The sequence below is a fragment of the Methylorubrum rhodesianum genome (assembly GCF_014199985.1).
GTDB classification, from domain to species: domain Bacteria; phylum Pseudomonadota; class Alphaproteobacteria; order Rhizobiales; family Beijerinckiaceae; genus Methylobacterium; species Methylobacterium rhodesianum.
The window spans coordinates 280,288-394,263 of sequence record NZ_JACHOS010000002.1 but is presented as its reverse complement, the minus strand read 5'-3'; the positions used below and the strand labels follow the sequence as shown (position 1 = coordinate 394,263).

The following is a 113,976-nucleotide window of genomic DNA, read 5'->3' as shown; positions in this document are numbered from 1 at the left end:
GAGGTGATGATTTCGTAGGAGGGAAAGTAAAGCGTGTCGTCGCGCGTATCGGCCAGACGCTGCGCGGCGACCCGAAGCACCGCCTTGCTGTGAACGGTCGATTGCAGCACGTGGCGTCCCTCGTAGGTCGCCACCAGCGGCACGGGCGAAACAGTCAGGATCAGGCGCGCCTGTGGATTGACCGCCTTCAAGGCGTCGGCGAAGGCGGAAAGATCCGCGATCACTTCCTCGACCGGCTGATTTTTGAAGACGTAAGCTTCCGGATCGAAAGTGCCGGCCGCCACGCCGGGGCAGAGGGGAAAAGCCGCACCGTCGGTTCGCGCCTGCCATCCTTCGGTGAGTCCGAGGGTGAAGACGAAGACGTCGAGGTTCTCGAACAGTCGCCGCAGCCGGGTGAAGTGTTCCTCCCGCTCCGCCTCGACGGCCTCCGGGCTGGCGAAGCCCGCGGGCTCGATGCGGGGACGGAACGGGTCGGCAAAGCGCCCGTCCGGTCGTTCCCAGACCCGATCGGCGGGGGTGAAGCGGCCATAGGCCCGCTCGATGAGCTGCAGGAGCTGGCGCGCAGTGTAGACGTTGCCGTAGCGCGCCGAGAACAGGCGGTATCCGCGGGCGCGGGCTTCGGCCGGTGGCACACCCTCGGGCGTGTCTTCGGAAACCAGATAATGGTAGCCGCTGGCCTGGAGGCGGTCGGCGATGTGCTGGGCAAAGCAGCTTCCCGCCGTCGCGATCCGGGTCTGCCGCGTCAGCCGAAATCCCTCCGGCACCGTAGGCCCGGCCATCGGATCGAGGGCGAACAGAGGCAGCGAACCGACAGAGCGGTCCCAGAAGGCGTGGTCGGCAAGACCGGAATAGGGATTTCGGGCGCGGTCCTGCATCGCTCGGCGGACCGTAGCCGACAGGGTACCCCGCGGCAACGGCCATCCCCAGCGCTGACCGCCGTGGTATTTTGAATGTCGTGCGGTCGGGGCTAGAGCACGGGATCGGACGATCCGATACCGGAGACACCAATCCCATGGCGAAAGTCGCGTTCCTGGGCCTCGGCGTAATGGGCTCGCCGATGGCGGGGCACCTCGCGAAGAAGGGCCACGACGTCACCGTCTACAACCGGACCGGTGCCAAGGCCGAGGCCTGGGTCGCCGCCCATGGCGGCCGGGCCGCCGCGACCCCGCGCAAGGCGGCGGCCGGATGCGCCATCGTCTTCGCCTGCGTCGGCAACGACGACGACCTGCGCTCCGTGGTGCTCGGCGAGGACGGTGCCTTCGCCGGCATGGAGAAGGGCGCGGTCTTCGTTGATCACACCACCGCCTCGGCCGAGGTCGCCCGCGAATTGTCCGCGGCCGCTGACGCGGCCGGGCTCCGCTTCATCGATGCGCCGGTTTCCGGCGGCCAGGCTGGCGCGGAGAACGGTGTGCTCACCGTGATGTGCGGCGGCGAGGAGGCGGCCTATGCCGCGGTCGAAGCCGTCGTCATGGCCTATGCCAAATCGTGCCGCCTGCTCGGGCCTTCGGGCTCCGGCCAGCTCACCAAGATGGTCAACCAGATTGCCATCGCCGGGGTGGTGCAGGGCCTGTCCGAGGCGATCCATTTCGCCAAGCGGGCTGGCCTCGACGTGGAGGCCGTGCTCGACGTGATCTCCAAAGGAGCGGCCGGATCCTGGCAGATGGAGAATCGCGGCCGAACCATGAATGCGGACAAGTTCGATTTCGGCTTCGCCGTGGAGTGGATGCGCAAGGATCTCGGCATCCTGCTGGCCGAATCCCGCCGCAACGGTGCACGGCTTCCGGTGACGGCTCTGGTCGATCAGTTCTACGCCGAGGTGGAGGCCATGGGCGGCAAGCGCTGGGACACCTCCGCACTCATCGCCCGGCTGGAGCGCTGAGCCGGCGCACCGCCAGCGACCACGCCGCCTCCGGCGTGGTCCAGTGCCAGTCCTCCCCCATCTGATGGCGGAACCACGTGAACTGGCGCTTGGCGTAGCGGCGGGTATCGCCCTGGCCGCGTTGCACGGCCTCGTCGCGGGAGATCGTCCCGTCGAGATAGGCGATGAGGCCCGGCACGCCGTGGGCCCGCATCACCGGCAGCAAGGGGTCGAGGCGCCGCTCCCGCAGGGCGGCCACTTCGTCGAGGGCGCCTTGGTCCATCATCGTCACGAAGCGCGCATCGATGCGCTGGCGCAGCTCTGCGCGATCGGCGGCGAGGAAGATCTTCAAGAGCGGCTTTCCGGCGAGCGGTCCCGGCTCACGGGCCTCGTGGAACGAGCCGATGGAGCGGCCGGTCGCCTCGAAGATCTCGAGGGCCCGCATCACCCGCATCCGGTCCGAGGGACGCAGCCGTCGCGCACTCTCCGGGTCGCGCAGCGCCAGCGCGGTGTGGAGCACCTCGGTCGGCTGCCCGTCCGCCTCCGCCCGGACCTTCGCCCGGATGGCCTCCGGCACCGCGGGCAGGTCGGAGATGCCCTCGTCGAGGGATCGGAAGTAAAGGCCGGTGCCGCCGACGAAGATCGGCAGAGCCCCGGCTTCGGGTTCGGACAGGATCGCGGCGGCCTGCCGCTGGAAGTGGCCGACGGAGAAATTTACCGCACCGTCCACACTCCCGTAGAGGCGGTGCGGCGCGAGAGCCTCTTCCTCCCGTGTCGGCCGGGCCGAGAGCACGCGCAGGTCGGCATAGACCTGCATCGAATCCGTGTTGATCACCGTGCCGCCGAAGGCTCGGGCGATGCGCAAGCCCAGCGCCGACTTGCCCGAGGCGGTGGGCCCTGCAATGAGGATGGCGGCCGGGCGCCCCATTTCCTGCCCGTCCGAACTCCGCACGGCTACTCTCCATGACTCTCGTCGCGACGCTGATAGCAAACCCGGCCCGGCCCGCCATCACCGACGCGGTGCTCGCCGAGGCGCGCCGGGTGGTGCGGACGGAGCATCAGCCGAGGATTCTCCACGGAGAGGTGGCGGCCGAACTGCTGGTTCCGGGTTCGCCCGAACAGGCGCCGATCCTCACCGAGGCCCTGCGCGAAGCCCTCGGGTCTGAACCGATCGACCTAGCCGTGCTTCCTCACGATCAGCATCGCCGCAAACGGCTGTTCCTGGCCGACATGGACTCGACCATGATCGAGCAGGAATGCATCGATGAACTCGCCGACGTCGTCGGCATCAAGGATCGCGTGGCGGCGATCACCGAGCGGGCCATGCGCGGCGAGATCGCGTTCGAGCCGGCCCTGCGGGAGCGAGTGGCTCTGCTGAAGGGCCTGTCCGTCGGTGTCATCGACGGTCTGATCCGCGACGCGATTCGCCTGACGCCGGGCGGTGGCACCCTCGTCGCGACGATGCGGGCGCACGGCGCCTTCACCTGCCTCGTCTCCGGCGGCTTCACCTTGTTCACCGGACCGATCGGTGCGCGCCTTGGCTTCGACGAGACCCGCGCCAACCGCCTGGACGTGGCGGATGGACACCTGACGGGTCAGGTGGTGGAGCCGATCGTCGGGGCGGAGGCCAAGCGGGCGAGCCTCATCGAATTGCGCGAGCGGCTGGGCCTGAGCGCTGCGGAGACGATGGCGGTTGGTGACGGCGCCAACGACCTGCCGATGATCGCCGAGGCAGGCGTCGGTGTCGCCTTTCGCGCCAAGCCCAGGGTGGCGGAGGCTGCCCGCGTTCGGATCGAGCACGGCGACTTGACCGCGCTGCTCTACCTGCAGGGATTTTCGGCGGCGGAGTTCGCGGCTTAGGGTTCTTCGTGCTGCCGCAAAAACCCAAACCGATCGTAGTCCCCCTCTCCCCGCAGGCGGAGAGAGGGGGGAACGACGAACGGATCAATATCGGGATCGAGGCCCCGTCACTCCAGACCGATGGCGACGAAGCGCACGTCACCGCTCGCGCCGGCGACCAGCAGCAGCACCGACTTGCGGCCTTCCTTCTTCAGGGCCTCGACGCGCTTCGTGACGTCGGCCGGATTGGCCACTGCCTCCTGGCCGACCTCGACGATGACTTCGCCGGGCTGGATGCGCTTGTCGGCGGCGGTCGAGTTCGGATCGACCTTGGTGACAACCACGCCGTTCTTGACGCTCTCCTTGATGTTGTAGCGCCGGCGGGCCTCGTCGGTGAGGCCGGACAGGTTGAGGCCGAGGATCTGGCGGTTGGCCGATTCCGCCTCAGGCTGCTTCACGTTGGCAACCTGGGTCTTCTCGCCGTCCTCGAGGCGGCCGAGGAGGACCGACTTCGTCTGCTCCTCACCCTTGCGGACGATCTGGACTTCGACGGTCTTGCCGACCGGTGTCGCGGCGACGATGCGCGGCAGCTCGCTCGACGACTTCACCGGGACGCCGTTGAATTTGACGATGACGTCACCGACCTCGAGACCGGCGGTCTTGGCCGGCCCCTTCTCGTCGACGCCGGCTACCAGCGCGCCCTTGGCGCCGCCCTTCAGACCGAGCGCCTCGGCGGTCGATTCATCGACGTTCTGGATGCGCACGCCGAGCCAGCCGCGGCGCACCTCGCCGAACTGCCGGAGCTGGTCGATGACGGGGCTTGCCGTTCCCGAGGGCACAGCGAAGCCGATGCCGACCGAACCGCCCGAGGGCGAGAGGATCGCCGTGTTGATGCCGATCACCTCGCCGTCCATGTTGAACAGCGGACCGCCCGAATTGCCCTTGTTGATGGCCGCATCCGTCTGGATGTAGTTGTCGTAGGGGCCCGACTCGATGTTGCGGCCGCGGGCGGAGACGATGCCGGCTGAGACCGAGCCGCCGAGGCCGAACGGGTTGCCGATCGCCATCACCCAATCGCCCGGGCGCATCTTGTCCGAATCGCCGAAGGGCACCGCCTTGAGCGGCCGCTCGGCCGTCGGCTTCACCCGCAGCAGGGCGAGATCGATCTTCGAATCCTTGCCGATGATTTCCGCCTTCAGCTTGGTGCCGTCGGACAGGATGACCTGGATGTCGTTGGCGTCGCCGATGACGTGGTTGTTGGTCACCACGATGCCCGACGCATCGATGATGAAGCCCGAGCCCAGCGAGTTCGACTTGCGCGTCGGCCCCCGCGGGCTGTCGTCATCGCCCTTCGGAGCGCCCTGTCCGCGACGCTTGAAGAATTCCTCGAAGAGATCCTCGAACGGGGTGCCCTGAGGCAACTGCGGCATGGTCCGGCCGCCGCGATTGCTCGCCTCGACGGTCGTCGAGGCGGAGATGTTCACCACCGCGTCCGTCACCTTCTCGGCCAGGTCGGCGAGTGACTCCGGACCCCGGGCGAAGGCAGGAAGGGGCAGCGCTGTGACCGTGACGGTGACGCTCAGAACCGCGGCGGCCAGGGCCGACGAGGCGCGCCGGGCAAGAGACGGCGTTCGGCCCCGGACGGCGTTCGCGGCGAGTCTCATGGACGTTTCCTCAAGCTCCGAGAGTGCCCGGTGTCAGGCCGGCTTATAAGTTCGGCGGCCGGCACCCTCGATCAAGGGCGCCGGCCGGATCGGTCGGATCGGTCGCAGGCTGCTCAGCGCACCGCGCCGGTGGTCGCGTCGCCGGCGCCCGCAGCCGTGGGCTGGGCGGCGCCGTTGCGGGCACCCTGCGGGCGGCGGCCCTGCGGATCGTTGAAGTAGCGGAAGAAGTCCGAGTTCGGGCTCACCACGAGTCGCGTGTCCTGACCCTTCAGCGACTGCTCGTAGGCCTGCATCGAGCGGTAGAAGGCGAAGAAGTCCGCGTCCTGCCCGAAGGCTTCCGCCAGAATGCGGTTCTTGTCCGCGTCGCCCTGGCCGCGAAGCTCTTCCTGCTGCTGGTTGGCCTCGGCCAGGATCACGACGACGTCGCGGTCGGCCTTGGCGCGGATCAGCGTCGCCGCCTGATCGCCGTTGGCGCGGATATCGGTCGCCTCCTTCTTCCGCTCGGAGGTCATGCGGTCGTAGACCGCCTGACTGTTCTTCGCGGGGAGATCGACGCGGGTCATGCGCAGATCGACGATCTCGATGCCGAGACCCTTGGCCTGCCGGTTCACATCCTCTTGGATCGTGTTCATCAACTCGGAGCGCTCGGTCCGCACGATGGCGTCGCGGCTGGTGCGGGCCAGGACGTTGCGGAGGGCGGAGTTGGTGAAGCTCGCCAGGCGCTGGTTCGCCAGCGCGATCGTCCCGACCGACTGATAGAACTTCAGCGGATCGACGATGCGGTAGCGGGCGAAGGCGTCCACTTCGAGGTTCTGCCGGTCGGCGGTGAGCAGGGTCTGCACCGGCAGGTCGAGATCGAGCACCCGCTTGTCAAACAGCACGACGCTGTCGGTGAACGGCACCTTGAAGTAGAGGCCGGGCTTGTTCTGCCCGACCGGATTCAGCACGTCGCGCACGCGGCCGAGCTGAAGCACGAGGGCCTGCTGCATCTGCCCTACGGTGAAGACGGAGGCGTAGAGCCCGATCGCCACGACCGCGGCGACGAGGATCAGACCGGTCCGGATGGCTGGATTGTTCATCGGCTGCTCGCTCCGTTCGCCTGCGTCCGGCCGCCGTCGAGGAGCGGCAGCACCGGGAGCACGCCCGCAGCGCTGGCGCCGCCGGCCACGCCGCCGTTCTGATCGATGATGACCTTGTTCACGGAGCCGAGCACTTTCTCCATCGTTTCCAGGAAGATCCGCTCGCGGATCACCTCGGGCGCGGCCTTGTAGGAATCGTAGACTTGACGGAAACGGGACGCCTGACCGGTCGCCTCGGCCGTTGCCTGAGAGCGGTACGCCTCCGCGCCCTGGATGATCTTGCTCGCATTGCCTCGGGCATCGGGCACCACGCGGCTCGCATAGGTCTCGGCTTCGTTGCGGACCTGCTGGGCGTATTGCTGCGCCGCGTTCACGTCGATGAAGGCGGGGCGCACCTCCGGCGGCGGGGTGACGCTGGTGAGCTGCACGACCTCGATGCGGACGCCGGCGCCGTACTCGTCGAGGGCGCTCTGGACGATCTCCTTGACCTCCTGCGCGATGCTGGATTGCTCGTTGGTGAGGATCGCCTGGATGTTGCGGCGGCCGATCACCTCGCGCATCGCGCTCTCGGAGATGGCCTTGATGGTTCCCTCCGGATTGGCGAGGTTGAAGACGTAATCCTCGGCCTTGAGAGGATTGACGCGCCACTGCACCTCGAAATCGATGTCGACGATGTTCTCGTCACCGGTGAGCATCAGGCTCTCTTCCGGCACGTCGCGCTGACGCGTGGTGCTGCCGGTGGTGATGTAGCCGATCGGAATCGAGTTCACGATGCCGACGTTCGGCTTCTGGACGGCGCCGATCGGGTAGGGGAAGTTGTAGCGCAGGCCCTCGCCGGACTGGCCGGTGTAGCGCCCGAAGATCGTGTTGATGCCGACCTCGTTGGGCTTCACGATGTAGAAGCCGGTCATAAGCCACGCGCCGAGCACGAGGCCTGCCGCCACGAGGATTCCCTTGCCGCCTCCGAAGCCCCCGCCCGGCATCACGCCGCGGAGTCGATCCTGGCCGCGCCGGAGCAGATCCTCGAGATCGGGGGGCGTCTTGCCGCCGCCCCCGCCACCCCAGGGGCCGCCGCCATTGCCGCCGCCGGGACGGCCCCAGGGGCCACCTCCGCCGCCGCTCTGATTGCTCCAAGGCATTCTCGACGTGAACTCCTGCTGAAGCCGGCCCCCCGCGGATGCGGCAGGCCCTTGCCTGAAAACTCGATCCGCCGCCCGGCCTTCGCCCTGACAGGGGGCGGAAGAGGCCGGTTTCCCCAAGCGCCAGAACGCGTTTGCGGTGCCGCAAGGACGCCGCGCACCTGAGTGGCGCCGCGCGGTCCTGTCAAGGCTGGCAGGTGGGCCTGCACCGCGTCAACCGCAACGGCTATCCGAGCCGCGAATCTCCTTGCACCCCTGCGGCCAAAGCGCCGCCTGCGCGATCAACGATCGGCGACGCGCTCCAAATCCACGAATTGGAAGGCGAATTCGTCGCGTTCACCCGCCTCGTGCGCCTCGCGGAACGTCTCGCGGAAGGCGCTCCGGTCGAAGGAGGGAAAGTACGCATCGCCCTCCGGTGCCGCATCGACCTCGGTGAGGTGCAGCCGGTCGGCATGAGGCAGGGCGAGCCTGTAGATCTCGGCGCCGCCCACCACCATCAACTCGTTGCTCTCGGCCGCGGCCAGAGCCGAATCCCAATCGTGCACGACCGTGGCACCCGGGATGGCATGGCCACGCTGGCGCGTCAGGACGAGGCTGCGCCGGCCGGGCAGGGGACGGCCGATCGAATCCCAGGTCTTGCGACCCATCAGGATCGGCTTGCCCATGGTGAGCGCCTTGAAGCGCTTCAGGTCGCTGGAGATCCGCCACGCGAGATCGTTGTCGCGGCCGATCACGCCGTTGCGGGCGATGGCGACGACGAGGGAGATGTAAGGCCTGCCCATCAGACGGCCACCGGCGCCCTAATCGCGGGATGCGGTTCGTAGCCTTCGATCACGATGTCCTCGAAGCGGAAATCGAACAGCGAGCGCACTTCCGGGTTCAGGCGCAGCCGGGGCAGGGCCTTCGGTTCGCGCGTGAGTTGGAGGCGGGTCTGCTCCAGGTGGTTGGCGTAGAGATGCGCATCGCCGAAGGTATGGACGAAGTCGCCGGCCCGCAGCCCCGTCACCTGCGCGATCATCGCCGTCAGCAGGCCGTAGCTCGCGATGTTGAAAGGCACGCCGAGGAAGGCATCGGCCGAGCGCTGATAGAGCTGGCAGGAGAGGCGTCCCTCGGCCACGTAGAACTGGAACAGGCAGTGGCAGGGAGCGAGGGCCATCCGGTCGAGGTCGGCCGGATTCCAGGCCGAGACGATCAGGCGGCGCGAATCCGGGTTGCGGGCGATCTCGTCGAGAACCCAGGCGATCTGATCGACCGTGCCGCCGTCCGGCTTGGCCCAGCTGCGCCATTGCTTGCCGTAGACGGGGCCGAGATCGCCTTCCGCGTCGGCCCACTCGTCCCAGATCGTGACGCCGTTCTCCTTCAGATAGGCGATGTTGGTGTCGCCCTTCAGAAACCACAGCAATTCATGGACGATCGAGCGCAGGTGGAGCTGCTTCGTCGTCACCAGAGGAAAGCCTTCCGCGAGATCGAACCGCATCTGGTGGCCGAACACCGAGAGCGTGCCCGTGCCGGTGCGGTCCTCCTTGCGGACGCCCTCGGAGAGGATGCGGGTGAGCAGATCGTGATAGGCGCGCATGACCCCTCAGATCTGGCGGGCGCCCCGGCCGATGTCGAGTCGGGTGCCCTCGCCGTCCCGCCTTTCCCGACGTCTTGGTTACGCAACGGCACGGCTAACGGAGGAGGCTCGGTCCGAGCTGGTAGGCGATGAGGCAGAAATTGCTCCAGCCGTGGAGAAGGATGCAGGGCCAGAGCCGGCCGGTGCGCCAGCGCAGCCAGCCGAGCGTGAGCGCGAGCGGCAGCAGGGTCAGCGGCCGGGCCAGCGCGCCCTTGGCGCCGGGATCGAGGGAGACATGCGCGAGGCAGAAGAGGAGCGCCGTCGCCACGATCGTTGCCGCCGGCCCGAGGAAGGCGCTGGCCCGGGCGAAGGTCTCGCCCCGCAGCAGCAATTCCTCGGCGATCGGCGCCAGCACCACGACGAAGGCGAACCACAGGCCGAGCATCAGCGGGCTCAGGAAGGGCGAGAGCCGCACCCCGTTTGCGAAATTCATCTGCAGCGCCGCCGCGGTGGTCGTCACCCAGACGATATGGATTAGTGGCCAGAGCGGCAGCAGCAGCCAGAGCCGCCGCATCGACGCCCGCGCCTCAACGGGGCGGGTCAAGCCGAGACGTTGCCGCCAAGCGCCGCCCGCGGCCCAGGCCGCCAGCGCGACGACGAGCAGCGCCATCAGCACCTGCCGCACGGCATCCATCGCGACGGCGCGGCCGGCAACCTCAGAGAGGGGCAGGCGCGGGCGTGAGGCGCTGTCGGTCAGCGGGTCGATGCCGAGGCGCAGATCGCCTCCAACCCGGACGATGGCGATGGCGAGGCCGCTCGCCAGGACGAGAATCGCGAGCGGAACCGCGATGAGCAGAAGCATTCGGCCGAGCCACGCCAATCCCGCCTTGACCGTGGCGAGCGGCGGCTTCGACGGGCGCGCGTCGGCGAGGGCGGGCGGCATATCGGCCACGCTCGCAACGCGGAGCGGGTCTGAGCGCAGATCGCTCTTCAAAACCGCCGTCGGCCTCTCTATATTCGCTTTGCCGGTCGCAAGGCCGGCTATGGCGATAAACGTTCTTCGCAATAAACCTATCGGACCCGGGGGCGGTACCCGGCGCCTCCACCCGAACCCAGGACCGATGGCCGCACGGCCGCAGGTGCTGGGTTCCGGCGGGGGCGAAATAGGATCGACGAGGGCGTAAAGGTAGAGCTTTCGCTCGGCATGGTTCCGCCGTTATCGGGCCTTTGCAATAGTTGCCAACGACAACTTTGCTCCGGTGGCTGTCGCCGCGTAAGCGGTGCCAAAAACCGACCTAAAGTCCTAGCGGGTAGCACCGCATAGGCGGGGTTCGGAGGTACCTGGCAACAGAAACCTCCACTCATTTCCACGACCCGGCGCAGCCCAATCCCGGCCGTGACCGGTCAAGCGAGCGCCGATGGCCGAAGATCTGATCCGTTACGATCTCCTGGTTCAGGACGCCCTGCGCGGCGTCGTGCGCAAGGTGCTGACCGATGCCGCCCGCGAGGGGCTCTCGGGCGAGCATCACTTCTACATCTCGTTCCGCACCGAGGCGCCGGGCGTGCGCATGTCGCAGCGCCTGCGCGAGAAGTACCCGCAGGACATGACGATCGTCCTGCAGCACCAGTTCTGGGATCTCGGCGTCACCGAGCACAGCTTCGAGGTCGGCCTGTCCTTCTCCGGCGTGCCGGAGCGGCTGCTGATTCCCTTCGACGCGCTGTCCGGCTTCTTCGACCCGTCCGTGCAGTTCGGCCTGAAGTTCGACCTTAACGAGGGTGCCGAGGGCGAGCAGGCCGAGGAGACTCAGCCGAGCGCGCCGGTCAAGGCCGGTCCCCGCGGCGCGGCCTCCGAGCCTGCCGAGATCAAGCCGAAAGGCACGGGCCTCGCGACGGTCCAGGGCGGCCCGAAGATCGTCCCGGCCCTTCCGGTCGGCGGCAAGGCCAAGGCCGACGGCAAGCCGGACGACAAGTCCGAGGACGGCAGCGAGGCCAAGCCCGAGGCCGCCGAGAAGACCGAGCGCGACGGCACCGCCGAGGTCGTCAGCCTCGACGCCTTCCGCAAGAAGAACTGATCCCATTCCGCGCACCGCTCCTCACCCGGAGGAGCGGTCGGGCGCGTCAGGTGCGGCGCTGCGCCACCATCCGCAGCCCGTCCTTCGGCCGCAATGTCACGCGGTGGAGCGGCGTGACCGGCGGATGGTCCGCAGGCAGAGTGAGCCGCACCGCCCGCGCGACCTGTGCGAGCACCAGGGTGGCCTCCTGTACGGAAAAGCTCTGACCGATGCAGATTCGCGGGCCTGCCCCGAACGGCAGGTAGGCGAAGCGCTCGATCGCATCCCGGGCACTGCCGAAGAAGCGTTCGGGCATGAAGGCATCCGGCTCGTCCCACAGCTTGCGGTGCCGGTGCATCACCCAGGGTGCGATGATGACGGTGGAGTTGCGGGGGATCTTCACGCGCCCGAGCCGGTCCTCGCGCAGCGCCTGTCGGCTGAGGAACGGCACCGGAGGGAACAGCCGCATCGTCTCCTCCATCACCGCCTTGGTGAAGGGCAGCCGGTCGAGCCTCAGCGCGCCGTCCGGTCCCGCGGCGGCATCGGCCTCCGCCTCGACGCGGGTGCGGGCCGCCTCGTCCTGCGACAGGCAGTAGAGCGCCCAGGTCAGCGCGTTGGCCGTGGTCTCGTGGCCGGCGGCGATGAAGGTGACGATGTTGGCCTTCACCTCGATGTCGGAGAGGCCGCGGCCGGTTTCCGGGTCCTGGGCGGCCAGGAGCAGGGTCATCAGATCGTGGGGGGCCTCGCCGCGGGCGAGCGCCGCCTTGCGCTGCTCCAGCAGCGTGTCCACCACCTCGGCAAAGAAGCGCAGCGCCGGTCGCGCGCGAAGGCGGCCGAGCCGCGGCACGAAGGCGGGAAAGCCGAACACATCGAGCGGATCGATCGGTCCGATTGATTCGAGTAGCCGGGTGATGGCGCGCCCGAGTGCGTCGGGATCGCCGGGCAGTCCCTGCGTGAAGATCGTCCGCTCCAGCACGTCGAGGGTGGCGCGGGTCATCTCCAGCGCGACGTCGACGGTGGCGCCGTCCCGACGCGCCAGCCGCCGGCCGAGGCGGGCGCCGGCGGCATCCATCTGCGAGACGAAGCCCGCCACATGGCGTGCGGAAAAGATCGGTGCGAGCGTGCGGCGCTGCAGGCGCCACTCGTCGCCCTCCGCGGTCAGCAGGCCGTTGCCGAGGCCCGGCGCCAGAACCCGCTTCTGAAGGTCGTCCTTGCGGTAGTTCGCGGCCCGTTCCACCAGCAGATAGCGCACCAGGGCCGGATCGCTGACGACGGTGACCCGTCCCATCGCCGTCTCGCCGGCGACGACGAACTCCTCGAAATGGGCGTCCATCCAGGTGGCGATCGGATTCTCGCGCACCTTTTTCAGGAAGGCGAACAGGCCGAGCGGTCGGGTCAGCGGCGGCGGAACCCTGGGACGGAACGGTCCGGCAACCGTGGTGCGGGCCGGGCGGGACGGCATATCCAGCATAAGGACGGGAGAACCTCGGCGGTGACGGAGTGTGCAATGCGTCATTCCCCGTTTCGGGTCGGCATCGCGCTCGGCATCGTGCTTCGTTAAGTAGGGCCGCATTCGAGCCAACGAAGAGGCCACGATGTCGCCGCACCAGAACCCCGCCGTCGAGACGCGCACCGAGTCCGACACCTTCGGCCCGATCGAGGTGCCCGCTCACCGCTACTGGGGTGCCCAGACGCAGCGCTCGATCCAGAACTTCAAGATCGGCACCGAGCACCAGCCGGCCCCGCTCGTCCACGCGCTCGGCATCGTCAAACAGGCGGCGGCCCTGGTGAACAAGGATCTCGGCGGCCTCGATCCGAAGATCGCCGACGCCATCGCCGAATCGGCGGCCGAGGTTGTCGCCGGCAAGCACGACGACGAATTCCCGCTGGTGGTCTGGCAAACCGGTTCGGGTACGCAGTCCAACATGAACGCCAACGAGGTGATCGCGAGCCTCGCCAACGAGCGGCTCGGAGGAAAGCGCGGCGGCAAGTCGCCGGTCCATCCCAACGATCATTGCAACCGCGGCCAGTCCTCGAACGACACCTTCCCCACCGCCATGCATATCGCGGCCGCGCGCGAGGTGCAGGAACGGTTGCTGCCGGCCCTCTCCCACCTGCACGCGGCGCTCGACGCCAAGGCCAAGGAGTTCGACAGCATCGTCAAGATCGGCCGCACCCACCTGCAGGATGCCACCCCGGTCTCGCTCGGTCAGGAATTCTCCGGTTACGCCGCGCAGGTCGCCCTCGGCGGCGCCCGCATCGCCGCGACGCTTCCCGGCGTGCTGGCGCTGGCGCAAGGCGGCACCGCCGTCGGCACCGGCCTCAATGCGCATCCGGAATTCGCGGAGCGCTTCGCGGCCAAGGTCGCCGAGTTGACCGGCCTGCCCTTCACCTCCGCCGAGAACAAGTTCGAGGCGCTCGCGACCCACGACGCCCTCGTCTTTCTCCAGGGCGCGCTCACGGCGCTCGCCTCGGGTCTGTTCAAGATCGCCAACGACATCCGCCTGCTAGGCTCCGGCCCGCGTTCGGGCCTCGGCGAACTGTCGCTTCCCGAGAACGAGCCCGGCTCCTCGATCATGCCGGGCAAGGTCAATCCGACCCAGTGCGAGGCGCTGACCATGGTCTGCGCGCAGGTCGTCGGCAACGGTACCACGGTGAGCTTTGCCGGCAGCCAAGGCCATTTCGAGCTCAATGTCTTCAAGCCGGTGATCGCCAACGCGGTGCTGCAATCGGTGCGGTTGCTCGCCGACGCCTCGGTCAGCTTCACCGACAACTGCGTCGTCGGCATCAAGGCCAACACCGACCGGATCAGCGACCTGATGAGCCGCTCGCTCATGCTGGTGACGGCGCTGGCGCCCTCGATCGGCTACGACAAGGCCGCCGAGATCGCCAAGACCGCCCACAAGAACGGCACCACCCTGAAGGAGGAGGCGCTGCGGCTCGGCTACGTCACGGAGGAGGAGTTCGAGCGTGTCGTTCGCCCCGAAACCATGCTGGCGCCGAGCGCCGAATAGGCGCTAGTCTCGTTTCCCGGCGCGGGCTCTCCGCGCCGGGTCGTCGAGAGGGCTGACGCGATGGCCGAGATCATCAACCTGCGCCAGGTGCGCAAGGACCGTGAGAAGGCGGCGAAACAGGCCAAGGCCGCGGAGAACCGCGTCCTGTTCGGCCGGCCGAAGAAGGCGAAGACGCTGGCCGAGACGCGCAAGGCCATGGAGCAGGCCCGCCATGAGGGCCATCGCTTGGCCGATCCCGACAAGGAATGACGCGCGCTCCGCTACGGGAGAACGCGAAACGTTCGGTGATGATCGCGGGCCATCGCACCAGCGTGTCGCTGGAGGCGGAGTTCTGGAGCGCGCTGCAGGACATCGCGCGCGGGCGCGGGCAATCGGTTCAGGCGCTGATTGGCGCGATCGATTCCGAGCGCGGTGAGCGTAACCTGTCCTCGGCGATCCGGGTGTTCGTGCTTCGCGTGTTCCGCGACGGATCGGCGCCGTCAGAGCGCCCCTTCCCTGATCGCGCCGGGATCGGCGAGGGCGTGCAGGAGGCCGGCGGCAGAATGGGCGAAGCGTAGCGTCACGGCCTTGCGCCGGGCCGGGCTCAGGGGATGGTCGGGCGGCTCGCGCAGGATCGCAGCGCCGAAGGAATCGGCGACGATCAGACCGCATTCCTCCGGGATCAGCGTTTCGGGCACCGTCTCGGGGATCGCGAAGAAGAAGCGGTCGCAATAGTCCCGGTAATCCGGCCATTTGCGGTCGGCGCGAAAGTCGGCGACACTCGACTTGATCTCGACGATGGTGAGGCGTCCCGCCCCGCAGAGCGCGATCACGTCGGCGCGGCGTCCATTGGCGAGCGAGAATTCAGGCAGACTCACGCAGCCCATCTCGGCGAGCAGACGCCGCACACCGCGCTGGATGTTCAGCGCGGTCGGCGACTGGCGCCGGTCGGGCGGCAGGACGATGTTGGCGAGGGCTGTGGACATGCGCGGGCGATGGCTTGCGGATGCGGCCGAATCGAGTCCGCGCATCCTGCCAGCGGGACGGCCCCGGTGTCACCGGCTGCTTTGTCACATCGCCAGCGCTGCCCGGATCGCCGCGAACCCATCCGTCAGCGCTGCCGGACCGGGCTGGAGGATCAGCGGCGATTTGATTTCGTGAATGCGCCCCGCCACCACTGCGGGAATGCTGCTCCAGCCGGGGCGGGCGCGGATGCGCTCGATGTTGACGCGCTTGCCGCACCAGGAGGCGAGGATCACGTCGGGCGCCGCCGCGATGACCTGCTCGCCGGTGACGATCCGATCCTTCGCCGCCGGCTCGCGACTCAGATGCGGAAACACGTCCCGCCCACCGGCGAAGCCGATCAGGTCGGACACCCAGCCGATGCCCGAGATCATCGGCTCGTCCCACTCCTCGAAATACACCTTGAACCGTGGTCGTCCCGCGCTCTCGGCCGCAGCCTCAGCAAGGCGCGCCTCGTAGCCGCCGGCCAGCGCCTCGGCCCGTTCCGCCGCACCGACAAGGGCGCCGACGGTGCGGATCATCGCGAGGCAGCCGGCCGCGTCGCGCTGGTTGAACAGGTGGACCGCCACGCCCGCGCGGCCGAGACTGGCGACGATCTCCGCCTGGAGATCGGAGAAAGCGAGGACGAGGTCCGGCTGGAGCGCGAGAATCTTTGGCAGGTCGGCGCTCGTGAAGGCCGAGACCCGCGGCTTCTCCCGGCGCACCTGCGGCGGGCGCACGGCGTAGCCCGAGACGCCGACGATGCGCCGATCCTCGCCAAGCAGGTAGAGCGTCTCGACGGTCTCCTCGGTGAGGCAGACGATGCGTTCGGGCGGGAAGCAGCGCATGGGCCCATCAGTAATGCAGCCAGGTCAGCAGGCCCGCACCAGGGGCGAGCAGCACGAAGGCCCAGACGAAGGCCGAACTCCAGTTCGCGAGATGGAACGGGATGCGCCGGAGGCCGAAGCTGCCGGCGACCAGCGGCACCACCGCCCGCGCCGGGCCGATGAAGCGGCCGATGACGATCGCCCCAGCGCCCCACCGTCGCAGGAACGCCTCAGCCTTGGCGGTCATCTCCGGATGCCGGCTCATCGGCCAGAGGCGCTTCACGCCGTCCTTGTAATAGAAGCCGACCTCGTAGGAGACCCAGTCCCCCAGCCCCGCGCCGATCCCGGCGCCGATCACCAGCGGCCAGAAGGGCAGATCGCTGCCCCCGATCAGTGCGCCGATGCCGAGCAGGATCGCGGTGGCCGGCACCAGCAGCGACAGCACCGCAAGCGATTCGCAGAAGGCGATCACCCCCGTCACGACCGGTGCCCACGCCTTGTAGGTTTCGATGAAGGTGAGGATGGACTGGCGTGCGGCGTCGAAATCCATACTCACTCCGGAAGCGGGTCGTGTCTGGCTGAGCCGTAACGCATCGCTGCATCGATCGGATGCGCGCGGTCGTGGCCCGCGCTATCACGGCGCGGAAAGCGGATACCGGAGCACCATGAAGGTTCTGTCGATCCAGTCGCACGTCGCCTACGGTCATGTGGGGAATTCCTCAGCCGTCTTTCCGATGCAACGCCTCGGCGTCGAGGTGTGGCCGGTGCACACGGTGCAGTTCTCGAACCATACCGGCTACGGGCAATGGCGCGGGCGCGTCTTCGACGGACCGGCGGTCGAGGAGGTGGTGCAGGGCGTGGCCGAGCGCGGCGCGCTGAAAGACTGCGACGCGGTGCTGTCCGGCTATATGGGTTCGGCCGATATCGGCACCGCGATTCTGCGCACCGTCGCCGCCGTGCGGGCGGCCAACCGCGAGGCGCTCTATTGCTGCGATCCGGTGATCGGCGACACCTATTCGGGCGTCTATGTCCGGCCCGGCATCGCCGACTTCATGCGGGCGCAGGCGGTGCCTGCCGCCGATATCCTCACCCCCAACCAATTCGAGCTCGACCTGATCTCGGATGCCCCGAGCGACACGCTGGAGGCAGCCAAGCGCGCGGCCGCCTCGGTGATGGCGCTCGGACCGCGAGTCCTGCTCGTCACATCGCTCACCACCGCCGAGACGCCACCCGACGCCATCGACATGATGGCGGCAGAGGATGGCTCGTTCTGGCGCGTGCGTACCCCGCGCCTCGACCTGAAGGCCGTCTCCGGAGCGGGCGATGCCGTCGCCGCGCTCTATCTCGTGCATTATCTGCGTACGCGCTCGGCGGCCCTGGCGCTCGGCATGGCGGCGGCCTCGATCCACGGGCTGCTGCGGCGGACCGCCGAGGCCGGCTCGGAGGAGTTGCTGACCGTCGCGGCGCAGGAGGAGTTCGTCGCGCCGAGCGCCGCCTTTCCGGTTGAAATCGTCTGAACGCCTCTGAAGGAGCCGTGATGCAGGAACGCCGCTTCGCCACCCTCGACGTGTTCACCGACACGCCGCTCGCCGGGAACCCGCTCGCGGTGGTGCTGGACGCGGAGGGGCTCGACGGAGGCGCGATGCAGGCGATCGCCCGTGAGTTCAACCTGTCGGAGACGGTGTTCGTCCTGCCGCCGGAGGAGCCGCGGCACCGGGCACGCCTACGCATCTTCACGCCCACCCGTGAATTGCCCTTCGCCGGGCACCCGACCGTCGGCGCCGCGGTGCTGCTGGCGCTTCGCGACCGCGCCGAGCGGCAGGCGGCGGCCCAGGCCGATGCCGCCGCCTTCGGCCTGGAGGAGGAGATCGGCACGCTTTCCTGCGCCGTCGAGGCGGCGGAGGACGGCGGCAGCGGCCGCGCCCGGTTCAAGCTGCCCGTGCTGCCGAGCTATCTCGGCGATGCCGTGGCGAAGGATTCCCTGGCCTCGGCCTTGGGGCTGAAGCCCAACGAGATCGGCTTCCACCGTCATCAGCCGAGCCGGCACGGCGCCGGCCCGCTCTTCACCTTCGTGCCGCTGGCCTCCGGCGAGGCGCTGGCGCGCGCTCGGCTCGATGTCGGCCGGTTCGAGCGCCTGTTTCCTCAGGCGCAGGCCGATGCTCTCTACCTCTACGCGGTCGATGCGGAAGGACTCGGGCATCGCTATTTGGCGCGGATGTTCGCACCCCATCTCGGCGTAGCAGAGGACCCGGCGACGGGCAGCGCCGCCGCCGCGTTCGCCGGCGTGCTGATGCAGTTCGAACCGCTGGGGGAGGGCACGCACGACGTGGTGATCCGCCAGGGCCTCGCCATGGGCCGACCGAGCACGATCGACCTTCAACTCGTCATCACCGAGGGGGCGCTCCGCTCCGTGGAGATCGGCGGTCAGGCGGTGGTGGTGAGCGAGGGCGTGCTGCGTGTCGGTTGAGATCGTGGCCGGCGCCGCTCCCGGCTTCAGCCTCACGGCCCTCGACCGCGTCTCAGCCCGGCGGGTCGATCACGATTGGGCTTGGGCGCGCGACAACGCCGAGGCGATCGACCGAAACTGGGAGCGGCGCAAGGCGGAGACGCCGGGCCTGTTCGATGGGCCGGTCTACCTCGCCAATGGCTGCTCGATCGCGGACGGCGCCTGCGAGGCTCACCTGTTCGAGGTGCGCTACTCGCGCTTCATCGCATTCCGGGACGCCGGCGTGCCCGACGCATTGGTGGCGAACGCTTTCGCGGCGATCGTCCCGCATAGCGGCGACGGCGCCGTGCTGCTCGGCGTGATGGGCGCGCACACCGCCAATGCCGGCCAGATCTACTTTCCCTGCGGCACACCCGATTCCGGTGACCTGCGCGCCGACGGAACGGTCGATCTCGCCGGCAGCGCCGCGCGCGAGTTCCTCGAGGAGACCGGTTTGACGCTGCCAGAGGGAGCCGAGGAGGCGTGGGTGCTCCTGCGCGGCGACGGGCAACTCGCCTTCCTGCGGCCCGTCCGCTTCGAGGCCGACGCCGAGACGCTGAAGGCCCGCATCGAAGCGCATCGCGGCCACGAGGACGAGCCCGAACTCGCCCACTCTGTCATCGCCCGCTCGCGCGCCGATATCGACACGGCGAGGATGCCGGGCTTCGTGCAGGCCTATCTCGCGAGCGTCTTCCCCGAGTAGGTGCCGAACGGGCGGCTCCTAACGGTAGCCGTAGCGCGCCTTGGCCGCCGCGAGCAGGCTCATCGCCTCGCCTTCACGGCCGGCGGCGCAGGCGCCTGCCGCCTTCGACAGGTCAGCGCCGAATCGAGTGCCGACCTGCGCCGAGAGATCGCCGGTTCTCACATCCGTCTCGACGATCGCCTGAGTGCGGGCGATGCTGGGGCCGCAGCCGGTGCCGGTCGGAAGCGGCGCGACGGCGACTGCGGGGGCCGCGGCGACTGCCGCGACCGGCGGCGGCGCGCTCGATTGGCAGGCGCTGAGGGCGCCGCCGAGGAGGATGAGGGAGACGGCACGGTAGAGCGGCGCGGGCACGACGGATCTCTCCGGTTGCGAGAGGAGGTTCGCTGCAGCCAAGCTTGGCCGGCGGGTTGTGCCCCTGCCGGGCGGGCCGGTCAATCTTGGCCGTCGCGCGGCTCAGCGTCACAAGGCTCAGCGCCACGCGACTCAGCCATGTCCTTACGGCCATGTGCTTGTCACGATCCCCGGCAGTCGGTACATACCGCCACCCTGGTCGCAGGCGGTTTGCCGGCGAGTCAGCCTCTGAGGAGAATCGAGCGTGGCCCCTGGCCGCTCCCTGCAGACGAACGACAGCGCCGCTTTCGCGGCCGCGTCGTCCTGCGCGCTCATTCTCGTAGGCCTGCTTCTTAGCCGCCCCTGAGGGCCGTCCGGGCGCGACCGCCTGGGCTCTCAGGGGGTGCCGCTCGTCAACCGGAAGACAGGCTTTTCCGGCGCCGCTCCCGAGGAGTCGAGCGCGCCGGCTGCGAGGAACGAAGACCCATGGCGAACACCACTCACAGCGCGAAGGACCGCGTCGTCATCTTTGACACGACGCTGCGCGACGGCGAGCAATGCCCCGGCGCCACCATGACCCTCGACGAGAAGCTCGCGGTGGCCGAACTGCTCGACGGGATGGGCGTCGACATCATCGAGGCAGGGTTCCCCATCGCCTCCAACGGCGACTTCGAGGCCGTCTCCGAAATCGCCCGGCGCACCCAGCGCGCCACTGTCGCCGGCCTCGCTCGCGCGATTCCCGCCGACATCGCCCGCGCCGGTGAGGCGGTGCGTCACGCGCAGCGCGGCCGCATCCACACCTTCGTCTCGACCTCGGCGATCCATCTCGCTCACCAGATGCGCAAGACGCAGGACGAGGTGATCGAGATCATCCTGAAGACCGTGACCCAGGCCCGCGACCTCGTCGAGGACGTGGAATGGTCGGCCATGGACGCGACCCGCACCGACATCGATTACCTCTGCCGCTGCGTCGAGGCGGCGATCCGCTCGGGCGCCACCACGATCAACCTGCCCGATACGGTGGGCTATGCCACGCCTCAGGAATACGGCGCGATGTTCCGCGCCGTGCGCGAGCGCGTCCCGAATGCCGACAAGGCGATCTTCTCCGTGCATTGCCACAACGACCTCGGCTTGGCGGTGGCGAACTCCCTGGCCGGACTGGAGGGCGGTGCCCGGCAGATCGAGTGTACGGTCAACGGCATCGGCGAGCGGGCCGGCAACGCCGCGCTCGAAGAGATCGTCATGGCGATCCGCACCCGCGCCGACGTCATGCCGTACGACACCGGCATCGACACGACGATGCTGACCCGCGCCTCGAAGCTCGTCAGCCACGCGGCGAACTTCCCCGTACAGTACAACAAGGCCATCGTCGGCCGGAACGCCTTCGCCCACGAGAGCGGTATCCATCAGGACGGCATGCTCAAGCATTCCGAGACTTACGAGATCATGACCCCAGCCTCCGTCGGGCTGGCCAAGACCTCGCTGGTGATGGGCAAGCATTCGGGTCGGGCGGCGTTCAAATCGAAGCTGTCTGAGCTCGGCCTCTCGCTGTCGGACAACCAGTTCCAGGACGTGTTTGAGCGCTTCAAGGATTTGGCCGACCGGAAAAAGCACGTCTACGACGAGGATATCGAGGCGCTGGTGGACGAGAATCGCGCCACTGCCCACGACCGCATCAAGCTGATGTCACTCTCGGTGATCGCCGGCACGCGGGGTCCGCAGCGCGCCACGATGAAGATCGAGATGGACGGCCGCACTTTCACCGAGGAGGCCGACGGCAACGGCCCCGTGGACGCGGTGTTCAACGCGATCCACGCCATGGTGCCCCACGACGCGGTGCTGGAGCTCTACCAAGTCCACGCCGTCACCGAGGGGACCGACGCGCAGGCCGAGGTCTCGGTCCGCCTCAAGGCCGGCGAGCGCTCGGTCACGGCGCGCGGCGCGGATCCCGATACGCTCGTGGCCTCGGCCAAGGCTTACCTGTCGGCACTCAACAAGCTGTCGGCGGCGTCCGTTCGGCTGCACGCCCAGCACGCCGCGGTGGTCTGACCCACAGCGTTTTCCTACCCGATACCCTCATCCTGAGATGCCGTGGCAGCGGTCTCGAAGGAGGGTTCCAGGGATCGCGCGACTGGCTTGAGCCCTCCTTCGAGGCTCCGCTTCGCTTCGCGCCTCAGGATGAGGGCGTGTTCTTGGACGATCGGCTTGACGGTCGATCAGAACCGAAAAGTCCCGAAAGAAATGCCCGCCTATCGCTCCCGCACCACCACCCACGGCCGCAACATGGCCGGCGCCCGCGGCCTGTGGCGCGCCACCGGCATGAAGGATTCGGATTTCGGCAAGCCGATTATCGCGGTGGTGAACTCGTTCACGCAGTTCGTGCCCGGCCACGTCCACCTGAAGGACCTCGGCCAGCTCGTCGCCCGCGAGATCGAGCAGGCCGGCGGCGTCGCCAAGGAGTTCAACACCATCGCGGTCGATGACGGTATCGCGATGGGTCATGACGGGATGCTCTACTCGCTGCCGTCCCGCGAGCTGATCGCCGACTCGGTCGAGTACATGGTCAACGCGCATTGCGCCGACGCCATGGTCTGCATCTCGAATTGCGACAAGATCACCCCCGGAATGCTGATGGCGGCGCTCCGCCTCAACATCCCGGCGGTGTTCGTCTCCGGCGGGCCGATGGAGGCGGGCAAGGTCGTGATGAACGGCGTCACCCGCAAGTTCGACCTCGTCGACGCGATGGTGGCGGCGGCCGACGACCGCGTCTCCGACGAGGACGTCGCGGTCATCGAGCGCTCCGCCTGCCCGACCTGCGGCTCGTGCTCGGGCATGTTCACCGCCAATTCCATGAACTGCCTGACCGAGGCGCTCGGCCTGTCGCTGCCCGGCAACGGCTCGACCCTTGCCACGCATGCCGACCGCAAGCGCCTCTTCGTCGAGGCCGGTCACCTCATCGTCGATCTGGCCCGCCGCCACTACGAGCAGGACGATGCCAGCGTCCTACCCCGCGCGATCGCGACGATGGCCGCCTTCGAGAACGCGATGACGCTCGATATCGCCATGGGCGGTTCGACCAACACGGTGCTGCACCTCCTCGCGGCCGCGCACGAGGGCGAGGTGCCCTTCACCATGGCCGATATCGACCGGCTCTCCCGCCGCGTGCCAGTGCTGTGCAAGGTCGCGCCCGCAGTCGCCGACATCCACATGGAAGATGTGCATCGCGCCGGCGGCATCATGGGGATCCTGGGTGAACTCGACCGCGCCGGCCTGATCGACCGCTCCGTCGGCAATGTCGGCTCCGGCACGCTGGGCGAGGCGCTCGACCGATGGGACGTGACGAAGACCCAGAGCCCGTCGGTGCAGGAATTCTTCCGCGCCGCTCCCGGCGGTGTGCCGACCCAGGTCGCCTTCAGCCAGGCCTCGCGCTGGGACGAGCTCGACCTCGACCGGGAAAAGGGCGTCATCCGCGATGCCGAGCACGCCTATTCGAAGGATGGCGGCCTTGCGGTGCTCTACGGCAACCTTGCCGAGGACGGCTGCATCGTGAAGACGGCGGGCGTCGACGCCTCAATCCTCACCTTCACCGGAACGGCCCACGTCTTCGAGAGCCAGGACGCGGCGGTCGACGGCATCCTCAACGGCCGGGTGAAGGCCGGCGAGGTGGTGCTGATCCGCTACGAGGGCCCCCGAGGCGGCCCCGGCATGCAGGAGATGCTCTATCCCACGAGCTACCTGAAATCGAAGGGCCTCGGCAAAGCCTGCGCGCTCGTCACCGATGGCCGCTTCTCGGGGGGCTCGTCGGGCCTCTCCATCGGCCACGTCTCGCCCGAGGCTGCGGAAGGCGGCTTGATCGGCCTCGTGGAGCACGGCGACCGGATCGAGATCGACATCCCGAACCGCCGCATTCACCTCGCCGTGGACGAGGCGGTGTTGGCCCAACGCCGCGCCGTGCGCGAGGCGGAGGGCTGGCGTCCGGCCGCCCCCCGCAAGCGCAAGGTCAGCACGGCTTTGCGTGCCTACGCGATGCTCGCCACCAGTGCCGCCAAGGGTGCTGTGAGGAGAATCGAGGACTAGGCAAGGTCCCGGTCTCGGGTCATCCGAGATCTCTCACACTGTCACGCCCGCGTTCCGAAAGCGCTTCGGCGTGAGGAAGGAGGTGCTGTCGCAGGAATGCGGCGGCTCTCCCTCGCGCAACGGGCACGGATCACGCATAGACGCGTTCTCAGGCGGAGCTTCGCTCCGGACGGGACCATCGCCGATGCAGATCGCCACCCCCTACCTGATGTTTCTCGGCGACGTGCCGGACCGGCTCGCCGCCAAGACCGCCTATGGGATCAATGATTGGCGGCCGGAATGGTGCGTCGGCCAGCTCCGGATGGAGGGCTGCGCCGCCGATCTCGGCATTCCCGACCTGACGCTGGAGGAGGCGGTCGCCAAGGGCTGCAGGACCATGGTCGTCGGCGTCGTCAATGCCGGCGGCGTGCTGCCCGAGCACTGGGTCACCGAGATCGTCGCCGCGCTTCGTTCCGGCCTCGACGTGGCGAGCGGCCTGCATGTGCGGCTCGGCTCGATCCCTGCGATCGCCGAAGCTGCGGAGCGTCACGGGCGCGCCCTGCACGACGTCCGCCACACCACCGAGACTTTCCCGACCGGCAAGGGCACCAAACGTCCGGGCCGGCGCCTCCTCACCGTGGGGACCGATTGCTCCGTCGGAAAGAAATACACGGCCCTTGCCCTGGAGCGCGGCATGCGCGAGCGCGGCTTCGACGCCGATTTCCGCGCCACGGGGCAGACCGGCGTGTTCATCTCCGGCCGGGGCGTCGCCATCGATGCGGTCGTCGCGGATTTCATCTCCGGTGCCGTCGAATGGGTCGCCCCCGCCGCGGAGCCGAACCACTGGGACCTGATCGAGGGACAGGGCTCGCTGTTCCATCCGTCCTTTGCCGGCGTCAGCCTCGGCCTGCTGCACGGCGCACAGGCGGACGCGTTCGTCGTCTGCCATGAGCCGACCCGCACGCGCATGCGCGGCGTCGAGGCAAGTCTGCCGACAATCCAGGAGGTGATCGATCTGACGATCCGCTGCGGCTCGCTCACCAATCCCGCCATCCGCCCCGTCGGCATCGCCGTCAACACGCAGGCGCTGCCCGAGCCACAGGCGCGCGCCCTGCTGAGCGAGGCGGAGGCTGTCCATGGCCTGCCCGCCACCGATCCCGTGCGCTTCGGTGTCGAAGACATCGTCGATCGAATCGCCGCCGAGTTCCCGGCCTGAGGGAGAACTGCCGATGCCGCGTCTCACCGTTGCCGTCGAGCGCTTCCCCATCGCCGGATCGTTCACGATCTCCCGCGGCAGCCGCACCGAGGCGGTCGTCGTCGTCGCCACCGTTGAGGACGGCGCGTTTCGGGGCCGGGGAGAGTGCGTGCCCTACGCCCGTTATGGCGAGACGGTCGAGAGCGTCACCGCCGCGCTCGAGGAGCAGGCCGAATGGATTGCCGGCCGAGGAGGGCGCTTCGATCTCGCGGGGCGGATGAGGCCGGGTGCCGCCCGCAATGCCCTCGACTGCGCCCTCTGGGATCTCGAGGCAAAGCGCACTGGCAGACCCGCCTACGAACTCGCCGACGTCGCCGCACCGGTGCCGGTCACCACCGCCTACACGCTGAGCCTCGGTGACCCCGAAGCCATGGAGGAGGCGGCCCGCAGGGCGGCGCACCGGCCGCTCTTGAAGGTGAAGCTCGGTGGCCGGGGTGATCCCGAGCGGATCGCCGCGGTGCGCCGCGGTGCGCCCGAATCCCGTCTCATTGTCGATGCCAACGAGGCGTGGACCCCTGAGACGATCCGGGACAACCTCTTGGCTTGCGCGGCGGCCGGGGTCGCTCTGATTGAGCAGCCGCTTCCGGCGGGCGAGGACGGGCTCTTGGCCGAGATCGACCGCACCATCCCCATCTGCGCCGACGAGAGCCTGCACGACCGCGCCGGACTCGACGCGCTGGCCGAGCGCTACGACGCGATCAACATCAAGCTCGACAAGGCCGGCGGTCTCACCGAGGCGCTGAAGCTCGCCCAGGAGGCCCGGGCGCGCGGCTTTGAGATCATGGTCGGCTGCATGGTCGGCTCGTCGCTCGCCATGGCGCCGGCGATGCTGATCGCGCACCACGCGGCCTACGTCGATCTCGACGGGCCGCTTCTGCTGGCTCGGGACCGGGAGCCGGCCCTGCGCTACGAAGGCAGTACGGTCCACCCGCCGCTGCCCGAATTGTGGGGGTGAGGCCTGCCTCCAGCCTCTACTGCACCGAGTGAAGCGCGAGGGACGGCGCCACGGATTCGTTGATCCGCAGGCGCGCATCGAGGATCGGCTCGGCCGGCTCGTCGGCCAATTGCTGGGCGAGGTCGGCGATGGCCTGATACTGGCTCAGCCGGCGGTCGATCATGCCGTCGAGCTTCTCATGGACTTCCGCCACGGTCAGGCTGCGGCGCTTTCCGCCGTCCTTCGCGGTGAAGATGGCGCGGTTGGCCCGCGCGGCGCGGCCGAAAGCCGCCTTGGCCACCTTGTCCGGATCCTCGGCGCTGAGCGAGAGGAATTTGCCCGCACTCGCGGTGCCGAGAAAATGCGCGAGGTAGAGTTCGGTCGTCTTCAGTTCGCGCCCGATCCGCGCCTCGATCCGGCTCCGGTCGCGCTTGATCAGCTCGCCCGCCATCAGACCGGACACGTAGGGGTCGTTGCGTAGATCGAGGACCCGCTTGCGCGTCGCCGCGTCGGCGATGGTGATGCCGGAACCGTGGCCCTTCACGGCAGCCGCCTCGCCGGCGAGCCCGTGCTTGGCGCCGTACTGGCGGATCATCTCAAGCCACGTGCCGGTGACGAATTGGAACAGACCCTGCGCCGAGGAGGCGGAGGACTTCACACTCGTGTCGAAGCTCGATTCCTTGTCGGCGAGCGCCATCATGTAGACGGGATCGACGCCGGTGACTTCGGAGGCCTTGAGGATCGTTTCCACAAGGGTGCGCGGCACGCTCATCTCGCCGAAGCGCAGGATCTCATCGTCATTGTCGGAGCGCGGCGTCGTGAATGCCGCCTGCAGGCGCTCGATCGGGGCGGTCAGTCCGCCATCCTGGCCGAGCAGTGCAGTGCCGCCCCACTCCGCTTCCGCACCGGCCGGGCGGAGATCGGCCCGCACCATCATCGGGATCGATATCGAGACCTTCGCGTTTTCATAGGCCGACACAGCCTGTGGCGCGGTCAACAACAGGGTGACGCCGGCAGTCACGGCGGCCAAGCGGCGCACCAGCAGCGCACGAGTGCGCGACGGGCGCTGGGACGCCTCGCTGTTGGTATCCGACCCGCAAGGCACGAATCGGCTCACGTCGTCGGCGCGACGCGCCGGCTCCGGGTAAACCCCCATCGGTCTTCCTTGTTGATGCCTCGGCGTTCTTGGGTGCCGGGCTTCGTTTTGACCGGCGGAGGTTTCGCCGCCGGGTGTGACCACAATGGGACCACCGCGTGATCCAAACGTGATCCCGTTAATCCAGCGTTAAGCCATTGTGTTTACGATATTTTAACCAATCGGCGCCTGCCGGGCGAAACTTGGCCTGCGGCAAAGATGGCAGGGATTGCACTGGAACGCTCTAGGTCGGTCACAGTTGTCATGGGCCGCGCGGCGGCCAGTTAGGGCTCATCCTAAGGCGTCAGCGCCACCACAGCAGAAAGATCGAGTTCCCATGGGCATTCAGACCGGTCGACGCGTCGGAGTGGCGTTCGTTGGCATGGGCGGTGCGGTCGCGACGACAGCTATCGCCGGCATCGAAACCATCAAATCGGGTTCGAACCGTCTGGATGGTCTGCCGCTCGCGGGCGTGCCCGTCGCAGGAATGGCCGATTACAAGGATCTCGTCTTCGGTGGCTGGGACCTGAACAGCGACGACCTCGCCTCCGCCGCCACCGGTCACGGCGTCCTCAGCCGGGAAGACATCGAGAACGGTGCCCAGGCCCTCAAGGGCATCACCCCGTGGCCGGCAGTCGGCTCGGCCAAGTTCTGCAAGAATATCGACGGCGCCAACCGCATCGTCGCCAAGGACCATCGCGAGACCGTCTCGGTCATCGCCAACGACCTCAACCGCTTCCGCAAGGAGAGCAACCTCGACGACGTCGTGGTGATCAACCTCGCCTCGACGGAGCGCTGGCCCGACCTCGCCGATCCGGTTCTCAATTCGGCCGAAGCCTTCGAGAAGGGTCTGGACGCGAGCGACGAGTCGATCTCGCCCGCGATGCTCTACGCTTACGCCGCCATCAAGAGCGGCGTGCCCTACGCGAATTTCACGCCCTCCGTCGCCGCCGACGTGCCGGCGCTGATGGAACTCGCCCGCGAACTGAACGTGCCGGTGGCCGGCAAGGATGGAAAGACCGGCCAGACCATGATGAAGACGGTGCTGGCCCCGGCCCTGAAGGCGCGTCAGCTCCATGTCGACGGCTGGTTCTCGACCAACATTCTCGGCAATCGCGACGGCCTCGCCCTGAATGACCCGAACTCGCTTCAGTCGAAGCTCAACACCAAGGGCACTGTGCTCGATTCGATCCTCGGCTATCCGGTCGAAGACCACTTGGTTCACATCCACTATTACCGCCCGCGCGGTGACGACAAGGAAGCCTGGGACAACATCGACGTCACCGGCTTCATGGGCCAGCGCATGCAGATCAAGGTCAACTTCCTCTGCAAGGACTCGATCCTGGCCGCGCCGCTCGTGATCGAAATCGCCCGCGTGCTCGACCTCGCCAAGTCCCGCGGTGATGGCGGCGTGCAGGAGCAGCTCTCGACCTTCTTCAAGGCGCCGATGGTGAAGAACGGCCACGGGCCGGAGCATGATTTCGGCAAGCAGCAGCGCATGCTGTTCGACTGGCTGGGCGTGCAGCACTGAGGCCCGCGTCCGTGGCGGGTCTCTCCGAAACCGAGCCGGCAGCCCCCGTCGCGATGCGGGAACTGCTGGTCGAACTCGGCGATCTCAAGCGCGTCCGCTCGGCCGGACGTGCGGGTTCGATCGCCGAGCGCCTGTTCGCGCAAGGCTGGTCGGCGCTCACCGGAGGCGCTGCTCCCGAGACGGTGGCGCTCGACATCACGGCCAAGGCGCTCGCAGCGGCGCGGCTCTGCGATCTCGACGCCGCGTTCCTGGCCTCGGCCGGTCTCGACGAACACCAGGCCGCCGACGTGCTGGTGGCCGGGCTCGATGCGGTCGCTGCGCCGGTCGACGCCGCATTGCGCGACCGGATGCGGGTCTGCCTGCGCGAGCCCGCCGCGTTGCCGGACGGACCGGTGCCCCGTTTCGTCGCCGCCCTCGCGCAGCAGCCGCGGGCCGGAGTGACCTGTCCCGGCAAGCCGCGCATCCTGCTCGAGCCGCCGGAGAACCACGCCGAGCACTGCCTCGTCGTGGCGGTTTACGGCGTGTTGCTCAGCCCGTTCTACCGGGCCGATCCGACCACGGTGTTCCTCGCGGCGATGGCGCACCACTTCCACAATGCGGCGATGCCGGATGCGGGCTTTACCGGCGAGATGCTGCTCGGCGACCATCTGTGGCCGATCGTCGGGCGCTGCTCGGAATGGGCGCTGGACGAATTGCAGCCGCCCTTGCGCGAAACCGTTCGTGCCGCGCGTCTGGTCCTGCCGGACGATGCGACCGCGGAGGGCCGCGCCTTCCATGCCGCCGATTCCATCGACCGCGTCCTGCAGATCGCCCAGCACCTGCGGGCAGCCTCGCTGACCATGGATACGGTGCTCGGCGAGATGGAGCTGGTCCATGCCGGACCGGTCAAGGCTTTCCAGGATCGCGTTCTGACCGATATGCGCATCCCGTGACGTCACGCGCTATCCGGCAGTTACCAGGATCATGATCCCCTTCGATCTCCTCTCGCCGGAGACCGGTCACCGGCTCAAGGCCGACGGCACGCATGCCCTGCGCGATGTCGAGACCGGGGCACGTTGGCCGGTCATCGACGGCATTCCCTATCTCCGCACCGGCCGCGACAGTCTCGTCGCGGCCGCCCTCGATCATCTCGATCATGACCGGACGGAGGATGCCCTCGTGCTCCTGCTCGCCGATCAGGACGATTGGTGGACCGGGCCGCCGGCCGATCCCGATGCCCTGCGCCGGCTCGTGCGTGAGCGGGAGAGCGCGTCGCTGCGTGAGGCCGTCGATTGGCTCGGCTGGGACCGTGTCGGCGACTACTTCGTCAACCGCTGGTCCGATCCCACCTTCCTGGCGGGCCTGAGCCTGCTGGAGGCCCACTGGAACAGTCCCGTCTGCGCGTTCGAGCTCGCCTGCGGCATCGGCCACTATCTGCGCGAGCTCAAGCGCCGTGGTGTCAAGGTCGCGGGCGCGGACGTGGTCTTCGCCAAGCTATGGGTCGCGCGCCACTGGGTGGTCGGCGACAAGGCGCAGCTCGTCTGCTTCGACGCCGCGTCGCCGAACTGGCCGATCCCCGAGGCACCGGTCGACCTCGTGATCTGCAACGACGCCTTCTACTTCCTCGACGACAAGCCGGGCATCCTCACCTGCCTGCGCCAGACGGCCGGCGAGGAGGGCTGGCTCGCGTTCAGCCACATCCACAACAGCGGCCGGCCGGGCTTCTCCTCCGGCAAGGCGATCTCCTCCGCCGAGATCGAGGAGTTGTTCCCTGACGGGCTCGTCTACGACGACGCCGAACTGACTCGCGCCCTGGTCGAGGCCCGCGCGCCGCAGCCGCGCGAGCCGCGGCATCTGCAATCCTGCGAAGCCTTCTCCGTCGTAGCCGGCCCCGGCATGCGCCCGGCGCCGCGCGCCCTCGTCGACGGGATCACGCTGCCTCCCGCCGACGCGGCCCTGCATCTCAACCCGCTCTACGCGCCGGATGACGGAGGATTCGCCATTCGCTGGCCATCGGAGCGCTACGAGGCGGAGTACGCGCCGCTCGCCACCTATCCCCTTCATTCGGAGGGCCCGGAGGCGATCGACTGGGCCGGCAAACCGGATGCGCCCGAGGTGGATCGGGTGCGCCGCCGCGAATACGTCGATCTGCCGGAGCGTTGGTGATGGCGGCGAGCATCGGCTGGGGCATCGTCGGCTACGGCTGGGTCGCCCGCGACTACATGGCGCCGGGCATCCGCGCCGCCGGTCACCGTCTCGTTGCCGTCGCCGATCCGGGCGAGGCCTCCCGCGCGGCGGCGGAAGCCGAGGGCGCGCGGGCGCATGCCGATCTCGCCGGCCTGATCGCCGAGCCGGACGTCGAGGCCGTCTATGTCGCGACGCCGAACCATCTGCATCGCGGCGCCGTGGAGGCGCTCTGTGCCGCAGGCAAGGCGGTTCTCTGCGAGAAGCCGATGGCGGCCTCGCTCGCCGATGCGGAGGCGATGGCGGCGGCGGTGCGCACCTCCGGCGCATTCTACGGAACCGCCTTCGACCAGCGCCACCATCCCGGCCACCGCGCCTTGCGCGGCCTCATCGAAGACGGTCGGCTCGGTACGGTGACGGCGATCCGCATCGTCTACGCCTGCTGGCTCGACCGCGCCTGGACCTCGTTCCGGGGCCAGGACAATTGGCGCATCGACCCGGCCCAGGCCGGAGGCGGCGCGCTGATGGACCTGGCGCCGCATGGCCTCGACCTCGTTGATTTTCTTCTGGGCGAGCCCATCACCGACATCGCCGCCATGACCCAGGCTCGCGCCCAGGACTATGCCGTGGATGACGGCGCCCTGCTGATCGGCCGCACCGCCTCGGGCGCGCTCGCGCAACTCAACGTCGCCTACAACTGCCCCGATGCGCTGCCCCGTCGCCGGCTCGAAGTGGTCGGCACGAGAGGTCTGCTCACCGCCGTCGATACGATGGGGCAGACCGCGGGCGGCAGCCTCACCTTCACCGATGGGCGGGACGGGCGGGTCGAGGAGATCGCCTTCGACAAATCGGCCTCACCCTTCCTCGAACAGGTGCGCGCCTTCGGCCGCGCGCTGCGCGACCCCGGAGGCCGCAGCGCCTGGGATGCCGAGCGCGACCTTCATACCATGCGCCTGATCGCCCGCGCCTACGCGGCGGCGGGCACACCCGCTGGCCGCGACGCGGCCTGACGACATCTGGGAGGAGACCGGCTCATCCAATCAAGGCCCCTATCCCGAGATGCCGTGTGCGTGGCCTCGACGGATCCTCCGGAAACCGTGCGGGATCGGGAGGATCCGTCGGAGCCCCGCTCCGCTTCGCATCTCGGGTCGAGGGCGCGGGTTGGAAGACGTCCGGCGAGCCGCGAATAGGGTAAAGATGACAGCGACCGATGCCCTCGACCGGGACGACCGCGCCCACCATCCGAGCCTTGCGGCGCCGCGCCCCTATCGCCGCGGCGCGCCGCGCCGGATCGACGGCTTGCCGGAGCGGCTGCCCGAGGCGGTGCGCGCCTATCTCGACGTGCTGCCCGAGGGTCGGGTCGTCGGCTTCAACTTGGCCGGGCTCGACCGCACCGGCATCCCGGTCTGGTTCGTGGCGCTCTTCCTCGACGATCCGTTCTATGTCGGCGCCATGCCCTCCGGCATCGGGTACGGCGCGACCGACGACGAGGCGCTGATCGGTGCCGTGGCCGAGATCGCCGAGAACCTGATGCCGTCGGTCGCCCTGCTGCCCCGCAAGGGCGACAATCAGGCGGCTGTCTCCTACACCGATCTCGTGCGCGTCTACGGCGCCTCTGCCGTCGCCGACCCGCTGACGCTGTGCCTGCCGGCCGGATCTCCCGTCGGCCGCGACACCCCGCTCGACTGGACCAAGGCGGTCCGGGCGCGCAACGGCGAATTCGTTTGGATGCCGCTCGACATCGCCGCGACCGACTACTTCGAACTGCGCCAGGGCTACCAGCCCTTCACCAACCTCATCACCAACGGCCTCGGTGCCGGTCCCGACGTCGAATTCGCGCTCGGGCACGGCCTGCTGGAACTGCTTCAGCGCGACGGCAACGGATTGCTGTTCCGCGCCCTCGATCAGGGCGTGATGCTCGACCTCGACGGGATCGGCCCCGAGACCCGCGGCATGCTCGATCGGCTGGAGCAGCTCGGCATCCGTGCCCTGCCGAAATTCGCCACCGACCAGTTCGGTCTTACCAACCTCTACGTCGTCGGATACGACGTCGATCCGGCCCGCACCCCCGCACCGATCGCGCTCTCGGCCTGCGGCGAGGCCTGCGATCCGGATCGCGAGCGGGCACTCCGGAAGGCGCTGCTGGAGTTTCAGGCGGCGCGGGTCCGGAAAACCTTCGGGCACGGCCCGCTGGCACTCGCCGACACGGTGGCGCCGCCCGGCTACGTCGAGTCCTTCATCCAGAAAGCCCTGCCGAGCCTCGACCTCGAGGAGAGCCGCGCGCTCCAAGCCATGCTCGCCTGGATCGATCTCTCCTCGGCCGAATTACGCGAGGTGCTGAGCGGGACGGTCTATTCCGAGAAGAGCAGAAAGGCGTTCTCAGAGCTGCCGACTACGCCCGCGCCCGACGGTCACGCCCGCGGCAGGATCGCCCGCGAGCGTTTGGAGAAAGAGGGTTTCGACGTGCTCTACGTCGATTGCTCGCCGCCCGGCGGCGGCATCGGTGTCGTCAAGGCGATCGTGCCGGGGCTCGAAGTCGAGACCATGAGCTACTACCGCATCGGCGAGCGCAACACGCGCAAACTCATCGAGCGCGATCACCCGCTGATTCGCTTCGGCACGCCGAGCGACACGCTCCTCCCCGTGCGCCTGACACCGGAGGCGGTCGCGCGTTTCGGCGGCCAGCCGCTCTTCGACGTGGCGCTGGCGGCGAAGATCGTCGGTTCGCACTACCCACTCTACCGCGAGCCGGAATCGCACCACGCGCCGTTCCGCTACGAGCGTCAGGGCCGCCGGGCCGAGCGGAGGCCGGCATGACTCTCCGCTTCGCCTACAACACCAACGGCACCGCCAACCACCGCATCGAGGACGCGATCCGCCTCATCAAGGATGCGGGCTATGACGGCGTGGCCCTCACTCTCGACATCCACCATCTCGACCCCTTCGCCGAGAACTGGGTGATCGAGGCCGATCGCATCGCCAGCATTCTCAACCGGCTCGAACTTGGCTCGGTGATCGAAACCGGTGCGCGCTTCCTTCTCGATCCGACGGCCAAGCACGAGCCGACGCTCGTGACGGCCGATGCGGCGGGGCGCGCCCGACGCGTGGGCTTCCTCAAGCGTGCCATCGAGATCGGCAAGATTCTGAACTCCGAAGCCGTCTCTTTCTGGGCCGGCGTGCCGAAGCCCGGTGTCGATCACGATGAAGCCCGAGTCTGGCTCGCCGAGGGCCTGCGCGAGGTTGCCGACTTCGCTGCCGAGAAGGGCGTCGTCGCGGCGCTCGAACCCGAGCCCGGCATGCTGATCGAGACGCTCGACGATTTCGCCGGCCTCGACGTACCGGGCCTGTCGCTTGCCCTCGATACCGGCCACTGCCTCGTTACGCAGGAGCGCGACCCGGCCGCGGCCGTGCATGAATTCGTTTCTCGCCTCGGCACGGTCGCGATCGAGGACATGAAGCGGGGCGAGCACATCCACCTGCCCTTCGGCGAGGGCGACATGGATGTGCCTGCCGTGCTCGACGCGCTCGATGCGGTCAATTTCACGAAGCTCGTCTGCGTTGAGCTGTCGCGCGATTCGCATCGCGCCGACGTGATGGTGGGCCAGGCCCTCGACTATCTGCGCACCTGCCGCCGTCCGGGACCCGGCCTGCCGTCACCCGAGACCGCCTTGCGCGAAACCGCGATCCCGGGGCTGCCCCAGCCATGAGAATCTGTTTCGTCAGCCGCCGCTACTTCCCGGCGATCTCCGGCATGAGCGTCTACGCGCAGAACCTCCTGCGCGAGGTCGCGGGGGCCGGCCACGACGTGACGATGATCTCGCAATTTCGCGGCGATGAGTTCGGCACGCGCGTCTATGGCGGTGGCCCGCCGCCGCCGGTGCCGGGCGTGCATGTCGTCGGCCTCGAGCAGAGAGGCGAGCAGGAGAGCGGCGACTTCGAGCGCGACATCGACGAGATCGTCGAAACGATCTGCGCCGAGCACAGCAGGAAGCCGTTCGACGTGCTGCACGCGCAGTACGGATACCCGACGGGTTGGGCGGCGCTGCGCGCGGGCACGCGTCTTGGCCTGCCGACCGTCGTCTCGATCCAGGGCGGCGACGGCCACTGGGTGGGCTCCTGCTGCGAAACCCACCGTCGCGCGATGGTCGAGGTGCTGGCCCGAGCCAACGCCCTGCTGATCGGCGGCCCGTCCTTCGTCGGGGAAGTCTGCGACAGGCTCGGCTCCGATCCGGCTCGCTTCACCATCGTCCCGGGCGCGGTCGATACCACCCGCTTCACTCCCGGCGAGCGTTTTCAGGCCGAACGCGAGGACGAGGAACCGGTGCGGCTGCTGTATCATGGCCGCGTCGACCGCCGGAAAGGCGTGCTCGATTTCCTCGACGCCCTGGAGCGGCTGTGGGAGGCCGGCGTGCCGTTCGATGCGGTGATCTCCGGGATCGGCCCTGACGTCGAGGCCGCGCGCGAGAGGGCCGATGCCATCGGCTTCACCTCGGCCCAGGTCCGGTTCACCGGCTACGCCGATTACGACACCGTTCCCGACCTCTATCGCACGGCGGACGTGTTCGTCTCTCCGACCTATGCCGAGGGCTTCTCCAACACGATCCTGGAGGCGATGGCCGCCGGGCTCGCGGTGGTCTCGACCCACTCGGTCGGCGTCTCGGACTGCCTGCGCGACGGCGAGAACGGCCTCCTGGTCAATCCCGGTGACGTGCGCGGCCTTACCCAGGCCCTGCGGCGTGTGATCGAGGACGACGATCTGCGCCAACGCCTTGCCGAGCGCGGGCTCGAAGAGTGCCGCCGTGTCTATTCGTGGAAGGCCGTCGGCCGGCAGATCATGGATGTCTACGAGCGGATCGCCAGCGAGCCGCCGCCGACCGGTGTTCCCGAGGCGCTGCCCATCGATCCGGATTGCCGCTTCCGTAAGGAGCCGCACCTGCTGTGACGCGCACCGCACTCGCGATCTCGCCCCATCTCGACGACGCGGTCTTCTCGGCCGGCGGCACGCTGGCGCGGCTCGCCGCGCAGGGTTGGCAAGTCGTGATGGCGACGGTTTTCACCGCCTCGGTGGCGAACCCGGCAGGCTTCGCGCTCGCCTGCCAGCTCGACAAGGGGCTGGCGCCGGAGGTCGACTACATGGCCCTGCGCCGCGGAGAGGATCGTGACGCGGCCCGTGCACTCGGCATCGGCGATCCGGTCCACCTGCCGTTTCGCGAGGCGCCGCACCGCGGCTACGCCTCCGCGCCGGAACTCTTCGCCGAATTGCGTCCCGACGACCGGATCGGAGCCAACCTCGCCGACGCCTTCGAGCGGCTGGTGGCCGACACGGGACCGAACCTGATCCTCGCGCCGCAGGCGGTCGGCGGCCACGTCGATCACGTTCAAGTCGTGCGCGCCTTCCGCGGCGCTCAGCCGCCGCTTCCGGTGCTGTGGTGGCGCGATTTCCCCTACACCGTGCGCACGGCCGAGCCGAAGGAGCCGCTGCGGGCGATCTTCGCGGCCTTCCCCGAACAGGTCGTGCGGCTCGATGCGGCGGCCGGGAGGCGCAAGGCGGAGGCCTGCGCGGCCTACGCCTCACAGATCGGCTTCCAGTTCGGCGGCCCGGACGGACTGCAGGCGCGGCTCGCGGAGGAGGACGGTGTCGAGCGCTTCCGTCTTCAAGGGCAGCTCCCGCCCGATCTGCACGATGCCGGATTCGCCTGACGCACCCAAGAGCCTGCGCGACCCCGCCGTCCTCGAAGCGCGCCGGGCGATGGCCGACGCGGCCCATGTCCGGCCTCTGCGCGTCCTTGCCCGAAGGATTGCTGCCGAGCGCGGCTCGGCCGTGCCCGACCCCGATCCCCTCGACGGTGGCGTGGCGGCGCGCCTGCTCCTCCTCTTGGAGACGCCGGGTCCCTCGATCGGACGCACCGGTTTCGTCTCGCGCGACAACGCCACCGGCACCGCCGCCAATCTGTTCCGCTTCCTCGACGAGGCCCGGGTCGCGCGGCGGGACACGCTGATCTGGAACGCCGTGCCCTGGGTGATCCACGCGCCGGGTGCCCTCAACCGCGCCCCGCGCCGTTCCGAGGCCGCCGCCGCCGAACCCTATCTCCCGCCGCTGCTCGCGCTGCTGCCTCGGCTCGCCGTGGTCGTTCCGGCCGGGCGCTTCGCGCAGGCGGCTGCTGCGCCGCTCTCCACTCTGCGGCCGGACCTGCCCGTGGTGCCGATCCCGCATCCGAGCCCGACTTACGTCTGCACCTCGCCCTCCGTGCGCGAGCGCATCCTGGCGGGTCTGATCCAGGCGAAGTCCCTCCTTGGCCGCAGGCCGTAGCAGCCAAGATCTCGTGATTTCGGCCGCATTCCCGGTGCAGGGCAGGCCTGTGGCCGCCGTCCTTCGCTGGCCTTTGGCGATCGAAGCTCCTAAATGCCCCGTGGGCGGCTCGGGATCGACCTCGCCCGGGACGACCCGCGCCACATGCATCCTGCGGTCGACCAGCGGAGGCGGACGCCGTTCTCACATGAAAGCTGCCGGGAAGCACAGGACGGTCACGCAGGCCGAGCCGGCCGATGCGAGCCGCGAGGCTGACACCGGCTCGAAGCCGGCGTCCAGGCGCGGCCGTTTCGCCTGGATCGGCACCGCCGCGAGCCTTGTCCTCATCCTCGCTTCACTCGGCGTGCTGTGGAAGCTCTCGGGCGAGATCAGCTGGGCCGAACTGCGGACGGCCTTCACCGCCGTCGCGGCGGGCCGGCTCAGCGAAGCCTTCCTGTTCGTCGCGGTCAGCTACCTGTTCCTGACCTGCTACGACGCGCTTGCCCTGCGCCAGCTCCGGCTCAAGATGCCCTACCGCATCACGGCGCTCGCCTCGTTCACGAGCTACGCGGTGAGCTTCACCCTCGGCTTCCCGCTCATCACCGCGGCGACGATCCGTTACTGGATCTACTCGAAACGCGGATTGTCCGCGGCCAAGATCGCCGCGCTGACGGTGATCGCCGGCTTCACCTTCTGGCTCGGGATGGGTGTGGTGCTGGGCTTCAGCCTCATCATCGAGGCGGGCCAGCTCGCGAGCCTCACCTTCCAGAGCATCGGCGTCAACACCACCGCGCGCCTCAACCAGATCCTCGGCTTCGGTACGCTCGGCCTCGTGCTCGGTTACCTCGCCTGGGTCTCGGTGAAGCGGCGCTACATCAAGGTCCATCACTGGCAGCTCGAACTACCGGGCGCGACGGTTTCGTTCAGTCAGATGATCGTCGGCATCGGCGATGTCTGCGCGGCGGCGGCCGTGCTTTACATGCTGATGCCCGAGGGCATGAACCTCGCCTTCACCACCTTCCTGGCGATCTACGTGCTCGCGGCCATGCTCGGCATCGCCTCCAACGCGCCGGGCGGTATCGGCGTGTTCGAGGCCACTATCCTGCTCGCGCTGTCCTACCTGCCCCGCGAGGCGGTGCTGGGATCGCTGCTGCTGTTTCGGGTCTGCTATTACCTCGTGCCGTTCGTCCTCGCCCTCGTGATGCTCGGTGTCTACGAGGGGTTCCAGCGGCTGCGGCGTCACCGGGCGGCGAACGACCCGTGACCCGTCCGACCTTCTGACGCGCCATGTCGACGAACTCCGTCCGTCCGATGTGGCTCGGCGTGACGATCGCCGTGGCGGTGATCGTCTTCGCGGAAGCGGTCGGCGGCACCGTTGATACCGCCCTGATGGTCTCGGCGAGCCTTGCTCTCCTCATCGGAGCGCTGCTCGGCCGCGGCGGACAGGTCGCGATTCTTCCGCCGGCCGAGACCGCCTCGCCGCGGCGCCACGCCATCGCCGAGGCGCTGCTCGCGCATATCCCGGATCCCGTGATCCTGGTCGATCGCCGCGTCGTGGTGATCGAAGCCAATCCGGCCGCCCGGCGGCTCCTGCCGGGATTGAAGCTGCGTCACCCGCTCTCCTTCTCCCTGCGCGCGCCCGACGTCCTCGACGGCATCGAGGAGGTTCTTCGCACGGGCGCCCCCGTGCGGACCGAGTACGCCCCCCGCGTGCCGACCGAGCGAGCCTTCGAGGTGCAGATCGGCGCCCTTCCGCTCCCCGATATGCCCGGAGGTGGCGAAGCCAACGTCGTGCTGTTCCTGCGCGACCTCACCGAGGCGCGGCGCCTGGAGGCGATGCGGGTGGATTTCGTCGCCAATGCCAGCCACGAGCTCCGCACGCCCCTCGCCGCCCTGCTGGGCTTCATCGAGACCCTCCAGGGGCCCGCCCGGGACGATTCCCGCGCCCGCGAGCAGTTCCTCGGCATCATGCGCACCCAGGCCCAGCGCATGACCCGCCTCATCGACGACCTCCTCTCGCTCTCGCGCATCGAACTGCACGAACACGTCGTGCCGACCCGCGTTGTCGATTTCGGCCGCATTGCCGGACAGATGGTGGATATGCAGGCGCCGCTCGCCCAGGAGCGCGGCATCGCATTGAGCGTCGAACGGCCTCAGGGACCGCTTCCCGTGCTCGGTGATCGCGACGAGTTGCTGCGCGTCGTCGAAAACCTCGTCGAGAACGCGTTGAAGTATGGCGGCAGCGGCGGCTTGGTCGTGGTCTCGCTCCATCGTGTCGAGGGGCCGGAAGGGCGTGGCGGACGGATCGAGCTGTGGGTGCGTGACGAGGGGCCGGGTATCCCCGCCGAGCATATCCCGCGGCTCACCGAGCGGTTCTACCGGGTCGATACGGCGTCGAGCCGAGAGCAGGGCGGCACGGGTTTAGGACTCGCCATCGTCAAGCACACGCTCAACCGCCACCGCGGCAAGCTCGTCATCGAGAGCGAGCCTGGCCGGGGAACCCTGGTGCGGGTCAGCCTGCCGGAGCACCGGCCGGAACCGGCGGACTCTGCGCTGCCGGAGGCTTCCCCGGGGGAATGACACCCTCGGCATCCGGCGGGTGAGGGAACGGCGTCCTCCCGGCTCGGTTGCAGGAAGAGACGACCACCGGGTTTAAAATCATCGAGGGTTCGCCCATGCACGACGTATCGCCCGAGATGCAGCGGTGCATCGATGCCTGTCTCGCCTGCTATCGCACCTGTCTCGGAATGGCCTCGCGCCACTGCCTCGAAGCCGGTGGCCCGCACGTCGAGCCGGAGCATTTCCGCCTGATGCTCTCCTGTGCCGAGGCGTGCCGGGCTTCCGCCGAGTTGATGCTGATCGGCAGCGCCGTCCACCGCCACCAGTGCGGTGCCTGCGCGGAAATCTGCGCAGCCTGTGCGCGCTCCTGCGAAGAGGTCGGTGACATGGACGCGTGCGTGGCCGCCTGCCGTGCCTGTGAGGAGGCCTGCCGCAAAATGGCAGCATGAAGGGGATCGACCCCTTGACCTTCCCATGATGGGAAGGTCCATCTGAGGCGGCATGGAATCTGTTCAGCAAAATCCGACCATGCCGCCGATCTCCCCCGATGCCGTGCTGACCCGCCTCACCCTACCCGTCCAGGGGATGAGCTGCGCCTCCTGCGTCGGCCGGGTCGAGCGGGCGCTCGCCGCCTTGCCCGGCGCGGCGGACGTCTCCGTCAACCTCGCCACTGGCCGCGCCAGTCTGGAGCTTCCGGAACTCACCCCGCCGTCACGGGCCGTCGCGGCGATCCGGGAGGCCGGCTATGACGTTCCGGAGGTGGTCACGGCCGTCTCCGTTGCAGGGATGAGCTGCGCCTCCTGCATCGGCCGGGTCGAGCGCGCCCTTCTTGCGCTGCCCGGAGCAACATCGGCCAGCGTGAATCTCGCCACCGGTCGGGCCGAGCTGCACCACGCCGCCGGGGCCGTCACACTGGGCGATGTTGAGGAGGCCGTGCGCCGGGCCGGCTACGAGCCGCACCGGATCGAGGCGGCGCAAACTGCTTCTCCCGAGGAGAGACAGGAGCGGGAGGAAGCCGCCCTTCGCCGTGATCTGATCCTTGCCGCCGTGTTGTCGAGCCCGGTCGTCGTGCTCGATATGGGCGGCCACCTGCTGCCGAGCTTCCACCACGCGGTCACGGGTGCGCTCGGTGCCGGCTATGCCTGGTTGCAGGCCTTGCTCGCCACCCTGGTGCTGGCCGGGCCCGGCCGCCGCTTCTTCCGGATCGGTGTGCCGAACCTGCTGCGCGGCCACCCCGACATGAATGCTCTCGTCGCCCTCGGCGCCGGTGCGGCCTATCTCTTCTCGCTGGTGTCCACCGCCGCCCCGTCCCGGCTGCCGGAGGGATCGGCGCATCTCTACTTCGAGGCGAGCGTCCTGATCGTCACCCTGATCCTGCTCGGGCGCACCCTCGAGGCGCGGGCCAGGGGGCGGGCCGGAGCGGCGATCGCTCGGTTGATCGACCTCTCGCCCAAGACGGCATGGTTGGTCGAGGGCGCGAGCGAGCGCGAGGTGGCAGCCTCCGACCTCCGCATCGGCGACCGGGTGCGGGTGCGTCCCGGCGAGCGCGTGCCGGCGGACGGCACCATCGCCGCCGGCTCCTCCTTCGTCGACGAAAGCATGATCACCGGCGAGCCGGTGCCGGTGGAGAAGGGCAGGGGCGCCCGCGTCGTCGGCGGCACCCTCAACACCACCGGCAGCTTCGACCTCACCGTGGACCGCACCGGCGCCGGCACCGCCCTGGCCCGGATCGTGCGGATGGTGGAAGAGGCGCAAGGGGGGAAGCTGCCGATCCAGGCGCTGGTGGATCGGGTGACCCTCTGGTTCGTGCCCGCCGTCATCACCATCGCCGTGCTGACCTTCCTCGCATGGATCGTCCTCGGGCCCGCGCCTGCGCTCGGCCACGCCCTGGTCGCGGCGATTTCCGTCCTGATCATCGCCTGCCCCTGCGCCATGGGGCTGGCGACGCCGGTCTCGATCATGGTCGGGACCGGCCGGGCCGCGGAGCGCGGCGTGCTGTTCCGCCAGGGGGCCGCGCTCCAGGCGCTCCGGGACGCCCGCGTCATCGCCTTGGACAAGACCGGCACCCTCACGGAGGGTCACCCCCGCCTGACGGACCTCGTCACCGCGCCCGGCTTCGAACGGGAGAACGTGCTGGCTCTGGCCGGCGCGGTCGAGGCGCGCTCCGAGCATCCGGTCGCCCGCGCCATCACCACGGCGGCGCGGGAGGCCGGAGCCCTGCCCGAGGCCGAGGCGTTCGAGGCGGTGCCGGGCCACGGCGCATCCGCACGGATCGAGCGACGGCCGGTGGCGCTCGGCAATCGGCGCTACATGGAACGGCTCGGGATCGCGACCGGCGCCCTGGCGAGCGAGGCGACCCGGCTGGCCGGTGAGGGGAAGACTCCGATCTTCGCCGCCATCGACGGCCGACTGGCCGCCCTCGTCGCCGTGGCCGATCCGATCAAGCCGGAGGCGCGAGAGGCGCTGGAAGCCCTGCGTGCCCGCGGTCTCACCGTGGCGATGTTGACGGGGGACGCCCGTGCCACGGCCGAGGCGGTCGCCCGCACGCTCGGCATCACCGAGGTCGAGGCCGAGGTGCTGCCCGAGGGCAAGGTCGCGGCGCTGCGCCGCCTGCGGTCGGCGCACGGGCCGGTCGCCTTCGTCGGTGACGGCATCAACGACGCGCCGGCCCTGGCCGAGGCCGATATCGGCGTCGCCATCGGCACGGGCACCGACATCGCCGTGGAAAGCGCCGACGTGGTGCTGATGTCCGGCAAGCTCGGCGGCTTGGTCGAGGCCGTGGCTCTGTCGCGGGCGACGCTCGCCAATATCCGTCAGAACCTGTTCTGGGCCTTCGCCTACAACGCGGCGCTGATCCCCGTCGCCGCCGGACTGCTTGCCGCGTTCGGGGGGCCTCAGCTCTCGCCGGTGCTCGCCGCCGGGGCGATGGCGCTCTCGAGCGTCTTCGTCGTCGGCAACGCGCTGCGCCTGCGCCGGGCAGGAGCCGATGCATGAGCGGACGATTCGTCACCATCGGCGAGGCGGCCGGCGCCACCGGCGTCTCGGCCAAGATGATCCGCTACTACGAGGAGACGGGCCTGCTCGGCCGCGCCGAGCGGACGGCGTCCGGCTATCGCGTCTACAGCGAGGCCGACCTGCACGCACTCCGTTTCGTGCGCCGGGCACGCGATCTCGGCTTCTCGATGCGGGAGATCGCGGACCTCCTCGCGCTCTGGCACGATCGCTCCCGTACCAGCGCGGCGGTCAAGGCGATGGCGCTCGACCATGTCGCCGATCTGCGCCGCCGCATCGGCGAGTTGGAGGCCATGGCCCGCACCCTCGAACATCTGGCCGAGCGCTGCTGCGGCGACGAGCGGCCGGACTGCCCGATCCTCGACGATCTGGCGGGAGGCCCGAGAGAGCCGTGAAACCCGGCGCGATGGCGCTTCGGGCCGGAATGAAGGGAGAGACGGTCGCATTCCGGCGTTCGTCCTGAGGCTTGGCCGTTGACCCACGGTTGGCCTTCTGCTTGCTGGAACCCTCCGGAAAGGTTGGATCCATGCCCGTCATCGACCGCATCGCCGATCTCTCGGAAGAGATCACCGCTTGGCGGCACGATCTCCACGCCCATCCGGAGCTCCAATACGACGTTCATCGCACGGCGGATGTCGTGGCGGACAAGCTGCGCAGCTTCGGCTGCGACGAGGTCGTCACCGGCATCGGCCGCACCGGCGTCGTCGGGGTGATCCGCGGGCGAGCGCACGGCTCGAACCGGGCGATCGGCCTGCGTGCCGACATGGACGCCCTGCCGATCCACGAGGTCCGCGATCTTCCCTACCGTTCGACGGTGCCGGGCAAGATGCACGCCTGCGGCCATGACGGGCACACCGCCATGCTGCTCGGCGCCGCCAAGTACCTCGCCGAGACCCGGAATTTCGACGGGCGCGCGGTGCTGATCTTCCAGCCGGCGGAAGAGGGCGGCGGGGGTGGTGAGGCGATGGTGCAGGACGGGATGATGGAACGCTTCGGCGTGGAGGCGGTCTACGGACTGCACAACATTCCCGGCCAGCCGCTCGGCACCTTTGCCATCCGCCCCGGCCCGATCATGGCCTCGACCGACCGCTTCACGATCCTCATCGAGGGCAGGGGCGGGCACGCGGCGCTGCCGCAGGCCGCCGTCGATACGGTGCTGGTGGGCAGCCACATCGTCGTCGCCCTGCAATCGATCGTCGCCCGCAACATCGATCCGCTCGATTCCGCCGTCGTCTCCGTCTGCGCCGTGGAGGCGGGCGAGGCGTTCAACGTTCTGCCGCAGACGGCGGAACTGCGCGGCACCATGCGAGCTCTGACTCCGGCCGTGCGTGCTCTGATGCGCGATCGGCTCGCGGCTATTGCCGAGAACATCGCCACGGCCTTCGGCGCCCGAGCAAGCGTCGAACTCGCCAGCGGCTATCCCGCCACCGAGAACCATCCGGCCGAGACCGACTTCATGGCCGACATCGCTGCGCAGGTCGTCGGCGAAGAGCGGGTCGAGCGCAACGTCGCGCCGATGATGGCGGCCGAGGATTTCTCCTACATGCTCGCTCATCGGCCCGGCGCCTACATCTTCCTGGGCAACGGCCCATCCGCCGGCCTGCATCACCCGGAATACGACTTCAACGATGCCGCCATCCCCTACGGTGCCTCGCTCTGGGCGCGGATCATCGAGACGGGGTTGCCGGCACGGGACTGAGCGCATCGGGCGCATCGCAGCGGCGTCCGATCCTTAAGGAATGACGACCGCCGTTCGCGCGTCCGTAGAGCCGACGCTCACCTCCGGTCCAGGCCGGCCAGCATCGACAGGGACGCCGTCAGCAAATCGACCACCATCAGGACGCGCTTGATGCGCGTGCGACCGTGGACAACGAGCAGGGAGAGCGGCACGGGTTCAGGCGTGAAGTCGGGAAGGAGGACCGGCTCGATCGTCCCGGCCGCCAGCAGGGGGGAGTACGCTCGCCGGCAGGCGCGCGATGCTCATCGGGACAGCCGGAGGCCGGCCCTCGCATTACGGTCCGCGAGGGATCAACGGACCGATCGACGATCTCCTGTTCCCCATCCACCACGGGGTGCTGTTCTACCCGGGCTACGACGTGCTGCCGCCCTTCGTCGTGTATCGCGCCGACAGGATGGACGAAGCCGCCTTCGACACGACGGCCACCGCGCTCAGGCACCGAATGCGGTCCCTGTTCGAGACAGCTCCGATCCCGTTCCGGCGCCAGAACGGCGGAGATTATACCATCCCGGCGACGGAGCTGAACCCTCAGGTCGTCAGGCTGGATCTCACCGGCTTCGCAGCCCACATCGATGGGCAACGAGACGACGGCTGCAACCGGCCCACTCGATCGCGGGTCGGATGGACGGCTCCCGCTGCGGGCCGCCAGCCCTTCAGGCGGCGTGAACGCGCTCCAAGAACGTTCCGATCGCAGCCTGCAGAGCCGCGCTTCCCTCGCCGACCCGCTCGGCGCCGGAACGAACATCATTGGAGCGTGCCTCATTCGAGGCCGCAGCGGCTTGGACGCCCGCGATGCTCTCCGAAACCGTGCGGGCATCCGCCGCCGCACCCGCGATGGATCGCGCGATCTCGTGGCTGGCCTGACCCTGCTGTTCGGCGGCTGCGGCGACCTCGGCGGCGATGAGGCTGAGTTGCGCGATCGTCCGCCCAATCTCGCCGATGGCCCCGCTCGTGCCGCTCGCTGCCTGCTGGATCGCCGCGACCTGCCCCGCGATGCGATCGGTCGCCGCCGCGGTCTGGCCGGCCAGAGCCTTCACCTCGCCTGCCACCACGGCAAACCCTCGCCCGGACTCGCCGGCCCGAGCGGCTTCGATGGTCGCGTTCAGCGCAAGAAGGTTGGTCTGCTCGGCGACAGCGCGGATCAGCGTCACCACAGCGCCGACCTCGTCGGCTGCTCGGGACAGGGCGGTGACCGTGGCCTCGAGTCCGCTCGCATCGCTCAGCGCGGCCTCCGCGATGCGGCTCGCGTGACGAACCCGCTCGCCGATGCTGCAGGCCGAGCCCGACAGCTCCTCGGCGGCACCGGCGATGCTGTCCACCACGCCGGCGGATTGCTCGGATGCACCTGCCACCTCTCCCGTGCGCAGCGTGGTGTCGCCCGCCGTCTCCCGCAGCCGGTCGGCGGCGTCGCGCAAGGCCAGGGCGGAACCGGCAAGATCGGCCATCGAACGTCGGGTCTCATCCTCGAAGTCCCGTGTCGCGGCGGCAAGCCGCTCAGCGCGGGCGCCGTCCTGCGCCAGCCGCTCGCGGGCGGCATGGTCGAGCCCCCGCCTGTCGATCAGCGCCGCCCGAAACTGCGCGATGGCGTGGGCCATCTCGCCAACCTCGTCGCGGCGATTCGTGAAGGGAACGGCGGCGTCGAGCCGATCACCGGCGAGCGCCTGCATCGTGGCCTTCAACCGGTGTAACGGGCACTGAATCTGGGTGCGGATGATCCAGAACGCGGCGGCAAGAGCGAGGATCAGCGCCGCGGCCGGCGCTACGATCAGCGTGAGGAAGCCCGTGCGCTGGGCCTGCGCAACCGCCTCCCGCTGCCCATCGAGGCGCGCGAGCACGTCGCGGCCGAGCGCGCCGATCTCCGCCACCATGCGTTCGCGGTTCCTCACAGTCGCCTCGTCGCTGGCCTGGATCAGGGCGGCGCGAGGCGAGAGCGTGAGGCCGAGGTCTGCAGTCTCGGTCTGATAGGCGATGAACTCCTTCACCGCGAGATCGAGCCGGCGCCGCTTCTCCGCCGGCAGATGTCCTTCCATGGCGGAGAGGAACGGTCCGCGTAGGGCCTCGACATCGCCGAGTGCGGTCTGGAGTGCCGAGAAACGCTGCTTCGCCACCGCGGTATCGGACGCGGTGTAGACGGCGCTGGCCTGGACGACCGCGTGTTCGATCGCTCGCGCGAGACCCTGTGCCTGCAATCCGGCCTGCCAGAACGACTCCGTGAGCGTAGCCCGGCTCTGCTCCTGTGACGCCTGCCGCAGGGCGAAGGCGGATATGCCGGCTCCGACGAGACCGAGAAGTCCAACCACCGTGGCCAGCTTGAGGCCGAGGGACACGCGCATGAAAAAGCCCGCCGATCCGTAGAGTCGACGGGCTTCTAGGAAGAGGGCGCTTGATCTCGGGTTAAATGAAGCCGGCTATTCTTGATATTGCATGATGAACACGCTGATGTCATCGGGCGTGATCATGGATCGTTCGATCGAATGCGCCGGTTGAACGTGCTCTCAGTTTCTCTGCGGCGCCGTCCCACCGAGGTGGAACACGCGGTGCGGCACGAGTTCGCCGCGCTCGACGTCGCCGACCGCGACGAGCACGCCGCCGCAGGTCGCATAGGCCTTGCCACCGACCGGCGCGTCGTGCCCCCGCAAGATGACCGGCTGGCCGCGCATCAGACGAAGCCCCATGTCCCGGCTGACCGCGACCGACGGGATCTCCTCCAGGGCCGTCTCCACCGGGTGGAGATGCATCTCCGTGCTCTCTTCGAGGGCGGCGACGCTGCAGGCGGTCGCCTCCCCGAACGGACCGACGCGCGTGCGGCGCAGGGCTGAGACGTGGCCGTAGCAGCCGAGCACGCGTCCGAGGTCGCGGGCGAGCGCACGGACATAGGTGCCCTTGCCGCACTCGGCGGCGATGACCGTACGGTCGCCGTGATGCTCGATCACGGAGAGGTGGTCGATGCGCACGGCCCGGGCCACCAGCTCCACCACCTCACCGTCGCGGGCGAGATCGTAGGCGCGCTCGCCCTGGATTTTGATGGCGGAAAAACGGGGCGGAACCTGCTCGATCTCGCCGACGAACGCCGGCAACGCCGCCTCGATCGCCTCGCGGGTCGGCCGGTTCTCGGATGTCTCGACCGGGCGGCCTTCCGCGTCGTCCGTGTCGGTCTCGACGCCCCAGGTCACCTCGAAGCGGTAGGCCTTGCGGCCATCCATCACGAAGGGAACGGTCTTGGTCGCCTCGCCGAGCGCGATCGGCAGGATACCGGAAGCCAGCGGGTCGAGCGTGCCGGCATGGCCCGCCTTCTTGGCGTTGAACAGGCGCTTCACCACCGCCACGGCCTGGGTCGAGGTGATGCCGACGCCCTTGTCGAGCACCACCCAGCCGCTCACGTCATTCTTCTTCGGCCGGTCGTGCCGCGGCCGGCCACGCTGGGGACGGCGACCGCCCCGCGGCGGCCCGTCCCGGCGCATGTCGCCGCGCGGTGCCTGAGGCGCCTCGCTCGCGCGTTCGGAAGAAATCTCGTCCTGCATCCTGTCCTCGATCGACGGGTTTTTCTGAGGGACTCGTCCCGTCATGGGGTCTGACACGGGGCCGCTAGGCGGCCCGTCGGCGGTGAACAGGCGGCATGAAACGGGCCGCCCGGATCAACATCAATCGCGCGAGGGCGAATCCGGTTCGGCCTCGTCGTCCTCGCGGGGGGCGCTTTCCAGATCCCGCTGGACCTTCTCGCTCCGCAGGAGCTGGTCGATTCGGGCCGCCTCGTCGAACGTCTCGTCGCGGCGGAAGCGCAGCTCGGGGGCGTATTTCAGGTTCACCCGCCGCGCCACCTCCTGGCGGAGGATCTTCTTGTGCCGGTCGAGGGCGGCGATCACCGGCGCCTCGTCCTGACCGCCGAGCGGCATGATGTAGGCCGTGGCGAGCTTGAGGTCCGGCGACATCCGCACCTCGGGCACGGTGACGACGTGCGAGCCGAGCACCGGGTCCTGGATGTCGCCGCGCTGGAGCACCTCGGCGAGGGCGTGGCGTACGAGTTCGGCCACGCGCTGCTGGCGCTGCGAGGGACCGGCGGAGGAATTCTGCTTCTGGGCCATCGGCTGATCGACGTCGCTGAACCGTCAGGCTCGTGTCTGGAAACAAAGGGGGCCGCAGCTTTCGCCGCGGCCCCGCTTAGGAAGAGCGGTAGGGGAGGGCCGCTCAGAGCGTGCGCTTGATTTCCTCGACGTTGAAGCACTCGATGAAATCGCCGACGCGCATGTCCTGGTAGTTCTGGAACGACATGCCGCACTCGTAGCCGGCCGTGACTTCCTTGGCGTCGTCCTTGAGGCGCTTGAGCTGGGCCAGCTTGCCCTCGTGGATCACCACGTCGTTGCGCAGCAAGCGAACATGGGCACCGCGCTGGACCACACCCTCCATGACGCGGCAACCGGCGATCTTGCCGACCTTCGACACGTCGAAGATCTGCAGGATCTGCGCCTCACCGAGGCGCTCCTCGCGAAGTGTCGGCGGCAGCATGCCCGACAGCGTGGCTTTGATGTCGTCCACGAGGTCGTAGATGATGCTGTAGTAGCGGATCTCGGTGCCGTCGCGCTCGGCCGCGTTGCGCGCTTCCTTGTGGGCGCGCACGTTGAAGCCGATCACCACCGCCTTCGAGGCGTTGGCGAGCGTGATGTCCGACTCCGTGATGCCGCCCACGCCCGAGAGCAGGATGCGCACGCCGACCTCGTCGTTGCCGAGCGCGGTGAGCGCGCCGACGATCGCCTCGACCGAACCCTGCACGTCGCCCTTGATGACGATCGGCAGCTCCTTGCGGCCGGCGCCTTCCTTGGCCTCGCGCATCATGTCGACGAGCGACCGGTTGGCGCCGCCGGTGCGGGCGTTCAGGCGCTCGCGCTTGATCCGGGCGCGGTACTCGGTGACCTCGCGGGCGCGGGCCTCGTTCGGCACCACGATCACGCGGTCGCCGGCATCCGGCGTGCCGTTGAAGCCGAGCACCTCCACCGGCACCGACGGGCCGGCATAGGGGATGTGCTTGCCGGTGTCGTCGATGAGGGCGCGGATGCGGCCCCACTCGGCGCCGGCGACGATGATGTCGCCGGTGAACAGCGTGCCGCGCTGGACGAGAACCGTGGCGACGGGGCCGCGGCCGCGGTCGAGCTGAGCCTCGATCACGGTTCCCTCGCCGTCGCGCTTCTCGTTGGCGCGCAGGTTCATGATCTCGGCCTGGAGCTGCAGACCTTCGAGAAGCTCCGGCAGACCGTCGCCGGTCTTGGCGGACACCTCGAATTCGAGGGTCTCGCCGCCCATCGACTCGACCTGAATGTCGTGCTGCAGCAGCTCGGTGCGCACCCGCTGCGGGTTCGCGTCCGCCTTGTCGATCTTGTTGATGGCGATGATCATCGGGACGCCCGCCGCCTTGGCGTGCTGAATCGCCTCGACGGTCTGGGGCATCACGCCGTCATCGGCCGCCACCACGATCACGACAATGTCCGTCACCTTGGCGCCGCGGGCGCGCATGGAGGTGAAGGCCGCGTGGCCGGGGGTGTCGATGAAGGTGATGAGGTCGCCCGAGGGCGCCGCCACTTGGTAGGCGCCGATATGCTGGGTGATGCCGCCAGCCTCGCCCTCGACGACGTTCGCCGCACGGATCGCGTCGAGCAGCGAGGTCTTGCCGTGGTCGACGTGACCCATGATCGTCACGACCGGCGGACGCGGCTCCAGATCCTCCTCCAGATCCGGCTCGTCGGAGGTCAGACCCTCCTCGACGTCCGACTCGGCGACGCGGCGGACCGTGTGGCCGAGTTCCTCGGCGATGAGCTGGGCGGTGTCCGAGTCGATCACATCGGTGATCTTGTGGATCTGGCCCTGCTTCATCAGCAGGCGGATGACATCCACGGCTCGCTCCGACATGCGGTTGGCGAGTTCCTGGATCGTGATGGTTTCGGGAATAATCACGTCGCGGGCGATCTTCTCCTTGGCTTCCTCGTGCCGGTGGCCGCTCATCCGCTGCTGACGGCGGCGGAAAGAGGCCACGGAACGGGTGCGCTCATCCTCGCCGGCCGTAGCGTTGGCGATGGTGAGGCGGCCGCGGTTACGGTCGCCGCCCGGCGACTTCGGCGTCTTGGGCGGCGTGATGATCTTAAGCGGCATGCCGGGACGGCGGATCACGCGCTTGGTGTCCGACTCTTCCTCGGCGGCTGCCGCACCGGGACGGCCGGCAGGACGCGCCGCCGCACCCGCGCCCGCAGGCCGGGCGGCAGTGGTCTGGCTCGGCGCCTTTTCCGGCTCCGGCGCGGGCGCCGGGCGGGCCATGAAGTTGAGGTCGCGCGGCTTTTTCACGTCCGCAGTGATGGTACGACGCGGCTCGGCCGGGGGCTGCGGCGCCGGCGGACGGGCTGCCGTCGCTGCCGGGCGCGCTCCGGTCATGCCGGGACGCGCACCGGTGGCGGCCGGACGCTGCGGCGCGGCGCTCGGGCGAGCCGCCGGAGCAACTGCCGCCGGGCGGACCGGCGCAGGTGTCGGACGCGCTTCCGAGGCAGGCGCCGGCGCGGCGGCCGGCGCGGCTTCCGAAGCCTGAGCAGCCGGCGCGGCAGGCGCCTGAGCCGGCGCTTCGGGAGCGGCCGCGGCGGCGGCACGGGCCGCTTCTTCCTCGGCAGCGCGACGCCGTGAATCCTCGGCAGCCTTGCGGCGAAGTTCGTCCTCCTGGCGGCGACGCTCCTCCTCCTCGCGGCGACGCGCCTCGGCGGCCTCGCGTTCGCGGCGCTCGGCCTCCTCGCGGTCTCGGCGGGCCTTCGCCTCGGCTTCGGCACGGGCGCGGGCGTCAGCCTCGCGGCGCTGCGCGTCGGCCAGCGCGGCGGCGCGGGCGTCGCGCTCCTGCTCACTCAGGGTGCGCAGAACCACGCCGGAGGCGCTACGGCCCGTAGGACGTGCCGGCGCGGCGGGAGCGGGTGCAACGGAGGCAGGACGCGGCGGAGGCGCGGCGGCGGGCTCACGGGGCGCGACCGTTCCGGGGGCGGCGCCGATCGTGCGCCGCTTCACCGTCTCGACCACGACGGACTTCGACCGCCCGTGGGAGAAGCTCTGACGGACCGTTCCCTGCTCGACCGGGCGCTTCAGCGTCAACGGCTTCGAGGGAGCTCTAGTCTGCGTCTTGTCACCCGGATTGTTCGTATCGCTCATTCAGTCTGAACCCTGAGGGCTTCCATCGTCCCATCGGCCGGCGGCGGGCATGCCCGGCCGAGTGTCATTTCAGTTCGTCGTCGTGCGAATCGAAGGCGGTCGCGCCAGCAGAGAGCGGGGCGTCCTCCTCGGACGCCGACGCCATACCCTCGAAGGTGCGGAACCGACGCCAACGCGCGAGATAGCCGGTTGTGCCGGCTCCCGCGATGAGGGCAGCGTGTATCACATGATCCCGGCCCAATGCCATGTCCAATTCGGCGTTGGACAGGTCATCGACAACGGGAATAACCGATATGGCATCGCCGTAGCGGCGCCGCAAGGCGGCGGCGAGCTTGCGGCGCCCGTCCGGGGCGGCGTCGCTGGCATGAATCAGCGCCGCGATCCCTTCGGCGCCGAGGATGGCCGACTCGACCTTGCCGAAACCGGTCACCACGCAGCCCGCCTTGTTGGCCAGCGCCAGGGCCTGACGCAGATCGGTGCGCAGCCCCTCCGCAACCTGATCGGCGAGGTCAGGGGCAGCCTTCACGTCACCGGTCTTGAAGGCGCGGTGGAAGGCACGGCGCTTCACCGCCGCCTGGACCGTGGCACGGGTGGCGGTGATCCAGGCGCCGCGACCCGGAAGTCGGCTGCGCAGATCCGGCACCACTGCGCCATCCGGTCCCAGGACGAAGCGAATCATGGCCCCGGGCGACTGTGCGGTGCGGGTGACGATGCAGGTGCGCACGGGCTCCCGGCCGCGGCCGGGGCCGCGGTCGAGTTCCGGGCCGGCTTCCGCCGGCGCTGCCTGCGCCTCCATGTCCTGCACCGTCCCGTCCCGCTCCCGGCTCAGGCCTGCTGCGGCTCGGCCGCAGCGGTCTCGGTGACCTCGCTTTCGCTGGCCTCGCCCTCGGCCGCCTCACCCTCGGCGGCCTCGCCCTCCGGCTCGGGCAGGGCCTCGATCCAGCCGGCCTTCAGGCGTGCGGCCATGATGAGAGCCTCGGCCTCGGCCCGCGACAGCTCGAAGCCGTCGAGATAGCCGGCATGGCGCACGGCTTCGGGGCCACGGCCTTCGGTGTAGCCCACGAGGTCATCGGTGGCGCAGCCGGCGAGGTCCTCGACGGTCTTCACCTCGTTCTCGCCGAGCGCCACCATCATCGCTGTGGTGATGCCGTCGATCTCGCGCAACTCGTCATCGACGCCGAGTTCGCGGCGGCGGTCGTCCTGCTCCTGCTCGATGCGGGCGAGGTAGTCCTGGGCGCGGGCCTGGATCTCCGCGCCAGTCTCCTCGTCGAGACCCTGGATGTTCGAGAGTTCCGCAACGTCGACGTAGGCGATCTCCTCGACGTTGCGGAACCCTTCCGCGGCGAGAAGCTGGCCGACGGTCTCGTCGACGTCGAGCGCCTCCATGAACACCTGGGTGCGCTCGGCGAATTCTTTCTGGCGGCGCTCCGATTCCTCGGCCTCGGTCAGGATGTCGATGTCCCAGCCGGTGAGCTGCGAGGCCAAGCGAACGTTCTGGCCGCGGCGACCGATGGCGAGCGAGAGCTGGTCGTCGGGCACGACGACCTCGATGCGATCGGCCTCCTCGTCGAGGACCACCTTGACCACCTCGGCCGGCTGCAGCGCGTTGACGATGAAGGTCGCCTGATCCTGCGACCACGGGATGATGTCGATCTTCTCGCCCTGCAACTCGCCGACCACCGCCTGGACGCGGGAGCCGCGCATACCGACGCAGGCGCCGACCGGATCGATCGAGGAATCGCGCGAGATCACCGCGATCTTGGCGCGCGAGCCCGGGTCGCGGGCGACCGCCTTCACCTCGACGATGCCGTCATAGATCTCCGGCACTTCCTGGCCGAAGAGTTTTGCCATGAACTGCGGGTGCGAGCGCGAGAGGAAGATCTGCGGCCCGCGCACCTCGGAGCGTACGTCGAACAGGTAGGCGCGGATCCGGTCGCCGGGTCGGAAGGTCTCGCGCGGGATCATCTCGTCGCGCCGCACGATGCCCTCGCCGCGGCCGAGATCGACGATGACGTTGCCGTACTCGACGCGCTTGACCACGCCGTTGAGGATCTCGCCGATGCGGTCCTTGTACTCGTCGTACTGGCGGGCGCGCTCAGCGTCGCGCACCTTCTGCACGATGACCTGCTTGGCCGATTGCGCGGCGACGCGGCCGAAATCGAAGGGCGGCAGGGTGTCGGAGATCACGTCGCCGACGAGCGCGCCGGGATTGTAGCGGCGGGCCTGATCGAGGGTGATCTCGCGCGCGTCGTTCTCGACCTGATCGACCACGAGCAGGTGGCGGGACAGGCGCAGCGCGCCGCTCTTCGGGTCGATCTCGGCGTGAACGTCCGTCTCGGCGCCGTATCGGGAGCGGGCGGCCTTAGCGATCGCCTCCTCCATCGCCTCGATGACGATCTGGCGGTCGATCACCTTCTCGCGGGCCACCGCGTCGGCAATCTGCAGGAGTTCGAGCCGGTTGGCGCTGACGACGGCCATGGGTCTGGTCCTTCTCTCGGTCGTGTCTTCCGCTGCGGGAGCGGGCTTTCTCTTGAGGACGTCTGGACCGCGACGATGCCGGGCGCGGCCGGCCGAAGCGGTGCCGCGGGATCAGTGGAGCGTGTCGCGGTTCTTGAGGCGGGCGGCCTTGGTGACGATGCCGCCGCCGGGCTTGGGCTTCTTCGCCTTGACCGGCTTGTCGGACTTCCGGTCCGCTTTCGGCTTCGGCCGCTTCGGCTGCGGGATGAAGCGGATTTGCGGCGCCTCGTCCTCGGCCGCCTCGCCCTCTTCCTCATCGACCTCGTCGCCGTCCTGCGGCGGGGCGGAGCCGCGGCGCAGCGATTCGCGAATCAGATCGTCGGTGAGGACGAGATGCGCCTCGCCGAGGTCGCGCAGCGGCAGGTCGATGCGGCTCGGCAGGCCGGGCTTCACGTCGGGCAGATCGATCGGCACCGTGGCGCCGTCCGCGCTCGGTACGCCGAGGATGCCGCGGAAGCGCTTGCGCCCGTCCATCGGCACGGCAAGCTCGACCTTGGCCTCGTAGCCGGCCCAGCGCTCGAAATCGGAGACGCGCACCAGCGGGCGGTCGATGCCGGGCGAGGAGATCTCGAGATAGTAGGCGCCGCCGACCGGATCCTCCAGGTCGAGGATCGGCGAGATCGCCCGGCTCACGGTCTCGCACTCGTCGACGCCCATCGTGCCGTCGGGCCGCTCGGCCATGATCTGCACGGTGCAGCCGTTGGTGTTCGAAATCTTTACCCGCACCAGCCGGAAGCCGAGGCCCTCGATCGGTCCCTCGACGATCTGGGCAACGCGCGCGGCGACGCCGGTCTCGCTGACAAGACGTTTCTCGGTGGGCTCCGCCATGCTGTGGTTTTCCGGCAAGTCTCGATCGGGGTTTGAGCTTGGCAATTCGGGTGCAGGAGGTGCTTGCGGAAATAAAAAAGAGCGGACCCCGGGGGGCCCACTCCCGCAAGCAGCCTATCGACTGCACCAGAAATGTTGAGCCGTGACTTAACCCCGGCGGGACACGAATTCAAGCGCTTCGACGCGCGATCTCCGGCCTCCGGTGTCTCGATCCGGCCATCTCCGGCTGTCAACACCGCCTCGTCCACGCGCGAAGGCCGCGAAAGGGGAGGGGAGCATGCCGGCCACCATGATCGGACCGGATCTGGATGCTTTGCATCCGATGCCCGGGCACGAGCGCGTCACCTTCATCCGCAATCTCGACCTGCCGGAGAATGTCGAAGTGGGCGCCTACAGCTACTACGACGATCCGGCCGGGCCGCAGGCCTTTCTCGACGCGATCCTTTATCATTTCCCCTTCATCGGCGACCGGCTGGTGATCGGGAAGTTCTGCGCCCTCGCGGCTGGCACGCGCTTCCTGATGAACGGCGGCAACCACCGCCTCGACGGGCTCTCGACCTATCCCTTCTCGATCTTCGGCGGCGATTGGATCGGCCGCTTCGAGGGCGAGCTGAACTTCCCGAATCGTGGCGACACGCGCATCGGCAACGATGTCTGGCTCGGCTACCGGAGCACCGTGATGCCGGGTGTCTCCATTGGCGACGGGGCGGTGGTCGCGGCGCATGCGGTCGTGGCGGCCGATGTCCCGCCCTACGCGATCGTGGCCGGCAACCCCGCGAAGGTTGTCCGCCGCCGCTTCTCGGACGAGGTCGCCGCGCGGCTGCAAGCGGTGGCATGGTGGGATTGGCCGATCGAGCGGATCACCGCTGACCTGCCCCTGATCAGCGGCGGCGACATCGCCGCGCTGGAGATGGCCGCGCGGGAGGGCTGATCAGGGGTGCCGTAGGGGATCAGGGGCGCCGCCAACTTCACCGGCCCATGCTCGGTGGCCAACACGGCTGCGATTCAGAGCCCGAGCAGCGCGAGGAGTACACTCTCCCTCGCGGTCGCGGACCGAGTGGATTTCAGGCGAGTTCGGTTCAAGTAAGGACATCCGGCCCGAGGGAGCGCTCTTCCTGTCGGCCGATTGTTTCCGAATTATGTGGGAAATTTTCACACGCGGCGTACGGCGAGGCTGTTCAGGCTGTCTCTTCGAGCGGGAAGGGGGACGGCATCCAAAACGCCTCGGCCTCGGTCCCGGCGACGTTCTCACGCTCCCATCGGTGCAGGATCGCGGCGAGTGCCGCGCGGTCGTCATCCATCAACGGCTCGCCCAGAGACTGGATGCGCAGCGCCCACGTCCGCCAAAACTCATCATGATGGGAGGCGTGCAATGCAGGCGATGCCTCGACCTGTTGCCACCAGCATCGCGCAAGATTTAAATTCCCCAACGCGATATCGTAGACTAAATTCTCGAAAAAGTCCTTTCCCCATGTATAGTCCATATGTGCTTCAGTAAACGATCGGCCGGCCTGCAGCGTGTCGAGCGTGCGCAAGAGGCGTAACGTCTTCTCGATTCCGCAAAGCAGATCCTCGGGCATTGTGGGGTCATCCCAGCACCAAGCTTTGGCGGCTTCCGAGGGCTCGAAAGGTCGGCGGATGAAGTCCCAGCAGAAACCGGCGTGAGCTGTTGCTCTCACGTCGGGTTGGAAGAGGGGGGTCAATGTCCAATGCAGATCGAAGTGAAGCGCCGACCGGGTCGGGTAGATCCAGATATCCCGCGTGACATGCGTCACCGGCGTTAGCCACAGCATATGGCTTGTGGCGAGTGTAAGATCTGCATGACGCTCAAGAAGAGGGCGAACGACTTGTCGGACCTGTCGAGCAGTGGTCATCAGCGCGGTTTCACCTGTGTCACGATAATTCGTACGGTGCCAGGGAAATGCTTGCTCGCCATGGCCGCAAGGATGCCAGCGCGCTTCAAGGTGAGCTTCGCATTGCCCGTTTTGTAATCGTAGATGCATGTCGTCCCAGGAACGCTACTCTCAAGCAGATCCAATCGAACGGATCCAGGGGGTCCATACTTCGCAAGCTTCTGCTTCGCATCGAATGATATTTCAGATTTGAAATTGGGATCGTTCATGCCTTCAACGATCTGATGGATTTCGAAATGAACTCTGTTCGCGAATTCTTGAGCGGTACGATATAGGCCGCTGGCGCGAACGCGGCGCGTCACTTTATTCGTGATTTTCTCGACTTGACCATTTCGCTTGCACGCCGCGTCGAGCATCGTTTGAGAGATGGGGCCGACCCAGATCGCCGGGTTCGTACCGCCTTGAGGGTTCGGAACGAACTCCTGCGCCGAGAGACCGAGCACGGTCCGGCTGTATGGATCATTCCGTAGCGCATAATAGGTGTAGAGTCCGAGTGCGAATTCGACGATGGCTGCTCCGACGCGAACCGCCGGTGGAGCGAATGCGGGCTGAGCAAATGCCTCGGGCTCCACACCTGTTGCCGTGAAGGTACTGCGGCCTAGCACAGCCCCGGTCTCGCCGTCGCGGATCGTCTGCGTCAAGCCCGAGGTTTCGAAGACCCGGCTCTGACCGTCCGGCGCCGTGACGATATCCTGCCGGTCGTAATCGCGACGACCGGCCCGGATTCGCATCGAGAGGACACGCGTCCCATCGTCCAAAACCGTCTGCTCACGGTGGGCGACGCGCTGTCGGATCCATTGGATTGCCCGACGATGCCCTGACCGCCGCCCGACGGGATCCACTGCCCGCCATCCGACTGACCAGCGGGCGCCCGCGGCTGATCGACCGAGAATTTGCGCCGTAGGATCCGTTCGAGCCGGACCGCTTCAAGATCGAGCGCTGCCCCTGCCAGGAGACCTCGAATGGCCGTGACCTCGGTGCGACCGTTCCCGCGCTGGTTCATGCCTCGATCCTCCTGTCCATCGAACAGGAAAATATGCATACTATAACTTAGATCATGTTACAAGATTTTTATCCTATAAGGGGTCCGGCGACCTCCGCCTCACCGGCACAGCCCAAACGAAAACGCCGCCCTGCGGGGCGGCGCTTCGCGACGTTATCGACGTTTGGCTGAGGGTCAGGCCGCCTGCTTGGCCTTGTTGAGGAGCTTACGGTTCACCAGAACCTCCGCGATCTGCACCGCGTTGAGCGCAGCGCCCTTGCGCAGGTTGTCCGAGACGCACCAGAAGTTCAGGCCGTTCTCGACTGTGGCGTCCTCGCGGATGCGGGAGATGTAGGTGGCATCCTCGCCCGCCGCCTCGTGCGGGGTCATGTAGCCGCCGTTCTCGCGCTTATCGATCACCAGCACGCCGGGGGCCGAGCGCAGGATCTCGGTCGCCTGCTCCGGCGTGATCGGACGCTCGAACTCGACGTTCACCGCCTCGGCATGGCCGATGAAGACCGGCACGCGCACCGCGGTCGCCGTGAGCTTGATCTTGGGATCGAGCATCTTCTTGGTCTCGGCGACCATCTTCCACTCTTCCTTCGTGTAGCCGTCCTCCATGAACACATCGATGTGCGGGATGACGTTGAAGGCGATGCGCTTGGTGAACTTCTTCGTCACCACCTCGCCGGCGGTGAAGACGGCGCGGGTCTGGCTGAACAGCTCGTCCATGGCGTCCTTGCCGGCGCCGGAGACGGATTGGTAGGTCGAGACCACGACGCGCTTGATGGTCGCCGCCTCGTGAAGCGGCTTGAGTGCGACGACGAGCTGTGCGGTCGAGCAGTTCGGATTGGCGATGATGTTGCGCTTGGTGAAGCCGACCACGGCGTCGGCGTTCACTTCCGGCACGATCAGCGGCACGTCGGCGTCGTAGCGGAACGCGGAAGAGTTATCGATCACCACGCAGCCCTGCTGGCCGATGCGCGGGCTCCACTCCTTGGACGCGTCGCCGCCCGCCGACATCAGGCAGATGTCGGTGTCGGAGAAGTCGTAGGTGTCGAGCGCTTTGACCTTCAGAATCTTGTCGCCGAAGGAGACTTCCTGGCCCAGGCTGCGGCTGGAGGCCAGCGCCACGACCTCATCGGCCGGGAAGGCGCGCTCGGCCAGAATGTCGAGCATCTCGCGGCCCACATTGCCCGTGGCTCCAACGACGGCGACCTTGTAACCCATCTCACCAAACTCCGCTGCGCGGGCGGGATGATACCGGCCCGCCTCCTCCCGTGGCCGGCGGACGCACCGCTCGGGCCCAACGTTCGGGAAGATTCCATAGGCTGACGCGCCCGCCGCGATTCGGTATCGAGGTGGGTCCATCAGGCGCCGGGAGCAAGATGCCCGCCGCGCCGGCCTGTCAAGTGGCAGAGGCGGGGCACGGCCGTGCCGATGTCACCGCGGCGCCTGCTCGCTGGCGGCGGATTCACCATACGGCGAGAATTGCGAGGATGGGCTGCGCCCCCGCAACCGGCTGGTGGTTGGCGGCAGGGCAGAGATCGAGGACGGCGAGGGCTCATCGGGCCCCGCGGACCCGATGAAGGCCTGCGCATGCTTCCTCTTGCGGACGACGCCCCCGACCGATTCGACGATCTCCAAGCCACCCCGTCCCACCGCGCCCGAGGCCGGACCGGTCTCGTCGCCAAGCTCGTCCTCAGTGCGGCCTTGATCGCAGGACTTTCCCTGATCGCCCGCGATCGGGCTGCCGCGCCCGAACCGCAGCGGGCCTGGAGCGAGCCGCCTCGGGCCGCCGAGGGTGCGCGGCGGGCGATCGCCGCGACGGAGCCGCTCCTGTCGCTGCGCGACGATGCGGCCGAACTCGCGCCGCAGATCGAGCCGACGCGCTGGAACTCCGGCAACGGGCAGCGCGAGGACAGTGTGATCCAGGGCGCGTTCGACCGTATCGAGGCCCCCTATCTCCTCGTCACCGCGACCGATGCCGGCGGCCAGAGCGAGTCCGGTTCGAGCCTGTTCGTCACATTAGTGCGGCGCGCGGCGGACGGGCGCGGACTTTCCGTGCTCCGCACCGGCGAGCGCGGAGTCGTGGCAACCCGCCTCGGCGGCTTCGAGACCGTCGAGGCGACGCTCTCGGCTGCGGGGAGGCGGAACTGCATCGGCTTTCGCAGCCTCGACCTCAAGGCCGTTGCCATTGACGGTTGGCTGTGCGGAATTCTCGGTCAGGCACCGGAACCACGCGCCGTCGCCTGCGCTCTCGACCGGATCACTCTGGCCGGTCGCGTGACGGCGACGCTCGGCACCGACCCCCTCGCTAGAGAGAGCGCCTGCCGGACGGAGCAAGCCGCCGCGTCGGGGCCGGGCGACAGCACCGGTTCGATCGCCGTGGCGGCCGCCACGGAGCCGCCCCCAAAAAATGCGGCGAAAACGCGGCGAAAATGATGAAGCGCGGCCATATTTCGGGAACAACGGCCACGCCAGAACGTCTACTCTGCAACAAGCGGGATTCTTAACGAACGGCCCGTACAGTCGCCTCTCACACGACAAGGTACGCCATGCGCTTTTCCAAGCTCGCCCTGCTGGGCGCCATGACCCTCACCGCGATCGGCTTCGGAACGAGTGCGGAGGCGCAGGGCCCCTACGGCAATCCCGGCTACGTGCGCGTGAGCCAGCCGCTGCCGATCCGCATCCGTCCGCGTTCCTGGCTCGATGCCGGCAACGTGGTCGAGCCCGGCAACGGCTCCGTTTCGAACCCGGCCACCAACCCGGCCTTCATCGCCGCGTCGAACGCGCTGCTGCCGCCCTACGGCCCCACCGACCGCTACGGTCGCGGTGTGCTGCCCGATCCAATCACCAACGGACCGTTCATCGGCGCGCGCTCGACGGCGATCCGCAACGTGGACTTCTCGGCCGTCGATGCGATCGACCCGACCTCCTACGTCGCGCGCTACGGCAACCCGTACCGGTAAGATCATCTCGCCAGCTCAGGCGATGGAAGCGGGCCCGTCGGGGCCCGTTTTCGTTTGAGGTCGTCAGGTCTTGAGAACCGGCTCGGCCACGTCGCCCGCACCGCGCTCGGCCAGGTAGTGGGGCTGGAACAGACACATGCGCACCGCGTCGCGGTAGCGACCGTTGACGAAGAACTCGTCCCTCAGGATGCCCTCGGGACGGAAGCCGCAGCTCTCGTAGATGCCGGCTGCGCGCTTGTTGTCCTTGTCCACATGCAAATAGAGCTTGTGGATGTTCAGCACCTTGAAGGCGTAGTCGATAGCGATGCGCGTGGCACGCTTGGCGTAGCCCTTACCCTGATGGTCAGGGTGGATCGCGATCTGGAACTCGCAGCGTCGGTGCAGGTGGTTGATCTCAACCAGCTCCACCATGCCCGCCGGCTCACCGCGCTCCGTGGCGATGATGAAGCGTCGTTCGGTCTGATTGTGGATGTTGCGCTCGTAGAGCTGCGCCAGTTCGGCGAAGGATTCGTAAGCCTCCTCGAACCAGTAGCGCATGATGCTGTCGTTGTTGTTGAGCTGATGCACGAAGAGAAGGTCTTCGCGTTCCAGCGGTCGCAGTTTGATACTCATGTCCGCACTCGGGCCGGAGCAGAAAGGGTTGGCCTCCGGCCTACTCCCATGCCGACCAAGACGGAATGATGAAAGCCGGCTCTAAACCGCGCGCAGACAAGCCTCCTCCTCCGCCAACGCTTGGGCGGCGACTGCGTCGAGATCGTCGAGCGGGCCGCGGAAGCGAAGGGCCCTCGTCGGCTCGCCGACCCGCATCACCAGCACAATCGTTTCCGTGTCGGGACAGCCGGGATCGGCGCAGGCGATCTCGTTGACGGAGAGCGCATCCGCTTCCGTCAGAGCCAAAGCCGGACGCAACTCGGCTTTCGCCCGTGCGGCCGCCTGCGCCAGTGCGACCGATCGGGCGCGCCAATCCTTCAGGCTGATGAAGGCCATGACGTCACGCGACCGCCCGCTGCCAGACGGGGAAGGGATCGGGCAGGTCGCGATAGGCGTCCGGATCGAAACGCCGGATCTCGGCAGAGCCGACGAGGCAGGCATCGAGCGCGGCGGTGATCGCCTCGCGGTCCATGCCGCGGCCGATGAAGACGAGTTCCTGGCGCCGGTCGCCCCATACCTCGCTCCACACCGTGTGAAGGCGCTCGTGGAAAACGGCCTCTTCGGGCCAGCGCTGGCGCGGCACGGCCGCCCACCAGAAACCCATCGCGCTGATATGCGCGACGGCACCGGCCAGCGAGAACTCGCCGACCCATTCGGGACGGGTCGCGAGCCAGAAATGTCCTTTTGCCCGGATCAGGCCCGGCCACGTCGTATGGGCGAAGGCCTGAAACTGGTTCGGGTCGAACGGTCGGCGCGCCCGGTAGACGAAGGACTCGATCCTGTACTCCTCCGTCTCCGGCACGTGCTCGTGCGCGCCGTAGAGTTCCTTGAACCAGAGCGGGTGCTCCTGCGCCTTCTCCTCGTTGAACAGGCGGGTATCGAGGATCGCCTGCGGCGGCACCCGCCCATGCGAGGCTTCGATCAGGCGCGCATCCGCGTTCAGCCCCCGCACCACCGATCGGACGAGGTCGAGCGTCTCCGATGGGACATCGTTGGCCTTGTTGATCACCACCACGTCGGCAAACTCGATCTGCTCCACCAGGAGGTCGACCAGGGTGCGGGTGTCGTCGGCCCCCGCCATCTGCCCGCGCTGACGCAGGAAATCGTTCGACCCGTAATCCCGTAGCAGGTTCACCGCGTCGACCACGGTCACCATCGTGTCGAGCCGAGCGACGTCGGCGAGCGCTGCGCCTTCCTGGTCGCGGAACGAGAAGGTGCTCGCGACGGGCAGCGGCTCGGCAATGCCGGTTCCCTCGATCAGCAGGTAGTCGAAGCGACGCTCGGCGGCGAGGCGCCGGATCTCGGCCAACAGGTCGTCGCGAAGGGTGCAGCAGATGCAGCCGTTGGTCATCTCGACCAGCCGCTCATCGGTGCGGGACAGGTCCGCGCCGCCGTCACGGACGAGGTCGGCGTCGATGTTCACCTCGCTCATGTCGTTGACGATCACCGCGACGCGCCGGCCCTCGCGGTTGTTGAGGACGTGGTTGAGCAGCGTGGTTTTGCCGGCACCAAGGAAGCCGGACAGCACGGTGACAGGGAGGCGAGGATCGGGAGACGACATAGACATCCGCAGCGATGGAGAAAATGTTACTATATAACGTTTCATCTTTGCGGCACGGTCAAGCCTCGTCGGCGGAAAAGACGGTCGACTCGTAGACCGACTCGATGGAAAAGGCCGAGGTAAGATCGAGCGGAACGGCCGGCGGTCGTCGGGCGTGACCGCTGACGGGTCTCAGTGGTTAGCGATACGCGATCTGGCAGCGCGAAGGAGTGACGGGTGCGACCCTGGCGCGAGGGACCGGGAGACCGGCGCAGCTACCATCACGGCAACCTCAAGGAAGCTCTGATCGAAGCGGCGCGGCGTTTCATCGCCGAGCGCGGCATCGGCGGCTTCACGCTGGTCGACGCGGCTCGACTGGTCGGCGTCACGCCCGCAGCGCTCTACCGGCATTTCCGCGGCCGGGAGGCGTTGTTGGAGGAGGTGGCGGGGCGTGGCTTCGCCGATCTTGCCGACCGGCTCGCCCGGGCGCTGACGAGCCGCGGCACACCGCTGGAGCGTTTCACCCGCATGGGCGAAGCCTATCTCACCTTCGCCGAGGAGGAGCCCGGCTACTACGCGGCGATCTTCGAGGTACGCGGTCAGGCCGTTCCCGCCCCAGCCTCCGTCCGGCCGAACCCGTTCGACCTCCTCGTCGAAGCGCTCCGCTCGACTTTTCCCGACGGCTTCGACGGCGTCGACCCGCGCTTCCTCGCTCTCGAAGTCTGGGCGCTCTCCCACGGTATCGCGACGTTGGCAGCGGCCGGTCAACTGCCGAAGCCCGGTCCGGACAAGTACGAGTTGCTGCGCGCGGGCGTATTGGCGCTGGTTCATGGCGCCGGCGGACGGTCGCGCGAAATGCCCTGAGCGGGGACTTGAAACGGCCCAGGCGGCTCCGCATGTGAATGTTGTTCACATTCACACCTGGAGCCCCGAGCCGTGAACACGTCCTCCACCACTCCCTGGTCCTGCGGCGCGTCTCGCCGGAGCGGCCCTTTTCCCAAGCGTTCCTTGGAAATCGGCGCGATCGTCGTCGCTTTCGTCTACTGGTGGCCGATTGCCGTCGCTTACGTTGCCTGGAAGATCGCGGGTTACCCCGCGCTCAGCCAGATGAAGGAGTTCGCCAATAGCGGCAGCTTCAGCTTCGTGGGCGGCGATGGCCGGTCGCGCTTCGCCCGCGCCTTCGAGGCGGCCAAGGGCTATTCCGGCACCGGCGCGACTTCCGGCAACTGGGCCTTCGAAGAATATCGCCGGGCCGAGCTGGAGCGCCTGGAGGCGCGTCGTCGCGCGCTGCAGGAAGAGAGCCAGGCCTTCGCCGCGTTCGTCGAGGAGCTGAAGCGGGCCAAGGACCGCGATCAGTTCGATGCCTTCATGGCCAAACGTCGCTCGGAAGGCGGCGGTCCGACCATCAACGCCTGATCTCGGCCTCAGACTGACACGCGACTGAGAAGGGCTTCCCGCCGAGTTCGGCGGGGAGCCCTTTGCATGTCCGGAGCCTTTCGCGTGCAGTGCAGCGATTCCGTCACCCCGGGCGGTTGTCGCAACCCGCCGGCGCCATAACTGGCGCTGCTGGGAACAAGCGGACGCCGCGCGCCTTGTGAGACACAGAAGCGGCCGCCCAGCCTGAGCGACGATCGATTCTTACTCCAGCGGAGACCGGTGGCCTGATGCGGCGCGCCCATGCGATGCGGTTCGGCAGCGAGTTGGCCGAGGATGGTGTGCGGTTCGCCCTGTGGGCGCCGACTGCCAAGGACGTGACCCTCGTCGTGGATGGGGCCGACCATCCGATTCCCGATGTCGGCGAGGGATGGCGCCGGACCACGCTCCCCGGCGTCAAGGCCGGTGCGCGCTACGGTTTCCGCATCGACGGCGATCTCGTGGTGCCCGACCCGGCCTCGCGGTTCCAGCCCGAGGACGTGTCCGCTCCGTCCGAGGTGATCGATCCGAACGCCTATGCGTGGTCGGACGGCGAATGGACCGGACGCCCGTGGGAAGAGGCGGTCGTCTACGAAGTGCATGTCGGTACCGCGACGCCCGAAGGCACCTATGCCGGCTTGGAGAAGCGGCTCGACGATCTGGTCGATCTCGGCGTGACGGCAATCGAGTTGCTGCCGCTCGCGGATTTCAAGGGAACGCGCAACTGGGGTTACGACGGCGTTCTGCCCTATGCCCCGGATTCAGCCTACGGCCGTCCGGAAGATCTGAAGCGCCTGATCGATACCGCCCACGCCAAGGGCCTGATGGTCCTGATCGATTGCGTCTACAATCACTTCGGACCAGCCGGGAATTACCTCCATTCCTACGCCAAGACGTTCTTCACCGAGCGTCATCAGACTCCCTGGGGTGCCGGCATCAATTTCGACGGGACGGAATCAGGTCCGGTCGTGCGTGACTACTTCATCGAGAATGCACTCTACTGGCTCAAGGAATACCATTTCGACGGTATCCGCTTCGACGCGGTGCATGCGATCCTCGACGACTCCGAAAAGCATTTCTTGGCCGAACTCGGCGAGACGATCCGCAGGACGTTCCCGGATCGGCATGTCCACCTGATCCTGGAGAACGAGGCCAATCAGGCCCGATGGCTGGAGCGGGACGACGGGGGACTGCCGGTGCTTCACAGCGCACAATGGGCGGATGACCTTCACCATTGCTGGCATGTGCTGCTGACCGGTGAGGATGCCGGCTACTACGCGAGTTTCGCCGACCGGCCCGTCGAGCATCTCGCCCGCTGCCTCGCCGAGGGCTTCGCCTATCAGGGCGAGCCGTTCCCGACTCTCGACAACCATCCCCGCGGCGAGCCCTCGGGACACCTGCCGCCTTCCGCCTTCGTCACCTTCCTCCAGAACCACGATCAGGTCGGCAACCGCGCGCTCGGGGAGCGGCTCAACCATCTGTCTGATCCGAAGAAGCTCGCGCTCGCCCGCGCCGGTCTGCTCCTGGCGCCGCAGATCCCCATGCTCTGGATGGGTGAGGAATGGTCGGCCTCGGCGCCGTTCCTCTTCTTCGTCGATTTCGCGCCGGACGAGGAGCTGAACAAGGCCGTTCGCGAGGGGCGTCGTCGCGAGTTCAAGAGCTTCGCGGCGTTCGCCGACGACACCTCCGTCATCCCCGATCCGACCGAGGCCAAGACCTTCGAGGATTCGAAGATCGATTGGGATGAGTCCGAGGCCGAGCCGCACCGCGCCGTCTGGGCCGACACCCGAAACCTTCTCCAGATCCGCCGACAGAGCGTGGTGCCGCTCACCAAGAGTCGCTTCCTCGGTGCCAAGGCTGAGATCCCGGCGCCGGGCGTAGTGGACTGCACCTGGCGTTACGAGAACGGCTGGCTGCGCTTCGTTGCCAATGTCGGGGACGACGATGTCGCGGCGGATGCCGACGGAGGTCAGGTGATCTGGTCCAACGGGGCATCGCGGCAGCCCATGCAGCTTCCGTCCTGGACCGGTGTGTTCCTGATCGGGGGCGCCAAGTGAGTCTTTCGGACGTGAGTATCTCGGACGTGAATGCCCTCGAACGCCTCGCCGATCTCGTCGGCATCGCCGACGGTTTCACAGACGCCTTCGGGCAACGGGTCGATACGCCACTCGATGTTCGCCGCGGCATGTTGGAAGCCCTGGGCTTTTCCGCCGGTGACGACGAAGCGGTGCGCCGCAGCCTTGCTGCCGTCGAGGCGGTGCGTGCCAACGTCGTTCCGCCGCTGCTGGCGGCCGAGGCACGGCGCGGCCTGCGCGTGCCGGTTCGAATGGGCGTCACCTCGGGTGCGGTGGCATGGCGGCTGGTGGATGAGCACGACCGCTCCCGAGAAGGACGCGCCACGCTCACTCCCTCCGAGCACGGCGCCGGCTTCGACCTGCCGCCCCTGACGCCGGGCTATCACCAGCTGACGGTGACCGTCGGCGACCGCCGGGCGCAGGCCTGGATCGTCGCCGCCCCGCAGAAGTGCTGGCGCCCGCGCGCCTATGCCGAGGACGGCGCCCGCGACTGGGGCCTCGCCGCCCAACTCTACGGCCTGCGCTCGCCGAACAATCTCGGCATCGGCACCTACGCCGATGCAGGCCGCGCCGCCCGCGACGCCGCGCTGCGCGGTGCGTCGTTCCTCGGGCTTAGCCCGGCCCATGCCCTGTTTCCGACCGACCGGGCCAAGATCTCGCCCTACTCGCCATCCTCGCGGCTCTTCCTCGAAACGCTCTACATCGAACCGGGGGCGCTGCCGGGCTTTGCCGGCAGCCGCGCCGCAGCACTGCTCGAGAGTCACCGCGCCCGCATCGAGGCGCTGCGCGACACCTCCCTCGTCGATCATGCCGGCGTGTGGGAGGTCCTGTCGCCGATCCTCGAAGCCTATTGGGAGGATTCGGATGCCAGGGCCGGCAGCGATGCCGGCTTCGCGGCCTTCCGCGAGGAGGGCGGCGAGAACCTCGAATCGCACGCCACCTTCGATGCGCTCTCCGAGCACTTCCGACGACAGGGCGCGCACTGGCTCGGCGATTGGCCGGAGGAGTACCGCCGCGCCGGCACCGACGCCGTGCGAGCCTTTTCGGGAAGCCACGCCGAACGCATCGGCTATCACGTCTTTTTGCAGTACCTCGCCGACAGCCAGCTCAAGGCGTCGTCCGAGTTGGCGCTCAAGGCCGGCATGCGGCTCGGGCTCTACCGCGATCTCGCGGTCGGCGCCGACCGGGGCGGTTCGGAGATCTGGTCTCACCCCGAGCGCTTTGCCAACGGTGTTTCCATCGGCGCTCCACCGGACCTGCTCGCGCCCAAGGGGCAGGATTGGGGGCTACCGGCCTTCGATCCGCTGGAGATGGAGCGGGATGGCCTCAAGGCTTTCCGCGCCCTGGTGAAGGCGAATATGCGCCACGCCGGCGCGATCCGCATCGATCACGCCTTTCAGCTCGCCCGCCTGTTCCTGATCCCGCTGGGCCGCTCTGCGCGCGAGGGCGCGTACGTAGCGATGCCGTTCGAGCCGATGCTGGCCGTGCTGCGTCTGGAGAGCCACCGCGCCAAGTGCCTCGTCATCGCCGAGGATCTCGGCACCGCGCCGGAAGGCTTCTCGGATGCGCTGATGCAGTCCGGGATCCTGAGTTATCGGATCCTCGCCTTCGAGCGGGAGCACGGCGGTGCCTTCAAGGCGCCCGAGGCCTATCCGAAGGATGCGCTCACCGCGATCACCACCCACGATCTACCGACTTTCGTCGGCTGGTGGAGGGGTGTCGACACCGACACCCGGCAGTCGCTGGGCCTCTACGACGCCGACCGGGCGGAGGCCGAGCGCACCGAGCGCGTCGCCGAACGGTGGCGTCTCTCGGAGGCCCTGGCCGCCCAGCAGCTCCTGCCGAGTTCCGAGCCGCCCGAGCACGCACCGTTCGAGGCCGCCGCCCGTTATCTCGCCCGCGCGCCGTCGATCCTGACGGCCGTTCAATACGAGGACGTGGTCGGCGAGCTCTCCCAGGCCAACGTGCCCGGCTCGACCGAGGGCTACCCGAACTGGCGGCGCAAGCTCGACCGCAACCTGGAGGCCATCGCGGCGCCCGGCGGTCCGCTCGCCAAGCTTGCCGCCGCCCTCTCGGCGGAGGAGCGCGGGCCACGCTCGGGCGCCGCACGCCTCGCCTCGGCCCCGCCGCGGGCGACCTACCGCCTGCAGTTCCACGAGGGCTTCACCTTCGCGGACGCGGAGAGGATCGTTCCGTACCTCGCCAAGCTCGGGATCAGCCACGTCTACGCCTCGCCGCTGCAGCGGGCGCGGCCGGGTTCGACCCACGGCTACGACATCGTCGATCACTCGCAGATCAACCCGGAGATCGGTGGCGAGGAAGGCTTTCGCAGCTTCACCGATGCGCTCCACGCGCATGGGCTGAAGCTCCTGCTCGACATCGTGCCCAACCATATGGGCGTTGGCGGCGCCGACAATCCCTGGTGGCTGTCCGTGCTCGAATGGGGCGGCCTGTCCCCCGCGGCCAATGCCTTTGACATTGATTGGGAGCGGCTCGGCGCCAACGGAAAGCTCGTGATCCCGTTCCTGGGCGAGCGCTACGGGGAGGCGCTCGAGAAAGGCACGCTGGATCTGAAGTTCGATGAGGCGGCGGGCGCCTTCAGCGTCTGGCACTACGAGCACCAGTTCCCGATCTGCCCGCTCCAGTACCCGACGATCCTGAACCGGGCGCTCGCGGCCCTCGGCGAGATCGGCGACGACATGTCGGCGGAGGTGCTCGCGATCACCGAGCGCCTGCGCGCCATGGGCGAGGAGACCAACCCCGAGCGCCGCCGGGCCATGCCGGAGGCCGCCGAGGAGCTGAAGCGTCAGCTCGCCGGCGCCGTGCGGGCCTCGCCGCAAATCGCCGCCTCGATCTACCGGGCGCTGCATCTGCTCAACGGCAACCGCGACTACCCCGATTCCTTCGGGCCGCTGCACCGGCTGCTGGAACAGCAATCCTACCGGCTCGCCCATTGGCGGATCGCGTCGAGCGACATCAATTATCGCCGCTTCTTCGACGTGAACTCGCTCGCGGGCCTGCGCGTCGAACTGTCCGACGTCTTCGCGAAGTCGCACGACCTGCTGTTCCGCCTGATCGGCGAGGGCCGGATCGACGGGCTGCGCATCGATCACATCGATGGGCTCGCCGACCCGCTCGGCTATGCCCGCGCGCTGCAGGCCGCGGTCGGCCCCGGCTTCTACATCGTGGTCGAGAAGATTCTGGAGCCCGGCGAGAAGCTGCGCGACTGGCCGGTCGCCGGCACCACCGGCTACGACGTGCTGAATCAGCTCGACGGCATCCTCGTCGATCGCGCTCTGAAGCCGCGGATCGAGAAGTTCTACCGCTGGGCCACGGATATGGACGAGCCTTACGGCTTCCAGTTCCGGGCGGCCAAGGCGGAAATCCTCGAGATCAGCTTCGCCTCGGAACTCGAGGTGATGACCGGCGACCTCAAGCAGATCGCCGATTCCGACCGGCGTACGCGCGACTTCTCCACCAATGCCATCCGTCGTGCGCTGATCGAGATCGTCGCGCGCTTCCCCGTCTACCGCTCCTACCTGCCGGGTGATCTCGACGAGACCGAGATCGAAGCCGAGGACGTGCGGCTGATCGAGGGGGCCGTGCGGAAGGCCAAGCGCTGGAGCGCCTTGCCGGACCGGTCGGTGCACGATTTCGCGGCCGATGCCCTGCTCGGTCGCATCGATGTCGGCGGCGCCGGGCACCCGGACCAGCAGGTGGTTCTGCGCTTCCGTCGTCGCTTCCAGCAGCTCACCGGCCCCGTCATGGCCAAGAGCCTGGAAGACACGCTGTTCTACCGCTTCGTGGAGCTGCTCGCGCTCAACGAGGTCGGCGGCGATCCCGGCGAGTACGGGCTCGACGCGGAGCATTTCCACGCGCTCCAGGCAGCGCGCGCCCGCGACTGGCCGAACGCGATGATCACCACGGCCACCCACGACACCAAGCGCGGCGAGGATGCGCGCTCGCGCCAGCTCGCCTTGTCCGAATTGCCGGAGGAGTGGGCCCGCGCCTGGGACACGTGGCGGCGCGCCTCCGAGCCGCATATCAAGCAGGTCGAGGGGGAGCCCGCCCCCGACGCCAACGACCAGTGGATGTTCCTCCAGGCGATCCTCGGCGCGTGGCCGCTGGAGCTTCTGGAGCGGGACGACACGGGTGCGATCGAGGAGTTTCGTAAGCGGCTCGACGCCTATGCCGAGAAGGCTCTGCGCGAGAGCAAGCGCCGGTCGAGCTGGGTCAACGTCGACGAGGGCTACGAGGGCGCCGTCCACGCGCTCTTCGCAGCCCTGATCGCTCCCGGATCGGACTGCCTCGAACGGCTTCGGCCGCTCGTGCGCCGGCTCGCCTTTCTCGGCATGCTCGCCGGCCTCGGCCGCACGGTACTCAAATGCACCTTGCCGGGCATTCCCGACACGTATCAGGGCACCGAGTTCTGGGACTTCTCCTTCGTCGATCCCGACAACCGTCGACCGGTCGATTACGCGGAGCGGTCAAGGGCGCTGGAAGCTGGCGGCACGCCGGCCGACCTGATCGGCGCATGGTCGGACGGTCGCGTGAAACAAGCGACGCTCGCGCGCCTGCTTGCCGACCGGGCGGCGCGCCCGGCCTTCTATGCCGATGCCGACTACCGCCCGCTCGCGGCGCAGGGCCAGCGCGCCGAGCACGTCATCGCCTTCACCCGCTCGGCGGCGACGTCCGGCGCGGACGATCTGCTGGTGGCGCTCCCCCGCCTCGTCGCACGGCTGACGCCCGAATCAGGTTGGTCGGGCGAGGCCTTCGCCGGAACGGTCCTGCCGGTGCCGGACGGCAGCCGGTGGGTCGACGTGATCGGCGGCGGCGAAGTCACAGCCGAGGGCGACCGGCTCGATCTCGGTCGGCTCTTCGCAAGGCTGCCCTATGTGGTGCTGCGGCGGGCCGCTTGAGGGCGGCGCTCGGTAAGCCCGGTCATAGGCACAGACGCGGTGACCGAACCGGGGTCGCGAGCGTTTCCGGAGCGCGGCTCCGCGGCCTTCCAACCATGAGAACGCGCCAAGGCGTGAAGCGACAAGACGGAGGCGATCGATGAACGCACCGAACACCGCGATGGCGCCCGCGACCCGGACCGGGGCGGAAACGGTGGCCCTGCCGGCCGCCTTCGCCCCGCGCGCCGAAGGTCCGCGCATCTACAACCTGTTCCCGCTCCTCGTCGGCACGGTTTCGGCCTGGACGGCGGAACTCCCACGCATCGCCGCCCTCGGCTTCGACTGGGTCTATCTCAACCCGTTCCATCAGACCGGCGGATCGCGAAGCCTCTACGCCGTGGCCGATCTCGACGCGCTGGACGAGCGCTTCCGCGACAGGGATGGCACGCCCGACGACGAGCAGATCACCCGCTTCTGCCGGGCGGCGGAGTCGCACGGCGTCTCGGTGATGAGCGACCTCGTCATCAACCACACCGCCGACAATGCCCGCCTGTTTCACGAGCGGCCCGATCTGTTCGTACGCGACGCTGAGGGCAAGCCGGTGAGCCCGGCGGCGATCGATCCGGATGATCCGTCGAAGCGCACGGTCTGGGGCGATCTGATCGAGCTCGACTACCATTCCGACCACGCCCGGGGGGAACTGGTCCGCATCTTCGACGGCTACATCGCCCGGCTGCAGCGCCTCGGCGTTCGCGGCTTCCGGTGTGATGCTGCCTACAAGGTGCCGCCGGATGTCTGGCGCGCCCTGATCCAGGCGGCCAAGCAGCGCGAGCCCGAGACGCTCTTTGCGGCGGAAACTCTCGGCTGCACGTTCGAGGAGGCGCAGGCGACGGCCGGCGCGGGCTTCGACTACCTGTTCAACTCCTTCGCGTGGTGGAATCTCAAGGCACCTTGGGCGCTCGAGCAGTACGAGCGGCTGCGGGTGGTGGCGCCCTCCATCGCCTTCCCCGAAAACCACGACATGGCGCGCCTCGCCGCCGACATCCCCGGCGGAGCGGAGGCGGTCGCTCGGCGGCTGAAGGCGCGCTACGCCCTCGCGGCCTTCTTCTCGGCCGGCGTGCTGATGCCGATCGGCTACGAGTGGGGCTATCGCCGCGCGCTCCACGTGGTCGAGACCGATCCGGGCTCGCGCGAGCACGAGACAGGCATCGACATCTCCTCCTACGTGGCAGCGATCAACGCGTTGAAGGCCGAGGTTCCAGCGGCCAATGTCGAGGGTGCGCAGATGCGGCTCTCGGCGCCAGACGCGCCCTTCACCGCCCTGTTCCGCACCGATACCGGCCATTCCGCCTCGGCGCATTCGGCGACGCTCGTGCTGTACAATCCGGGCGAGGTTCCGGCACCCGTCGATGCGGGCCGCCTTATCGAGCGGACCGGCGGTCAGCTCGGCACCTTCATCGACCGCACGCCCGAGGCAGAGCCGATCGCCTTCCATCCGGGTGCCAGCATCGACCTCCTGCCGGGCGAACTGCGCATCCTTGTCGCCGAGCGCGCCAAGGTTGCCGCCCCGCCCCCCGCGACGACGCCTGCGGGCAAGGGCCGCGTCGTGATCGAGGCGGTGACCCCGGAGATCGATGGTGGGCGTTCGGCGGTGAAGCGCGTCGTCGGCGAGCAGGTGCGCGTCGAGGCCGACATCTTCTCGGACGGCCACGAGATCATCAACGCGGCGGTGCTTTCCCGCGTGGTCGGTGAGGAGACGTGGCGACGCGACCCGATGGTGTTCGTCGACAACGACCGCTGGGCCGGGCACTTCCCGCTGGAGAAGAATGCCCGCTACGAATTCACGATCGAGGCGTGGCGCGACGGTTTCTCCTCCTGGGTGCGTGACACCCTGAAGAAGCGCGACGCCGGCGTGGACGTGCGCCTGGAGACGATCGAGGGTGTCGAGCTGATCCAGATCGCTCAGGATCTGGCCACGGGCGCCGACGAGCAGCGGCTCGACGCGCTGATCCGTTCCCTGGCCGCCGAGCCGGAGGGCTCGCCCGTGATCCTCGAAAAGATCCTGGCGCCGGACTCGACGGCGCTGATCCGGCGCAACGCCGAACGGGTCAATCTCTCGCGCTATCCCGTCAACATCCCGGTCATCGCAGACCGGCTCGCGGCACGCTTCTCGGCCTGGTACGAGATCTTCCCGCGCTCGCAATCCGGCGATCCGAACCGCCACGGCACCTTCCGGGACGTGATCCGGCGACTGCCCGAGATCCGCGAACTCGGCTTCGACGTCCTCTACTTCACCCCAATCCATCCGATCGGGAAGACCAACCGCAAGGGCAAGAACAACACCCTCAAGGCGCAACCCGGCGACGTCGGCTCGGTCTACGCGGTGGGCTCGGAGGAGGGCGGTCACGAGGCCGTTCATCCCGAACTCGGGACGCTGGAGGATTTCCGCCAGCTCGTCGCCGCGTCCCACGCCCACGGCATGGAGGTCGCCATCGACTTCGCGATCCAGTGCTCGCCCGATCACCCCTGGATCAAGAACCATCCGGAATGGTTCGAGTGGCGCCCCGACGGCACCCTCAAATTCGCCGAGAATCCGCCGAAGAAGTACGAGGACATCTCCAACGTCCACTTCTACGGCGGCGCGCTGCCCTCGCTCTGGATCGAGCTACGCGACATCGTGCTCGGCTGGTGCGCGCACGGCGCGCGCATCTTCCGGGTCGACAACCCGCACACCAAGCCGATTCCGTTCTGGGAATGGATGCTGCGTGAGGTGAACGCGCAGTACCCCGACGCGATCTTCCTCGCCGAGGCCTTCACCCGGCCGAAGATGATGAAGAAGCTGGCCAAAGCCGGCTATCAGCAGAGCTACACCTACTTCACGTGGCGCAACACCAAGGCCGAGTTGACCGAGTATGCGCTGGAGCTGGCCGGGGAGATGGGTGAGTACTACCGGCCGAACTTCTTCGCGAACACGCCGGACATCAATCCGTACTACCTGCAGACCAGCGGCCGACCGGGCTTCGTCGTCAGGGCTACGCTGGCTGCGACGCTGTCCTCGATCTACGGTATCTACAACGGCTTCGAATTGTGCGAGGCCGCGCCCTATCCAGGCAAGGAAGAGTATCTCGATTCGGAGAAGTACGAGCTCAAGGCGTGGGACTATCACCGTCCGGGCAACATCCGCGATCACATCATCAAGCTGAATCAGATCCGGCGCGATAACCCCGCCCTGTGGGATTTCCGGAACATCCACTTCACCGGGGCCTGGAACGACAACATCATCGCCTACGCGAAGGTGACGCCGGAGCGCGACAACTGCGTGTTCGTGATGGTCAACCTCGATCCGAAGAACCGCCAGGAATGCACCTACGAGGTGCCGCTGTGGCTGCTTGGCCTGCCCGACGACGGCGCGGTCGAGGTCGAGGATCTGCTGCTCGGCTACAGGTTCGAGCTCTACGGGAAGAACCACCGGATCGCCCTCGATCCGGCCGACCGATCGGCGATCGTCTGGCGGCTTCGTCCCCGGCGTTCCTGAGGACGCGCCCGTGCCGAAGCGGCCTCCACTTTCGGTGGGGGCCGCTCTAGATCGGGCGGAATGCGGCGTTCACCGTCGTGTTCTCGCCAAGAAGCGAGCCGAGGAAGCTCGCAGTCCGGCGCCGCAGGGCCCGGTTCCGCTCTCGAAAGTGACGTGAGGCAGCGACGGGATGATCGATCGCAGCGATCCGCAGTGGTACCGTGACGCCATCATCTACCAGATCCACGTCAAGTCGTTCTTCGACTCGTCGAACGATGGGATCGGGGACTTCGAGGGCCTGACGCAGAAGCTCGACTACGTCCGTGACCTCGGCGTCACGGCGATCTGGCTGATGCCGTTCTACCCCTCGCCGCTGCGCGACGACGGTTACGACATCGCCGACTACCGCGACGTCAATCCATCCTACGGGACGATGGACGATTTCCGGCGCTTCGTGGACGCGGCGCACGAGCGCGGCCTGCGCGTCATCACCGAGTTGGTCATCAATCACACATCGGATCAGCATCCGTGGTTCCAGCGCGCCCGCGAGGCGCCAGCCGGCTCGCCCGAACGCGATTTCTACGTGTGGTCGGACACCGACGACAAGTACAGCGACACGCGCATCATCTTCCTCGACACGGAGGTCTCGAACTGGACTTGGGATCCGGTGGCCAAGCAGTATTTCTGGCACCGGTTCTACTCGCACCAGCCCGACCTGAACTTCGACAACCCGGCCGTGCTGGAAGCCGTCATCGAGGTGATGCGCTACTGGCTCGACATGGGCGTGGACGGGCTGCGGCTCGACGCGATTCCCTATCTCATCGAGCGCGACGGAACGAACTGCGAGAACCTTTCCGAGACCCACGACGTCATCAAGGCGATCCGTGCAGCGCTCGACGCGAGCTATCCCGACCGGATGCTGCTGGCCGAGGCCAATCAGTGGCCGGAGGAAACGGCGCAGTATTTCGGCGACGGCGACGAGTGCCACATGGCATTCCACTTCCCGCTGATGCCGCGGATGTACATGGCGATTGCCCGGGAGGACCGGCACCCGATCACCGACATCATGCGCCAGACCCCGGAAATTCCCGATGGGTGCCAGTGGGCGATCTTCCTGCGCAACCACGACGAACTGACCCTGGAGATGGTCACCGCCGAAGAGCGTGACTACCTCTGGTCGTTCTATGCCGCCGAGCGTCGCGCCCGCATCAACCTCGGCATCCGCCGTCGCCTGGCGCCTCTGCTGGAGAACGACCGGCGCAAGATCGAGCTGATGAAGTCTCTCGTCCTGTCGATGCCCGGCACGCCGGTGCTCTACTACGGCGACGAGATCGGCATGGGCGACAACATCTATCTCGGCGACCGCGACGGCGTGCGTACGCCGATGCAATGGTCGCCCGACCGCAACGGCGGCTTCTCGCGGGCCAACCCGCAGAAGCTGTTCCTGCCCGCGATCCAGGACCCGATCTACGGCTACGACGCGATCAACGTCGAGGCTCAGACGCAGGCGCAGACCTCGCTCCTGAATTGGACGCGGCGCATGATCGCGATCCGCAACAATTCCGTCGCCCTGGGTCGCGGCGCGATCCAGTTCCTCTATCCGACGAACCGCAAGGTCCTCGCTTGGATCCGCGAGCACGACAACGAGCGCATCCTCTGCGTCGCCAACCTGTCGCGGGCGCCGCAGGCGGTGCAGCTCGACCTGTCCGACCTGCGCGGCGCGATCCCGATCGAACTGACCGGCGGCAGCGCCTTCCCGGCGATCGGCGAGTTGCCCTATCTGCTGACCCTGCCGTCTTACGGCTTCTACTGGTTCTCGCTCTCGGTCGCGAATACCGGCGAGATCGGCCCGCAGCCACAGAGCCCCGAACTGTTCACCCTGGTGCTGACCGGCGGCGTCGAGACCCTGATCAAGGGCCGCGAGCGCACCGCCTTCGAGCGCACGGTCGCTCCGCCCTTCATCGGGTCGCGCCGCTGGTTCGGTGCCAAGGGCTCGCGCATCAAGTCGGTGCAGGTCGATGACAGCGCGATCGTCAAGGACGCCACCGGTGAGGGCAAGTTCCTGCTGCCGCGGGTCGCGGTGACGCTCGCCAACGGCGAGCGCCAGGACTACTTCGTTCCGCTCGCCGTCGAGGAGGGACGCGAGGACGAGACGTTGATGGACCACGCGGTCGCCCGCGTGCGCCGCGGGCCCCGCACCGGCCTTCTCTACGAGGCCGCCGCCGCGGCGCCCTTCACCGTCGCCCTGATCGAAGCCATGCGCGACGGCGTGACGATCCCGTCGGAGCGCGGCAGCATCGTCTTCTCGACCACCTCGGCCTACGATCCGGAGATGCCGTTCGAGGCGACCGACGTGCGCCGCCTCTCGGCCGAGCAGAGCAACACCTCGATCGCCATCGGCGCGCGGATGATGCTCAAGCTGTTGCGCCGCCTGCAGCCCGGCACGCATCCGGAGATCGAGATCGGTCGCTTCCTCACCGAGCAGGCGCATTTCCCGAACACGCCCGCGCTTCTCGGCGTCGTCGAGCACGTGGCCGAGGACGGCACCCGCACGGCGCTCGCGCTGCTCCAGAAGTTCGTCCTCAATCAGGGCGATGCCTGGACGCTGATGCTGGAAGGTCTGCGGCGCGACTTCGAGACCGTGGTGCTCGCTCCCGAGAGCGAGGCGCCGACGCCGGAGGAGGCGTTCAACGCGCATCTGCGCTGGGCGATCCTGCTTGGCCAGCGCACGGCCGAGCTGCACCGGGCGTTTGCCATCGACACCGACGATCCGGCCTTCGCGGTCGAGCCCTTCGGCGAGGCGGATCTCGCCGCGCTCGCGGACGATGCCCGCCATCAGGCGGCGCGGGCCTTCAAGGGGCTCGACGCGATCACCGCGTGGTCCCCGGGATCGGCGAGCGAGGCGCTCGCCGCCCGCCGCGGCGAAGTCGAGACGCTCATCGACGAGTTGGCCGCGGGGCCGCTGCGGGGTGCCACCAAGACCCGCATCCACGGCGACTACCATCTCGGCCAGGTGCTCGCCTCCGAGGGTGATCTCATCATCGTCGATTTCGAGGGCGAGCCCTCGCGTCCGGTTGAGCAGCGCCGTTCGAAGTCGACGCCCCTGCGCGACGTGGCGGGCATGCTGCGCTCCTTCGCCTACGGGGCTGAGACGGTCGTTCGCGAGATCGCGGCCCGCTTCGGTGACAGCGAGGAGCGGGCCCGCAACGCGGCGATCGCGTGGCGCGGCATGATCGATGCAGCGTTCCTCGACGGCTACGGGCAGGCCGTGGCCGGCAGCCGGGCGGCGGTGGAGGATGCGGAAACGCATCGCAACCTGCTGCGCCTGAGCCTGCTGACGAAGGCGCTCTACGAGGTCGATTACGAGGTCAACAACCGCCCCGACTGGATCGAAATCCCGGCAAGGGGTGTTCTCAACATACTGGACGAGGCCAAGCGCGACCGCGCTTCGGTCTGACCATCGCGCTCTCGCGGCCCGGCCGATCCCCGCCCTGGCCCGAGAGCGATTCCCTGGATGAGGTGACTGGATGACGGCTCTGGACGACAAGGCCGCGGCTCGAAACGAGGGGCAGGCGGCCGCCAACGTCCCGAACAAGTCAGGCTCGGCCGAGGCGTCCCGTGCGCCCCGGCCGGCGGATGCGCTGGGAGGAGACGGGGGAGCGCCCCGGGTGGGCCGTCCCGCGTCGCAGCCGCGCGACACGCACCTCCATCCCGATGCCGTTGCCGCCGTGATGGCGGCCGATCACGGCGACGCCTTCGGTATCCTCGGCCCGCATCAGGTCGGCCCCGGGGCCTGGGAGGTCCGCGCTGTCCTGCCGGAGGCCAAGGCCGCCCGCCTGATCACCGCCGGGCAGAGCATCCCGTTCGAGCGTGTCCATCCGGACGGGTTCTATGTCGCCAGCGTGAAGAGCGAGGGCCGTCCCCTCTACGAGATCGAGGTCGAGGCTTGGGACGGCACGAGCGCCCGCCGTCACGATCCCTACGGCTTCGGCCCTTCGCTCGAACAGAGCGAGATCGAGGGTCTGCGCCAGATCGGCAGCAATCTCGTCTACCGCGTGCTCGGTGCCCATCCCGGCGAGCTCGACGGCATCGCCGGCTTCCGCTTCGCGGTCTGGGCGCCGAATGCCCGACGGGTCAGCGTCGTCGGCGATTTCAACGAATGGGACGGCCGACGCCACCCGATGCGTCTGTGGCTGAACGGCGGTGTGTGGGAGCTGTTCGTGCCGGGTCTCAAGATCGGGCAGAATTACAAGTTCGAGATCCGCGGCCCTGACGGATCATTGCTGCCGCTCAAGGCCGATCCGGTCGCCTTCCGCGCTCAGCACCCGCCGCAGACGGCGTCGGTGCTGCAGGGTCTGAACGAGCCGCAATGGCATGACAGCGCCTGGATGGACACGCGTGGCGCGAAGGATCCGCGCCATGCCGCGATGTCAGTCTACGAGGTCCATCTTGGATCTTGGGCGCGCGTGCCGGGCGAGGGCAATCGCTACCTCACCTACAAGGAGCTGTCCGAGCGGCTGATCCCTTACGTCAAGGAACTCGGCTTCACCCATATCGAGCTTCTGCCGATCACCGAGTACCCGTTCGACGGCTCTTGGGGCTACCAGCCGGTCTCGCTCTTCGCGCCGACCAGCCGCTTCGGCACGCCCGACGATTTCGTCGCCTTCGTCAACGCCGCTCACGAGGCCGGCATCGGCGTGCTGCTCGATTGGGTGCCGGGACACTTTCCGCTCGACGCCCACGGCCTCGGCCTGTTCGACGGCACGCATCTCTACGAGCATGCCGATCCGCGCCAGGGATTCCACCAGGATTGGGGTACCTACATCTACAATTTCGGCCGGACGGAAGTGTCGGCCTTCCTCACGGCCAATGCGCGATTCTGGCTGGAGCACTACCACCTCGACGGCCTGCGCGTGGATGCGGTGGCCTCGATGCTCTACCTCGACTACTCGCGCCGCGCGGGCGAGTGGATCCCGAACCAGTACGGCGGCAACGAGAATCTCGACGCCATCAACTTCCTGCGCAAGACCAACGAGGCGACCTACAGCCACGCGCCGGGCACCATTACGGTGGCCGAGGAATCGACCTCCTGGCCGGGTGTCTCGCATCCCACCTACACCGGTGGCCTCGGCTTCGGCTTCAAGTGGAACATGGGGTGGATGCACGACACCCTGAAATACATGTCGGAGGATCCGATCCACCGACGCTACCACCACCACAACCTGACCTTCGGTCTGCTCTACGCCTTCTCGGAAAACTTCGTGCTGCCGCTCTCCCACGACGAGGTGGTGCACGGGAAGGGCTCGCTGCTCGGCAAGATGCCGGGCGACCGCTGGCAGAAGTTCGCCAACCTCCGCGCCTATTTCGGCTTCATGTGGGGCCATCCCGGCAAGAAGCTGCTCTTCATGGGCGGCGAGTTCGGCCAGGAGCGTGAGTGGAACCACAACCAGTCGCTCGATTGGCACCTGCTCGAGGATCCCCTCCACGCCGGCGTCAAGGACCTCATCCGCGACCTCAACCACGTCTACACCTCGACGCCGGCGCTCTACACCCGCGACGTCGAGCCCGGCGGCTTCCAGTGGCTGGTGGCGGACGATCAGGACAACTCGGTGATCGCCTGGGCCCGCAAGGGCAAAACGGACGGCGAGGTCGTGATCGTCGTCTCGAACTTCACGCCGGTCCCGCGCGAGGGCTACAGGGTCGGCGTGCCGACGGCCGGCTACTACCGCGAGGCGATCAATTCCGACGCCGAACGCTACGGCGGCTCGAATGTCGGGAACATGGGCGGTGTTCAGAGCCAAGCCGAGCAGAGCCACGGCCAGCCGCACTCGCTGAGCCTCACCCTGCCGCCGCTCGCGACCTTGATCCTGATCCGCGAGGGCTGACCCTTCCTCCTCCCGGACCGGTTCATGCGGTCCGGGGGCCGAACAGGATCACCGCCATGCCGGCGAGGCAGATGGCTCCGCCGGCGACGTCCCATCGATCCGGCCGATGCCCCTCGATGCCCCAGAGCCAGAGGATCGAGGCGACGATATAGATGCCGCCGTAGGCAGCGTAAGTGCGCCCGGCGGCCTCGCTCTCGACCAGGGTGAGGAGCCACGCGAACAGCGTCAGCGAAACAAGGCCTGGAACGACCCACCACGCCGATCGTCCGAGCCGGAGCCACGCCCAGAACGCGAAACAGCCGGCGATCTCAGCCAGGGCGGCGCCTGAATAGGCGAAAAGGGTTCTGGTCATCGGCAACGCTTGGCCCGGATCGGCTCCGGTGCCAAGTCGTCGTCGGGTCGCGTCGGTGGCGCGAAACCTACGCGTCGTCTTCGGGTGCGAACACCTCACCCTTCTCGGCCAGGCGCACATTGTTGCAGTCGCCCGGCAGATCCCGAAGGTCGCGGTAGTCCCTGATCAGACGCTGCAGATCGGCGCGCGCCGGATCGGCGGGTTCCGGCGCGCCGGGATCGAAGCCCTCCACCGCCGTCTCGACGCGCCGGTCCAAGAGGGCTCGGTCCTGCGGATCGAGCCCCTCGATCCGCGCGAGAAGGTCGGCGATGGCCGCTCGCTTCGTCTCCAACTCCGTCATTCCCCGCCCCGTCATGTTCACGCGCCGAAACAGCGTCCGAACCGGTCCGCGGTTCCGCAGCGACGCACCCTCGGACCTTCGTTCGACGGCGCGGGTTGGTGCGGCATGAACCTGCTTGCGATCGAGGAACCGCGCTCCCGACCCTCAGAGCGCCAGCGGCCCGTCCGGCTCTGGCATCCCCGCCGGGTGCTGGTGACGCCGACCGCCCTCGACCACGCCCATGGCCGGCAGATCGTGGCCCGGGCGGAACGCCTCGGATTGCCGATCGAGCGCCTGAAGAGCAACCGCCTCACCGGCCTGCGCGACGAGAACCCGCGTCGGGCCTACGTGGAGGCCAAGGCGACGCTCGCCGTCGTGACTGCGCCGCCGACGAAGCTGAAGCTCCAGCCGATCCCGCCGAGCGCCGATTGGCGCTTCGACCTCGCCGAGGGCTGTCCGGCGCATTGCCAGTACTGCTACCTCGCCGGCTCGCTCTCCGGACCGCCGGTCACGCGCGTCTACGCCAACCTCGACGCCATCCTCGACAATCTCGAAAGCTATCTGGGGCAGGGAGGCGTCACCAGTACCTCGCAGGCCCGGGCGGCGGAGGGAACCACCTTCGAAGCGTCCTGCTACACCGACCCGCTCGGGATCGAACACCTCACCGGTTCGCTCTCGGCGGCAATCCGCCATTTCGGCGCCTGGAACGCGCCGGTGCAGCTGCGCTTCACCACCAAGTTTGCCGCGGTTGAACCGCTTCTCGGCCTACCGCATCACCGCCGCACGCGAGCTCGTTTCTCGGTCAACGCCGCCGCGGCGGCGCATTACGAGGGCGGCACCGCGCCGCTCGCCGACAGGCTCGCCGCCATGGGGTCCCTCGCCCGTGCGGGCTATCCGGTCGGCCTCACCATCGCGCCGATCCTGCCGGTCGCGGATTGGCCGGACGCCTACGACGCCTTGCTGCGCGACGCGGCCGAGGCGTTGGCCGACGTCCGGGAGCCGGATCTGACGGTCGAACTCATCACCCACCGCTTCACGCCGGGCTCGAAGACGGTGTTGGAGGGCTGGTACCCGGGCTCCGACCTGCCGATGCGCGAGACCGAGCGGACGCGCAAACTCACCAAATTCGGCTCGGTGAAGTATGTGTTCCCGAGCGACCTGATGAAGGCGATGCGGGCCCATCTCACGGAGCGGATCGCGGTCCGTCTGCCCTTCGCGCACATCCTCTACTGGACCTAAGTCCGCCCGGCCGCTTTCGCCTCGCGGACCTGCCCCGTCGGACAGATGTCGAGGAGCACGCAGCGGTCGCAGGCCGGGGAGCGATGGAAGCAGACGCGCTGGCCGTGCAGCATCAGCACCTCGTGATTGTCGTAGAGCGCCTGTGCCGACCAATCGTCGGGCAGTTGCGCCCGCAGTACGGCGTGGCTCGGCCCGACATCGACCTTCGGACCGATGAGTCCGGTTCGCTGAGCGACGCGGTGATGGTGGCTGTCCACCGGCAGGGCCGGCATCCGCAGGGTCGAGAACGACAGGACGGCGGCGCTCGTCTTCGGCCCGATGCCGGGGATGGCTTCGAGCCAGCCGCGCGCCTCATCGACGCTCATCGCTGCGAGGAAATCGAGGGTGAGCGAGCCCACCCGGTCTCGGACGGCACTCAGGACCGCCTTGATTCGCGGCGCCTTCAATTCAGGCCACGTCACGCCGCGGATCGTCTCCTCGATCTCCGCCACGCCGGCCTCCTCGACCATCGCCCAATCGGGCCAGCGTGCCCGAAGCGCCTTGAAGGCGCGGCCGGAATCGGCGTTGCGCGTCCGGTGCGAGAGGAGGGAGGAGATCAGCTCCGAGAGCGGATCGAGGCTGTGGAAGTACGGGATCGGACATTCGTAGACCCCGCAGAGCCGACGATAGATCTCAAGCGCCTTGTCCTTGAGGGGCTCGGACGGCGCCGTCGGCGCCTCGCGGCGTCGGCGGCGGGGCTCGTCAGGGCGGATGGTATCGGGAAACAGCGGCATGATAGCCGAATCCGCGAGTGGATTCGGCGGTTCCAGGCCCGCGACACCGCTACTTCTCGAGCGCGTAGATGTTGATGTCGAGCCGGTCGTCGGCACCCTCTCCGAGATCGGTCACGTACTCCTCAAGGAAGCGGTCCTGAACCGGGATCTCCTTCGCGTCCAGATAGGCGATCAGCGTCTCGTAGGTGCCGTCGATCTCCTCGTAGGTGCCGCTGTGCTTGTAGCGCAGGGCCTTCCCGCTCGGGCTCGAACCGAACTTCACGTCGCCGCCCCCGGCGCCTTCCGCCGGAGACGCCTCGATCGGGATCATCGCCTCGTACTGGAAGCCGTCATCCGCAGTCTTGGTGAACAGGGCGATCGGGCGGCCCGCCGGCTTGAGGTTGAGCCTCCTCAGCGTCTCGCCGATGGTCTTGAAGGCCGTGCGCAGATTCGCCCGCGCGTCCTCCCACTTTGTCTCGCCCGAGAGAATTGCCACCGGCTTGGCCGGCAGCGTCACCGCGTCAACATCGTTGGGCTCGGCCGGCGTCGGCACGAGGGTCGGCAGGGTGGAGGCCGGCGGCGTGAGCGTTTGCGCCGCACCCGACTGCGCTGGGCGGGGGATCGGCACCTGTTGGGGGGCGGGCGAGGCCGGATCAGGCCCGGATTTTGAGGTGTCCGGCACGGTGGTCGTCGGCAACGGGTTCGTCTCGGCGGGGGAGGGGGCGTTGCTGGGCGGCGGCGCGTTTTGAGCGAGTGTCGCGGAAGTGAGGACAGGGACGAGAGCGAGGAGGCCCGCGGCGAGGGTGGCGAGACGGGTCAAGGCGATGAGGCTCCGATTGGCCGATGCCGACAGGGTAGGGCCGAAACGCGCCCCGCGCGAGACCGTTGCGGCGCGACGATGCGGTCCCTCCCGCCCGACTCGCGGCCGGCGCGCTTTTGCCATATACGCCGCGCCAACCCCCGCATCTCCGCAGACAAGGTCGTCAGAGGTCCGATGAGCCCTCTCGCAGAGCGCCGCTTCCTGAAGATGCACGGTGCCGGCAACGCCATCGTCGTGCTCGATCTGCGCGGCACGTCGATTCGCGTCACGCCGGCCGAGGCCCGCACCATTGCCGCCGACGCGCATTCGCGGTTCGACCAGCTCATGGTCGTGCACGATCCCGTCACGCCGGGCACCGATGCGTTCATGCGCATCTACAACACCGATGGCTCGGAATCGGGCGCCTGCGGCAACGGCACCCGCTGCGTCGGCTACGCGTTGCTCGACGATCCGGCGATGGCCCGGCCCGCCGAGAACGGCAGCCTGACGCTCGAGACGAAGGCGGGGTTGGTCGCCGTAAGGCGCGTGACCGACCGTTCCTTCACCGTCGACATGGGGCAGCCGCGCCTGCGCTGGGACGAGATTCCCCTCGCCGAGCCCTTCCCCGACACCCGGCGAATCGAGCTGCAGGTCGGTCCGATCGACGATCCGATCCTGCACTCGCCCGCTGCGGTGAGCATGGGCAATCCGCACGCGATCTTCTTCGTCGAGCGCGATCCGGACACGTTCGACCTCGGCCGCATCGGCCCGCTGCTCGAATCGCACCCGATCTTCCCTGAGCGCGCCAACATCTCCATCGCCCAGGTGACCGGTCGCGACACGATCAAGCTGCGGGTCTGGGAGCGCGGCGCCGGGCTGACGCTCGCCTGCGGCACGGCGGCCTGCGCCACGGTGGTGGCGGCCTCGCGCCTGCGCATGATCGGTCGCGCCGCCCGCGTGGCGCTGCCCGGCGGCGAACTCTCGATCGAGTGGCGCGCCGACGACCACGTGCTGATGACCGGCCCGGTCTATCTCGAGGGCGAGGGCACCTTCGCTGCCGATCTGTTCGCCGGGCTCGACGGGTGAGCGTCGAGACGCTCACCTTCGGCTGCCGGCTCAACACCGTCGAGTCGGAGGTGATGCGCGGCCATGCCGAGGCCGGGGCGGAGGGCCGCGACCTCGTCGTGGTCAATACCTGCGCCGTCACCTCCGAGGCCGGTCGTCAGGCCCGCAAGGCGATCCGCCGCCTTGCCCGCCAGCGGCCCGACGCCGAGATCGTCGTGACCGGCTGCGGCGCCGAGGTCGAGCGCGCGCACTATGCCGAGATGCCTGAGGTGACGCGCCTCGTCGGCAACGCGGCGAAGCTGAGACCGGAGAGCTGGCGCGACGGTGCCGTGCCCGCATCGGAGGACATCATGGCGGTGCGCCGGGCCGAGCCGACGCGCATCGCCGGCATGAGCGGGCATACCCGCGCGTTCGTGCCGGTCCAGAACGGCTGCGACCACCGCTGCACCTTCTGCGTCATCCCGTTCGGCCGCGGCCATTCACGCTCGGTCCCGGTCGCCGAAGCCGTGGCGCAGGTGCGCCGCATCGTCGAGCATGGCGGCCGCGAAGTGGTGCTCACGGGCGTCGATCTCACGGCCTATGGGCGCGATCTCGATCCCGACCTGAGCCTCGGGTGCCTCGTCCGCACGATCCTCGCCGAGGTGCCGGATCTCCCTCGCCTTCGCCTTTCCTCCATCGATTCGGTGGAAGCCGATGCCGAGCTGATCGCCGCTTTCGCAGAGGAGCCGAGGCTGATGCCGCACGTCCACCTCTCGCTCCAGGCGGGTGATGACCTCATCCTCAAGCGGATGAAGCGGCGCCACGCCCGGGGCGACGCGATCCGCCTCTGCGCGATCCTGCGCGACCTGCGTCCCGACATCGTCTTCGGCGCCGATCTCATCGCCGGGTTTCCGACCGAGACCGAGGCACAGTTCGCCCGCTCCCTCGACCTCGTGGCGGAGTGCGGGCTGACGCATCTGCACGTCTTTCCCTACTCGCCGCGCCCCGGAACCCCGGCCGCACGGATGCCGGCGGTGCCCGGTGACGTGATCCGCGCGCGGGCCGCGCGTCTGCGGGAAGCCGGGGCAGCCGCTTTCGCCCGCCATCTCGATGCCGAGGTCGGCGCACGCCGCCGGGTGCTGACCGAGCGGGGCGGTACGGGGCGGACGGAGGCTTTTACGCCGGTGCGCTTCGCCGAGGCGGTGCCGGCGGGGGAGATCCTCGACGTCACCGTCGCCGCTCATGATGGGCAGGCTCTGCACGTGGCATGACCCCGCCGACGCGTCTCGTCCGTGCGGTGGTCGAAGGCCTAGCCGGACCTCTGCCGAAGGCATTTCGGCTGCCTGGAGAAACGGATCTCTCTCGAAAGGGGGACAATCATGAACCGGCGGGCGCCAGCCCGCAGGCCTCAAGATCCCTCCGCATATGCGCGGGGGCGGGCGCCTCCACGGCGATGGCCTCTCGCTTCGGATAGAGCGGCAGGCGCAACTTCCGCGCATGCAGCTGCAGGCCCGGACCGTCCCGTCCGGCCTGCCCGTAGATCGCGTCCCCGCAGATCGGCCAGCCCATGGCCGTACAATGGACGCGAAGCTGGTGCGTCCGCCCCGTCACCGGCTTCAATTCGAGCCAAGCCTGGCCCTGTGCCCGCCCGAGCACGCGGAACAGCGTGAGGGACGGAGCGCCGGCCGGGTCGGTCTTCATCCACCAGCTGCGCGGATCGTCTGACCGCCTGGCGAGCGGCAGGTCGATGCGCCCTTCCATCTCCTCGGGTCCGCCCTCGACCAAGGCCCAATAGGTCTTGTCCACCTTGCCCTCGGCGAACAGGCGGTTCAAACGCGCGAGCGCCTTGGCGTGGCGGCCGAGCACGAGGCAGCCCGAGGTGTCGCGGTCGAGCCGGTGCGCGGCCTCCGGCCGGCGCGGCAGGCCGAAGCGGAGGGCGTCGAGATGGTCGGTCAAGGTCGGCCCGCCCTTCGGGCCCGGATGCACCGGCAAACCTGCCGGCTTGTCGATGACGAGCATCAGGGCATCGCGGTAGAGCAGGGAAAGACCTATTTCCGGTTCGGCGGTGCGATCCGGCACTGAAACACGCGCGTTCATGCCCCACGGGCTAGAATGCCGGATCGTCGCGGGCAAGGTTTGAGCAAGGGACTGGGATGAGCGACGACGAGAAGCCCGGCTGGTTCGGACGCCTGTTCGGGCGCAAGGGCACGCCCGAGGCCAAGCCTGCGGAAGAAGTGCCCGCGGAGCAGGTGCCGGTCGAGCAGGGGCCTGCCGAGGCGCCGGTCACGCCGGATCCACTGTCGCCGGCCTCCGAGTCGGAAGGCCAGCCGGACTTCGCCACCGCTGCGGACGACGTCTCCCACGTACCGCCGCCGGTCAGCGAGCCGGCGCCCGAGGATCCCGACAAGAATCGCATTCCCGATGAGCTCGAGGGTGCCGACCTCCAGCCCGAACCGCAGCCGCCGTCCGGAGAGGCGCCGGAGCGCGACGAGTCGATTGCGGAGCCGGATACCCCCACGGTCGAACAGGCCGAGAAGCGGAACTGGTGGTCGCGCCTGACCGGCGATGAGTCCGAGAAATCGACCTTGTCCGAGGCGCAACCGCCGGCCGAGGCCGACATTCAACCCGTCGATGCCGCCGCGGCTCTGGCCAGCGACGCGATCTCGGGAGCCGTCGAGGGCACGGAGAAGCGGGGTTGGTGGTCGCGGCTCACGGCCGGCATGCGCCGCACCTCGTCCGCCCTGTCGGACCGGGTGACGGGCCTGTTCACCAAGCGCAAGCTCGACGCCACCACCCTGGAGGATCTGGAGGACGCGCTGATCCAGGCCGATTTCGGCGTGGAGACGGCGACGCGGATGGCGGAGGCGGTCGGCAAGGGTCGCTACGAGAAGGGCATCTCGCCCGATGAGGTGCGCGCCATCCTCGCGACCGAGATCGAGCGGGCGCTCGACCCGGTGGCGACGCCGATCGAGATCGACTCCTCGAAAAAGCCCTACGTGATCCTGACCGTCGGCGTGAACGGCGCCGGCAAGACGACGACGATCGGCAAGCTCTCGCTGAAGTTCAAGGCGGAAGGCCGCAGCGTCATGCTGGCGGCGGGCGACACCTTCCGCGCGGCGGCGATCGAACAGCTACGCGTCTGGGGAGAGCGCACCAACACCCCCGTCATCAGCCGCGAACACGGCTCCGATGCGGCGGGACTCGCCTTCGACGCATTCAAGGAGGCGCGGGAGAACGGCACCGATGTGCTGCTGATCGATACCGCCGGCCGCTTGCAGAACAAGGCCGGGCTGATGGCGGAGCTGGAAAAGATCGTCCGTGTCATCCGCAAGCTCGATCCGGAGGCGCCCCACGCCACCCTGCTGGTGCTCGACGCCACCGTCGGCCAGAACGCGCTGAGCCAGGTCGAGCTGTTCTCGCAGGCCGCCCCCGTATCCGGCCTCGTGATGACGAAGCTCGACGGAACCGCGCGAGGCGGTATTCTGGTGGCACTCGCCGCGAAGTTCGGCCTGCCCGTGCATTTCATCGGGGTCGGCGAGGGTGTGGAGGATCTGGAGCCGTTCGCCGCGCGGGATTTCGCCAGAGCGATCACCGGTCTTCCCAAGGAGTAAGCGTTTGCCTGCCGTTCCCTCGCAGTCTCGTGAGAACCTCAGCATGAAGGTCGAGAGCGTTCCGCCCCGCCGCCACCTGCCGCCGCTGCTCAAGCTGGCGCTGGAGGTGGGCCCGCTCGCGGTGTTCTTCCTGACCAACGCTTATGCCGAGCGCTTCGGCGTGACGGCGGAGAGCAAGCTGTTTCTCGCCACCGGCGTTTTCGTCGTCGCCACGATGATCGCGCTCGGCGTGCATTTCGCCCTGCTGCGGCGGCTGCCGATCATGCCGCTGGTCTCCGGCGTCGTGGTCCTCGTGTTCGGCGGCCTGACGCTGGCGCTTCAGGACAAGACCTTCATCATGATGAAGCCGACCATCGTGAACACGCTGTTCGGCCTCGTCCTGCTCGGCGGCCTCGCCTTCAACAAGTCGCTGCTCTCGGTCGTGCTCGACAGCATGTTCGCGTTGACGGATGAGGGCTGGCGCAAGCTCACTTTCCGCTGGGGCCTGTTCTTCCTCGCGCTCGCCGCGCTCAACGAGATCGTCTGGCGGACGCAGACCGAGGATTTCTGGGTGAGCTTCAAGGTGTTCGGCATCATGCCGCTCACCATCGTCTTTGCCCTTGCGCAGACGCCTCTGCTGCTGCGCCACGAGCGCAAGGACGAGGCCGAAGCGAAGGTCGGCTGATCGGCCCTAGCCGATCCGCCGCGGCATCCGGAACGGCAGCATCAGCCGCACCAGCGGATTGCGGAAGCGCCTGAGCGAAAGACTCTCGTGCACCGGCTGGACCGTCTCGCCATCGAGCGTCGCGGCCAGGAGCGAGCGGGCGTAGAACGGTGTGTCCTCGAAGGTGCGCACGACCTGTGCCTGCGCACCGTCGCTGCGGGTCGTGCGCGGCATCCGCCACAGGCCCGTCGGCGGCAGACTGGCCGCGGGTGGCGGGGCCATCTCGCGGCGGGACCCGTCGGCGTCGAAGCGCAGCGTCAGATTCTGGTCGCTCCCGTCGGTCCGGCGCACGTCGTAGAGGATGGCCGATCCCCGTGTCAGCGGCGCGCGGCACCACGTCCAGTTCGTAAAGGCGTCCTCCAGGGCACCGTCGCCGTCGTTTGTGTCGTGATAGCCGCTGCCGCGCCACGCGATCGAGGGCGCGGAGAACGTCGCTTCGACATCGCAATCGGGCGCCATCGGCCACCATCGATGCAGGCCGTGCGCATCGAGGGTGAAGGGCTGCGCCGTCAGCGCCTTCGGCCGGACCCGGACCGTACCCCTGACAGCGCGCGGGATCGGCGCCGACCGCTCGTCGAGGCGGATTGTGAGCACGCTGCCGTCCCATTCGAGCGAGGACGGGCCGAGGCTGAAGCTCGCCGCGTCGCGGCTGAACGCGCGGGCGTTGCGCTCGGTCATGGCAAAGCAATTCGCCCGTTCGCCGTAGAGAACGACGTTGACAGCGCAGTGGGCAAAGGGGTCCCGCTTCGCATCCCAGGCGTAGTAGGGCGAGAACACGCTGCCGATGAAGGCGATGATTGTCAGCCCCTGGCGCCTGTCCGCGCTCACCGCATCGACGTACCACCAGACGTAGCCGCCTTGCGCGACCGCGCCGTCGAATCGAGGTCCCCGCGCAGTGCCGCCGCCGCGAGCCGGCCCGATTGCGCCGCCATCGGCACGCCCGGCCCCGGATGCACGCTCCCCCCCGCGAGGTAGAGACCCGGCACCCGCGTCCGCGCCCCCGGCCGCTTGAACGTCGCCGTCCAGCCGTGGGACGCCCGGCCGTAGAGGGCGCCGCCCGTCCCTGGAAATAGCCGCGCGAAATCCTCCGGGGTCGTGACCGTCACCGGGCCCGTCGTATCCAGCGTCAGGCCGCAGGCCGAGAGTTTGTGAAGGATGTTCGTCTCGCATGCGGCGATCTCCCGTGATTCGAGGGGACGCTCCCCGCCATCGGCCGGGGCGTTGACGAGGAGGAGGAGGCGTTCCGGACCGTCCGGCGCCGATCCGACATTTCCGTCCCGGTCCTGGGCGCAGACGTAGACGGTCGGATCCTGCGGCAGCCGGCGTCCGCGCAGGATCGTGTCGAACTCGGCCCGGTAATCGGCGGAGAAGAACACGTTGTGGTGGGCGAGACCGAAACCTCTCGCCTCCGCCGTTCGACAGAGGGTCACCGCCGACAGCGACCGGTCACGGGGCGGGATCCGGTCACCGGCAGCGGTCGCGTCGGAGCCGAGTAAGCCCCCGCCGAGGGCGGCGACGTCCGCGTTCGCGATCACCGCGTCGGCGGCCAACCGCTCGCCGTCGGCGAGTTCGACGCCCGCGACACGGCCGCCCTCGGTCACGATTCGCGCCACGTGTTCGCCGGTTCGGATCGTGGCACCCTGTCGCTCCGCCAGTCCGGCGACGACGGCGGCGAGACGGCTCAGACCACCCTCGACGGTCCAGATCCCGGCCTGCTCGACATGGGCGACCAGCATCAGGGTTGCCGGCGCCTCGAAGGGGGAGGCGCCGCAATAGGTGGCGTAGCGTCCGAAGAGTTGGCGCAGGCGCGGATCGCGGAAGTACTCGCCGAGGGCAGACCACAGCGTCGCGAAGGGCTGGATGCGCCAGAGGCTGCCGATGCCCGACAGGCCGACGCGCTGGGCGAGATCGACCGGGCTCGGCCGGTCGGCACGGATGAACGGTCCTTCGAGCGTCTGGTAGACCTCCGCCGCGCGAGCGCAGAAGCGCCGGTAGCCCTCCGCCTCGCGGGCGCCGGCGAAGGCGCCGATGGCGTCGGCGGACGCGTCGATGTCGGCGAACAGATCGAGCCGATCGCGCTCGTTCCAGGCGTGACGGGCCAGCAAGGAGGCGGGCCGCAGGCCAATCTCCGCCTCGAGATCCGTGCCGGCTTCGGCGAAGAGCGCATCGAACACCCATCGCATGGTGAAGACAGTCGGACCCGCCTCGACCGGAATTCCGTTCACCGAGACCGAGCGCATCTTGCCGCCGACGGACGGAGCCCGCTCCAGCACCGTCACGTCGAAACCCGACGCAGCGAGGCTGAGCGCCGCGGCGAGACCACCGATCCCGGCGCCGATCACGATGACGCGCTTCTCCATCGAAAGATACTCGCTCCGCCCCGCTGCCAGCGTTGATCCGGAATGCGATTAGTGTCAATCATAGTTGACACATGAGAATGACAACATGATTTGACCCGGGAGGTCACGATGGACGTCGGCAGGCGGATTGAGGCAGTGCTGGATGTGGCGGTCTCGCATGCGGAGGCGCCGGGAGCGCCGCCGCTGCTGGCCGAAGCGATCCGCTATTCCGTCTTTCCCGGCGGCCATCGGATCCGTCCGCGGCTGTGTCTCGCCGTGGCTCGGGCCTGCGGAGACGACGACCCCGCCGCGTCGGATGCCGCTGCGGCGGCGATCGAGCTGCTGCACTGTGCCTCCCTCGTCCACGACGACCTGCCCTGCTTCGACGATGCGCCGATGCGCCGCCAGAAGCCGTCGGTTCACGCCGCCTTCGGCGTTCCCCTCGCCGTGCTCACCGGCGATGCGCTCATCGTCGCCGCCTTCGAGACGCTGGCGCGGGGGGCGGCCCGCTCGCCGGGGCGGCTCGCTGCCCTTGTCGGGCTTGTCGCGCGCGCGGTCGGGTCGCCGTCGGGCATCGTCGCGGGCCAAGCCTGGGAATCCGAACCGCATGTCGATCTGGTCGAGTACCAGCAGGCCAAGACCGGTGCGCTGTTCGCCGCCGCCACTGTCGCGGGCGCGGCGGCGGCCGGCGCGGCGCCCCTGCCGTGGCGCCTGCTCGGTGAATGCCTCGGCGAGGCCTACCAAGTCGCCGACGACCTGCGCGACGTGGCTTGCCGCCAGGAGGAGATCGGCAAGCCCGCCGGCCGCGATGCGACCCTCGGACGCCCGAATGCCGCCGCCTTGCTCGGCATGGGCGGCGCGCTGGAGCGACTCAGGCGGCTGACACGGGAGGCGGTGGAGGTGATCCCGGATTGTTCGGGACAGGCTGTGATGCGCGCCGAGATCGAGGCGCAGACGCGCCTGTTTCTACCCGCCTCGCTGCGCGAAGCGGCGTGACCCTGTGGTGACGCCGGGAGCGACGACGGAGGTTGGACCGGCGCCGCGGCATCCCGGCTGGCGCGAGCGCTGGCTCGCCCTGCGCAACCGGCTTGTGGCGTCCCCCGGCTTTCAGCGCTGGGCGGCCGGGTTTCCGTTCACGCGCCGGATCGCGCGGCGCAACACACGGGCCCTGTTCGATCTCTGCGCCGGCTTCGTCTACGCGCAGGTACTGTTCGCCTGTGTCCGGTTCGACCTGTTCGGATTGCTGCGCGACGGCCCGCTCTCTCCCGAGACCATCGCCCGCCGTCTCGGCCTGCCTCCGGACCGAGGCCTGACCCTTCTGAGAGCCGCCGCCTCGCTGAACCTGATCAGGCGATTGCCTGACGGTCGGTTCGCGCTCGCCGATCTCGGGGCGGCGCTGATCGGCAACCCTTCGATCGCCCTGATGATCGAGCATCACGCCATGCTCTACGCCGATTTGGCCGACCCGGTCGCGTTGCTGCGCGGCGAGGCCGAACCGACTCGGCTCGCCAGCTACTGGCCCTATGCCGATGGGGGAAACACCGCGCCGGTCGACCCGGAATCGGTGGCCGCCTATAGCGGGCTGATGGCAGCCTCCCAGGCGCTGATCGCGGCGGACGTGCTCGATGCGCTGCCGCTCGCCGGCCGGACCTGCCTGATGGATGTCGGGGGCGGGGAGGGCGTCTTCCTGGCTCACGCCGCCCGCCGCCACCCGGATCTGGCGCTGCGCCTGCTCGATCTCCCACCGGTCGCCGAACGCGCCGGCACTCGCCTCGCCGCCGAGGGGCTCGGCGATCGCGTGTGCTGCCTCGGCCAGACCTTCCTCGACGGGCCGCTGCCCCCCGGTGCCGACGTCATCACCCTGGTTCGCGTCGTTCACGACCACGACGACGCCAGCGCCATGGCGCTCCTGCGCGCGGCCCATGCGGCGCTGCCGCCCGGCGGGCTCCTCGCCATCGCCGAACCCTTCGCCGGAACGGCCGGGGCCGAGCCCGTCGGCGACGCTTATTTAGGATTTTATCTCCTCGCGATGGGCAGCGGCCGACCTCGTAGTGCGAGGGAGCTCTCTGAGCTGCTCGTGCAGGCCGGCTTCAGCGGCATTCGAGAGCGACAGACGCGCCGGCCGCTTCTCGCGCGGCTGCTGACAGCCGGACGTTGATCGATCCGTAAACATCACTTGACGTGTGACAGTGTCTATCTAGGATGACACTCATCGATCCTGCAGTCGCAGAGTCGCAACTGGCATAGGGCGGAGGCAGGGAGATGGAGGCGTTGGCCGTCGTCCTTGAACGACCGGAGCACCTGGCGCTCAACCGCCTCGCGCTCACGCCCGCCGTCGAGGGCGACGCGGTCGTTGCGGTGTCTCGGAGCGGGATCAGCACGGGAACCGAGCGCCTGCTCTGGTCGGGCCGCATGCCGCCCTTCCCGGGCATGGGCTACCCCTTGGTGCCCGGCTACGAGTCGGTCGGCACGGTGATCGAAACGGCGGCTGGAAGCGGCCTGCGCGTCGGACAGACCGTGTTCGTGCCCGGCGCCCGCTGCTTCGGCGAGGTCAACGGCCTGTTCGGTGGAGCGGCCTCGCACCTGATTGCCCCGGCCGCCCGACTCGTTCCGGTGGATGCCGCGCTCGGCGACCGCGCCTGCCTGATCGCTCTCGCGGCGACCGCCTACCATGCCCTGTCCGGAATCGTTCCCGGCGAGCGCAACCTGATCGTCGGCCACGGCGTGCTCGGTCGGCTGCTCGCGCGGCTGACGCTGCTCGCGGGCGGCACGCCGGTGGTGTGGGAACGCGAGCCGCTTCGCGCGAACGGAACCTTCGGCTACGCGGTGCTGTCGCCCGACGACGATCCCGCGCGCGACTACGCGACCATCACCGATGTCAGCGGCGATGCGAGCCTGCTCGATACGCTCATCGGCCGGCTCGCCCCCGGCGGCGAGATCGTGCTCGCCGGCTTCTATGAAGCGCCCCTTACCTTCACCTTCCCTCCCGCTTTCATGCGCGAGGCCCGAATCCGGGTCTCGGCGGAGTGGCGGCCGGGCGATCTCGCCGCCGTCCGGGCGCTGGTCGAAGGCGGAAGCCTGTCCCTCGACGGACTGATCACCCACCGCGTGCCGGCGACGCAGGCGGAGGGCGCCTACCGCACCGCCTTCGCCGACCCGGCCTGCCTGAAGATGATCCTCGATTGGAGGACCTGCTCATGAACCTTCAGCTCAACAAGGCGGCGCTCGCCGCCGCGACGCTGCGGGACGAGGCCGCAATCGAGCCCGATCCGGTCGCGACCGGTGAGGTGAAACGCGAGACGCAGATCATCGCGATCTACGGCAAGGGCGGCATCGGCAAGTCGTTCACCCTTGCCAATCTCAGCTACATGATGGCCCAGCAGGGACGTAAGGTGCTGCTGATCGGCTGCGACCCGAAGAGCGACACGACCTCGCTTCTGTTCGGCGGGCGTGCCTGCCCGACCATCATCGAGACCTCGACCCGAAAGAAGCTCGCGGGCGAGGCGGTCGCCATCGGCGACGTCTGCTTCAAGCGCGACGGCGTCTACGCGATGGAATTGGGCGGGCCGGAGGTCGGCCGCGGCTGCGGCGGGCGCGGCATCATCCACGGCTTCGAGCTTCTGGAAAAGCTCGGCTTTCACGAGTGGGGCTTCGACTACGTCCTGCTCGACTTCCTCGGCGACGTGGTCTGCGGCGGCTTCGGCCTGCCGATCGCCCGCGACATGTGCCAGAAGGTCATCGTCGTCGGCTCCAACGACCTGCAATCGCTCTACGTCGCCAACAACGTCTGCTCGGCGGTGGAGTATTTCCGCAAGCTCGGCGGCAATGTCGGTGTCGGCGGCCTCGTCATCAACAAGGATGACGGCACCGGAGAGGCTCAGGCCTTTGCGGAAGCTGCCGGAGTCCCGGTCCTGGCCTCCATCCCGGCCCACGAAGACATTCGCCGCAAGAGCGCGAATTACGAGATCATCGGCGAGCCCGACGGGCGCTGGGGCCCGCTCTTCGCCGATCTCGCGCGGAACGTGGCGGCCGCCGCGCCGCACCAGCCGAAGCCGCTGAGCCAGGACGGGCTGCTCGGTCTGTTCTCCAGCGAGGCGACCGGCCGCGACGTGGTGCTCGAACCTGCCACCCTCGAGGACATGTGCGGGCGGGTGAGCCTCGCCAAGCCGTCCCTCGAAGTCATCTACGACGAGGTCTGAGCCATGGCGGTCAGCCTCGATATCGCCGCGCTCCGCGCTCGCCGCCCCGACGGCATCGACCTCGCCGCCACCCAGGGCGATGGGCTCGGCTGCCATGCCGGCAAGGATGCGATGCGCGCAGCGGCAGAGGCCGCCGGGATGTCCGACACGCTGGCGCAGTACGGGCGGGACTATCCGACGGGACCGCACGACCAGCCGCAGAGCATGTGCCCGGCCTTCGGCTCCCTGCGCGTCGGCCTGCGGATGCGCCGCACGGCGACGATCCTCTCGGGCTCCGCCTGCTGCGTCTACGGCCTCACCTTCACCTCGCACTTCTACGGCGCGCGGCGCAGCGTCGGCTACGTGCCGTTCAATTCCGAAACCCTCGTCACCGGCAAGCTGTTCGAGGACATCCGTGAGGCGGTCCACGCCTCGGCTAGACCCGATGAGTTCGACGCGATCGTCGTCATCAACCTCTGCGTCCCGACCGCGTCCGGCGTGCCGTTGCGACTGCTGCCCAAGCAGATCGACGGGGTGCGGGTCATCGGCATCGACGTGCCGGGCTTCGGCGTGCCGACCCATGCCGAGGCCAAGGATGTGCTGGCCGGCGCGATGCTCAAGTTCGCCCGCAGCGAGGCGGAGAGCGGGCCGGTCCAGGCGCCGCGCGGCGGCCGCTCGCAGCGCCCGACGGTCGCGCTGCTCGGTGAGATGTTCCCGGCCGATCCCGTCGTGATCGGCGGCCTGCTCGAACCCCTCGGCCTCAGCGCCGGCCCCGTCGTGCCGACCCGGGAATGGCGCGAGCTCTACGGCGCCCTCGACGCGGCGGCCGTGGCGGCGATCCATCCGTTCTACACCGCGAGCGTGCGCGAGTTCGAGGCGGCCGGCCGTCCGGTGGTGGGCTCCGCCCCCGTCGGCCATGACGGCACTGCCGACTGGCTCACCGCCATCGGCACTGTCTGCGACGTGCCGCGGGAGCAGATCGCCGCTGCCCAGAACCGGCTGCTGCCGGTGATCCGCGGCGCCCTGTCCGCCGCGCCGATTCGCGGCCGCATCACGCTGTCGGGCTACGAGGGTTCGGAGCTGCTTGTCGCACGCCTCCTCGTCGAGAGCGGCGCCGACGTTCCCTATGTCGGTACGGCCTGCCCGCGCACGCCCTGGTCCGAACCCGACCGGGTCTGGCTCGAGGAGCGCGGCGTCAGCGTCCGCTACCGTGCCTCGCTGGAGGACGATCTCGCGGCCTTGGCGGCCTTCCGCCCGGATCTTGCCATCGGCACGACTCCGGTGGTGCAGAAGGCGAAGGAGGCCGGCACACCGGCGCTCTACTTCACCAACCTCATCTCGGCGCGTCCGCTGATGGGCGCGGCCGGGGCCGGCTCGCTCGCCAAGGTGGTGAACGCTGCCCTCGCCAACCGCCCGCGTTTCGACGCGATGCGCGCCTTCTTCGAGGGCGTCGGCACCGGTCACGCCGCCGGCATCTGGCAGGACGTGCCGCAGGCCAAGGCCGCGCCGAAGGCGCGAGCCGCCGAGAAACCGGTCGGGGAGATGGCGTGATGCTGATCCTCGATCACGACCGGGCCGGCGGCTACTGGGGGGCGGTCTACGTCTTCACGGCGATCAAGGGCCTGCAGGTCGTCATCGACGGCCCCGTGGGCTGCGAGAACCTGCCGGTCACCTCGGTGCTGCACTACACCGACGCGCTGCCGCCGCACGAACTGCCGATCGTCGTCACCGGCTTGGCGGAAGAGGAGCTCGGGCGCCACGGCACGGAAGGGGCGATGAAGCGGGCGCACGCCACGCTCGATCCCGGCCAGCCGAGCGTCGTGGTCACGGGCTCGATCGCCGAGATGATCGGCGGCGGCGTCACGCCGGAAGGGACCGGACTGCAGCGCTTCCTGCCGCGCACCATCGACGAGGACCAGTGGCAAGCCGCCGACCGGGCGATGAGCTGGCTCTGGCAGGAATACGGCGCCCGGCGCTTCGCCAAGAAGGGCATTCCGGCTCGACCCGAGCGCAAGCCCGGGGAGCGGCCGCGGGTCAACATCATCGGCCCGGCCTACGGCACCTTCAACATGGCCTCCGATCTCGCCGAGATCCGCCGCCTGGTGGAGGGCATCGGCGCCGAGGTGAACCTCACCTTCCCGCTCGGCGCGCATCTCGCCGACGTGCCGAAGCTCGTCAACGCGGACGCCAACATCTGCCTCTACCGCGAGTTCGGCCGCCTGCTCTGCGAGAGCCTGGAGCGGCCCTATCTCCAGGCGCCGATCGGGGTGCTCTCGACCACCAAGTTCCTGCGCTCGCTCGGCGAGATCCTGGGCCTCGACCCGGAGCCCTTCATCGAGCGCGAGCGACACACCACGATCAAGCCGGTCTGGGACCTGTGGCGCTCGGTCACGCAGGACTTCTTCGGCACGGCGAGCTTCGGCATCGTCGCGACCGAAACCTATTCCCGCGGCGTGCGCCACTTCCTCGAAGAGGAAATGGGACTGCCCTGCCATTTCGCTTTCGCGCGCTCCGCCGGCACCAAGCCCGACAACGTCGCGGTGCGGGACGCGATCAGGGCGAACCCGCCGCTCGTCCTCTTCGGCTCCTTCAACGAGCGCATGTATCTCGCCGAGAGCGCGGGCCGGACGGCCTATGTCCCGGCCTCGTTTCCCGGCGCCATCATCCGGCGGCACACCGGCACGCCGTTCATGGGCTACGCCGGCGCGACCTACCTCGTCCAGGAGGTCTGCAACGCCCTGTTCGACATGCTCTTCCACATCCTGCCGCTCGCTCGCGACATGGATGCGGTGGAGGCGACCCCCGCCCGGAGGCACCGGGAACTGCCCTGGGACGAGGCGGCCCGTGCCCGGCTCGACGCGCTGGTCGAGCGGCACCCCGTTCTCACGCGCATCTCCGCCGCCAAGCGCCTGCGCGACGCCGCCGAACGGGCGGCACGCCGGGCCGCCGCCGAGCGCGTGGCGACCGACCACGTCGAGCGGGCGCAGAGCGATCTCACCGCAGGAGTTGCTGCATGAGCGCGCTCCTCCACCCCCTTCACCCTCCGGCTCCGTGTGGGGTCGGAAAGCTCGCGGAGCAACCTGCCATGGGAGCCGTCATGCAACGATCGATGCCCGCATCGTCGCGCCTGCACAGCGAGGCGATCCAGTTCCGGATCATCCTGGCTGCGACCTATCCGTTCTTCCTCGCCGCGGCGATCGTGCAGCGCGTCCTGCCGGGTCAGGCGACGCGGCGCGGCCTGCTGCCGGTGCGTCGCTCCGTCTTCGGCGAGGCCAAGGCCATGGCGGTCTCGGCGATCCCCTTCGCCTTCATGGGCTAGCGCGCCCCACACACTTCCGTGCGGTGACACGGGGGACCCTGCGCCGTGATGTCATCGAGTCACGGCGACACCCGCCACGCCTTTCAACGCGCGGCACAACCAGCGGAGGTTCGATCGATGGCCAACGGAGTCACTGAAAGACCGAGCAGCCTGTCCGGGCTGACGGAACCCGAAGCCAAGGAATTTCACGCGATCTTCCTGACGAGCTTCATCATCTTCACGGCGATCGCCGTGGTCGCCCACATCCTCGTCTGGCTGTGGCGGCCCTGGCTCCCCGGAGAGAAGGGCTACGCTCTCCTCGACGGCGTGACGAACGCCGCCCACGGCCTCGTGACGATGATCGGCTGAGGAGACGAACGATGCACAAGATCTGGCTTCTGTTCGATCCGCGGCGGACCCTCGTCGCGCTCTTCACCTTCCTGTTCGTCCTGGCGCTGCTGATCCACTTCATCCTGCTCAGCACCGACCGGTTCAACTGGCTGGAAGGCCCGAAGGCCGCCAAGGCCGCCGCCGCGCACAGCCTCGTCCTCCCGACGATGCCGGGCTGACCGGCCTTATCCGGTCCTGCCGCGGGCGGGCGCGCCTGCCCCGGCACCCTCCATCCTCATTCCGGGGATCTCCGCCATGGCAATGCTGAGCTTCGAGCGCAAATACAGGGTCCGCGGCGGCACCCTGCTGGGCGGAGACCTGTTCGATTTCTGGGTCGGCCCGTTCTACGTCGGCTTCTTCGGCGTCACGACGATCTTCTTCTCGGTGCTCGGCACCGCCCTGATCCTCTACGGCGCCGCGATCGGACCGACCTGGAACATCTGGCAGATCAACATCGCCCCGCCCGACCTGAAATACGGGCTGGCGCTGGCGCCCCTGAAGGAAGGGGGGCTCTGGCAGATCATCACCTTCTGCGCGATCGGGGCGTTCTCGTCCTGGGCCCTGCGCGAGGTCGAGATCTGCCGCAAGCTCGGCATCGGCTACCACGTGCCGTTCGCCTTCTCGGTCGCGATCTTCGCCTACGTCACGCTGGTGGTGATCCGCCCGTTCCTGATGGGCGCCTGGGGCTACGGCTTCCCCTACGGCATTCTTTCCCACCTCGATTGGGTGTCGAACACCGGCTACCAGTATCTGCACTTCCATTACAATCCCGCGCACATGCTCGCCGTGAGCTTCTTCTTCACGACGACCTTCGCGCTGGCACTGCACGGCTCGCTGATCCTGTCCTCGACCAACCCCGCCAAGGGGGAGACGGTGAAGACGCCGGAGCACGAGGATACCTATTTCCGCGACACGATCGGCTACTCGATCGGGACGCTCGGCATTCACCGGCTCGGCCTGTTCCTCGCGCTGTCCGCGGGATTCTGGAGTGCGGTCTGCATCGTCATCTCGGGTCCCTTCTGGACGCAGGGGTGGCCGGAATGGTGGGGCTGGTGGCTCAACCTGCCCGTGTGGCGGTGAAACGGAACGCCGGTCGGCGTCCGCGCCGGCCGGCCTGAGGGCGCAGGTCCGATCTTCGGGCGCGGGGATCTCCGCAGACGGCGTGAGTCTCCTCGAACGGCCGCAGGTCCATGGAGGGAGACGCCGTGGCCTACTATCAGAACATCTTCACCCAGGTGCAGGTGCGCCCGGTCGAACCGGAGCACGGGATTCCGATCTCGGCGGACGCTCGCGTCGGCCGGCCGTTCAACAGCTACCTGTTCGGACTGATCGGCAATTCCCAGGTCGGGCCGATCTATGGCGGCTATCTCGGGGCGCTGTCCTTCGCCTGCGGTCTGATCGCCTTCGAGATCATCGGCCTCAATATGTGGGCCAGCGTGAACTGGGACCCAATCCAGTTCGTGCGCCAGCTCCCCTGGTTGGCCCTGGAGCCGCCGCTGCCCAAGTACGGTCTCAAGGTGTTGCCGCCGCTCAACGAGGGCGGCTGGTGGCTGATCGCCGGCTTCTTCCTCACCGCCTCGATCCTGCTGTGGTGGGTTCGGATGTATCGTCGCGCCCGCGCGCTCGGCCTCGGCACGCACGTCCCTTGGGCATTCGCCTCGGCGATCTGGCTCTATCTCGTGCTCGGTTTCATCCGCCCGCTTCTGATGGGCTCCTGGAGCGAGGCTGTGCCCTTCGGCCTATTCCCTCACCTCGATTGGACCGCCGCATTCTCGCTGCGCTACGGTAACCTGTTCTACAACCCGTTCCACATGCTCTCGATCGTCTTCCTGTACGGATCGACGCTGCTGTTTGCCATGCACGGGGGGACGATCCTCGCCACCAGCCGCTACGGTGCCGAGCGTGAGATCGATCAGATCGTGGACCGCGGCACCGCGACCGAGCGCGCCGCCCTGTTCTGGCGCTGGACCATGGGCTTCAACGCCACGATGGAGTCGGTTCACCGCTGGGCGTGGTGGTTCGCGGTGCTGACGACGCTGACCGGCGGCATCGGCATCCTGCTGACCGGCACCGTGGTGGACAATTGGTATCTCTGGGCGGTGAAGCACGGCGTCGCGCCGGCCTATCCGCAGATCTACGGGCCGATCACCGACCCGCTGGCCGCGCCGGGCGCAGGAGGAGGGACGCCATGAAGACGCTGCTCGTCGTCGCGGGCGCCGTCGTCGCCCTGTTCCTCACCATCGCTCAGTTCGGCACGGCGGGGTGGACCAAACCGCCGATCCTCGCCCAGCAGCACGGCTTCCGCGGCACGGGCATGGATCAGATCCAGACCAAGGCCGGCGCGGCGGCGCTGAAGGCGGCCAACCTGCCGCCAGCGCCGGCCGATCCGGTCGAGGCCGGCACCGAGAAGGCCGGCGCGGTCTACGAGAACGTGAAGGTCCTCAAGGATCTCAGCGTGGAGGAGTTCAACCGCCTGATGACCTCGATGACGGAGTGGGTCAGTCCGGAACAGGGCTGCACCTACTGCCACAACACCGAGAACATGGCGGACGACAGCCTCTATCAGAAGCAGGTCGCCCGGCGGATGATCCAGATGGTGCAGCACATCAACACCGCCTGGAAGGAGAACCACGTCGGTGAGGCGGGCGTGACCTGCTACACCTGCCACCGGGGCCAGCCCGTGCCGGCGCATATCTGGTTCCAGAATCCGGGACCGAACTACAAGACCGGCTTCATCGCCCGCAACAACGGGCAGAACATGGCCTCGCCTTCCGTCGGGCTCGCCTCGCTGCCCTACGATACGCTGAGCGAGTTCTTCGGCAAGAAGGACGTCGACGAGAACCTGATCCGGGTGAACGCGACGACTGCTCTCCCGGAGAGCAAGGGCAAACCGATTCAGGCCGCCGAACGGACCTACGGCCTGATGATCCACATGTCGTCGTCGCTCGGGGTCAACTGCACCTACTGCCACAACACCCGAGCGATCTCGAACTGGTCGCAGAGCACGCCGCAACGAACCCTGGCTTGGCACGCCATCCGCATGGTGCGCGATCTCAACGGCGACTACATCGAGCCGCTGACGTCCACCTTCCCGCCCAATCGCCTCGGTCCGACGGGCGACGCGCCGAAGCTGAATTGTGCCACCTGCCATAACGGCCAGAGCAAACCGCTGGCGGGCGCGCACGTGGTCGAAACCTACCCGGAACTCGCGAAATCGACCGCTGAATTGACGACGGCGCCCTCGGCCCCGTCCGAGCCAGCTCCGCAGGCCCCCGCATCGCCGCCCTGATCGGGTGTCCCCCGATCGAAGCGACAGCGGATCTCGTAAGCCTGCACGCCACTGATTCGGACGGGAGACTCCGTCATCGATCGGCATCGGTCGAGCCAGACCTGTCGCCGTGAGCCGTCGGCCCTTCGGGCCGGCGGCATTTTTTGTTTCCGCTGTCACAGCAACTTTTTTTAAAGCCCTTAATCAGAACCGCGCGGATCCTCGTCGGCCGCCGCACATGCGCGCACCGAGATGTCCAAACGAGGACTTGAGGAACTCAATCTATCTTAAGTCATCGTTTGAGATAACTCTAATTCCAATGGCGTAAGTCATTATGATTAGAGGCCTTGTGCTGAAATTTAGTCGCATTTCGCGCTATGACCTGCCCATTCGGCAGGAGTCGTGCGGCGAAGGGATCGGCGGCTCGTTCGGGCGGTGATGGAGCTTTGGGGGACAAAACGGTGAGCGACAGGCGCGACAAGAACGAGATTGCCGCCGCACTCAGACAGTGCAAGGCGGCCTTCGTGGGGGTGGCCGTGATGAGCGGCTTGGTGAACATCCTCTATCTTACCGGCTCGTTCTTCATGCTCGAGGTCTACGACCGCGTGATCCCGAGCCGCTCCGTGCCGACCCTGATCGGTCTCGCCGCGCTCGCGCTCGCGCTCTACGCCTTCCAGGGCGTGCTCGAAGCCATCCGCGGCCGTGTCCTCGCCCGCGTCGGTGCGGCGTTGGACGAATCGCTCAGCGGCCGCGTCTTCGACCTCGTGGTGCGCGCGCCCCTCAAGGGCGTGACCCAGGGCGACGGCCTGCTGCCCCTGCGCGACCTCGACCAGATCCGCGCCTTCCTGTCGGGCTCCGGACCGTCCGCCTTCTTCGACCTGCCCTGGATGCCGTTCTACCTCGCGATCTGTTTCCTGTTCCATCCGCTCATCGGCGTCGCCGCCCTCGTCGGCATGGGCATCCTGATCGCCCTGACCTTCCTCACCGATCGTGCCAGCAAGGGCCCGACGCGGGAGGCCACCGGCCACGGCATGCGGCGCAACGGCCTCGCCGAGGCCGGCCGCCGCAACGCCGAGGTGCTGGCCGCCATGGGCATGCAGGAGCGCCTCGCCGCCCGCTGGGCCTCGGCCAACCGCGACTACATGAACGCGCATCAGGCCGTGGCGGATGCCGGAAGCGGCTTCGGCGCCGGCTCCAAGGTGTTCCGCATGGCGCTGCAATCGGGCGTGCTGGCGCTCGGCGCCTGGCTCGTGATCCATGGCGAGGCCAGTGCCGGCATCATCATCGCGAGCTCGATCCTCGTCTCCCGCGCGCTCGCGCCGGCGGAACTCACGATCGCCAACTGGAAGGGCTTCGTGGCCGCCCGCCAGAGCTGGCACCGCCTGTCCGAGTTGTTGGCCCGGATGCCGCAGGACGAGCGGCCGCACGCCCTGCCGGCGCCCGTTGAGACGATCACCGTCGAGGGGGCCAGCGTGGCCCCGCCCGGAACGCCGCGGCTCGTGGTGCAGGATGTCAGCTTCGGCCTGAGAGCCGGGCAGGGGCTCGGCATCATCGGACCTTCAGCCTCCGGCAAGTCCTCGCTGGTGCGTGCGCTGGTCGGCGTCTGGCCGCCCGTGCGCGGAAAGGTCCGCTTCGACGGCGCCGCCCTCGACCAGTGGACGAGCGGCGATCTCGGCCGGCATATCGGCTTCCTGCCGCAAGAGGTCGAGCTGTTCGCCGGCAGCGTGGCCGAGAACATCGCCCGCTTTGAGCCGGACGCTCCCGCCGAGGCGATCATCGCGGCGGCCAAGGCGGCCGGCGTCCACGAACTGATCCTGCGGCTGCCCGAGGGTTACGACACCCGCATCGGCGAGGGCGGCACCGGGCTTTCCGCCGGGCAGCGCCAGCGCGTCGGCCTCGCCCGCGCGCTCTATCGCGAGCCCTTCCTCGTGGTGCTCGACGAGCCCAACGCCAACCTCGACAGCGAGGGCGAGAACGCGCTGACGCAGGCGATCTTCGGTGTGCGCCAGCGCGGCGGCATCTGCGTCGTCGTCGCCCACCGCCCGAGCGCGCTCGCCGCCCTCGACCTGATTCTGATGATGGCCGACGGCCGCGCACAGGCCTTCGGGCCCAAGGACGAAATCCTCAAGCGCGTGCTGCGCCCCGCGCCGACCCCGGTTCCGGTCACCGCCGAGTCTTCGGCCGGATCGGCAACCGCGCCCACGATTCGTGAGAGTGCCTGATGTCCTCGACGCTTGCCCCCTCCTCCCTCGCCCCCCTGAGCGGCCTCGCCCCGGCACTGCCGCGGCCCGTCGCCCACGGCTCGATCCGGCGCCACCTCGCCGTCGCGATCGGCCTCTCGATCGCGCTCGTCTTCGGCGTCGGCGGCTGGGCCGTCTTCACCGACATCTCGGCCGCGGTGATCGCGCCGGGCCAGCTCGTGGTCGAGACCGACGTGAAGAAGGTCCAGCACCCCACCGGCGGCGTCGTCGGCGAGCTTCTGGTGCGCGAGGGCCAGCGCGTTGCGGCCGGCGACGTGCTGGTCCGGCTCGATGAGACACAGACCCGGGCCAATCTCGACATCGTCCTGAAGGCCATGGACGAACTGGCCGCCCGCCGCGCCAGGGATGAGGCCGAACGCGACGGCTTCAGGACCATCACCTTCCCCCCTGAGCTCGTCGCGCGCATCGACACCGATCCCAGCGTCGCCCGGCTGATCGACGGCGAATCGCGCCTTTTCGCCTCCCGCGTCGCCGGCCGCGAGGGCCAGAAGGCGCAGCTGCGCGAGCGCGTCGACCAGCTGCGCCAGGAAATCGACGGGCTCACCAAACAGGCCGCGGCCAAGGACCGGGAGATCAACCTGATCGGTCACGAGCTGACCGGCGTGCGCGACCTCTACGCCAAGAACCTCGTGCCGCTCTCGCGCGTCACGGCGCTCGAACGCGACGCCGCCCGACTGGAGGGCGAGCGCGGCCAGCTCGTCGCCTCCACCGCCTCGGCCCGCGGAAAGATCGCCGAGACCGAGTTGCAGATCATCCAGATCGACGGGGAGATGCGCACGGAGGTCGGCAAGGATCTGGCGGAGATCCGCGGCAAGTGGTCGGAGTTGCGCGAGAAGCGCGTGGCGGCCGAGGACCAGCTGAAGCGGGTCGAGCTGCGCGCGCCGCAGGACGGGTTCGTGCACCAGATGAGCGTGCACACGGTGGGCGGTCTCGTGGTCCCGAGCGAGCCGGCGATGCTGATCGTGCCGGCCTCCGACCAGCTTCTGGTCGAGGTGCGGGTTCAGCCGCAGGACATCGACAACGTCCGGGTCGGGCAGAAGGCGGTGCTGCGCTTCCCCGCCTTCAACACGCGCACGACGCCGGAAATCGACGGCGAGGTGGTGCGGGTCTCGGCCGATGTGACCCAGGACCCCAAGACCGGGCAGAGCTACTACACGGCGCGCATCCGCATCCGCGAGGATCAGAAGGAGCGACTCGCGGGTCTGCGTCTGGTGCCGGGCATGCCGGTCGAGTCCTACACGCAGATCGGCGAGCGCTCGGTGCTGTCCTACCTCACCAAGCCGCTGACCGATCAGATCGCCAAAGCGTGGCGCGAGCGCTGACAATCTTGCCTCGCAGGCGGGTTGTCTGATAAGGCGACCGCCTCCCCGCGATGTCGCTGACGTCATCGCCGGAGCGTCCTCGCGGCGCTCCGTCCCTTCGAGACACCTTGAACAACAGGCGGCCGGTCTCGAATCCGTGCCGATGTGAGACCGATGAAGATTCGCAACTCGCTCAAGTCGCTGCGCGCCCGTCACCGCGACAACCAGCTCGTGCGCCGCAAGGGCCGCGTCTACGTCATCAACAAGACCCAGAAGCGCTTCAAGGCCCGCCAGGGCTGATCGGTTCGCCGCGCGGCAGACGCGGCACCGAAGCGCGTTGACGGGAGCCGGGTTCGGGGTGGAAGCTCCGGACCCATGGACGCCCGCTGCACACCTCTCCTGACTGCCCTCTGCCTCGGCCTCGCCCTCGCGAGCACGGACCAGCCGGCAGCGGCGGCCGACAAGCCGCGCCTCGAGAAGGAGCACAAGGCCCACCCGCCAATCAGCCTCGAAGATCTCTACACCCGCCTGAAGCAGGCCGGTGACGAGACCGAGGCCAAGGCGATCGCCACCCTGATCGAGCGCCGTCTCGGCCGATCCGGCAGCGCGACGGCCGATCTCCTCTCCGACCGCGCCCGGCAGGCGATGGGCGGCAACGACCTGCCGCTCGCCGTCGAACTGATGGATCGCGCCGTCGCCCTGGAGCCGAACTGGTCCGAGGGCTGGAGCCGGCGGGCGACCCTTTTCTGGCGCCTCTCCGATTCCGCCACGGCCATCGCCGACCTGCAGCGCGCCCTCGTGCTGGAGCCGCGCCATTTCGAGGCGTGGGCGGCGCTGGGGAAGCTCTACCTCGCCCAGGACGACAAGCGACGCGCCCTCGAGGCCTTCCGCCGCGCGGAAGCCTTGTACCCGCAATGGGACGTGCTGAAGAAGGCCATCGAGCGGCTGACGCCCGAGGTCGAGGGACGCGACCTCTGAAGCGCGCGTCGTGAGCCTTGCCGATGCCCTGCGCTTCGCCGTCGGCCTCGCTGCGGCGGCGATCGCCCTCGTCGCACTGGTTCTCGCCTGCGCGGCCGTCGCGACACGGTTGATCGCCTGGCGAGTCGAAGCTCGCTATCCGGGCGCCGACCGACGCGTCGCGATCGATGGCGGACGTATCGCCTATCTCGAGGATGGAGGCGGAAAGGATGCGCGGGCGACGATCGTGCTGCTCCACGGCGCCTCGGCGAACGCCTACGACCCGATGGAGGGCGTCGGCCGCCGTCTCGCGCGGGCGGGCTTCCGCGTCATCGCCTTCGACCGGCCGGGATATGGCAACAGCGACCGAATCGGTGGCGCGGATGCCGCCTCGCCGGCCTTTCAGGGCCGGGCCCTAGGCCAAGCTCTCGACAAGCTCGGGACCGGGCCGGTGATCCTGCTGGGCCATTCGTGGTCGGGGGCTCTCGCGCTGCGGATGGCCCTCGACCGGCCGGAACAGGTGGCGGGACTCGTTCTCGTGGCGCCCGTGGCGATGCCGTTTCCGCCGCGACCGCTGCCCTGGTGGGCGGAGATCGCCCTGACGCCATCCGTGACGTGGCTGCTGACCCGCACCCTCGCCGTGCCGCTTGGGCTGTACTACCTGCCCTCGGTCTCGGTCAGCGTCTTCCGCCCGGAACGGGCGGTCGAGAACTATGTCGAGGCGAGCCGCGCGCCGCTAATCCTCCGGCCCGGCCCCGCGCTTGCCAACATCCAGGATCTCGCCGGCCTGCCGGCCGCTCTCGCCGAGCAGGCGCCGCGCTACGAAACCATCGGCGTCCCGAGCGTCATCGTCGCCGGTGAGGCCGACCCCGTCGTCCGAACGAACTTGCAGGCGGATCCCCTGAGCCGGGCGATGCCGCATGCCCGGCAGGTCGTGCTGCCGGGCGCCGGACACATGGTGACCTATACCGCCCCCGACCGGCTCGTGCGCGAAGTCGAGGCCCTGGCGGAGGCGGTGAGGCGCTAGGCCCGCTCGGCGTGCTCGCGGGTGACGAAGGCGATGCGCACCATGTTCGTCGCGCCCGGGATTCCGAACGGCACGCCCGCTACCACGATGACCCGGTCGCCGATCTCGGCGAAGCGCTCGCGCACCGCGAACTTCGCCGCGCGGAACGCCATGTCGTCCACGTCGCTGGCATCCTTGGTGACGATCGGGTGCACGCCCCAGGCCATGGTGAGGCGCCGCGCCGTCTCGCGCTTCGGTGTCAGGGCAATGACGCTGGCGTTCGGCCGCGCGCGCGCCAAACGCAACACCGTCGAGCCGGAATGGGTCCAGGCCATGATCGAGCGCAGGCCGAGGGCCTCGACGATCTGGTGCGCCGCGGCGGCGATGGCATCGGAGGCGGTCGGCTCGGGCTCGGAGCGCTGTGCCATCAGGATCGACCAGTAGAGCGCGTCGCGCTCCACCTGCTCGGCGATCCGGCTCATGGTGGCGATCGCCTCGACCGGAAACTGGCCGGCAGCGCTCTCGGCCGAGAGCATGACCGCATCCGCGCCCTCGTACACGGCGGTGGCCACGTCCGACACCTCGGCGCGGGTCGGCACCGGCGCGGTGATCATCGATTCGAGCATCTGCGTCGCGACGACGACCGGCTTGCCGAGTCGGCGCGCACCGCGGGTGATCCGCTTCTGCACACCCGGCACCTGTTCGAGCGGCATCTCGACGCCGAGGTCGCCGCGGGCGACCATGATCCCGTCGGAGATCTCGATGATCTCGTCGAGGCGCGAGAGCGCCTGCGGCTTCTCGATCTTCGCCATCACCTGGGCGCGGCCGGCGGCAACCTTCTTCACCTCGGCCACGTCCTCCGGCCGCTGCACGAAGGAGACGGCGATCCAATCGGCCCCGGCGGCCAACCCCGCTTCGAGATCGCCCCGATCCTTCTCGGTCATCGCCGGCAGCGGCAGGACCGTGTGGGGCAGCGAGACGCCCTTGCGGTTGGAAATACGGCCGCCGACTTCGACGCGGGTGACGGCACGGCCCTCGCTGACCTCGGTGACGACGAGTCGGAGCTTGCCGTCATCGATCAGAATTCCGTGATTCGGCTCGATCGCCTCGAGGATCTCGGGATGAGGGAGATAGACGCGGTCGGCATTGCCCGGCGTCGGATCCGAATCGAGAACGAAGGTCTGACCGTTCTCTAGTTCGGCCGCGTCGCCGACGAAGGTGCCGAGCCGCAGCTTCGGTCCCTGGAGATCCACGAGGATGCCGATCGGGCGCTTGGCTTCGCGCTCGATGGTACGGATCACCTCGATCCGCTCGGGGAGCTTCTCACGAGCCAAATGGCTCATATTGATGCGGAACACGTCCGCACCGGCGTGGAACAGCTTCTCGATCATTTCCGGCGTATCGGATGCCGGGCCGAGGGTGGCGACGATCTTGGTGCGGCGCGAGCGCTTCAATGGAGCCTCCAACACCCGCTGGACCCGCTGGTCGCGGACATCGCGCGCGGGAACGGTCCGGCAAATGCGCGGCACCTTATGAGATGGTGCCGTTGGCCGGACGGGGGCTTGCGGGCCAGAAGCATCCCTCAGCCCCGAAGGTCAAGGCCGCACCACGAACCTGTGTCATGAATTTTCGGACGGAGGGAACCTCTGCTGCGAAAGCTCGTTCGTTTGGCCTTTTAACTTCGCGGTACTTGCAGGTTTAACATTTCGTGAACGCAACTGGAGCGGCATCCAGGCCGCGTGTTGCTGGAAAGTCATAGGCAGCTTGACCGCAACGCTGCTAGCTTGAGCGTCGAAATCAGCACATCCAGAAAAAGGCGATTCCTCCCGTGATCAGAGCTCTCCTCCTGGGCAGCGCCGCAGCGCTCGCGACCACCGCGGCCCTCGCCGCCGACCTGCCCCGCCGTGAGGCTCCGCCGGTCGCCTTCGCCCCGGTCCCGGTCTTCACCTGGACCGGCTTCTACGCCGGCCTGCACACCGGCTACGCCTTCACCGACAACCCGAACATCCAGACCCGCGGCAACGACCCCTTCACCGGCGCCAACGTCGCGCTCGGCCGCCGGGCCGCCTCCATCAAGAGCGAGGTCGACGGCTTCTCCCGCATCGGCGGCGGCTTCGGCTACAACGTTCAGTTCACCCCCGGCTCCGGCTTCGTGGCGGGCGTCGCCTTCGACGCGACCTGGCTCGACCTCGACAAGCGGACCGGTTTCTACGGCACGCCGAACCCGGTGGTCGGCAATGCCAGCGTCTACACGCAGGACCTCGACTTCCTCGGCACCGTCAACGGCAAGCTCGGCTACGCCTTCGATCGGTTCTTCGTCTACGGCACCGGCGGTCTGGCGTTCGGCCACGTCAGCTACGGCGCCGACTTCTACAACCCGGGCGCCACCCTGCTGCAGTACACCGGTGGCGGTCGCAAGATCTTCGAGACCGGCTACAACTACGGCGGCGGCATCGAGTACGCGATCCCGGCCGACAGCTTCCTGACCTACTTCTCCCTCGGCCGCTACCTCGGCATCAAGTCCGACGTCACGATCAAGGCGGAGTACATCCGCTACGACCTCGGCAGCCGCAACGTTCTGGTCGGTTCGGTTCCGGGTGGTCCGGGCGGCTCCTACACCTCGCGCTTCTCGACCGAGGGCAGCCTGATCCGCGCCGGCTTCAACTACAAGTTCGGCGGCCTCTGAGCCCTGCTTCCATCGCTGTTCGGGTATGGCGGGCGCCCCACGGGGCGCCCGCTCTCGTTTGCGGGACAGAGATCCCGGCCGGAGCTAAGGAACGCGTTCGGCCATGCAGTCCCGCTCAGCCGCGCGGCAGGGGACACGAGCGCACGGCGTCTTCATCCGGAAACGGAGGCGGGCGGCTCCGCCCTGTCGACCTAACAGCCGTGGGCTCGCGGGCAGTGCATGCTCCGGCGTGGCGTGCGCCGATGGGGAGCCATGGTGATCGCGGCCGCTCCGACTCAGCCGGCCGGCAACCGCCTCACGGTCCGCCGGCGAGCGGCTGCCCGGGATCGGAGAGCTGGATCGTCCAGTTCCGCTGCTGACCCGTGTCGACCTCAATGAAGCCGTTACGGTCAAAGCCGCGGGCGAGACAATCCTCGACACCTCGGATCGTGAAGGCCGTGTCGCGGGTACACATCATGGCCCGACCGCTCCACTCGCCGCCGCGCGAGTAATCGACGGCATAGATGTAGTAGAACTGCGCCGCCAGCGACCCCCGAAGCAGGGTCTCGCAGTTGCGCGGCTTCAACTCCCACCAGCCTTCCGTCACCCAACCCTGCGCATCGCGGTAGCCCAGCGTCACGCCGACCTTGCTGGCGGTCTGGTTGCACAGGCGCAGGTCGGCGAGGGCGGGGAAGGGGAGGGTGGCGAGACCCGCCGCGACGCCAAAGCCCAGGAGCACCCGCCGGGCGCGACGGACCTTGGATCGGGCTTCAGCCCACGAGGATGACGCGGCAATCGTTGACATTGGTACGGGTGGGGCCCGGCTGAACGAGATCGCCGATTGTCGCGAAGAATCGCGTCGAATCATTGTCCGTCAGCATCGCCCGCGGATCGAGTCCGGCGGCCCGCGCCCGCGCCAGCGTCGTCTCGTCGACGAGACCGCCCGCCGGATCGGTCGCCGCGCCGCGCCCGCCATCGGTGCCATCGGTATCGGCGGCGATTCCGGCAATGCCTTCGGCACCGTCGAGAGCGAGGGCGAGGGCCAGCGCGTATTCCTGGTTCGGCCCGCCGTCACCCTCGCCGCGGATGGTGACGGTGAGTTCACCGCCCGAGATCAGCGCCACGCGCCGGCCGGCCTGCTTCGCCTCCCGTGCGAGGCGCGCATGTTCGGCGGCGACCTCGCGCGCCTCGCCTTCGAGGTCCGAGCCCAGCATCACCGGCTCGTAACCCGCGCGGCGGGCGGCCGCGGCCGCGGCCTCCAGCGCATCGATCGGGCGGGCGATGATGCGGTACTCGGCCCTGGCGAAGGCCGGATCGCCCGCCTTTGGCGTCTCATTGGCCGGGTCGTTCAGAAGGGCCAAAGCCGATCCGGGCAGGCTGATGCCGCGCCGTTCGCAGATCGCCCTGGCATCGGCCAGCGTCGAGGGGTCCGGCACGGTCGGGCCGGAGGCGATCACCGACGGATCGTCGTGCGGCACGTCCGAGATCGCCAGTGTCAGGATCGACTTGGCGTTGCGTGCGGCGACCGCGAGGCGGCCGCCCTTGATGCGCGAGAGATGCTTGCGCACGGCGTTGATCTCGTTGATCGGCGCACCCGAGCGCAGCAATGCCTTGGTGATCGCCTGCTTTTCCGCCAGCGTCAGGTTGCCGGCCGGGGCGATCCAGTTCGCGGAGCCGCCGCCGGAGAGCAGCACCAGAACCTCGTCCTCCTGGCCGGCACTCGCGGCGATGGCAAGCGCTTCCTTTGTGGCTTCGATGCCTGCCGCATCAGGGACCGGGTGACCCGCCTCGACCATGCGGATGCCCGGCGCGTCCTCCCCGTAACCGTGACGCGCCACCGCGAGGCCGACAATGCGATCCTCCGGCACGCCGTGCTCCTGGCGATAGAACCGGCTCGCTACCGCAGCCATGCTGCCGCCGGCCTTGCCCGCGCCGAGGATGATCAGCCGTCCCGGCGTCGGCGCCGGCAGATGCCCGACGAGGCACTTGCGCGGGTGCGCGGCCGCGATCGCCTCGTCGAGTATCGACGAGAGGAGGGCACGACGCTCCGCGTTGGCCGGATCGGTCGGGGCAGGGGCGGTCATGGGCGTCCTCGCACGGTTCTTGTTTGAGCGTTTGCTTGCCCGAGCGCTGCCGTGTCGGCAAGCCTTCGCGGTTTCACAAAACTTTCGGGCGGCGGAGCATTCTTTTTGACCGTACGGCCAACGATCCGCCTCGCGGACCTGCCATACCGGGTTCGCCCCTTCCGATCCGGCCGCCCCGGCCCAAATATCCGCTCATGCTGTCCGTCGAACCCGAGACTCAAACCCTTCCCGAACATCCTGTGGAACGTATCGCGGGCGATCCGTCCCGCGGCCTCCTTCTCGTGTGCGAGCACGCCTCGAACGCCGTACCGGACGATCTCGCTCGGCTCGGCGTTCCGGAGCCGGAATTTGCCCGCCACATCGCCTACGACATCGGCGCCGCCGGGGTGACCCGCCGCCTCGCCGCCCGGCTCGGCGTGCCGGCAGTCCTGACCCGGTTCTCGCGTCTCATCATCGACCCGAACCGCGGACGGCTCGATCCGACCCTCGTGATGCGCCTGTCCGACGGCGCGATCGTGCCGGGCAACGCCCGTATCGATGCGGCCGGCGTCGCCGAGCGGATCCGGCGCTTCTACGTGCCCTTCGACCGCGCCGTGGACGAGGCGGTTGCCGGGGCCGAGGCGGCCGGCGTGCGGCCGATGTTCGTCACGATGCACAGTTTCACGCCGTTCTGGCGCACGATCGCCCGGCCCTGGCAGGTCGGAATCCTCTACGACCGGGACGCAGGCTTGAGTCGCCTGATCATCGAGGCGCTCAAGGCCGATCCGGCGGGGCTCTGCGTCGGAGACAACCAGCCTTACGGCGGCGGGCTGCCGGGCGACACGATCGATCGGCACGCCACCGCCCGCGGCCTGCCCA

The 113,976-nt window shown here is 68.5% G+C and carries 99 protein-coding genes, 1 other RNA gene and 1 pseudogene (2 of these 101 cut by a window edge); 64 read left to right on the top strand and 37 right to left on the bottom strand.

Annotation, left to right across the window (positions count from 1 at the left end):
• Positions 1-875: the 5' portion of a GSCFA domain-containing protein gene (locus HNR01_RS04280; protein WP_183666828.1), read on the bottom strand. It extends 322 nt beyond the left edge of the window; 875 of the gene's 1,197 nt are visible here — the first part of the coding sequence; its start codon is at positions 873-875; its stop codon lies beyond the left edge, outside the window.
• A gap of 137 nt (positions 876-1,012) precedes the next feature.
• Between HNR01_RS04280 and HNR01_RS04275 the strand changes: the two genes are divergently transcribed.
• Positions 1,013-1,879 (top strand): NAD(P)-dependent oxidoreductase, encoded by an 867-nt coding sequence (locus tag HNR01_RS04275; RefSeq protein ID WP_183666826.1) that lies wholly within the window; start codon positions 1,013-1,015, stop codon positions 1,877-1,879.
• Here the strand turns inward: HNR01_RS04275 and miaA are convergent.
• Positions 1,857-2,810 (bottom strand): tRNA (adenosine(37)-N6)-dimethylallyltransferase MiaA, encoded by a 954-nt coding sequence (gene miaA, locus HNR01_RS04270; RefSeq protein ID WP_183666824.1) that lies wholly within the window; start codon positions 2,808-2,810, stop codon positions 1,857-1,859. The two genes, HNR01_RS04275 and miaA, sit on opposite strands and share 23 nt — an antisense overlap.
• 11 nt (positions 2,811-2,821) lie before the next feature.
• Here miaA and serB point away from each other — a divergent pair, with 11 nt between their 5' ends.
• Positions 2,822-3,718: a phosphoserine phosphatase SerB gene (gene serB, locus HNR01_RS04265; RefSeq protein ID WP_183666822.1), complete on the top strand. Its 897-nt coding sequence runs from the start codon at positions 2,822-2,824 to the stop codon at positions 3,716-3,718.
• Positions 3,719-3,825: 107 nt separating this feature from the next.
• Here the strand turns inward: serB and HNR01_RS04260 are convergent, their stop codons facing one another.
• The 6 genes from HNR01_RS04260 to HNR01_RS04235 all read right to left on the bottom strand — a co-directional run bounded on the left by HNR01_RS04260 (position 3,826) and on the right by HNR01_RS04235 (position 10,077).
• Positions 3,826-5,361, bottom strand: a complete 1,536-nt coding sequence (locus HNR01_RS04260) for a DegQ family serine endoprotease (RefSeq protein WP_153875297.1) — start codon at positions 5,359-5,361, stop codon at positions 3,826-3,828.
• 113 nt (positions 5,362-5,474) lie between these two features.
• On the bottom strand, positions 5,475-6,440 hold the full coding sequence (hflC, locus tag HNR01_RS04255; protein ID WP_183666820.1) for a protease modulator HflC: 966 nt from the start codon (positions 6,438-6,440) through the stop codon (positions 5,475-5,477).
• Positions 6,437-7,579, bottom strand: coding sequence for an FtsH protease activity modulator HflK (gene hflK, locus HNR01_RS04250; RefSeq protein ID WP_183666818.1), 1,143 nt, complete (start codon positions 7,577-7,579; stop codon positions 6,437-6,439). The genes hflC and hflK overlap by 4 nt, the downstream gene beginning before the upstream one ends.
• A gap of 281 nt (positions 7,580-7,860) precedes the next feature.
• Positions 7,861-8,361, bottom strand: coding sequence for a dihydrofolate reductase (locus tag HNR01_RS04245; RefSeq protein WP_183666816.1), 501 nt, complete (start codon positions 8,359-8,361; stop codon positions 7,861-7,863).
• The gene (locus tag HNR01_RS04240; protein ID WP_183666814.1) at positions 8,361-9,155 is read right to left on the bottom strand and encodes a thymidylate synthase; all 795 of its coding nucleotides are present in this window, start codon (positions 9,153-9,155) and stop codon (positions 8,361-8,363) included. Before HNR01_RS04240 ends, HNR01_RS04245 begins: the two co-directional genes overlap by 1 nt.
• A 94-nt stretch (positions 9,156-9,249) precedes the next feature.
• On the bottom strand, positions 9,250-10,077 hold the full coding sequence (locus HNR01_RS04235; protein ID WP_183666812.1) for a CPBP family intramembrane glutamic endopeptidase: 828 nt from the start codon (positions 10,075-10,077) through the stop codon (positions 9,250-9,252).
• Positions 10,078-10,119: 42 nt separating this feature from the next.
• Between HNR01_RS04235 and ssrA the strand changes: the two genes are divergently transcribed.
• Positions 10,120-10,496, top strand: a transfer-messenger RNA (tmRNA) gene (ssrA, locus tag HNR01_RS04230).
• Between the two features lie 56 nt (positions 10,497-10,552).
• Positions 10,553-11,206, top strand: coding sequence for an SspB family protein (locus HNR01_RS04225; protein ID WP_153875292.1), 654 nt, complete (start codon positions 10,553-10,555; stop codon positions 11,204-11,206).
• Between the two features lie 46 nt (positions 11,207-11,252).
• Here HNR01_RS04225 and HNR01_RS04220 read toward each other — a convergent pair whose 3' ends face one another.
• Positions 11,253-12,656 carry a cytochrome P450 gene (locus HNR01_RS04220; RefSeq protein ID WP_183666810.1) on the bottom strand — a complete coding sequence of 468 codons (1,404 nt, stop codon included), beginning with the start codon at positions 12,654-12,656 and terminating at the stop codon, positions 11,253-11,255.
• Between the two features lie 124 nt (positions 12,657-12,780).
• On the opposite strand from HNR01_RS04220, the gene fumC reads away from it, so the two are divergent.
• Genes fumC through HNR01_RS04205 form a run of 3 tightly spaced genes read left to right on the top strand, consistent with a single transcriptional unit; the run spans position 12,781 to position 14,756 of the window.
• Positions 12,781-14,199 carry a class II fumarate hydratase gene (fumC, locus tag HNR01_RS04215; RefSeq protein ID WP_153875291.1) on the top strand — a complete coding sequence of 473 codons (1,419 nt, stop codon included), beginning with the start codon at positions 12,781-12,783 and terminating at the stop codon, positions 14,197-14,199.
• Between the two features lie 60 nt (positions 14,200-14,259).
• Positions 14,260-14,448: a DUF4169 family protein gene (locus HNR01_RS04210; protein WP_017485938.1), complete on the top strand. Its 189-nt coding sequence runs from the start codon at positions 14,260-14,262 to the stop codon at positions 14,446-14,448.
• 38 nt (positions 14,449-14,486) lie between these two features.
• Positions 14,487-14,756, top strand: a complete 270-nt coding sequence (locus HNR01_RS04205; protein WP_043377338.1) for a ribbon-helix-helix domain-containing protein — start codon at positions 14,487-14,489, stop codon at positions 14,754-14,756.
• Here the strand turns inward: HNR01_RS04205 and HNR01_RS04200 are convergent.
• The 3 genes from HNR01_RS04200 to HNR01_RS04190 all read right to left on the bottom strand — a co-directional run bounded on the left by HNR01_RS04200 (position 14,679) and on the right by HNR01_RS04190 (position 16,557).
• A complete protein-coding gene (locus HNR01_RS04200; protein ID WP_017485939.1) occupies positions 14,679-15,164 on the bottom strand; it encodes an MmcB family DNA repair protein in 486 nt (161 codons plus the stop codon). The two genes, HNR01_RS04205 and HNR01_RS04200, sit on opposite strands and share 78 nt — an antisense overlap.
• Before the next feature lie 84 nt (positions 15,165-15,248).
• Positions 15,249-16,028, bottom strand: coding sequence for a cobalamin-binding protein (locus tag HNR01_RS04195; RefSeq protein ID WP_017485940.1), 780 nt, complete (start codon positions 16,026-16,028; stop codon positions 15,249-15,251).
• 7 nt (positions 16,029-16,035) lie between these two features.
• Positions 16,036-16,557: a DedA family protein gene (locus HNR01_RS04190; protein WP_183666808.1), complete on the bottom strand. Its 522-nt coding sequence runs from the start codon at positions 16,555-16,557 to the stop codon at positions 16,036-16,038.
• Between the two features lie 115 nt (positions 16,558-16,672).
• Here HNR01_RS04190 and pdxY point away from each other — a divergent pair, with 115 nt between their 5' ends.
• From pdxY to HNR01_RS04175, 3 genes are read left to right on the top strand one after another with little or no spacing between them, the layout of a single operon-like run.
• Entirely contained in the window at positions 16,673-17,524 is an 852-nt protein-coding gene (pdxY, locus tag HNR01_RS04185; protein ID WP_017485942.1) for a pyridoxal kinase PdxY, read from the top strand.
• A 20-nt stretch (positions 17,525-17,544) separates the two neighbouring features.
• Entirely contained in the window at positions 17,545-18,474 is a 930-nt protein-coding gene (locus HNR01_RS04180) for a PhzF family protein (protein WP_017485943.1), read from the top strand.
• On the top strand, positions 18,464-19,195 hold the full coding sequence (locus HNR01_RS04175) for an NUDIX hydrolase (protein WP_183666806.1): 732 nt from the start codon (positions 18,464-18,466) through the stop codon (positions 19,193-19,195). Before HNR01_RS04180 ends, HNR01_RS04175 begins: the two co-directional genes overlap by 11 nt.
• A gap of 18 nt (positions 19,196-19,213) precedes the next feature.
• Here HNR01_RS04175 and HNR01_RS04170 read toward each other — a convergent pair whose 3' ends face one another.
• Positions 19,214-19,546 carry a hypothetical protein gene (locus HNR01_RS04170; RefSeq protein WP_017485945.1) on the bottom strand — a complete coding sequence of 111 codons (333 nt, stop codon included), beginning with the start codon at positions 19,544-19,546 and terminating at the stop codon, positions 19,214-19,216.
• Between the two features lie 465 nt (positions 19,547-20,011).
• Here HNR01_RS04170 and HNR01_RS04165 point away from each other — a divergent pair, with 465 nt between their 5' ends.
• From HNR01_RS04165 to dgcA, 4 genes are all read left to right on the top strand, one after another.
• Positions 20,012-21,574, top strand: a complete 1,563-nt coding sequence (locus tag HNR01_RS04165; protein WP_153875284.1) for a 2-isopropylmalate synthase — start codon at positions 20,012-20,014, stop codon at positions 21,572-21,574.
• A 192-nt stretch (positions 21,575-21,766) separates the two neighbouring features.
• The gene (gene ilvD, locus HNR01_RS04160) at positions 21,767-23,602 is read left to right on the top strand and encodes a dihydroxy-acid dehydratase (RefSeq protein ID WP_183666803.1); all 1,836 of its coding nucleotides are present in this window, start codon (positions 21,767-21,769) and stop codon (positions 23,600-23,602) included.
• Between the two features lie 184 nt (positions 23,603-23,786).
• Entirely contained in the window at positions 23,787-24,797 is a 1,011-nt protein-coding gene (dgcN, locus tag HNR01_RS04155; RefSeq protein WP_183666801.1) for an N-acetyltransferase DgcN, read from the top strand.
• Positions 24,798-24,810: 13 nt separating this feature from the next.
• The gene (gene dgcA / locus HNR01_RS04150; protein ID WP_183666799.1) at positions 24,811-25,791 is read left to right on the top strand and encodes an N-acetyl-D-Glu racemase DgcA; all 981 of its coding nucleotides are present in this window, start codon (positions 24,811-24,813) and stop codon (positions 25,789-25,791) included.
• Between the two features lie 16 nt (positions 25,792-25,807).
• On the opposite strand, the gene HNR01_RS04145 is transcribed toward dgcA, so the two are convergent.
• Complete coding sequence (locus tag HNR01_RS04145; RefSeq protein WP_017485950.1) at positions 25,808-26,926, bottom strand: transglycosylase SLT domain-containing protein; 1,119 nt, start codon at positions 26,924-26,926, stop codon at positions 25,808-25,810.
• A gap of 316 nt (positions 26,927-27,242) precedes the next feature.
• On the opposite strand from HNR01_RS04145, the gene HNR01_RS04140 reads away from it, so the two are divergent.
• The 16 genes and pseudogenes from HNR01_RS04140 to HNR01_RS04065 all read left to right on the top strand — a co-directional run.
• The gene (locus HNR01_RS04140) at positions 27,243-28,436 is read left to right on the top strand and encodes an inositol-3-phosphate synthase (RefSeq protein ID WP_026105738.1); all 1,194 of its coding nucleotides are present in this window, start codon (positions 27,243-27,245) and stop codon (positions 28,434-28,436) included.
• A gap of 53 nt (positions 28,437-28,489) precedes the next feature.
• Entirely contained in the window at positions 28,490-29,368 is an 879-nt protein-coding gene (locus tag HNR01_RS04135) for an HD domain-containing protein (RefSeq protein ID WP_183666907.1), read from the top strand.
• A 31-nt stretch (positions 29,369-29,399) separates the two neighbouring features.
• Positions 29,400-30,581, top strand: coding sequence for a class I SAM-dependent methyltransferase (locus HNR01_RS04130; protein WP_183666797.1), 1,182 nt, complete (start codon positions 29,400-29,402; stop codon positions 30,579-30,581).
• Positions 30,581-31,609 (top strand): Gfo/Idh/MocA family protein, encoded by a 1,029-nt coding sequence (locus HNR01_RS04125; RefSeq protein ID WP_183666795.1) that lies wholly within the window; start codon positions 30,581-30,583, stop codon positions 31,607-31,609. Before HNR01_RS04130 ends, HNR01_RS04125 begins: the two co-directional genes overlap by 1 nt.
• A gap of 187 nt (positions 31,610-31,796) precedes the next feature.
• The gene (locus HNR01_RS04120) at positions 31,797-33,416 is read left to right on the top strand and encodes a YcaO-like family protein (RefSeq protein ID WP_183666793.1); all 1,620 of its coding nucleotides are present in this window, start codon (positions 31,797-31,799) and stop codon (positions 33,414-33,416) included.
• On the top strand, positions 33,413-34,306 hold the full coding sequence (locus tag HNR01_RS04115) for a sugar phosphate isomerase/epimerase family protein (protein ID WP_183666791.1): 894 nt from the start codon (positions 33,413-33,415) through the stop codon (positions 34,304-34,306). Before HNR01_RS04120 ends, HNR01_RS04115 begins: the two co-directional genes overlap by 4 nt.
• Positions 34,303-35,541 (top strand): glycosyltransferase family 4 protein, encoded by a 1,239-nt coding sequence (locus HNR01_RS04110; RefSeq protein WP_153875277.1) that lies wholly within the window; start codon positions 34,303-34,305, stop codon positions 35,539-35,541. Before HNR01_RS04115 ends, HNR01_RS04110 begins: the two co-directional genes overlap by 4 nt.
• Positions 35,538-36,299, top strand: coding sequence for a PIG-L deacetylase family protein (locus HNR01_RS04105; protein WP_183666789.1), 762 nt, complete (start codon positions 35,538-35,540; stop codon positions 36,297-36,299). The genes HNR01_RS04110 and HNR01_RS04105 overlap by 4 nt, the downstream gene beginning before the upstream one ends.
• The gene (locus tag HNR01_RS04100; protein WP_183666787.1) at positions 36,283-36,909 is read left to right on the top strand and encodes a uracil-DNA glycosylase; all 627 of its coding nucleotides are present in this window, start codon (positions 36,283-36,285) and stop codon (positions 36,907-36,909) included. The genes HNR01_RS04105 and HNR01_RS04100 overlap by 17 nt, the downstream gene beginning before the upstream one ends.
• Before the next feature lie 187 nt (positions 36,910-37,096).
• Complete coding sequence (locus HNR01_RS04095; protein ID WP_153875276.1) at positions 37,097-38,152, top strand: lysylphosphatidylglycerol synthase domain-containing protein; 1,056 nt, start codon at positions 37,097-37,099, stop codon at positions 38,150-38,152.
• A gap of 23 nt (positions 38,153-38,175) precedes the next feature.
• The gene (locus HNR01_RS04090; RefSeq protein WP_183666785.1) at positions 38,176-39,468 is read left to right on the top strand and encodes an ATP-binding protein; all 1,293 of its coding nucleotides are present in this window, start codon (positions 38,176-38,178) and stop codon (positions 39,466-39,468) included.
• A 95-nt stretch (positions 39,469-39,563) separates the two neighbouring features.
• Complete coding sequence (locus tag HNR01_RS04085) at positions 39,564-39,896, top strand: four-helix bundle copper-binding protein (RefSeq protein ID WP_153875320.1); 333 nt, start codon at positions 39,564-39,566, stop codon at positions 39,894-39,896.
• A gap of 79 nt (positions 39,897-39,975) precedes the next feature.
• Positions 39,976-42,441 (top strand): heavy metal translocating P-type ATPase, encoded by a 2,466-nt coding sequence (locus HNR01_RS04080; RefSeq protein WP_183666783.1) that lies wholly within the window; start codon positions 39,976-39,978, stop codon positions 42,439-42,441.
• On the top strand, positions 42,438-42,854 hold the full coding sequence (gene cueR / locus HNR01_RS04075) for a Cu(I)-responsive transcriptional regulator (RefSeq protein ID WP_183666780.1): 417 nt from the start codon (positions 42,438-42,440) through the stop codon (positions 42,852-42,854). The genes HNR01_RS04080 and cueR overlap by 4 nt, the downstream gene beginning before the upstream one ends.
• Before the next feature lie 131 nt (positions 42,855-42,985).
• The gene (locus HNR01_RS04070; protein ID WP_183666778.1) at positions 42,986-44,158 is read left to right on the top strand and encodes a M20 aminoacylase family protein; all 1,173 of its coding nucleotides are present in this window, start codon (positions 42,986-42,988) and stop codon (positions 44,156-44,158) included.
• Between the two features lie 247 nt (positions 44,159-44,405).
• Positions 44,406-44,768: pseudogene (locus tag HNR01_RS04065) on the top strand (NAD(P)H-dependent oxidoreductase); the annotation flags it as partial.
• 82 nt (positions 44,769-44,850) lie between these two features.
• Here the strand turns inward: HNR01_RS04065 and HNR01_RS04060 are convergent.
• The 7 genes from HNR01_RS04060 to rimP all read right to left on the bottom strand — a co-directional run bounded on the left by HNR01_RS04060 (position 44,851) and on the right by rimP (position 54,709).
• Complete coding sequence (locus HNR01_RS04060; protein ID WP_183666776.1) at positions 44,851-46,530, bottom strand: methyl-accepting chemotaxis protein; 1,680 nt, start codon at positions 46,528-46,530, stop codon at positions 44,851-44,853.
• A 162-nt stretch (positions 46,531-46,692) separates the two neighbouring features.
• On the bottom strand, positions 46,693-47,718 hold the full coding sequence (gene truB, locus HNR01_RS04055; RefSeq protein WP_183666775.1) for a tRNA pseudouridine(55) synthase TruB: 1,026 nt from the start codon (positions 47,716-47,718) through the stop codon (positions 46,693-46,695).
• A 120-nt stretch (positions 47,719-47,838) separates the two neighbouring features.
• Positions 47,839-48,279, bottom strand: coding sequence for a 30S ribosome-binding factor RbfA (rbfA, locus tag HNR01_RS04050; protein WP_017485969.1), 441 nt, complete (start codon positions 48,277-48,279; stop codon positions 47,839-47,841).
• Between the two features lie 103 nt (positions 48,280-48,382).
• Positions 48,383-51,364 (bottom strand): translation initiation factor IF-2, encoded by a 2,982-nt coding sequence (gene infB / locus HNR01_RS04045; RefSeq protein ID WP_183666773.1) that lies wholly within the window; start codon positions 51,362-51,364, stop codon positions 48,383-48,385.
• Positions 51,365-51,428: 64 nt separating this feature from the next.
• The gene (locus tag HNR01_RS04040; RefSeq protein WP_183666905.1) at positions 51,429-52,160 is read right to left on the bottom strand and encodes an RNA-binding protein; all 732 of its coding nucleotides are present in this window, start codon (positions 52,158-52,160) and stop codon (positions 51,429-51,431) included.
• Between the two features lie 29 nt (positions 52,161-52,189).
• Positions 52,190-53,842: a transcription termination factor NusA gene (gene nusA, locus HNR01_RS04035; protein ID WP_183666771.1), complete on the bottom strand. Its 1,653-nt coding sequence runs from the start codon at positions 53,840-53,842 to the stop codon at positions 52,190-52,192.
• Positions 53,843-53,953: 111 nt separating this feature from the next.
• Positions 53,954-54,709 (bottom strand): ribosome maturation factor RimP, encoded by a 756-nt coding sequence (gene rimP, locus HNR01_RS04030; RefSeq protein WP_183666769.1) that lies wholly within the window; start codon positions 54,707-54,709, stop codon positions 53,954-53,956.
• Positions 54,710-54,986: 277 nt separating this feature from the next.
• Here rimP and HNR01_RS04025 point away from each other — a divergent pair, with 277 nt between their 5' ends.
• Positions 54,987-55,640, top strand: a complete 654-nt coding sequence (locus HNR01_RS04025; protein ID WP_183666768.1) for a CatB-related O-acetyltransferase — start codon at positions 54,987-54,989, stop codon at positions 55,638-55,640.
• A 247-nt stretch (positions 55,641-55,887) separates the two neighbouring features.
• Here HNR01_RS04025 and HNR01_RS04020 read toward each other — a convergent pair whose 3' ends face one another.
• The 3 genes from HNR01_RS04020 to HNR01_RS04010 form a co-directional block, all read right to left on the bottom strand.
• On the bottom strand, positions 55,888-56,289 hold the full coding sequence (locus HNR01_RS04020; protein WP_183666766.1) for a hypothetical protein: 402 nt from the start codon (positions 56,287-56,289) through the stop codon (positions 55,888-55,890).
• Between the two features lie 293 nt (positions 56,290-56,582).
• Positions 56,583-57,353, bottom strand: a complete 771-nt coding sequence (locus HNR01_RS04015; RefSeq protein WP_183666764.1) for a hypothetical protein — start codon at positions 57,351-57,353, stop codon at positions 56,583-56,585.
• A 446-nt stretch (positions 57,354-57,799) separates the two neighbouring features.
• Complete coding sequence (locus HNR01_RS04010) at positions 57,800-58,834, bottom strand: aspartate-semialdehyde dehydrogenase (RefSeq protein ID WP_096485696.1); 1,035 nt, start codon at positions 58,832-58,834, stop codon at positions 57,800-57,802.
• A gap of 369 nt (positions 58,835-59,203) precedes the next feature.
• Here HNR01_RS04010 and HNR01_RS04005 point away from each other — a divergent pair, with 369 nt between their 5' ends.
• Both HNR01_RS04005 and HNR01_RS04000 read left to right on the top strand, forming a co-directional pair.
• Positions 59,204-60,049: a hypothetical protein gene (locus HNR01_RS04005; RefSeq protein WP_183666762.1), complete on the top strand. Its 846-nt coding sequence runs from the start codon at positions 59,204-59,206 to the stop codon at positions 60,047-60,049.
• Positions 60,050-60,162: 113 nt separating this feature from the next.
• A complete protein-coding gene (locus HNR01_RS04000; protein ID WP_017485979.1) occupies positions 60,163-60,576 on the top strand; it encodes a hypothetical protein in 414 nt (137 codons plus the stop codon).
• Between the two features lie 63 nt (positions 60,577-60,639).
• Here the strand turns inward: HNR01_RS04000 and speG are convergent, their stop codons facing one another.
• The 3 genes from speG to zigA form a co-directional block, all read right to left on the bottom strand.
• Positions 60,640-61,188: a spermidine N1-acetyltransferase gene (gene speG / locus HNR01_RS03995; protein ID WP_003598947.1), complete on the bottom strand. Its 549-nt coding sequence runs from the start codon at positions 61,186-61,188 to the stop codon at positions 60,640-60,642.
• 81 nt (positions 61,189-61,269) lie between these two features.
• A complete protein-coding gene (locus tag HNR01_RS03990) occupies positions 61,270-61,563 on the bottom strand; it encodes a hypothetical protein (protein WP_183666761.1) in 294 nt (97 codons plus the stop codon).
• A 4-nt stretch (positions 61,564-61,567) separates the two neighbouring features.
• Positions 61,568-62,788: a zinc metallochaperone GTPase ZigA gene (gene zigA / locus HNR01_RS03985; RefSeq protein ID WP_183666759.1), complete on the bottom strand. Its 1,221-nt coding sequence runs from the start codon at positions 62,786-62,788 to the stop codon at positions 61,568-61,570.
• Positions 62,789-63,004: 216 nt separating this feature from the next.
• Here zigA and HNR01_RS03980 point away from each other — a divergent pair, with 216 nt between their 5' ends.
• The 7 genes from HNR01_RS03980 (at position 63,005) to glgB (ending at position 80,552) form a co-directional block, all read left to right on the top strand.
• Complete coding sequence (locus HNR01_RS03980; protein ID WP_183666757.1) at positions 63,005-63,631, top strand: TetR/AcrR family transcriptional regulator; 627 nt, start codon at positions 63,005-63,007, stop codon at positions 63,629-63,631.
• Between the two features lie 72 nt (positions 63,632-63,703).
• Entirely contained in the window at positions 63,704-64,183 is a 480-nt protein-coding gene (locus HNR01_RS03975) for a DUF2852 domain-containing protein (RefSeq protein ID WP_183666755.1), read from the top strand.
• 248 nt (positions 64,184-64,431) lie between these two features.
• Positions 64,432-66,237, top strand: coding sequence for a malto-oligosyltrehalose trehalohydrolase (gene treZ, locus HNR01_RS03970; RefSeq protein WP_183666753.1), 1,806 nt, complete (start codon positions 64,432-64,434; stop codon positions 66,235-66,237).
• On the top strand, positions 66,234-71,174 hold the full coding sequence (locus tag HNR01_RS03965) for a malto-oligosyltrehalose synthase (protein WP_183666751.1): 4,941 nt from the start codon (positions 66,234-66,236) through the stop codon (positions 71,172-71,174). Before treZ ends, HNR01_RS03965 begins: the two co-directional genes overlap by 4 nt.
• A 139-nt stretch (positions 71,175-71,313) precedes the next feature.
• The gene (locus HNR01_RS03960; RefSeq protein ID WP_183666749.1) at positions 71,314-74,688 is read left to right on the top strand and encodes a maltotransferase domain-containing protein; all 3,375 of its coding nucleotides are present in this window, start codon (positions 71,314-71,316) and stop codon (positions 74,686-74,688) included.
• A gap of 169 nt (positions 74,689-74,857) precedes the next feature.
• On the top strand, positions 74,858-78,124 hold the full coding sequence (gene treS, locus HNR01_RS03955; RefSeq protein ID WP_183666747.1) for a maltose alpha-D-glucosyltransferase: 3,267 nt from the start codon (positions 74,858-74,860) through the stop codon (positions 78,122-78,124).
• A gap of 70 nt (positions 78,125-78,194) precedes the next feature.
• On the top strand, positions 78,195-80,552 hold the full coding sequence (glgB, locus tag HNR01_RS03950; RefSeq protein WP_183666745.1) for a 1,4-alpha-glucan branching protein GlgB: 2,358 nt from the start codon (positions 78,195-78,197) through the stop codon (positions 80,550-80,552).
• 22 nt (positions 80,553-80,574) lie between these two features.
• On the opposite strand, the gene HNR01_RS03945 is transcribed toward glgB, so the two are convergent.
• Positions 80,575-80,904 (bottom strand): YnfA family protein, encoded by a 330-nt coding sequence (locus tag HNR01_RS03945; RefSeq protein WP_017485989.1) that lies wholly within the window; start codon positions 80,902-80,904, stop codon positions 80,575-80,577.
• Between the two features lie 67 nt (positions 80,905-80,971).
• Positions 80,972-81,244, bottom strand: a complete 273-nt coding sequence (locus HNR01_RS03940; RefSeq protein ID WP_153875253.1) for a hypothetical protein — start codon at positions 81,242-81,244, stop codon at positions 80,972-80,974.
• A 105-nt stretch (positions 81,245-81,349) separates the two neighbouring features.
• On the opposite strand from HNR01_RS03940, the gene HNR01_RS03935 reads away from it, so the two are divergent.
• Positions 81,350-82,462 (top strand): SPL family radical SAM protein, encoded by a 1,113-nt coding sequence (locus HNR01_RS03935; protein WP_183666743.1) that lies wholly within the window; start codon positions 81,350-81,352, stop codon positions 82,460-82,462.
• Here the strand turns inward: HNR01_RS03935 and HNR01_RS03930 are convergent.
• Both HNR01_RS03930 and HNR01_RS03925 read right to left on the bottom strand, forming a co-directional pair.
• Positions 82,459-83,235, bottom strand: coding sequence for an endonuclease III domain-containing protein (locus HNR01_RS03930; protein ID WP_183666741.1), 777 nt, complete (start codon positions 83,233-83,235; stop codon positions 82,459-82,461). The genes HNR01_RS03935 and HNR01_RS03930 overlap by 4 nt on opposite strands.
• 49 nt (positions 83,236-83,284) lie before the next feature.
• The gene (locus tag HNR01_RS03925) at positions 83,285-84,034 is read right to left on the bottom strand and encodes a GyrI-like domain-containing protein (protein WP_183666739.1); all 750 of its coding nucleotides are present in this window, start codon (positions 84,032-84,034) and stop codon (positions 83,285-83,287) included.
• A gap of 174 nt (positions 84,035-84,208) precedes the next feature.
• On the opposite strand from HNR01_RS03925, the gene dapF reads away from it, so the two are divergent.
• Both dapF and mtaB read left to right on the top strand, forming a co-directional pair.
• A complete protein-coding gene (gene dapF / locus HNR01_RS03920; RefSeq protein ID WP_183666737.1) occupies positions 84,209-85,099 on the top strand; it encodes a diaminopimelate epimerase in 891 nt (296 codons plus the stop codon).
• Entirely contained in the window at positions 85,096-86,328 is a 1,233-nt protein-coding gene (gene mtaB / locus HNR01_RS03915; RefSeq protein ID WP_017485995.1) for a tRNA (N(6)-L-threonylcarbamoyladenosine(37)-C(2))-methylthiotransferase MtaB, read from the top strand. The genes dapF and mtaB overlap by 4 nt, the downstream gene beginning before the upstream one ends.
• A gap of 106 nt (positions 86,329-86,434) precedes the next feature.
• Here the strand turns inward: mtaB and HNR01_RS03910 are convergent, their stop codons facing one another.
• Positions 86,435-87,154: an RluA family pseudouridine synthase gene (locus HNR01_RS03910; protein WP_183666735.1), complete on the bottom strand. Its 720-nt coding sequence runs from the start codon at positions 87,152-87,154 to the stop codon at positions 86,435-86,437.
• Between the two features lie 56 nt (positions 87,155-87,210).
• Between HNR01_RS03910 and ftsY the strand changes: the two genes are divergently transcribed.
• On the top strand, positions 87,211-88,668 hold the full coding sequence (ftsY, locus tag HNR01_RS03905) for a signal recognition particle-docking protein FtsY (RefSeq protein WP_183666733.1): 1,458 nt from the start codon (positions 87,211-87,213) through the stop codon (positions 88,666-88,668).
• A 43-nt stretch (positions 88,669-88,711) separates the two neighbouring features.
• The gene (locus tag HNR01_RS03900; protein WP_183666731.1) at positions 88,712-89,332 is read left to right on the top strand and encodes a septation protein A; all 621 of its coding nucleotides are present in this window, start codon (positions 88,712-88,714) and stop codon (positions 89,330-89,332) included.
• A gap of 6 nt (positions 89,333-89,338) precedes the next feature.
• Here the strand turns inward: HNR01_RS03900 and HNR01_RS03895 are convergent, their stop codons facing one another.
• Together HNR01_RS03895 and crtD are read right to left on the bottom strand one after the other, a co-directional pair.
• Positions 89,339-90,199 carry a carotenoid 1,2-hydratase family protein gene (locus HNR01_RS03895; protein WP_183666729.1) on the bottom strand — a complete coding sequence of 287 codons (861 nt, stop codon included), beginning with the start codon at positions 90,197-90,199 and terminating at the stop codon, positions 89,339-89,341.
• The gene (gene crtD / locus HNR01_RS03890; protein ID WP_183666727.1) at positions 90,196-91,731 is read right to left on the bottom strand and encodes a 1-hydroxycarotenoid 3,4-desaturase CrtD; all 1,536 of its coding nucleotides are present in this window, start codon (positions 91,729-91,731) and stop codon (positions 90,196-90,198) included. Before crtD ends, HNR01_RS03895 begins: the two co-directional genes overlap by 4 nt.
• Before the next feature lie 108 nt (positions 91,732-91,839).
• Between crtD and HNR01_RS03885 the strand changes: the two genes are divergently transcribed.
• From HNR01_RS03885 to HNR01_RS03805, 17 genes are all read left to right on the top strand, one after another.
• Positions 91,840-92,706: a polyprenyl synthetase family protein gene (locus HNR01_RS03885; protein ID WP_183666725.1), complete on the top strand. Its 867-nt coding sequence runs from the start codon at positions 91,840-91,842 to the stop codon at positions 92,704-92,706.
• Positions 92,707-92,713: 7 nt separating this feature from the next.
• A complete protein-coding gene (locus HNR01_RS03880) occupies positions 92,714-93,868 on the top strand; it encodes a methyltransferase (RefSeq protein WP_183666723.1) in 1,155 nt (384 codons plus the stop codon).
• Between the two features lie 104 nt (positions 93,869-93,972).
• Entirely contained in the window at positions 93,973-94,911 is a 939-nt protein-coding gene (bchC, locus tag HNR01_RS03875) for a chlorophyll synthesis pathway protein BchC (protein WP_183666721.1), read from the top strand.
• A complete protein-coding gene (locus HNR01_RS03870; RefSeq protein WP_183666719.1) occupies positions 94,908-95,909 on the top strand; it encodes a chlorophyllide a reductase iron protein subunit X in 1,002 nt (333 codons plus the stop codon). Before bchC ends, HNR01_RS03870 begins: the two co-directional genes overlap by 4 nt.
• A 3-nt stretch (positions 95,910-95,912) precedes the next feature.
• On the top strand, positions 95,913-97,439 hold the full coding sequence (gene bchY, locus HNR01_RS03865) for a chlorophyllide a reductase subunit Y (protein ID WP_183666717.1): 1,527 nt from the start codon (positions 95,913-95,915) through the stop codon (positions 97,437-97,439).
• Positions 97,439-98,905 (top strand): chlorophyllide a reductase subunit Z, encoded by a 1,467-nt coding sequence (bchZ, locus tag HNR01_RS03860; RefSeq protein ID WP_183666715.1) that lies wholly within the window; start codon positions 97,439-97,441, stop codon positions 98,903-98,905. Before bchY ends, bchZ begins: the two co-directional genes overlap by 1 nt.
• Before the next feature lie 68 nt (positions 98,906-98,973).
• On the top strand, positions 98,974-99,207 hold the full coding sequence (locus HNR01_RS03855) for a hypothetical protein (RefSeq protein ID WP_096485725.1): 234 nt from the start codon (positions 98,974-98,976) through the stop codon (positions 99,205-99,207).
• Positions 99,208-99,324: 117 nt separating this feature from the next.
• A complete protein-coding gene (gene pufB, locus HNR01_RS03850; RefSeq protein WP_183666713.1) occupies positions 99,325-99,555 on the top strand; it encodes a light-harvesting antenna LH1, beta subunit in 231 nt (76 codons plus the stop codon).
• Positions 99,556-99,566: 11 nt separating this feature from the next.
• Complete coding sequence (pufA, locus tag HNR01_RS03845) at positions 99,567-99,755, top strand: light-harvesting antenna LH1, alpha subunit (RefSeq protein WP_183666711.1); 189 nt, start codon at positions 99,567-99,569, stop codon at positions 99,753-99,755.
• 76 nt (positions 99,756-99,831) lie between these two features.
• Positions 99,832-100,656 (top strand): photosynthetic reaction center subunit L, encoded by an 825-nt coding sequence (pufL, locus tag HNR01_RS03840; protein ID WP_096485728.1) that lies wholly within the window; start codon positions 99,832-99,834, stop codon positions 100,654-100,656.
• Between the two features lie 125 nt (positions 100,657-100,781).
• A complete protein-coding gene (gene pufM, locus HNR01_RS03835; protein ID WP_096487865.1) occupies positions 100,782-101,768 on the top strand; it encodes a photosynthetic reaction center subunit M in 987 nt (328 codons plus the stop codon).
• Positions 101,765-102,865: a photosynthetic reaction center cytochrome PufC gene (gene pufC, locus HNR01_RS03830; protein WP_183666709.1), complete on the top strand. Its 1,101-nt coding sequence runs from the start codon at positions 101,765-101,767 to the stop codon at positions 102,863-102,865. The genes pufM and pufC overlap by 4 nt, the downstream gene beginning before the upstream one ends.
• Positions 102,866-103,383: 518 nt before the next feature.
• Complete coding sequence (locus tag HNR01_RS03825; protein WP_246417387.1) at positions 103,384-105,066, top strand: type I secretion system permease/ATPase; 1,683 nt, start codon at positions 103,384-103,386, stop codon at positions 105,064-105,066.
• The gene (locus HNR01_RS03820) at positions 105,066-106,427 is read left to right on the top strand and encodes an HlyD family type I secretion periplasmic adaptor subunit (RefSeq protein WP_017486014.1); all 1,362 of its coding nucleotides are present in this window, start codon (positions 105,066-105,068) and stop codon (positions 106,425-106,427) included. Before HNR01_RS03825 ends, HNR01_RS03820 begins: the two co-directional genes overlap by 1 nt.
• Positions 106,428-106,580: 153 nt before the next feature.
• A complete protein-coding gene (ykgO, locus tag HNR01_RS03815; RefSeq protein WP_017486015.1) occupies positions 106,581-106,706 on the top strand; it encodes a type B 50S ribosomal protein L36 in 126 nt (41 codons plus the stop codon).
• Positions 106,707-106,781: 75 nt separating this feature from the next.
• Positions 106,782-107,384, top strand: a complete 603-nt coding sequence (locus HNR01_RS03810; RefSeq protein ID WP_183666705.1) for a tetratricopeptide repeat protein — start codon at positions 106,782-106,784, stop codon at positions 107,382-107,384.
• Between the two features lie 10 nt (positions 107,385-107,394).
• The gene (locus HNR01_RS03805; protein ID WP_183666703.1) at positions 107,395-108,390 is read left to right on the top strand and encodes an alpha/beta fold hydrolase; all 996 of its coding nucleotides are present in this window, start codon (positions 107,395-107,397) and stop codon (positions 108,388-108,390) included.
• Here HNR01_RS03805 and pyk read toward each other — a convergent pair.
• On the bottom strand, positions 108,387-109,823 hold the full coding sequence (gene pyk / locus HNR01_RS03800; protein ID WP_017486018.1) for a pyruvate kinase: 1,437 nt from the start codon (positions 109,821-109,823) through the stop codon (positions 108,387-108,389). The two genes, HNR01_RS03805 and pyk, sit on opposite strands and share 4 nt — an antisense overlap.
• 374 nt (positions 109,824-110,197) lie before the next feature.
• On the opposite strand from pyk, the gene HNR01_RS03795 reads away from it, so the two are divergent.
• Positions 110,198-111,055 carry an outer membrane protein gene (locus tag HNR01_RS03795; RefSeq protein WP_183666701.1) on the top strand — a complete coding sequence of 286 codons (858 nt, stop codon included), beginning with the start codon at positions 110,198-110,200 and terminating at the stop codon, positions 111,053-111,055.
• Positions 111,056-111,350: 295 nt separating this feature from the next.
• Here the strand turns inward: HNR01_RS03795 and HNR01_RS03790 are convergent, their stop codons facing one another.
• Complete coding sequence (locus HNR01_RS03790) at positions 111,351-111,839, bottom strand: DUF1036 domain-containing protein (RefSeq protein ID WP_051061655.1); 489 nt, start codon at positions 111,837-111,839, stop codon at positions 111,351-111,353.
• Positions 111,805-113,118 (bottom strand): glycerate kinase type-2 family protein, encoded by a 1,314-nt coding sequence (locus HNR01_RS03785; RefSeq protein ID WP_183666699.1) that lies wholly within the window; start codon positions 113,116-113,118, stop codon positions 111,805-111,807. The genes HNR01_RS03790 and HNR01_RS03785 overlap by 35 nt, the downstream gene beginning before the upstream one ends.
• A 194-nt stretch (positions 113,119-113,312) precedes the next feature.
• Here HNR01_RS03785 and HNR01_RS03780 point away from each other — a divergent pair, with 194 nt between their 5' ends.
• Positions 113,313-113,976, top strand: the 5' portion of a protein-coding gene (locus HNR01_RS03780; RefSeq protein ID WP_026105749.1) for an N-formylglutamate amidohydrolase. It continues 110 nt past the right edge of the window; 664 of the gene's 774 nt are visible here — the first part of the coding sequence; its start codon is at positions 113,313-113,315; the stop codon falls past the right edge of the window.

Bases quoted from the DNA above. Each gene is read 5' to 3' on its own strand.
- HNR01_RS04275 (WP_183666826.1), top strand. From the start codon at position 1,013: ATGGCGAAAGTCGCGTTCCTGGGCCTCGGCGTAATGGGCTCGCCGATG.
- serB (WP_183666822.1), top strand. From the start codon at position 2,822: ATGACTCTCGTCGCGACGCTGATAGCAAACCCGGCCCGGCCCGCCATC.
- HNR01_RS04260 (WP_153875297.1), bottom strand. From the start codon at position 5,361: ATGAGACTCGCCGCGAACGCCGTCCGGGGCCGAACGCCGTCTCTTGCC.
- hflC (WP_183666820.1), bottom strand. From the start codon at position 6,440: ATGAACAATCCAGCCATCCGGACCGGTCTGATCCTCGTCGCCGCGGTC.
- hflK (WP_183666818.1), bottom strand. From the start codon at position 7,579: ATGCCTTGGAGCAATCAGAGCGGCGGCGGAGGTGGCCCCTGGGGCCGT.
- HNR01_RS04245 (WP_183666816.1), bottom strand. From the start codon at position 8,361: ATGGGCAGGCCTTACATCTCCCTCGTCGTCGCCATCGCCCGCAACGGC.
- HNR01_RS04240 (WP_183666814.1), bottom strand. From the start codon at position 9,155: ATGCGCGCCTATCACGATCTGCTCACCCGCATCCTCTCCGAGGGCGTC.
- HNR01_RS04235 (WP_183666812.1), bottom strand. From the start codon at position 10,077: ATGCCGCCCGCCCTCGCCGACGCGCGCCCGTCGAAGCCGCCGCTCGCC.
- HNR01_RS04225 (WP_153875292.1), top strand. From the start codon at position 10,553: ATGGCCGAAGATCTGATCCGTTACGATCTCCTGGTTCAGGACGCCCTG.
- HNR01_RS04220 (WP_183666810.1), bottom strand. From the start codon at position 12,656: ATGCTGGATATGCCGTCCCGCCCGGCCCGCACCACGGTTGCCGGACCG.
- fumC (WP_153875291.1), top strand. From the start codon at position 12,781: ATGTCGCCGCACCAGAACCCCGCCGTCGAGACGCGCACCGAGTCCGAC.
- HNR01_RS04210 (WP_017485938.1), top strand. From the start codon at position 14,260: ATGGCCGAGATCATCAACCTGCGCCAGGTGCGCAAGGACCGTGAGAAG.
- HNR01_RS04205 (WP_043377338.1), top strand. From the start codon at position 14,487: ATGATCGCGGGCCATCGCACCAGCGTGTCGCTGGAGGCGGAGTTCTGG.
- HNR01_RS04200 (WP_017485939.1), bottom strand. From the start codon at position 15,164: ATGTCCACAGCCCTCGCCAACATCGTCCTGCCGCCCGACCGGCGCCAG.
- HNR01_RS04195 (WP_017485940.1), bottom strand. From the start codon at position 16,028: ATGCGCTGCTTCCCGCCCGAACGCATCGTCTGCCTCACCGAGGAGACC.
- HNR01_RS04190 (WP_183666808.1), bottom strand. From the start codon at position 16,557: ATGGATTTCGACGCCGCACGCCAGTCCATCCTCACCTTCATCGAAACC.
- pdxY (WP_017485942.1), top strand. From the start codon at position 16,673: ATGAAGGTTCTGTCGATCCAGTCGCACGTCGCCTACGGTCATGTGGGG.
- HNR01_RS04180 (WP_017485943.1), top strand. From the start codon at position 17,545: ATGCAGGAACGCCGCTTCGCCACCCTCGACGTGTTCACCGACACGCCG.
- HNR01_RS04165 (WP_153875284.1), top strand. From the start codon at position 20,012: ATGGCGAACACCACTCACAGCGCGAAGGACCGCGTCGTCATCTTTGAC.
- ilvD (WP_183666803.1), top strand. From the start codon at position 21,767: ATGCCCGCCTATCGCTCCCGCACCACCACCCACGGCCGCAACATGGCC.
- dgcN (WP_183666801.1), top strand. From the start codon at position 23,787: ATGCAGATCGCCACCCCCTACCTGATGTTTCTCGGCGACGTGCCGGAC.
- dgcA (WP_183666799.1), top strand. From the start codon at position 24,811: ATGCCGCGTCTCACCGTTGCCGTCGAGCGCTTCCCCATCGCCGGATCG.
- HNR01_RS04145 (WP_017485950.1), bottom strand. From the start codon at position 26,926: ATGGGGGTTTACCCGGAGCCGGCGCGTCGCGCCGACGACGTGAGCCGA.
- HNR01_RS04140 (WP_026105738.1), top strand. From the start codon at position 27,243: ATGGGCATTCAGACCGGTCGACGCGTCGGAGTGGCGTTCGTTGGCATG.
- HNR01_RS04135 (WP_183666907.1), top strand. From the start codon at position 28,490: ATGCGGGAACTGCTGGTCGAACTCGGCGATCTCAAGCGCGTCCGCTCG.
- HNR01_RS04130 (WP_183666797.1), top strand. From the start codon at position 29,400: ATGATCCCCTTCGATCTCCTCTCGCCGGAGACCGGTCACCGGCTCAAG.
- HNR01_RS04125 (WP_183666795.1), top strand. From the start codon at position 30,581: ATGGCGGCGAGCATCGGCTGGGGCATCGTCGGCTACGGCTGGGTCGCC.
- HNR01_RS04120 (WP_183666793.1), top strand. From the start codon at position 31,797: ATGACAGCGACCGATGCCCTCGACCGGGACGACCGCGCCCACCATCCG.
- HNR01_RS04115 (WP_183666791.1), top strand. From the start codon at position 33,413: ATGACTCTCCGCTTCGCCTACAACACCAACGGCACCGCCAACCACCGC.
- HNR01_RS04110 (WP_153875277.1), top strand. From the start codon at position 34,303: ATGAGAATCTGTTTCGTCAGCCGCCGCTACTTCCCGGCGATCTCCGGC.
- HNR01_RS04100 (WP_183666787.1), top strand. From the start codon at position 36,283: ATGCCGGATTCGCCTGACGCACCCAAGAGCCTGCGCGACCCCGCCGTC.
- HNR01_RS04095 (WP_153875276.1), top strand. From the start codon at position 37,097: ATGAAAGCTGCCGGGAAGCACAGGACGGTCACGCAGGCCGAGCCGGCC.
- HNR01_RS04090 (WP_183666785.1), top strand. From the start codon at position 38,176: ATGTCGACGAACTCCGTCCGTCCGATGTGGCTCGGCGTGACGATCGCC.
- HNR01_RS04085 (WP_153875320.1), top strand. From the start codon at position 39,564: ATGCACGACGTATCGCCCGAGATGCAGCGGTGCATCGATGCCTGTCTC.
- HNR01_RS04080 (WP_183666783.1), top strand. From the start codon at position 39,976: ATGCCGCCGATCTCCCCCGATGCCGTGCTGACCCGCCTCACCCTACCC.
- cueR (WP_183666780.1), top strand. From the start codon at position 42,438: ATGAGCGGACGATTCGTCACCATCGGCGAGGCGGCCGGCGCCACCGGC.
- HNR01_RS04070 (WP_183666778.1), top strand. From the start codon at position 42,986: ATGCCCGTCATCGACCGCATCGCCGATCTCTCGGAAGAGATCACCGCT.
- HNR01_RS04060 (WP_183666776.1), bottom strand. From the start codon at position 46,530: ATGCGCGTGTCCCTCGGCCTCAAGCTGGCCACGGTGGTTGGACTTCTC.
- truB (WP_183666775.1), bottom strand. From the start codon at position 47,718: ATGCAGGACGAGATTTCTTCCGAACGCGCGAGCGAGGCGCCTCAGGCA.
- rbfA (WP_017485969.1), bottom strand. From the start codon at position 48,279: ATGGCCCAGAAGCAGAATTCCTCCGCCGGTCCCTCGCAGCGCCAGCAG.
- infB (WP_183666773.1), bottom strand. From the start codon at position 51,364: ATGAGCGATACGAACAATCCGGGTGACAAGACGCAGACTAGAGCTCCC.
- HNR01_RS04040 (WP_183666905.1), bottom strand. From the start codon at position 52,160: ATGGAGGCGCAGGCAGCGCCGGCGGAAGCCGGCCCGGAACTCGACCGC.
- nusA (WP_183666771.1), bottom strand. From the start codon at position 53,842: ATGGCCGTCGTCAGCGCCAACCGGCTCGAACTCCTGCAGATTGCCGAC.
- rimP (WP_183666769.1), bottom strand. From the start codon at position 54,709: ATGGCGGAGCCCACCGAGAAACGTCTTGTCAGCGAGACCGGCGTCGCC.
- HNR01_RS04025 (WP_183666768.1), top strand. From the start codon at position 54,987: ATGCCGGCCACCATGATCGGACCGGATCTGGATGCTTTGCATCCGATG.
- HNR01_RS04020 (WP_183666766.1), bottom strand. From the start codon at position 56,289: ATGCCCGAGGATCTGCTTTGCGGAATCGAGAAGACGTTACGCCTCTTG.
- HNR01_RS04015 (WP_183666764.1), bottom strand. From the start codon at position 57,353: ATGCGAATCCGGGCCGGTCGTCGCGATTACGACCGGCAGGATATCGTC.
- HNR01_RS04010 (WP_096485696.1), bottom strand. From the start codon at position 58,834: ATGGGTTACAAGGTCGCCGTCGTTGGAGCCACGGGCAATGTGGGCCGC.
- HNR01_RS04005 (WP_183666762.1), top strand. From the start codon at position 59,204: ATGCTTCCTCTTGCGGACGACGCCCCCGACCGATTCGACGATCTCCAA.
- HNR01_RS04000 (WP_017485979.1), top strand. From the start codon at position 60,163: ATGCGCTTTTCCAAGCTCGCCCTGCTGGGCGCCATGACCCTCACCGCG.
- speG (WP_003598947.1), bottom strand. From the start codon at position 61,188: ATGAGTATCAAACTGCGACCGCTGGAACGCGAAGACCTTCTCTTCGTG.
- HNR01_RS03990 (WP_183666761.1), bottom strand. From the start codon at position 61,563: ATGGCCTTCATCAGCCTGAAGGATTGGCGCGCCCGATCGGTCGCACTG.
- zigA (WP_183666759.1), bottom strand. From the start codon at position 62,788: ATGTCGTCTCCCGATCCTCGCCTCCCTGTCACCGTGCTGTCCGGCTTC.
- treZ (WP_183666753.1), top strand. From the start codon at position 64,432: ATGCGGCGCGCCCATGCGATGCGGTTCGGCAGCGAGTTGGCCGAGGAT.
- HNR01_RS03960 (WP_183666749.1), top strand. From the start codon at position 71,314: ATGAACGCACCGAACACCGCGATGGCGCCCGCGACCCGGACCGGGGCG.
- treS (WP_183666747.1), top strand. From the start codon at position 74,858: ATGATCGATCGCAGCGATCCGCAGTGGTACCGTGACGCCATCATCTAC.
- glgB (WP_183666745.1), top strand. From the start codon at position 78,195: ATGACGGCTCTGGACGACAAGGCCGCGGCTCGAAACGAGGGGCAGGCG.
- HNR01_RS03945 (WP_017485989.1), bottom strand. From the start codon at position 80,904: ATGACCAGAACCCTTTTCGCCTATTCAGGCGCCGCCCTGGCTGAGATC.
- HNR01_RS03940 (WP_153875253.1), bottom strand. From the start codon at position 81,244: ATGACGGAGTTGGAGACGAAGCGAGCGGCCATCGCCGACCTTCTCGCG.
- HNR01_RS03935 (WP_183666743.1), top strand. From the start codon at position 81,350: ATGAACCTGCTTGCGATCGAGGAACCGCGCTCCCGACCCTCAGAGCGC.
- HNR01_RS03930 (WP_183666741.1), bottom strand. From the start codon at position 83,235: ATGCCGCTGTTTCCCGATACCATCCGCCCTGACGAGCCCCGCCGCCGA.
- dapF (WP_183666737.1), top strand. From the start codon at position 84,209: ATGAGCCCTCTCGCAGAGCGCCGCTTCCTGAAGATGCACGGTGCCGGC.
- HNR01_RS03910 (WP_183666735.1), bottom strand. From the start codon at position 87,154: ATGAACGCGCGTGTTTCAGTGCCGGATCGCACCGCCGAACCGGAAATA.
- ftsY (WP_183666733.1), top strand. From the start codon at position 87,211: ATGAGCGACGACGAGAAGCCCGGCTGGTTCGGACGCCTGTTCGGGCGC.
- HNR01_RS03900 (WP_183666731.1), top strand. From the start codon at position 88,712: ATGAAGGTCGAGAGCGTTCCGCCCCGCCGCCACCTGCCGCCGCTGCTC.
- crtD (WP_183666727.1), bottom strand. From the start codon at position 91,731: ATGGAGAAGCGCGTCATCGTGATCGGCGCCGGGATCGGTGGTCTCGCC.
- HNR01_RS03885 (WP_183666725.1), top strand. From the start codon at position 91,840: ATGGACGTCGGCAGGCGGATTGAGGCAGTGCTGGATGTGGCGGTCTCG.
- bchC (WP_183666721.1), top strand. From the start codon at position 93,973: ATGGAGGCGTTGGCCGTCGTCCTTGAACGACCGGAGCACCTGGCGCTC.
- HNR01_RS03870 (WP_183666719.1), top strand. From the start codon at position 94,908: ATGAACCTTCAGCTCAACAAGGCGGCGCTCGCCGCCGCGACGCTGCGG.
- bchY (WP_183666717.1), top strand. From the start codon at position 95,913: ATGGCGGTCAGCCTCGATATCGCCGCGCTCCGCGCTCGCCGCCCCGAC.
- bchZ (WP_183666715.1), top strand. From the start codon at position 97,439: ATGCTGATCCTCGATCACGACCGGGCCGGCGGCTACTGGGGGGCGGTC.
- HNR01_RS03855 (WP_096485725.1), top strand. From the start codon at position 98,974: ATGGGAGCCGTCATGCAACGATCGATGCCCGCATCGTCGCGCCTGCAC.
- pufB (WP_183666713.1), top strand. From the start codon at position 99,325: ATGGCCAACGGAGTCACTGAAAGACCGAGCAGCCTGTCCGGGCTGACG.
- pufA (WP_183666711.1), top strand. From the start codon at position 99,567: ATGCACAAGATCTGGCTTCTGTTCGATCCGCGGCGGACCCTCGTCGCG.
- pufL (WP_096485728.1), top strand. From the start codon at position 99,832: ATGGCAATGCTGAGCTTCGAGCGCAAATACAGGGTCCGCGGCGGCACC.
- pufC (WP_183666709.1), top strand. From the start codon at position 101,765: ATGAAGACGCTGCTCGTCGTCGCGGGCGCCGTCGTCGCCCTGTTCCTC.
- HNR01_RS03825 (WP_246417387.1), top strand. From the start codon at position 103,384: ATGAGCGGCTTGGTGAACATCCTCTATCTTACCGGCTCGTTCTTCATG.
- HNR01_RS03820 (WP_017486014.1), top strand. From the start codon at position 105,066: ATGTCCTCGACGCTTGCCCCCTCCTCCCTCGCCCCCCTGAGCGGCCTC.
- ykgO (WP_017486015.1), top strand. From the start codon at position 106,581: ATGAAGATTCGCAACTCGCTCAAGTCGCTGCGCGCCCGTCACCGCGAC.
- HNR01_RS03810 (WP_183666705.1), top strand. From the start codon at position 106,782: ATGGACGCCCGCTGCACACCTCTCCTGACTGCCCTCTGCCTCGGCCTC.
- HNR01_RS03790 (WP_051061655.1), bottom strand. From the start codon at position 111,839: ATGTCAACGATTGCCGCGTCATCCTCGTGGGCTGAAGCCCGATCCAAG.
- HNR01_RS03785 (WP_183666699.1), bottom strand. From the start codon at position 113,118: ATGACCGCCCCTGCCCCGACCGATCCGGCCAACGCGGAGCGTCGTGCC.